This window comes from Halodurantibacterium flavum, from assembly GCF_042681825.1.
Lineage (GTDB): Bacteria > Pseudomonadota > Alphaproteobacteria > Rhodobacterales > Rhodobacteraceae > Halodurantibacterium > Halodurantibacterium flavum.
The window spans coordinates 169,970-281,689 of record NZ_JBHUGH010000001.1 but is presented as its reverse complement, the minus strand read 5'-3'; the positions used below and the strand labels follow the sequence as shown (position 1 = coordinate 281,689).

Genomic DNA, 111,720 nt, shown 5'->3' with positions numbered 1-111,720 from the left:
TCCAGCGCGGCGGGCTGCGGTGGCGGGCAGCTCATGCCCGTGACCTCGGGCGCGCTGGACCGTTATCGGCCGGGTAAGGAAAAACATCGGCCCCGAGGGACGCACGGATCGTCATTCTGCCTCCTCCGGACGCCCCGCCCGGGTCTGTTTCGCACGGGATGGCAGGTCTCCTGGCTCGCGGGTCACGGCACCTCCCTCCTTCCCGGCCGGGGCCAGTGGTTTGGGGGCACTCTCCGCTTACAGTTGCGGGGGCAGCACCGGAATTGGGCGAAAGGTCCGCACCGGTTTCCCTATTCTCCCGGCGGGGCCGGGCACCATCGCCGCCTGCCTAGCACGCGCCTGCCGCCGCCGCCAAGAAAAATCGCGGCCCCGATACCCGGGCTTGCGCGGCGATCAGCCGTTCCAGAGGACGCGCCCCAGCTCGGTGAGGTCATAGCCGCCCAGATGTTCGGCGCGGCGGGCGAAGGGGGAGGAACGGGCGAAGGCCAGCAAGGTCTGAATGGGCGGCTCGAAATACTCGCGCCGGGTCATGGCGAGGTCAAAGCTCTCGTCGGTGACGAGCGGGAGGAAACCCAGATGCCCGGCAGCCGCCTGGAGGCCGATACCGCAATCCGCCTCGCCGGTCTCGATAAGCGTGGCCAGGTCGGCATGCGTCTCGGCCGGGCGGTCCAGGGTGGTCAGATCGGCCATCGTCAACCCGTCGCGCGCCAGCAGCACCTCGAACAGCCGGGTCGAGCCCGCGCCGCCTGCGCGCGTGGCAAAGCGCAGGCCGCGCCGTGCTGCGTCCTTCAACCCCTTTATCCCCAGCGGGTTTCCTGCGGCGGTGATCAACCCCTGCGTCCGGCGCGCCCAATGGATCAGGACATGACTGGTGCCGGGCAGGTGCGACCGGGCGGCGGCGCGGTTCCATTCGCCCGTATCCGGGTCAAGCAGGTGGAGCCCGGCCAGCACCGCGCGCCCCGCCGCCAGATCCTCAAGCCCCTGGCTCGATCCCCGCGCCAGCACCGCCAGCCCGCTGCCCGACTGGCGCAGCGCCCATTCCAGAAGCGGGTCGTTCGAGCCGGCATAGATCGGCGGGGCCGAGGCGATGCCCGCAGCGGGCAGTTCGGTCTGGGCTTCCAGCCAGGCATCGACCAGCCGACGGGGAAACAACAGTTTGCCGGTGGCGCGGCTGAACGGAATCGTCTGGCGCGCAACCATCTCGTAGATCGTGCGCTCCTTCACCCGCAGATAGTCGGCAACCTCTCCGGTCGTCATCAGCGACGAGGAGGTGACCCGCACATCTGCAAGATCGGCTGCGCGCGAGGTCGCTTCGACCTGTGGATCCTGCATTTTCATGCAATCTCCTGCACTGGTTACATGTTTGCATTCTACTTTGATTTCTGATCCTTTTCTACTGCCTTAAGCAAGGATTTTCCGTGGACGGCCCGGTCGCAACCGCCTTCAGCCTGATCTCCAGCTGGGATCCCGTCCTGATGCAGATCATCGGGCTGTCCTTGCGCGTAACGCTGACCGCCGTGCTGATCGCCTGTGCGGTCGGCCTGCCCCTGGGCGCTGCGCTGGCGCTGGCGCGGTTTCCGGGGCGCGGCGCGGTGATCGTACTGTTCAACGCGCTGATGGGCCTGCCGCCGGTCGTGGCGGGGCTTGTCGTCTACCTGATGCTGTCCCGGTCGGGGCCCCTCGGGGATCTCGCACTCCTGTTCACGCCCACTGCAATGGTGATCGCCCAGACGGTGCTGATCCTGCCCATTATCATCTCGCTGACCCGCTCGGTGGTCGAGGATCTCTGGGCCGAGTATCGGGAGCAACTCCGCTCGCTCGGCGCCAGCCGGCTGCGCGCGGTTCCGACATTGCTCTGGGACGGGCGCGTCAGCCTGCTGACCGGCGTGCTGGCCGGCTTCGGGCGCGCCAGCGCCGAGGTCGGCGCGGTGCTCATCGTGGGCGGCAACATCGCGGGCCATACCCGCACCATGACCACGGCGATCACGCTGGAGACGAACCGGGGCAATCTCGGCCTCGCCGTGGCGCTGGGGATCATCCTGCTCGCGCTTACCCTGACGCTGAACGCCGCCGCCTGGGGGGCCGGGCAATGGGCACGGGGGCGGCTGGGATGAGGGCAGCGCGCGATGTTTCCACCTCGATCCTTCCGCTGGCGCTAAAGGATGTGGGCTATGCCGTGGGGGGAAAGCCGCTCCTGTCCGGCCTCACCCTGCGCATCGAGGCCGGGCGGCGGCTGATCGTGATGGGCGCGAATGGCGCGGGCAAGAGCCTGTTCCTGCGCCTCTGCCACGGTCTGATCGACCCGACCGCGGGTCGCCGCATCTGGGCCAGCGGCGAGGCGCGCGCCGAGGCGCAGGCAATGGTGTTCCAGCGCCCCGTCCTGCTACGCCGTTCGGTTGCGGCGAACCTCGACTATCCGCTGGCGCTGAAGGGCATGGCGTCCGCCGCGCGCCATGAGGCCGTCGCCCGCACGCTGGACCGTTTCGGGCTGACCCCGCTGGCAGACCGCCCTGCCCGCCTGCTGTCCGGGGGCGAGCAGCAGCGCCTTGCGCTCGCCCGCGCCTGGGCGATGCGCCCGCAGGTGCTGTTTCTGGACGAGCCCTGCTCGGCCCTCGACCCCTCGGCCACGCGGATCATCGAGGAGATGGTCGCGCAATTCTCGGAGGAAGGCATCACCATCGTGATGAGCACCCACAATCTGGGCCAGGCCCGGCGTCTGGGTCAGGACGTGGCCTTCCTCCACCGCGGCCGGCTGATCGAGCACCGATCTGCGCCTGCGTTCTTCGCGGGGCCGGAGACCCCCGAGGCCCGCGCATTCCTCGCGGGCGATCTGATCTGGTAACCACAAAAGGGAGAGAGAGATGACCCTCACCCGCCGCTTCATCCTGTCCGCTTCAGCGCTGACGATCGTCGCGGCCCTGCCCGCCGCGGCACAGGACTTCATCACCGTGGCCTCCACCACCTCGACCGAGAACTCGGGCCTCTTTGCACATATCCTGCCGATCTTTCAGGAGGAGACCGGGATCGAGGTCCGTGTCGTGGCGCAGGGCACGGGTCAGGCGCTGGAAACCGCGCGGCGCGGCGATGCCGACGTGGTCCTTGTCCATGCCCGCGCGCAGGAAGAGGCGTTCGTCGCCGAGGGCTACGGCGTGCAGCGCTTCGACGTCATGTATAACGACTTCGTCATCGTCGGCCCGGCTGAAGACCCCGCGGACCTGCGGGATGCCGCTGATGCCGCCGCCGCCATGGCTGCCATCGCGGGCGCGGGGGCGTCCTTCGCCTCGCGTGGGGATGATAGCGGGACCCATGCCGCCGAGCAAACCCTCTGGGCCGCTGCCGGGGTCGAGCCGACAGGCCGCTGGTACCTGTCCACCGGCTCGGGCATGGGCGCCACGCTCAACACCGCCGCCCAGCTACCCGCCTATGCCCTGACCGACCGCGGCACATGGCTGAGCTTCGAGAACCGCGGCGACCTGGAAATCGTGTTCGAAGGCGACCCGGTGCTGTTCAACCCCTACGGCGTCATCCTGGTGAACCCCGAACGCCACCCGCATGTGAAGGCCGACCAGGGGCAGGCCTTCATCGACTGGCTCGTGTCACCGGAAGGACAGGCCGCAATCGCAAGCTTCACCGTGGGCGGCGAACAGCTGTTCTTTCCCTCGGCCGGGTGATCGCTCAGGCCCCTTTGGCCGCGCTGTCGCGCGCCGCAGTCCGCGCAACCGAAGGTCGCGCCCCGCATCGCGCGACCCAATCCTGCAGCGCGGGGATTTGCGGCAACAGGTCTGGGAACCACAGGAACGGGCCGCTGCACAGCAGGTCGGCAGCCGAATACTCCTGCCCCAGCAGATAGGGCTGGTGCGACAGCGTCTCTTCCAGCCGTGCGATCATCGTCTGGAAATCGCGCAGGCTCGCAGTGACCGCCGGGTGCGAAAGCTGCGCCCAGTGCAGGATGATGACCGGTTCCATCACGCCCTGATAGTAAAAGAGCCAGGACAGATAGGCCCCCCGGCCAGGCTCACCGTTCAGCGGTCCCATCCGGGCCTCCGGGTAGCGGTCGGTGAGGTAGAGCATGATCGCGCCGCGCTCGCGGATCGTATCCGACCCGTCCACCAGCAGCGGTACCTTGCCCTCGGGATGCGGGTTGCGGGGGTCGGTGCCCCCGGACCCGTCCTGCCGGGGGATCGTGACCTCCTTGATTTCGATATCGTCGGCACCGAGTTCATCGATCAGCGTCACAATGACGGACGAACGGCTGATCGGGGCGTGATAGAGGGTCGGCATCGGAAACTCCTTCATTCTGACCATGCCCCGGTATAACGTCGCCATGCTGACAGAACGCGGCAGGATGTCATGGCCCGGACCGACCGGCTGATGCGGCTGATGGATGTGTTGCGGCGCCTGCCGCAACCGGTGACGGCGGCACGTCTTGCCGAGGAAACCGGCGTATCGCTGCGACAGCTTTACCGCGATATCGCGACGTTGCGGGCCGGCGGGGCGCTGATCGACGGGGCGGCGGGTGTGGGCTATGTCCTTACCGAAGACACTGCACTGCCACCGCAGAGCTTTTCCCGGCTGGAGATCGAGGCGCTGATGCTGGCGCTCAGCGGGCTCGAACATATCGGCGATGCCACGCTCAGCCGGGCGGGACAGGCGGCCATGGCGCGTATCATCGCGACGCTGCCGGACGCGCAGGCCCGCCAGGCCATGCATCGCGTGATGCGGAGCTGGCGGCGCGCAGATCAGCGGCCCGCCGTGACCATCGACATGGACCTGTTGCGCGCGGCCTGCTGGGAGGAATTCAGCCTGCGCATCCGCTATCGCGACCTTTCCGACCGCGTGACCGAGCGGGAGATCTGGCCGCTGGGCCTGTCCTATGGCAGCGATGCGCTGACGTTGCTGGCCCATTGCCGGTTGCGCGGCGACTTCCGGATTTTCCATGCGAACCGGATCGAGGCGCTTGTCCGCGGCGGAGAAAGCTTTCGCCCACGGCGTGCGGGTCTTTTGCGGGACTATATCGCGGGGCGCGCCGACACATCGGGCACGACGCGGGGCTGACCGCCATCCCCTTGGTCATCGGGCGCCCATATGGCAGTCCGAAATGCGCGATACGACTCATTTGATCCGCGCCGTCCCATGTGCGTTGTGAAAAAGATGAATCTCGGATGCAGCGTTTTCTGCCTGAGGTTGCAGTTTGTCCCTCGCGTTACACGCGTTTTGCTATTTGCGGATTTAGATTTTTCCCAGTCTTCCGGTCCAAAAGCCGAACAATAATTATGGTATCCGAAATATACCGTGCTGCGCCAGCCACGGGAAAACTCGTATCGCCCTGAATGTAAACAAATAGTGAAAAATTTTGCTTTCAATTTGATCGAATGTGATATGCAGAAAGGACGCACCCGAGGAGGGTGCGACAACCCAACAAAATTCTCCGGGAGAGAAACCCATGTCGACCAAAACCCTTCTTGCGAAGGCTCTTTTCGCTGGTCTCGTGATTGCGCCTGGCGCAGCTTTTGCGGCCCCCGATTACATGACCCCCGCCGTCGCCGTCTCGATCGGCGCAACCTTCGGCGGTGAATCCTCGGCGCTCGGCCTGGAATCGCTCGCTGTCGCGCTCGCGACCGGCAGCACGGCTGTGGCCAACTCGACCGCAGTCGCCGCCGGCGGCTATGTGAGCGGTTCGACCGCGAACTCCGGTGCGACCAGCACCTACTACGGCTCCAACGTGGACTCGTCGGTCACCCTCGGCGGCTCCGGCTTTGAATCTTCCGTGAACATCAACGGCTACGTCAACTGACGTGGAAGGCGTGAGGCGGCCCCGTGCCGCCTCGCAATTCAGGGAGGAAAGGCGCGCATTCCGACGCGCCAAAGTGAGAAGTTGAATGGCAAGGCATTATCTCCGGAAGGGGGCAGTCGGCGCTTGCGCGCTGTTTTTCATAGGTGCTTCAGGATCAGTTTCAGCGCAGGACGATTTGCCGGTGTCCGTCAGTGACGGCACCCTGACCGACAGCAGACTTGAACAACGGCGCGACCCGCAACAGGCCACGGCAGCGACGGGCGGCGTCGTTCCCCTCACCAGCCGGTTCGTGCTGAACGGGGCGGTGCTGGAATACGGCGCGCGGGGGTTTGTCGCGCTCACCAGTCTGAATGGTGACGCGCGGGACGGAACGCTTTCGTTCAGCGCGACCCAGACGCTGCAAAGCAGCCTTTCCGAAGGGGTCGAGGGCACGCTCTTCCGGCGGCGTCAGACCGGCTGGTACCTGCAATTCGACACGGTGGACCGGACCCGTACCATCACCACGACGCGCCGCGAGGCGGTGGACATCCTCGGTTCGCGCACCGTTCTGACCCTTACGGGCGGCTGCATCGCGCCGGGATCTGCGCCCGGGTCGCTTTGCACTTATACGCCGGGGGTCACGGCTGATCCTGACTCGATCGACCCCGATACACTGGTCCCCACGAGCTTTACCTTCAGCACGGCGTTTCAGCAGGAAATCGACGAGGCAACCCATCTGGCCCTGCAGGCACCCGGCTTTCAGCGCGGCGTGCCAGGTGGCGAGGAGGTGGGGATCGACCTCGACCTGCCCAACGCGGGCTTCACCTTTTCCGAGGCGCGGGCCGGCGGCAACAGCGTGACGAGACGCGAACGGGTCCAGACACGACCCATCATCACGCTGTCGCGGGTCGAGCAGAACCTCTTCAGCAACGATCAGGGCGCGGCGCTCGACCGCACCGTCCGCGGCTTTGTCCTGCTTGAGGGCAGCGAGTGGACGGATACGGCAATCGCGTTCCAGGCGCTGGCCTGGGTGCTGCCGTCCCTTGATGCGACGCTTGCCCCGGGTGAGGATGCGCCGAACCTGCGCATCAGCAACAACCTTTTCCTGGCGGCGAACAACCTGCGCCTGCCCCGGGACAGCTATACGGTCTTTTCGACCAGCCGCGCGCGCGTGGGCCATCGCGATACGCCCGCGCAGACGGCGGCGGAAACGCCGGTGGCCTGGGCCGAAGGCGTGTGGCTGGGCTTTTCGCCTGTGCGGGACGTCAGCCGCAGCAGCCGGTTGTCCTTTCTCACGACCGGGCCGCGCATCACGACCAGTTCGGAATTTGCCGAAGGCGGGTTTGACGACGCGCTCGGCGATCTGATCGACGGGACGATCACGATCATCGACCTGATCGACAACCAGATTTCCGAGATCGAGTTCTCGAATATCGGCGATCTCTATGTGCAGGTCGGCACTGATATCACGAGCCAGGAGGCGATCCGCCGGATCACCACGACCGAGACCTGGCGCTATCGCTATGTCCCCCATCTGTCGCTGACGAGCAACCGGACCAGCGGCCAGACCGTGCTGCGGTATTATACCGGGGCGCTGCTGGACGACGATGCGAATGCCTATGCCGGGTTCGACATCAGCTACCAGGGCGCGAACGGCTGGAGCTCCTACTTCCGCGCCGATGCCTACACCCGCCCCGACAGGGACTATTACAGCGCGGTCGAAGGCCGCCTGAGCCGCGCCTTCCGCATGGAAGGGGGGCAGACCCTGACCCTCGGGATGGCGGCGCTTGCCTCGATCGACCGGCCGGATGCCGAGGGTGACCTTACATCCTCGGGCAGCGGGACCAACACGCTCGACCTCGTGGCGCTGTGGCGCGATCAGGGGACCGAATATTCGGTCCGCCAGCGGTTCAGCGATATCGGCACCGATGCGGACGCGGCCAGCACGAGCTTTGGGCTGACCCACCAGATCAACCCGCGGATGTCGGTCAGCGGCCAGGTGACGCCCTTCTCGAACGAAGAGAGCTTTATCCGCGCCCAGGCCGGGTTTTCCTGGAACCTCGACGACGGGACGAGCCCGGCGACATTCCGGATGCAATGGGCACGGATCGACTATGACTATGGGCGGGACGGGACCGGGCGTGACCTGGATACGTCCGAGAACATCTTCCTCGCCTCTTTCCGGACCCCCCTGTAATCACCGCAAAGGGAGAAGCAGCATGTTGAAACCGCACCGTCGCTATCTGCCGGCCGTTCTGGCGCTGGCAGTCCTTATGCCGGTCGCGCCCGCTTTCGCCAACGGCGACGATGGCCCTGTCACCCGCGTCAGGCTCGTCGTCATACAGGAGGGCGAGGAGACGCGCGGCTTCAGCATGTCGATGGGCACCGGCACCTATGTGGAGACGGCCGCGCTTGTGACGCCCATGGGCATTGCGACGGGTGTGATCGCCTCGGACCGGCCCGTGGGTGCGCATGAATGGCCAGAGGGCTTTGACCTCTTTACCTCGCCGGTCGGCCCACCCCCGCCCTGATCGCTCAGGGTGTGGTGATGAGCACGAGCGATTCAAACGCGCCGCCGGTATAGGTGACGCGCGACAAGAGATCGGACGGCGCCGCGAGGGTGGCGCCAGCCGAGGCGGTGGCAAAGCTGCCTTCGGCAGAGGTGCCTGCGCTTGAACTGGCGACGGCGGATGTGCCGGTCGCGACCGAATTCGACATCGCCTCGATCCCGGTCAGGGTGCCGTTGGAAAAGATCGCAGCATTGGAAGAGGCCATTGCCTGAAGCTGTGCGCCCTCTTGCGCCATGCCTGCCATCGGAAGTGCGGCGGCAATCGTGAAAATAATGAACGCGGTTTTCATAATTCGACTCCTCGCTGATGAATATCAGGGTAGCTGAAACCGCCGCGCTCGCCTTTCGAATTACGCGAAGGGTTTTATATTCGCGCTTAGGTTTATATTAACCCGCCGCTGAAAACAGCCTCTTCCCCGCATCAGGAAATCGCTGCCCCCCCGGGCCGCGACAGGTCCGGCACCCTCCCGCCTGCTCCCTCTGTCTGTCGGGCATCTCCTCTTGCGCCTCACGTTATGTTATACAATAACATCACGCATTGGCAAAAGAGGAACCCAGATGCCCAGACCCATCATCATTGGCGCGCTTGCGCTCGGCTTGCCGCTTTCGGCCTTAGCCCAAGGTCACGACCATGGCGACGTCACCCTTTACCGGGTCTTCGTTGCCGACCACGCGCAGGCGCAGGTGACGGCCTTCGACCTCGATGACCCGGAACACCGCCACGACTTTGCGACCACCGGGCAGGCCAAGCTTTTCCCCGTCGCGGGCGGCGCGGTCGTGGCGGCGATCCAGTCGGATGACGATACCGTCCATTTCTTTCGCAGCGGGATCGCCTTTCACGACCACGGCGACCACAGCGACATCGAAATCTCGGACCCGTCGGCGCTCGATGTGACGCTGACCGGCCCCCGGCCCTTTCACCTGGTCAGCCATGACGGCAAGGTGGTCATCAACTACGACCTTGGCGGCTATGCCGAGATCGTCGACGAACACGCCCTGTCCCATGGCGAGGCCGAAATCGTGACCTTTCCGCAGGCGCGCGCGCATCACGGATTTGTCGCACCCCTGCGCGGCCATTGGCTGAGCACCGTCGCGTCGGACGCCCGGGTCGAAGATGGCGCCGCCCCGCCCCGTCTGGGCCTTCAGGCCTTCGACGAGGCGGGCAATCCGACCGGCGATCTGGCCACCTGCACCGCCATTCATGGTGAGGCCTTTTCCGGCGCCTATCTGGCCGCTGGTTGCCGCGAAGGCGTGCTGACCGTTACCGCAGGCGCCGAGGGGCCGGAATTTCGGATGCTCGACTATCCCGCCGACCTGCCGCAGGGGGTTACGACCGGCACGCTGCTGGGTTCGAGCGGGATGCAGGTCTTTCTGGGCAATCACGGCGCGGACGGGCTTGTCGTCGTCGATCCGGTGGATGAGCCGCATTTCCGCCGCATCGAACTGCCGTTCCGGCGTGTCGACTTCGTGCTCGACCCCGTCCGCCCGGCGAATGGCTATGTGCTGACCGAGGACGGGACGCTGCACCGGATCAATCTGCTGGACGCCGCAATCACAGCCAGCGCGCAAGTGACCGGGCTCTATTCCATGGACGGACACTGGAACGATCCGCGCCCACGTCTGGCCATGGCGGGGGACGAGATCCTGATTACCGATCCGGCTCAGGGCCTTGTGCGGCGCGTCGACGCGGGATCGCTGCAGGAATCCGGTCAGATCGAGCTGGGCGGCACGCCCTACAACGTCGCCGTGGTCGGCGGCAGCGGCATCAGCCACTGATCCCATTTGCGGGTGCCGGCGATCCGGCGCCCGCATCCGCCGGGGAACATCGGCCCGGCCGGGCTGTTTCCGACACTGTCCCAGACGTGAAGGAGCCGCCCATGACACCGCAATCCTCCCGGCACATGCCCGCCGAAATGCATGTAGAAGGGGTTCTGGCACCCGATATCCGCGACTGTGTGGCGGCCTGCCTCGACTGTTACCAGACCTGCCTGACGACGGCGATGCATCATTGCCTTGAGGCGGGCGGCGAACATACCGAGCCTACCCATTTCCGCCTGATGATGGCCTGCGCAGAGATCTGCCGCAGTGCCGCGCATTTCATGCTGCTCGGCAGTGACGATCACGCGCGGCTTTGTGCGGAATGTGCTCGGATCTGCACGGCCTGCGCCGATGATTGCGAAAGGCTCGGCGGCATGACCGCCTGTGTCGATGCCTGCCGCCGCTGCGCCGAGCACTGCCGCACGATGGCGCAGTAAGGGCGCAGTGAGGGATCAGCGCAACGGGCCGGTCTGGTAAAGCCGGATGCGCAGGGGGCCGTGCGCCACGGGCGCGCCCGGCTCGCCGAAGGGCAGGCGCGTCGCCCGCGCAAGGCCCGCATCGCTGGTGACAAGGCCCACGCGCCAGCCGCTGAACCGCCCGCGCAGAACCTCGCCCAATGTGCCGTAAAGCGCGGGCAGCAGCTTGCGCTCGCCAAGCCGGGCCCCGTAGGGCGGGTTGACCATGATCAGGCCCGGTGGACCCTCGGGGCGTTGCAGATCGGAAATCGTGTGCCGTTCAAACCGGGTCACGGCGGCGATCCCTGCCCTTTCCGCATTTGCAACGCTCATCCCGACGGCGCCACTGTCGCGGTCGCTGCCATAGAACCGCAGAGGGCTGTCCGGAACGGTAGGGGCCGCGCGCATCGCGGCCCATTCGGCGGGATCGAACGAGGCCAGATCCTCGAACGCAAAGCGCCGCGACCGCCCGGGCTGCAGCCCTGCGGCAATTTCCGCAGCCTCGATCACAAATGTGCCCGATCCGCACATCGGGTCAAGCACCGGCTCCTGCCCTGCATAGCCTGCCGCGCGCAGGAAAAGCGCGGCCAGCGTTTCCCGCATCGGCGCCTTGTTCACCGCCTGCTTGTGACCCCGCCGGTGCAGCGGTTCGCCCGAGGTATCGAGGCTGAGCGTGCAGAGATCGTCCTCGATCCGCACCATGATGCGCAGGGGCGCGTCATCGGCGACAGGCGCGCCAAGTTCTTCGCGGATGGCAGTCTCGATGCGTTGTGCGGCGGCCCCGGCGTGATAGATGCGCGAGGCGCGGCAGCTCGCCTCGACCCGGACCGGAACGTCGCGGCGCAGGATGGCCGACCAGGCCACGCGCCGCGCCCGTTTGTCGAGCTGCGCGAGATGCATGGCGCGAAAGCTCGCGAACCTTGCGAGCACACGTCCCGCCCCGCGCAGTTCAAGGTTCGCGCGCCAGACATCGCGCCAGCCGCCCCGGATCGACACGCCGCCCGGGACCGGCTGTGGCGCGTCAAAGCCCGCCTCCGCAGCCTCGGCCGCAAGCAGGGGCTCCAACCCCGGCGGGGCGGTCAGGAAAATCTCGAAGGGGTCGGTGGCTGGTTCGGGCGCGGGGTCTGTCATCCGGGCAGCACTAGCGCAGCGGCGCGGGCACGGCGACCCTTTTCTTTGCCGCTTCACGGGTTGCGCAGGCGCGGCGAGGCCGGTTTGATGGGCGGGTGGCTGCGCGGAGACGGTGATGACGACGGAACTCGGCCTCGTCTTAGGGTTGCTGGCGGCGGCAGTGGTCATGTTCGCCCTGGGCCGCCCCCGGATGGATGCGGTCGCGCTGATCATGCTCGTGGCGCTGCCCTTTACCGGCGTGGTGACGGTGCCCGAGACGCTGGCAGGGTTCGCCGACCCGAACATCATCCTGATCGCCGCGCTCTTTGTCATCGGTGAGGGGCTGGTGCGAACCGGAGTGGCGCAGGGGCTGGGCGACTGGCTGGCGCGCCGCGCGGGGACAAGCGAACCGCGGCTCATCGCCCTTCTGATGCTGGTCGCGGGCGGGATCGGCGCCTTCATGAGCTCGACCGGCGTGGTTGCTATCTTCATCCCCATCGTCCTGCGCATCGCACGCCGCGCCGCGATCCCGGCCGGACGGCTGATGATGCCTTTGTCGATGGCCGCCCTGATCAGCGGAATGCTGACGCTGGTTGCGACCGCGCCGAACCTAGTGGTCCATGCGGAACTGATGCGGCGCGGACATGAGGGTTTCGGCTTTTTCGACTTCACCCCCTTTGGCCTGCCGATCCTCGCGCTGGCGGTGATCTACATGATCCTTGCGCGCCGGTTGCTGGGGCCGGGCCAGGCGCAGGCCGACCCGCAGCGCCGCCCCCTCTCCGGCTGGGTCGAGGAATACGATCTTGCCGGGAGAGAGCGGCGCCTGCGGCTCTTGCCCGGGTCGCCCTTGGCCGGGCAGCGGCTCGACACGGCGGATCTGCGCGGCAGCGCGGGCATCAACATCATCGCTATCGAGCGTCCGGGGCGGTTTCGCCCGGCTTTGGTCCGCCCCACGGCGGCCACGGTGCTGCAGGCGGGGGACGTGCTGTTTCTCGACCTGCAATCGGGGGGCTTCGATGTCGCGGGCTTTGCCCGGTCCCACGGCCTGCAAGAGGTACCGTTGACGGGCCGTTATTTCCACGACGCCTCGCAGGAAATCGGGATGGCCGAGGTGATGATCCCCGCAACCTCTCGCATGATCGGGCAGACGGTGACGGGCCTGCGCTTTCGCAGCCGCTACGGGCTGGCGGTCATCGGCATGAAACACGGAAGCATCCCGGTCGCCGGGCCGGTGACGGGCGAACGTCTGCGGGCGGGCGATACGCTTCTGACGGTGGGACCCTGGCGGGCGATCCGCCGCCTGCAGGAGGAACGGCGCGATCTCTTGCTGCTCGACCTTCCGGCCGAATTCGACGATGCCGTCCCCGCCCGGTCCAGGGCGCCGATGGCGGTGGGGGTGCTGGTGCTGGTGATCGCGCTGATGGTCACGGGGGCGGTTCCGAATGTGCTGGCGGCACTGATCGGGTGCCTGCTGCTGGGGCTGGCCGGATGCATCGACATGACGGCCGCCTACCGCTCGATCCATTGGCAAAGCCTGATCCTGATCGTGGGGATGCTGCCCTTTTCCATCGCGCTGGACCGCACCGGCGGGATCGAGATCGCGGCGGGCGCGCTGGTCGGTCTGGCAGGCGACGCGGGGCCGCGCCTGATGCTGGCGATGATCTTCGTTGCGACGGCGGTGCTTGGGCTCTTCATCTCCAACACCGCGACAGCGGTCCTGATGGCGCCCGTCGCCCTGGCGATCGCCGAGGGGCTGGGCGCATCCCCCTATCCCTTTGCGATGACCGTGGCGCTGGCGGCCTCGGCCGCGTTCATGACGCCGGTCTCCTCGCCCGTGAACACGCTGGTGGTCGGGCCCGGGGGCTATGGCTTTGGCGATTTCCTGCGGCTGGGGGTGCCCTTTACCATCATCACGCTGGGGGTCGCGGTGCTTCTGGTGCCGGTTCTCTTGCCGTTCTGAGATCGCCGGTTTTCGGGAACACCCCCTGCGGCGGGCTGGTTGGGGTATAACGCCGGCCTGACGCCGGGCCCTGACGCGAGGACGCATGACCGATATCAGCCACCCTGCCCCCATCTCAAGCCCCGGCTACCGCGCAAGCCCCGTTCGCGGTGCCGGATCCGGCATACCGCGGGATGTTTTTGATGCCTCGATCCCCTTTTTGCGTGAAGGGTATTCGTTCATCTCGTCGCGCTGCGATCTGCATGGCACCGACGCCTTTCGCACACGCGTGATGCTGACGCCGGTGATCTGCATGCGCGGGGCCGACGCCGCGCGGATGTTCTATGGTGGCGACCGCTTTACCCGCAAGAACTCGATGCCGGCCAGTGTGCTGCATCTCTTGCAGGATCTGGGCAGCGTGCAATCGCTGGACGGCGATCCGCACCGTCTGCGCAAGGCGATGTTTCTGGCGATGATGTCGCCGGCCGGGCTGGATCAGGCCACCGCCATATTCGCCGAGGAATTCCGCGCAGCGGCGCGCCTTTGGGCCGGCGGAGACCGGATCATGCTGCACGGGGAATTCCGGCGTCTGCTGACCCGCACCGTGCTGCGATGGGCGGGCATCCCGCTCGACCGGGCCGATCCACGGACAAGGGCGCGGGAACTCGGCGCGATGGTCGATCATGCCGGCAGCCTCGGTCCAGCGAACCTTTGGGCGCAGCGGCTGCGGCGGCAGTCCGAACGCTGGGCAAAGGGCGTGGTCGCGGACTGCCGGCGGGGCCGGATCGCGCCGCCTGACGGCTCTGCTCTCGCGCTGATCGCCTCTCATCGGGACATTGACGGGCGGCTTCTTGACCTCGAAGTCGCTGCGGTAGAGCTTTTGAATGTGTTGCGGCCCACCGTGGCGGTCGACCGGTTCCTCACCTTCATCGCCTTGGCCTTGCATTGTTATCCGGGCTGGCGCGCGCGCTTTGCCGAAGGTGGGGATGGGGATGTTGCCCATTTTGTGCAAGAGGTGCGGCGCTATTACCCCTTTTTCCCCGGAATAGGCGGGCGGGTGGCGCGGCCCTTTGACTGGCATGGCCATCTGTTCAGGACCGGGCAATGGGTGTTGCTGGATCTTTACGGCACGAACCACCATCCGGACCTATGGGAAAACCCGCAGGCGTTCCGTCCGGAACGCTTTCGCGACTGGGCGGATGACGGGCACAACTTGATCCCGCAGGGGGCGGGGGATTTCCTGCGCGGGCATCGCTGCCCGGGCGAATGGCTGACCATCGCGTTGATGGAGGAAACTGTCCGGCTGCTCTCACGCGAGGTCGATTATGATGTCCCTGCCCAGAACCTGGAGGTGCGAATGACCGCGATGCCGGCCTTGCCCCAAAGCGGCTTTGTGATCTCGAACCTTTGGCTGGCCGGTTAGGAGTGGCGGGTATTTCCTGACCATCCGATCAGGAAAATGCCCGCCGTACTGCCTTTATGTGACGCATCGGTAACGGTTCGCCCCCGCAGGGGCGGCGGGTCTTCAGGGATGTCTTGCGCGGTGCCGCCGATCGCGCCTTAGTGCGCCAACCTTGATCGAAGGGACCAGGGCATGACCAGATCGACGGGAATGGCCGCAGGTCAGTCGGCACATTTGCGGGCGCGCAGGGTTGCGCTCTGGCTCATGGCAGGGGTCGTTCTGGCCTGTTATGCGGTGCCCTATCTGCTGCTGCACGAAGTTACCGCCTGGTATGGGAGTTTCCTCTTCTGGTGCCTTGCGGGACTGGTTGTCATTTTCCTTAACCTCGTCGCGATGGCACCGTTTCGGGACAATGAATCCCCGAACGAAAGGCAGGGCGAATGAACCCGGCCTATGTCATGTCCGGCATCGCGATCTATGTCGTTCTGTCGCTGATCGTCGCCTGGATCTCTCGCAGCGGCCGGGCGACCACCATGAGCGGCTATTTCCTCGGCAACCGGGCGATGGGCGGGGTGGTCTCGGCGCTCAGCTATTCGGCGACGACCTATTCGGCCTTCATGATGGTCGGGCTCGCCGGGATGACCTATGCGGGCGGGGTCGGTGCGCTGGGGTTCGAGATCGTCTATTTCGCCGGCGTCTCGCTGGTTGCGGTCTTTGGTCCGCGCTTCTGGGCAGTGGGGCGGCGTTACGGCTTCGTCACCCCGTCCGAGATGCTGGGCCATCGCTATGGCAGCCGCTGGGTGGCCGTCGCGGCGGGGGTCACCAGCCTTGTCTTCCTGATCCCCTATTCGGCGGTGCAGCTTTCGGGCGTGGGCTATCTTCTGTCGGGGATGACCGGCGGCGCGATCCCCTTTGAGGCGGGCATCGGAATCGCGACGATCCTTGCCATCGTCTTTGCCTGGGTCGCGGGCATCCGGTCGGTCATGTGGACCGACAGCCTGCAGGCGCTGGTGATGATCGTGGCCTCGGTCGCGGTGGGGCTGATCGTGGTATCGCATCTGGGCGGCTTCGCCGGGCTGTTCGGCGCCATCGCAGAACGTCGCCCCGAGATGCTGGCCGTGCCCGGCCCCGGTTTTTTCAGCTTCGCAACCTTTCTGGGGCTGACGCTGCCCTGGTTCTTCTTTTCCATCTCCAACCCGCAGGTGAGCCAGCGGCTCTTCATGCCCGCCTCGCTGGGCGCGATGCGGCGGATGCTGCTGATCTTCCTTGTCTTCGGGCTGGTCTACACGGTCGTCTCGGTGATCTGGGGGTTATCGGCCTTTGTGGCCTTTCCCGACCTTGCGCGGCCCGATCTGGCGACATCGACGCTATTGGGGTCGGACATGGTGCCGGCCGCACTGGGGGTCGTGGTGATGATCGGGATCCTGGCGGCGGCGGTCTCGACCATCGATTCAATCCTGCTGACGCTGTCCTCGGTCTTTGCGCGCGATGTCTGGGGCAATGTCACCGGCGACCGGGACGAGGCGCGGCAGCTCCGGCTTGGCAAGGTCGTGATCCCGGTCATCTCGATCCTCGCGATGGGGTTTGCCTGGCTGGAACTGGGGATGATCGCCGTCCTGTCGGTCGCAGCCTCGGCGGGGCTTGTGGTCGTGGTGCCGGCGATCATCGGCGCGTTCTTCTGGCGGCGCGGCACGGCAGCCGGGGCGATCGGCTCGATCCTCGGCGGAGTTGCCTTCGTGATCGCGATGTACCTGACGGGCGATTCACTTTGGGGGCTGAACGCGGGTGTCTTGGGCTTTCCCGTCTCGGCGCTGCTTTTCGTGGGCATCAGCCTGCTGACACGGCGCGCTGCGGGCGACGATGCCGACGGCTTTATCGCCTGCGCGAACCTTCCTCTTGCCGGGCCTCTTGCCGGGAACGGGATGGCCAAAGCGGCCTGAACTGCGTCAGCCCCGCACCGTCGCAGCCCCACCTCATCGCTGCGCGGCGCGCAGTTCCCGGTTTTCGCCGAACAGTCTCAGGATCTGCCGGTAGGGGCCGTTGAGATAGGTCTGATAGGTCGCCATCCTGGCGGGGTCCAGCCCATGCCGTTCGGCGAACCAGTCGATCAGCGCGTCCGATTCCTTCAGATACTCGCCCGGGGCAATCTGGGCCGCGGGAAAAGTTGTCTTGTCGAAATGCGGCGCAAGCTCGGCGCGGATCACATCCTCTTCGGGCGTTCCATTCTCGAACTGGCGCAGCTCCACCTGATCGATCAGTCCCCCCTCCAGAAGGAAAAGGCGCAGCTTGAAACAGTGCGGGCATGCCGCCATGAGATAGACGATGGGGCGGAAATCCTGGGTCATCTGGTCTCCTCTGATTTGGCCGAGAGGGGCAGAAAAAGCGGGGTTTTGCAACCCCGCAACCCGTCAGCGGGCGAAGCCGCGCGCCTCCAACGCCGCCACGCAGGCCGGCAGCCGTTCCAGCCGGTTGCGCACCTCGAGCAGCAGGCGCGGTGCGGGGTCTGATGCGGCCAGCGCCGCAAAGACCGGTGCCCATGGAACGTTGCCCTCACCAGGTGCCCAGTGACGGTCGGCATAGCCGTCGGCGTCCTGCACATGGACATGGGCCAGATATCCCGCGGCGGCATCAATGAAATCAACCACCGGCGGCGCGCCGTAGCGGCCATGTGCAAGCTGCGCGTGCCCGGTGTCGATAGAGACCCGGAGCGCCGGATGCCCGATCCGCGCCACCAGATCGACCCTGTCGCGCGGGTCCGTATCATCGATGTTTTCCAGCACCAGCGTGCAGCCCGTATCCGCCGCGCGTTCCAGCACCGGGGCAAGGCAATCGGCGGCGGCCTCGAACAGGGTTTCGCGCAGGGTGCTGTAATTCGCGTAGTTCAGCACATGCCAGTAGGTAAAGGGGCTGTGCACCACCATCTGGTCCGCCCCCAGCGCCTGCGCCACATCGAGCCCCTGCATCAGCCGTGTCCGGATCACTGCGCGGATGTCCCGGTCGGGGTTCGAAAGGTCGAGGCCGAAGAACGGCCCGTGCAGGCCCAAGGGACCCTGATGGCCGTCAAGCGCCGCACGGCAGGCGGCGATCAGGGGCGCGGTGTCGCCCGCGATCACCTCGGGCATCACGAAATCCTGGATCTCGATCGCGCGGCCCGCATCGAAGATCCAGTCGCGCAGCGGGGCGATATCCTTGTGCGTCAGCGCGACGCCCAGCAGGGGCAGGGTCATGTCAGGTCCTCATTTGATGCCGGCGCGCATGAAGCTCTGGACGAACTGCCGCTGGAACAGCAGGAACCCGACCAGAAGCGGCGCCGAGGTGATAAGCGTCGCGGCGTTGATGACCGACCATTCCACGCCGCTGTCGGTGGTCGCAAAGATCGAAAGGCCCACCGTCAGGGGCCGCGTCTCGACCGATGACGTGATGATCAGCGGCCAGACGAAGTTGTTCCAGTGATGCGAGACCGAAACCAGCGCAAAGGCAAGCATCGTCGGTCGCGCAAGCGGCACATAGACCCGCCATATCAGGCCGAGCGTCCCGCACCCCTCGACCCGCGCGGCATCGTCAAGCTCGCGCGGGATGGTGCGGAAGGTCTGGCGCAACAGGAATATCGCAAAGCCAGACGCGAAATAGGGCAGCCCGATCGCAAGGATCGTGTTCACCAGCCCCAGCTGTGCCATCGTCGCGTAGTTCCGCACCAGAAGGATGTCGGGCATCACCATCAGTTGCAGCAGCACCAGCGAAAACAGAACCTCCCGCCCCGGAAAGTTGAGCCGCGCAAAGGCAAAGGCCGCCATCGTCGCCAGCACGAGCTGCGCCGAAAGCACCATCGTCACCAGCAGGATCGTGTTCAGGAAGTAGCGGCCAAAAGGCGCGGCATTCCACGCCCGCTCGAAATTCGCGAGCGTAAGCGGCGCGAAAAGATCGAACCGGGTTTCATAGGCCGGCGGGTGAAACGCGGTCCAGATCGCATAGGCGAGCGGCAACAGCCACATCAGCGCCAGCATCCAGCCGCCCGTCACAAAGAGGACCCGGTCAAGCGGCACAGCCGCGGGGTGGAGCGTCACGGCTCTCATCGGTAATGCACCCGCCGGTCCAGCAGCAGGAACTGCCCGATCCCCACAAGTGCGAGGATCGCGACCATCACCACCGTCAGCGTCGCCGCATAGGACGTGTCCCAGAACCGGAAGCCCTGTTCATAGATGTAGTACAGCAGCAGGGTCGAGGCATTGTTCGGCCCTCCCTGGGTCATCACGAAGACATGGTCCACCATCCGCACGGCGTTGATCGTCGCATTGACGGAGACAAAAAGCGTCGTCGGCATGATCAGCGGCCAGGTCACCCGCCGAAAGAACGTCCAGCGCGACGCACCCTCCAGCGCGGCGGCTTCCCGCAGGCTCTCGGGGATGGTCTGCAGCGCGGCGAGGAAGAAGATCATGAAGAACCCCGCCTGGTTCCAGATGCTCACCAGCGTCAGGGAATAAAGCGCGGTCGCGGGCTGGCCGATCCAGTTCACCGGGCGCAGGCCGAAAAGGCCCCGGATCTGGTCGAAGAGGCCAAAGCCCGGAAGGTAAAAGAAGAGCCAGATATTCGCCACCGCGATCAGCGGCAGGACGGTGGGCGTGAAATAGGCCATCCGCAGGAAGGCGCGCCCGGCGATCCGGCGTTCGACGAACAAGGCCATGGCAAGCGCCAGCGCGATCGAGGCCGGAATGGTCAGCGCCGCATAGATCAGGTTATTGACCATCGCCCGCAGAAAGATCGGGTCGGCCAGCATCCGTTCGTAATTCGCACCCCCCACAAAGACCGACGGCCGCCGCCCGCGCGGGGTGGACCAGAAACTGTCGATCAGCGTCTGGACCGCCGGCAGATGGGTGAACCCGAAGAGCAGCACCAGGGCCGGCAACAGCAAAAGCCAGGCGTGAACCCACTCGCGCCTCATCGCGGCCCCCGGGCCCGGGGGGTGGGGGCCGGCTGGTGGCCCCCGGAAGTGTCAGCGATAGGCCGCAAGGATCGCATCCGCTTCACGCTGTGCATCGGCCAGGGCCTGCGCCGGGGTCTTGTCGCCCACGATGGCGGCGGCGATGTTGTCGTTCAGGATCTGCGTCACGCGCGGCCCTTCAAAGGTCGAAAGCTCGGCCACCGCATATTCCAGCTGGTCGCGGGCCACGACGGCGCCCGGCACTTCCTCGGCATAGGTGCGCATCGCCTCGGTTTCCCAGGTATCGGGACGCGGCGCGACATAGCCCGTCGCGATAGACCATTTCGCGGCCTGATCGGGTTCGGTCGCCCATTTCACGAAATCGATGGCGGCGCGGGTCTCTTCCTCGCCATGCCCCGAAAAGAGGTAGAAGTTACCGCCACCCGTGGGCGCGCCCGGCTGCGTGTTTGCCGGCAGCATCCCCACGCCGAACGGGAAGGGCGCGTTGGCACGGATGTTGCCGAGGTTGCCTGTCGTGGTCCAGACGATCGCGCTTTCACCATCCATGAAGGCGCGGGGCGTTGCGCCCCAGTCAAGGATGCCCGGCGCCATGATCTCATGCTCGGTCGAAAGCGAGACGAGGTATTCCAGCGCCTCGACCGCCTCGGGCGTGTCGAAATAGACCTCGGTCCCGGCCTCGTTCGCAAGGATGCCGCCATTCGCCGCCACAAGCCCGGTATAGAGCCACGAGGGGAAGCCCGAGGACGGGAAGCGCACGCCCCATTGCGTCACGTTGCCCGACCCGTCGCGGACAGTCAGCGCGCGGCCCATCTCGACCATCTCGTCCCAGGTGCGGGGCGGCGTTTCGGGGTCGAGGCCCGCCGCCTCGAATGCGTCCTTGTTCCAGTAGATCACCGGGGTCGAGCGCTGGAACGGGATGCCCCAGGTCTTGCCCTCGGTCTGGCTGTTCTTCATGAAGGCCGGGAAAAAGCCGCCGACCCATTCCTCCATCTCTTCGGGGGAGAGGTGGTCGTCCCAGGCCTCGATGACCTCTTCGTCGATCATGGTGAACATGTCGGTCGAGAGGAGGATCGCGAGCTGCGGCGGGTTGCCGCCCCGGGCGGCAGTGATGGCGCGGGTCGTGGTATCGGCATAGCTGCCGGTATAGATCGCGTTGATCGTCACATCCGGATGCGCGTCCATATAGGACCGGGTCATCGCCTCGATCGTGTCCGCAGCCTCGCCGCCGACGGCGACGGGAAAGTAGAATTCCAGCTCCACCGCCGCAGCGGCAGAGACCGAAAGGGCAAAAGCGGCGCCGGAAAGCAGCGCCGACCGGAGGGTGAGCGTCATCGCACAGGTTCCTTCACTGAGCTGGGGGAAAAGAGATGTTCCGGCACGGCGATGCGCCGTCCGGACGGGTCGAAAAGATGCAGCGCGCCCGGGGCCCAGCCGATGCGGATACGGGCGGGCGGCGGTCCCTGCCGGGCGGGCAGGCGCAGGATCAGGCGCGACCGGCCGATGCGGGCGGCGATCAACTGGTCCGCACCCAGATATTCGATGCCCTCGACCGCCGCCTCGGGGCCCTGGTCCGCAAGAAAGATATCCTCGGGGCGCAGGCCGGCCAGCGTCCCCGGAGGCATGATCCCGTCGGCCAGAGCCAGATCGTCCGGCGCGATCAGGTTCATGGGCGGTGTGCCGATGAAGCGGGCGCAGAATGTCGTTTCGGGTCGGGCATAAAGGCCGCGAGGGTCCGCTACCTGTTCCACCCGCCCCCCGTTCATGACGACGATCTGGTCGGCCATGGTCATCGCCTCGACCTGATCGTGGGTCACATAGACCATGGTCAGGCCCAGCCGTTGCTGAAGCGCCCGGATTTCCACCCGCATCTCGGCGCGGAGCTTCGCATCGAGGTTCGACAGCGGTTCGTCCATCAGGCAGACGGGCCGTTCCGAGATCACCGCCCGCGCCAGCGCCACCCGCTGCTGCTGCCCACCCGAAAGCTGCCCCGGCTTGCGGTCAAGGAGCGTGTCGAGCCCCATCATGCCCGCGACCCGCCCCAGCCTCTCGCGCTGCGCCGGGCGCGGGACCCGCCGCACCGACAGGCCGAACAGGATGTTTTCGGCCACCGACAGATGCGGAAAGAGCGCGTAGGACTGGAACACCATCGCGAGATCGCGCGCCGCCGGCGGAAGCGCCGTGATGTCCTGCCCGTCCAGCAGGATGCGGCCCGCATCCGGCCGGTCGAGCCCCGCGATCAGCCGCAGAAGGGTGGATTTCCCGCAGCCCGACGGACCCAGGAGCACGGTGAACCGCCCCGCCGGGATCGTGACCGACACCTCCGACAGCGCGGCCGAGGCGCCGAAATGGCGGGAAATCCCCTCAAGCCGCAATTCGGCGGCGGGTTGGGCGGTGGGCTGCGGCGTGGTCCGGTCCGATGTCATGCGGCGCGAATAGCGCCCTCTTGTGACGCGTGAATGACAATCCGGGGCGCGGCGCAAGGTTTTGCAACGCTGTGCAACGACAGATTGCGCTTGCGCCCGCAGCCCCCTCCGCGCGAGGTTCGCGACATGGCGCCCTGCCCCTTCAGCCAAGGATCGACCGATGAAGATCGTCTCGCTTGAAACCCATGTCGTCGCGGTGCCGCCGCCCCATATCGGCGGGATGTACTGGATCTTCGTGACCCTGCGCAGCGATGACGGCATCACGGGGGTGGGCGAGATCTATGCCACGGCCTTTCACCCCGCGGCGCTGGTTCCGCTGATCGAGGATGTATTCACCCGCCATCTGCTGGACCACGACCCCCATGATATCGAGCGGTTCTGGCGCGCGGCCTATTCCAGCGGCTTTACCCAGCGTCCCGACCCGACGATGATGGGCATCGTTTCCGGCCTGGAAATCGCCTGCTGGGACATCATCGGCAAGGCTGCGGGGCGGCCCGTTCACGCGCTGATGGGCGGGCGCGTGCATGACCGCCTGCGGGCCTATACCTATCTCTATCCCCGCAATGCGGCGGGCGAACTGGACTTCGACGACCCTGATCTTGCCGCCGAATGCGCGCTGGAAATGGTCGAGGCGGGGTTCACCGCGCTCAAGTTCGACCCGGCCGGCCCCTATACCAACTATTCGGGTCATCATCTCTCGCTACCGGTGATGGCGCGATGCGAAATGTTTTGCCGCCGCATCCGCGAGGCCGTGGGCGACCGCGCCGATATCCTGTTCGGGACGCATGGGCAGATGGTGCCGGCCTCGGCGATCCGGCTGGCGCGGCGGCTTGAGCCCTACGATCCGCTCTGGTTCGAGGAGCCTGTTCCCCCTGGGCAGGAAGAGGCGATGACGGAAGTGGCGCGCGCGACCTCGATCCCCGTCTCCACCGGTGAAAGGCTGACGACGAAATACGAGTTCCTGCGGGTGTTGCAGACGGGGGCGGCCTCGATCCTGCAGATGAACGTCGCCCGGGTGGGCGGACTGTCAGAGGCGAAAAAGATCGCCGCCATGGCCGAGGCCTATTACGCGCAGATCGCGCCGCATCTCTATAACGGGCCGGTGGGGGCTGCGGCCTCGATCCAGCTTTCGGCCGCCACCCCGAACTTCCTGATCCATGAGGCGATCCTCGACTTTTCCGGCTTTCACGCCGAGGTTCTGCGCCACCCCCTGCGGCTGGAGGACGGGCATATCCTGCCCTCGCGCGAACCCGGGCTGGGGGTAGAGCTGAACCTTGACGTGGTCGCCCGCCACAGCCCCTATGAGGGCCAGCGCCTGCATCTTCAGATGGATCCGCGCCCGGTGGATGTGACCTCGCTCGCCCCCGCGCGGGGCTAGCCGCCGACCTGGATGTAGCGGACGCCCGCCCCGGCGATCTGGTCGCTGATCCGGTCGGGCAGCGGGTGATCCGTCACGACGATGTCCATATCCGTAAGCGGCCCAAGGCGCACCAGCCCCCGCTGGCCGAACTTGCTGCCATCGATTGCCAGAAGCGCCGTGTGGGACTGCGCCATGGCGGCGCGGACGATCTCGACCTCGGCCGGGTCGTCGTCGGCCAGCGTGCCGGTCCAGTCCAGCCCGCTGACCGAGATGACCGCCAGATCGAACTGGAAGCTCTGCAGGAAATCGTGCGAGGTTTCGCGAAAGACGCCGCCATCGACCTGCCGGACAAAGCCGCCCGGAATGGCGATGACGAAATCGGTGGCCTCGCGCAGATAGGCCGCGATCCGCAGGCTGTAGGTCAAGAGCCGCAGCCCGCGATGGCCGACCAAGGCCCGCGCGATGGTTTCGCAGGTCGTTCCGGTGTCCAGAAACACCGCGGCGCCGTTCGGAATTTCCTGCGCCACCCGCGCGGCGATCTGTTCCTTGGGCCCGACATTATGGGTACGCCGATGGCGCAGTTCCTCGGGCGAGATCGCGTCGATGGTGATCGCCCCCCCATGCATCCGTCGCAGCCGGCCGTGGCTTTCCAGTTCCATCACATCGCGCCGTGCGGTCTGGATGGTCACGTCGAACATGCGTGCGATGGCCTCCAGCGACAGGTAGTTCCGGCGCTTGAGCTCCCCGAGCAGCCGTGCCTGCCGCTGGCCCTTCTTGTTGGTTTCGTCCATGCACCGCAATCCATCAGACTGAAATATCGCAGCAGAAATCGGTTGATCCTCACCCAATGACCGGGCCGCGGCAACAGGATTGCCGCGGCCCGGGTTCAGTGGCAGGACGTGTCAGAAGCGCAGGCCGAGGCTGACGCTGATGGCCGAGGTGGTGCTGCCCCCGCCAAAGGCACCGCCATAGCTGGCGGAAAGGACCGCCGCATCGGTCAGGTCATGGTCGATGCCAAGACCGACCGTGGCCACATCGCCCGTCATGCCCGCGGCCGAGATGTTGAACACGTCGCCCCCGGCAAAGGCCACGCCCACCGTCGCCTCATCCCCCGAGAGGACGGCGCGATAGCCAAGCTCTGCGTGCAGGCGCGTCGTTCCCGCCTGACCAAGGGCGGTTTGCAGCCGCGCCCCGAGATCGCCATAGGTGGCGTTGTAGCTGCCGTCCTCGAACCGCAGCGCGGCATCGCTGCCGGTTTCGCGCAGGCCGTCGGCCCCGACATGCACATGGCCAAGCCGGGCAAAGGGGGTCAGTTGCAGCGTGTCGAACGCCACCGAATGCTCGACCTCGGCAAAGAGGTGCGTCGTGTCCATGTTCCCGCTGATCGAGCTGCGTTCGGTCGCGGTTCCGATACGGATGTCGCGATGACCCGACAGCCGGCTGCGGCTGAAGCTCGCGCCGCCGCGCAGGCTGGTGGCGCCGATCTGCGTACCTACCGAAAGGCCGAAATGCAGGTCGTCGGTGTCGATCTTGCCGGGTGCGCCGTCCAGCGACAGCGACCCGCGGCCAAAGCCTGCCATCCCGCTCAGGGTCCAGCCACCATCGGCGGTGACGTTCATCCCCAAAAGGGTCCCGACTGCGTCGCGGTTGACGTCGAAAAGATCGCCGCTGCCGGATATGGTGCCGTCCTCGCCATAGGCGCCGATCCAGACCCTGGAGCCTTCGGCCGGGGCCTGCGCGTTCTGGCGCCAGATGTCGCCCACAAGAACGCTCTGACCGGCGAGCGCGCCAAAGGCTGCGGCGTTAAGCTCACCCGAAAGGTCGGCAAAGGCGGTCCGGGCCGTTTCGCCGCCCAGCATCACGACGCGGTCAAAGAGGCTGTTGCCCTCGCCAAGACGTTCCAGCGCATCGGCGGTGGCGCGGCTGTTGCCGCTGGTCGCGACCGAACGGAACGCCGTGTCGTTGCGTTCGAGGTTCAGCGCAAGGCTGGTCGCGCCATAGCTCAGCCGGCCGTCGAGAAACGCCAGCGAGGAACTGACGCTGTCGAAGGTGCCGGTGATGCCACCCTGCGCCGTCAGGATCTGATACTCGGTGTTCAGGGCATAGACGCCGGTTTCCGACAGGGCGAGCACGCTGCCGCCGTTGATCACCGCAGTCCCGGTCACATCGACACGGTCCGTGTTGCCGTCGGCATCGGTCTCGACCTCAAAGATCGCGCCCTGGGCAAAGGACAGGTTCCCGTCGACGGTCAGGGTGCCGATGCTGTTTCCGGCGCCCAGCGTTCCGCCGCTGGCGACCGCCACGCTCGCGGTGGTGCCGGTGCCGCCAAGCCGCGCGCCATCTGCCACGGTCATCAGGCCCGATCCGGCGATCGACCCGTTGACGATCAGCGCTCCGCGCTCGACCGTGGTGCCGCCGGTATAGGTATTGGTCGCCGAGAGCACCAGTTGCCCGTCGCCGCGCTTGATCAGATCGCCACTGCCCGAGATCACGCCCTTGGCGTCGATACGCCCGGCTTCGTCACGCACGTCCAGCCAGCCGCCCTGCCCCTCCAGGACCACCGCGCGATCAAGGGCCGTCATGCTGGTGCCCAGCATTGCCAGACCGCCGCCGTTCAGCCGCAGCTGTGCGTCCGCATTGCCCAGGGCCGCATCCTCGGTGATGAGGATCGTGCCGCCATCGGCCACCAGCGTTTCGCCGATGAAGCTGTGATCGTCGATGCAGTAGTCCAGCACCGCCTGCTGAAAGCGCGGGTCGGCGGTGGTGCAGTCCAGCAGGGTGGTCCGCTCGGCCTCGGTCAGATCGGTAAGGATAGGGTTGCCGTTCGCATCGGCGATCTGGCCCAGATAGACGTCCGTGCGCATGTTGTTGCGGCTGAGCAGGAATTCCCCTTCGCGCTCGGTCCAGGTGCTCGCCCCGGCGTCCCAGGCGAGCCGGGTCTCGTTATCGCCGAAGGTTTCGAGCCGCGGGCCGACCCAGCGGATTTCATGCGCGACCAGATCGTGATCCGACAGGGGCAGCTGCGTGCCGTCCCCCCGGTCGACGGTGATGTCGTCGATCGTGCCCAGATAGGGGTCGTTCGGGTCGCTGACGACCCGAAACCATTTGCCGTAGGGGCGCGAGGCCATGAAATGGTCGATCCGCACGCGGTCCCAGCTGTGCCAGGTGTTCTCCGCATCCTCCAGCTTCGAGGGCCAGGTGGCGCGCCCGTCCCCCAGTTCGTGCGGTGCGAACAGCTCGCGCTCGGCCTCGGTCTGCAGCAGCATGAACTGCTGTTTCAGCACGTTCATGGTGACGGGCGTATTACCCGCGATCGGATACATCTCGTCCTCGAAGGTGATCCCGTTCTGGGCCATGTCATGGGCGATGATGGTTTCCCACTGGCGCCAGCTCATGTTGTTGATGCTGGTGATGCCGGGAAATTCGTCGCGGTTCTGGTCGAAATAGGCCTGCAGCACGTTCATGTAGCGCTGCTGCCCGTTGCCCTCGACCGCCTGCATCGCGGCGGCGTAGGCGGCATATTCTTCGGCCCGGCCTTCCGGGATGTATTGCTGCGAAAGGTTCTGCCACAGCGCGTTGCTGCCCGGCCGCATGACCATCCGCGCGAAGAGATAGGATTGCTGTTCCGCCCGGTGCAGACCGCGTTCGGCCACGTCGCCGGCGTTGAAATCGCCGCCCATGATCAGCGGGCCGTTCAGGCTGCGCGCCCAGGCGTTGAGCGCCTGCGCCTCGGCAACCCGCCGCGCGGGGCCGTCGCCATAGTCGAAATGGACCGAGCCCACGGTGATGCCCGGGCGCCCGCCCGCGCCGTCGACCTGCGCCCAGGTGATGTCGCGCCCCTGGCTTGTGAGATTCGGCATCCGGTGTGCCCCGACCTCGCCCGGCAGCCGCGACAGGATGGCCGAACTGCCCCCCGTCCAGGCCTGATAGCTGCCCGTGCCTGAATTGGTCAAAAGCCCCGGCAGGTCGCTGACATAGCGTTTGTTGCTGCCTGCCTCCTGCATCAGGATGACGTCGTAATCGCCTTGGGCCAAGAACTGCGCCGGACCCGTCACATTCTGATTGAAACGTGTCCACACGTTATAGGTCAGCAGGCGCAAGGTGTCGTCGCGCGTCTGCGCCGCAACCGCGGCCGGGAGGAGCATGGCGGCAATGGCCGCACTGCAGAGAAGACGCCGGCGCGGAGGCGCGGAACGGGGGCTGCGCTGGGTTTGGTAAATCATCTGTTTTGGCTTTCCGCTTGGAGAGACAGGGAACTCATTGGCAATGCCATGCGCTGCTCATCGCGCAGATCGGTGTAACTTTAATGACATTTGTTCTAAATCATACATTTTTTCGGATCATGCGTTGTACCGGGCGCTTTTCTGCCTTGCGGCCCACGGGGATCACCCGTCGGGCCGAATGCCTAAGGGGCTGCAGGTCCAAACTTCGGGTAACCTCCGGGGTTCGAGCCCCAGCTTGCAGGCCCCGGGGGTCTCTTCCGCTCTTGTCGCCCCGGCGCTCAACTCCGGCGGATGCCTGTGCAGCACTACTGTTAACGGGCTCGTTGCGAGTTCGAATCCCGGCCGGGCCGAGAGATCGGCGACCGGCATTCCCCTGCTGATTGTTACAGCAGATCGGCTTGCCGCGCGCCCTTGGGCACAAAGGTGCAGCCGGGATAGTCCAGCATGAATGATACGATCCGGGGATTCCGCGCGATGAGTTTCGGATGGAGCAAGGCGACGACATGGGAATCGCGCGCGTCATACGGCCCGAGGTATTGGTGAATGGTGTCCGTCTTCTCGCCCTGGGCAAACATCTCGACCGTCCCCGCCACCCTTTCGCAGCCGTGAAGCGCGGCGAAGCCCCGGAGTGCATAGGCGGACGCCACCGCATCGGAACTGACCAGGTCGAGGCATCTGTCAGCAAGTGCGGCGCAGTTGGCTGAAAACCACGCTTCCAGTCCCAGAAGGACGGCGCGATCATCCTGCCTCAGCCATTCACGCGGCGGCAGCCATGAATGGTGATGGTCGGCTATCGTCGTGGACAGCCCGTGATTCCCGTCCGGCCCGTTCCCACCCGGTTTCGCCAGCGCACAATGGATCACCTGGGACAGGAACAGATATGTATCTACGAAACCCTCACCCTCGGCCGGCGCGACGTCCGAAAGCCAGGGCAAAGCCGCGAAAGTCGCCGGGTAGATCGTATCCTGATGGTGAAGTTCCTCCCAGAAAAGGTCGTTCGCAACAGCGCTGTCCCATTGCCGGTAAAGCCCCGCGATGATGCGGTTCACGCGCCGGTTCCCGTAGGGACCATAAAGGCGTTCCCAGACCTGTTCCTCCAGCGCGATCTTCATGAAACCTGTCCTCCGTTCCAGAGGCATGATCGGGCAGAACGCAACACCGTTCAACATCGACGCGCGGCAAAACCACGGATGCAGCCGCACAACAACAACCGGCCCCGGGTGCTGATTTAGGCCACGCGGCTCTAATCGCTCAACCTTCCGGCCTTGGCTGCGGAAAGGTTGCCGCCCCGGTCCGGGGCGGCAGGACCCGTCAGGCCTGCAGCGCGGCGAGCACGCGTCCGGGGCTCAGCGGCATGTGGTTCATAGCCTTGCCGGTCAGGCCGTAGACCGCATTGGCGATGGCCGGGCCGATTGCGGGCAGGCCAAGCTCGCCCACCTGGGTCGGGATTTCCTCCACATGCAGGACATCGACCTCGATGGTCGGGGTTTCGTCCATGCGGATCACCTCATAGTCGAAATAGTTCGCCTGCTGGATGATGCCGTTCTGCAGCGTCAGCTCTTCCTTCAGCGTCTCGCTGAGGCCGAAGGTCATGCCGCCTTCCATCTGCGCCTTGATCGTATCGGGCTGCAAGGGAAGGCCCACATCAGCCGCCGCCCAGAGATGGTGCACCGTGATCCGGCCCGTATCGCGGTCCAGCGAGATCTCGGCGATGACGGCGGTGATGCTCTCGCCATATTCGGTGAAGGCGAGGCCGATCCCACGGCCATCCTCACGCGCGCGCTCGTATTCCGCCATTTCCGCCACGCGGTTCAGGACGGCGCGCACCCGGTCGGACCCGGCCATGTCGAGCCGGTATTGCAGCGGGTCATGGCCGTGGTCCCGCGCGATCTGGTCCACCATGGTTTCCAGCGCGAACTTGGTATAGCCCGTGCCGATCCCGCGATAGGCCGCCACCCGCGCGCCGCGCATTTCGTGGTAATGCACCGCCTCCTGATGCTCGACCGTGTAATAGGGCAGCGAAGAGCCGCGCATGGTGATCAGGTCCTTGCCGCCATCGGCCTCCCACCGGGCGGCGCCGTACATGTAGGGGCTGACCGGCTCGCAGGCGACGGCATGGTGCAGGACGGTGATCCGCCCGTCTGCATCCAGCGCCATGGACACGCGCTGCGCCGTCAGGGGCCGCATCCGGGCCGAGGCGACATCGTCCTCGCGGCTCAGCAGCAGCTTGACCGGGCGGCCGGTCTCCATCGCGATCTGCACCACGTCATCGACATATTCCGTATGCGCCCGGCGCCCGAACCCACCGCCCATGTAAAGCTGGTGCAGCGTGACCTGCGACACATCGAGCCCCGTCAGCGCGGCGGTCCGGTTCACCGCCATGGTCTGCCATTGCGTGCCCACCCAGACATCCGCGCCATCCTCGCGCACATGGGCCACCGCGCCCATCGGCTCCATCTGCGCGTGATAGAGGTATTCGGTCACGAATTCGCGCGTCACGACCTCGGCGGCATCGGCCATCGCGGCTTCCACATCGCCCTTCGTGGCAAAGACCACATCCGGTTCTTCGTTGCGCAGGCGTTCCAGATATTCCTCCGCATCGCGCACGGAATCGATGGACAGGCCCGGGGCATCCTGGCTCCATTCGACCTCCAGCGCCTGGCGGGCGGCAAAGACCTGCGGAATGCTTTCGCCCACGATGGCGATCCCGTGGCCAAGCGAGATCACATGCGTCACCCCGTCGAGCCCCGCGACATGCTCCTCGTTGAACCCCTGCGCCACCTGCCCGCTGACCGGCGAGCGTGCGACAGTCGCATAGAGCATGTCGGGCAGGCGTATATCGGCGGCATAAAGCGCGGTGCCGGTCGATTTTTCCTGCATGTCCACCCGGATGACGTCGCGCCCCAGCAGGCGGAATTCCGACATGGGCTTCAGGTCTTCATCCGCGATCTCGGGCAGCGGACCGGCGGCGATGCCGTTCGCCACGATCTCGCCATAGGTCAGGCGCTGGCCTGCGGGCCCCGTGACCGCGCCCGGTTCCGTCGCCACCTCGGCAAGGTCCACGCCCCATTCGTCGGCGGCCGCCTGCATCAGGACGCGGCGCACCTGTGCGCCTGCCTTGCGCGCGGGAACCCAGTAGCCCCGGATGCTCATGCTGGCGACGGTGTACTGGCCGTTGAAGATCGGGTTGTTCAGTTCGGGGCGCACGGGGGCGGTGCGGACCGTCACATCCTCCCAGTCGATATCCATTTCCTCGGCCACCAGCAGCGGGATCGAGGTCTGCACCCCCTGCCCCATCTCGGCGGCGGGGGCAAAGATCGTCACCCGGCCATCCGTCGCGATCTCGACCCAGGCGTTGATCGCGCCGCCCGGTCCGATTTCCGGGCCCGCACCCTGCGCCCGCGCGCCCGGCGCCGGCAGGAAGGTCAGCGCAAAGGTGACAGCCCCCGTCCCGGCCAGAAAGCCACGGCGCGTCACGTTCAGCGGTGTTTCCACATTCATCGCTCAACCCTCCCGCGAGGCGCGTTCGATCGCGCGTTCGATGCGGGAATAGGTGCCGCAGCGGCAGATGTTGCCGGCCATGTGGCTGCGGATTTCCTCGCGCGTCGGCTGCGGGTTGATCGCCAGAAGATCCGCGGCCTGCATGATCTGCCCCGACTGGCAATAGCCGCATTGGGGCACCTGTTCCGCCACCCAGGCGCGGACCAGCGGGTGATCGCCGCCATTGGCCAGCCCCTCGATCGTCACGACCTCCGCATCCTCGGCCATGCTGACCGGGGTCACGCAACTGCGGGTCGCCACACCGTTCAGGTGGATGGTGCAGGCGCCACAGGCGGCGACCCCGCAGCCGTATTTGGTGCCCACAAGGCCCAGTTCCTCCCTCAGGACCCACAAGAGCGGTGTATCCTCAGGCGCGTCGGTCTCTGCCGCGCGGCCGTTCACTGTAAATTTCATCGCAAGGCCTCCCCTCCTTGACCGTTTCCGGTATGTCTCCCCGCCGGGATGATAGCGAAATGGAACTTGTTGCCAAGCACATCGTTCGGTTTGGGATACATTCTTGCACGCCCGCGGCGATGCACCTGCCCCAGCCGGAGGTTCCCGTGATGAAAGCCAAAGCCCTTTCCCTGCTCGCCTGCGGTGCGTTTATGGCATTGCAGGCCCATGCCCAGTCCCCCGCGCAGACAGCCGACGCGCAGGATACCCTGCCGCTTGACGGGTTCTTCACGCAATCCGGCGACGAGATCGCCCTGACGGACGATGCCTCCTTTGCATCCGCCTGGCAGGGGCTGGAGGCGCCGGAGCGCGAGATGATCGCCGCCGATTGCACCGCCACGCTGGATGTGGGCGCCGAGGTTCCGGCGGAGGCCTCTGCCACCGGCGATGTCGCCGATCTGCCCGAGGTCGAAAGCGTCGCCCCCGACATGCAGAACGAGATGGAATCGGGCGAAGCGGCCGGAGCCACTGACCCCGAGGTCGCGACGCTCGGCCCGCAGCGCCGCGCGCTCGCCGGTCAGGACATCCCGGCAGAGACCTGGGTGGAGTTCTGCGAGGCGGTTCAGCGTCAGGCGGACTGATCGTCGCGTCTGCTTGGCTGACCCCACAGTCCATGGGGCAGCACGAATGTTGCGCCCGCGGGCGGAACGGTGTTCGCCACGACCGGGCAGCCATAGGCGGTGGCGAGCGCCGGGCCGCCGATCACCCGTGCGGGCGGGCCGGCCTGCAGCAGGCGCCCTTCATGGATCAGCCAGACCTCATCGGCGATCATCGCCGCGAGGTTGAGATCATGCAGAACCAGGACCACCCCGCCCCCTGCATCGGCAAAGCGGCGCAGCACCCGCATCACACCGATCTGGTGCGCGATATCGAGGCTCGCGACCGGCTCATCCAGGAACAGCCAGCGCGGGGCGCCGTCCAGCACCGGCTCCCATACCTGGACCCGGACGCGTGCCAGTTGAACGCGCGCCTGCTGACCGCCCGAAAGCTCCTGATACAGGCGCCCCGAAAAGCCGCGCAGGTCGACCTCATCCAGCGCCCTTGCCACCAGATCGGCGCGGCGCGCATGGGGGCCGCTGGTCAGGCCCAGCCGCACCACCTCGGCCACGGTAAAGGGAAAGGCGAGCGTGCTGGCCTGCGGCAGCACCGCGCGCCGCGCCGCAAGATCCCAGGCGGGCAGCCGCGCCACATCCTGCCCGGCGATGGCGATGCGCCCGTCATAGGGCACATCGCCCGACAAGGCGCGCAGAAGCGTCGTCTTGCCCGACCCGTTCGGCCCGATCACCACCGTCACCTGCCCCGCCCGCGCGGTCGCCTCAAGCCCGTGCAGCACCGGCGCCGTGCCCAGTCGGACGCGCAGATCCCGGATCGTCAGCATCAGAGATCCACCAGCCCGCGCCGCCGCAACAGGATCCAGAGGAAGACCGGCGCGCCGATCGCCGCCGTCACGATCCCGATCGGCAGTTCGGCGGGCGCGATCACGCTGCGCGCCGCCAGATCTGCCAGAAGCAGCAGGATCGCCCCCAGAAGCCCTGCATTGACCAGAAGGTAGCGGTGATCCGGCCCCGTGCCGAGCCGCAGCAGATGCGGCACCACGATCCCGATAAAGCCGATCCCGCCCGACACGGCGACGGCCGCGCCGGTCGCTGCCGCAACGGTCAGGATCGCGACCGACTTGACCCGCTGCACCGGCAGGCCGATGTGATGGGCTGCGGCCTCCCCCAGCGCCAGACCGTTCAGCCCGCGCGCGAGAAAGGGCGCCGCCAGCAGCGCAAGCCCCATCACCGGCCCGGCCGCCGCGATCTTGGGCCAGGACGCTCCGCCCAGCGAGCCCAGACCCCAGAAGGTCAGGTCGCGCAGCTGCCGGTCGTCGGCGACATAGACCAGAACGCCCGTTACCGCCCCGGACAGCGCCCCCAGCGCGATCCCGGCCAGAAGCATCGTCGCGACCGAGGTGCGCCCCCGCCGCGTCGACACCCGGTAAAGCACCAGCGTCGAGATCCAGCCGCCCAGAAAAGCCGCGACCGGCACCATGTACCAGCCAAGTGCCGTGGCGATCCATGCGGGCGCAAGCCCGCCCAGAACGATGGCGGTCACCGCGCCGAGCCCCGCCCCCGCGCCGACGCCCACCAGCCCCGGATCGGCCAGCGGGTTGCGAAAGAGGCCCTGCATCACCGCGCCCCCCACCGCCAGCGAGGCGCCGACCAGCATGCCCGTCAGCATCCGGGGCAGGCGGATTTCCCACAGGATCAGCCGGTCATGGGCGGGCATCGCCGCCCCGCCCAGCCAGTCGGCCACCGCCGCCCCCAGCCGCACGCCGGATGCGCCGTGCGAGAGGCTCAGCACGCAGGTCACGGCCAGCGCAACCGTCAGGATCAGCGCGACCCGCCGCGCCACCGGCGCCCGGTCGCCGGGCAGCGCCTCGAATATGTGGATCGCGACCATCAGCCATCGACCCCGTGCAGATCGGTCCCTTCGGCCACCGCGCGCAGATAGCCGTTCAGTTCCAGCGCCGCATCGCCCGTGCGCGGGCCAAAGCCCAGCAGAAAGAGCCCGTCCATGAAAACCACACGACCCCCGGCCCCGGCCGGCGTCAGCGCCAGCGCCGGATGCGCGGCGATATCGGCCAGCGTGGCACCATGTTCCTGCGCGGCCTCGTCGCTGCCCCGGTTCATCATCAGGATCAGGTCCGGTGCGGCGGCCACCGCGGCCTCATCCGTCAGGGGTTTGTAGCCCTCGATGCCGGTCACGGCGTTCTGCCCGCCCGCAAGTTCGATCATCGCCTCGGCGGAACTGCCACCACCCGCGACCAAGAGCCGCCCGCCCTGCATCGAGAGGATGAACATCACCCGCGGGCTCTGCGGCAGGGCGGCGCCCGCCTCGTGCGCCTCGGCGATCCGGGCCAGAACCTGCGTGCTCAGCACCTCGCCATCGGGTTCCATTCCCAGCGCGGTGGCGACGGTGGAGATCTTGTCCGCAACCCCATCGGGGTCAAGCGCCTGCGGCAGCATCACGATGGGGATGCCGGTGCGGTGCAGGATCTCCATCGCTTCGGGCGGGCCCGCGTCATGTTCCGCAAGGATCAGGTCCGGCGCCATGGCGATCAGGTTCTCGGGCGACAGCGCCCGGATATAGCCCACATCGGGCAGGTCCAGCACCTCGGGCGGATAGCTGGAGGTCGTGTCGCGCGCGATCAGCCGGTCCCCTGCCCCCAGCGCATGGACGATCTCGGCGACCGAACCGCCGGCTGCTATGACCCGCTGCGGCCCCTCGGCCAGCGCCGCGCCCGGCCCCAGGGCTGCCAGCGCCGCCCCAAGGGCCAGCCGCCGCAGCGAAAGCGGCAGCGCGGTCATGCGACCACCTCATCGGCAAGCCCGGCCGCGATCCGGTCCCAGGCGCCGGTGTCCGTTTCCGCCTCGGCGCGCTTGCCGAAGATCTGCAGGATCAGCCGCCCCTGATCGTCGAACCCCTCGACCGAGACGGCATCGCCGCGCCGGGTCGGTTTGCGCACCAGCCAGACCTCGGCCACCTTGTCGTTGCGCAGATGCAGGTTGAAGCGCGGATCGAGCACATTGAACCACGGACCCATCGGTTCCAGCCGCGTGACCGGGCCGGAATGGATCTGGATGCAGCCGCGATTGCCCACAAAGACCATGATCGGGATACCCGCCGCACCGGACCGGCGCAGCACCTCGGCCACCGCGTCCTGCGGAAGCTGTTGCGCCCAGGGGGCGCCGATGCTGCGATAGGCGCCCAGCCGGTCGAATTTCAGCCGGCTCGTCATTGCCAGAAACTGATGCGTATCGGTCATCGCGGCCCAGCCCTCGCGCAGGGCATCGACCTTGGCCACGTTGATGCGCAGGAGTTCGGGCGCCGCCCGGGGCGTCAGGTCAAAGGGCGCACCGTCATCAAGCGCCAGATCCCGGACCACCCCGTCCCACTCGGACAGGTCCGAGTCTTCGCCCAGATGCACCTTGTGCACCGCATCGCCGGCCGCGTCGAAGACCTGAAGGCTGCGGCGCGGGCCGCCCTCGGCCGGCCGCTCGACCGCGAAGGCATGGACCCAGTGACGCGGAAAGATCCGAAGGTCGATTTCCGGGCCAAGGATCATGGCCGCGTGATCGCCCGCGTGGAAATCCAGATAGCGCCCGCGCCGTTCATGCACGCACCAGTCGTTGCGGGTCAGGGCCATCACATCGCCCAGCCGGGCGATGGCGGGCATCAGCCGCGCGGGATCGGCCGCGATCCGGCGCAGGCGGATACCGTCATCCTGCCCCAGCGAAGCGGCCAGAAGCTGCGCCTCGGAAATACCCAGCGTTTCGGCAAGGTCGCGTTCGCGCAGCCGGGGATGTTCAGCGCGGCCCGCCTGGATACGGGCAACAAGTTCGGGGGACAAAAGGGTCATGGCTCGGGCCTCCTTGGCCGCAGGATTGCGGAGTTCTGGGGAAGCGCGCGATCCGGGATCTGGCGGGGCCGCTGGTTCAAAGGGGCCGGCTGGGAATACGGGCGCGATACTTGACGGTTTCAGTCGGGCAACCTAAAAGGCTTTCGAACCGGGATCAAGTGGGATGCCGGTCTGCGCCAGCGATTCCGCCAGCCGATTGAAGTGAAAGAAAAACGGATGGGGAACGACATGATGAAACGCATGGAACCGCGCAGACCATTGCTGGCCTGCCTTGCCACCACAGTCGCGCTTGCCGCGCTGGCAGCCGTGCCTGCCACAGCCCAGAACGTGGCCCAAAACGCGGCGCAAAACGGGGCGGCGACACAGGAAATACCGCAGGGATCACCTCTTGGGACAGGCACCTTCCTGGGCCGCCTGATCTTCGGCGCCGGGCAGCAAAAGGTGGCGATCGACACGCCGCAGGCCGTGACCGTGCTCGACCAGGAGGATCTGGATCGCGAACAGGCCTCGACCATCGGGCAGACGCTGCGCAACGTGCCGGGCGTGCAGACGGCCGGGTCGGACCGCCCGCTGGGGCAGGCCTTCAACATCCGCGGCATCGGCGCGACCGAACAGACGGCAAGCGAGGCGCGCATCATCGTCAGCGTCGACGGCGTGCCGAAGTTCTTCGAGCAATACCGGCTCGGCTCGTTCTTCTCGGAGCCCGAGCTTTACCGGCGGGTCGAGGTGCTGCGCGGCCCCGGCTCGGCCACGCTCTATGGCTCGGGCGCGATCGGCGGCGCGATCAATTTCGAGACCAAGGACGCAAGCGATTTCATCCCCGAGGGCGGCACCGGCGCGCTGCGGCTCAAGTTCGGATATGAAACGAACGGCAATGGCCGCATGGGATCGGCCATCTATGCGGTGCGCCCGACCGAGGGGTCGGAATTCCTGGCATGGCTCGGCTATCGCGAGGCGGACGCCTATAGCGACGGCGCCGGCAACCGCATCACGGGGACCGAGTTCTCGGCCCCCTCGGCGCTGCTCAAGGGCACGTTCGGGCTGCCGGGCGAACAGACGCTGCGCCTGTCCTGGCAGCGGTTCTACAGCGATGAAAACGGCGCGTCGCTGTCACAGACAGGCGGCGGCAACGCCATCAACAACGTCTTCGGCATCGTCGACCGAGAGGTCCGCGACGACACGTTCAACATCGAATGGCAGGCCGGGGGCGACACGCTCTTCAACCCGCGCGTCCAGTTCGCCTATTCCGACACGACGGTCAATCAGGAGAATGCGCGCAGTTCGATCACCGGCCTGCCGCAGCCCTGTTTTTCGACGCCGTCGAACAACAACGTCTTCTGCGACGTGACCTATGCCTATCGCACCGCGATGCTGAAGGTCGAGAATACGTCGGAATTCTCGGGCGCGGGCTGGGACAACTTCCTCACCTTCGGGATGCAGGCGACCCGGCAGGAACGCATCGCCGACAGCGCCGGGCCGCTCGGCTTTCATCCGGAAGGGACGGATACCAAGTTCGGGCTTTACGCGCAGTCCGAATTCGTGCTCGGCGACCGCCTGACCCTGATCCCCGGCGCGCGGATCGACTTTGCCCGGCGCAGCGCGGGTGACGACATCCCCGGGGGCCAAAGCGTCAATGACCGGGCGACGGCGATCACGCTCGCCGCGCTTTACCGCGTGACGGACGATCTTTCGGTCTTCGGCTCGATCGCGCGGACCGAACGGCTGCCGACCCTGGACGAGCTTTATTCCTGGTCCGGGACCAAGGCCGCCGCCCTCGATCTCGAAAACGAAGAGGCCACGAACTATGAGGCCGGGATCGCCTGGTCGCGCGACGGGCTTCTGACCGTCAATGACAGCCTGCAACTCAAGGCGACGCTCTTCCGCAACCGGATCGACAACCTGATCACCACCACCCCGACCGCCGACACCGTGTACTACCGCAACATCGCGCGGGCCGAGTTCGAGGGCGCCGAGCTTGAGGCGGGCTATGACGCCGAGAGCTTCTTTGGCCGCCTCGCCTGGTCGCGGGTGCGTGGCACGGACCGCGATTACGACTACACGCTCTCGACCACGCCCGCCGATACGCTGGCGCTGACGCTCGGCGCCCGCCTGCCCGACCAGGGGCTGGAGGCCGGCTGGCGCGGCACCTTCGTCGACGGGATCACAACGGCCAGCCGCAGCACCGCGACCGGCGCGATCACCGAAACCGACTGGTCGGCCTACACGCTCCACGATCTCTACGTGACCTGGCGTCCGCAGGACGGGGCGCTGCGCGGGTTCGAGGTGCAGCTCGCCGCCGAGAACATCACCGACGAAGACTACCAGAACAACCTCTCGCTCGATCGCGGGCGGGGGCGGACCTACAAACTCAGTCTTGCAAGGGCAATCACATGGTAAGAGCCGCGCTCATCGCCACCATTCTCACCGTGGCGGGGCTTCCCGCCGCAGCACAGGAGGCCGCCCCGGCAGGGCGGCTCTCGCTCGATCTCAATCGCGCGGATCAGGAAGGGACGGCCTGCCGGCTGACCTTCGTGGCGGCGAACGACTACACATCGCTTTCCTCGCTCGTGCTGGAAACGGTGCTGTTCGATCAGGCGGGACGGGTGGCGGCGCTGAGCTTGTTCGACTTCGGCGATCTGCCGCAGGGCCATCGCCGGGTGCGCCAGTTCGACGTGGCGGGCGCGGACTGCGCGGCGCTCGACCAGCTTCTGGTGAATGGCGTCGCAAGCTGCTCGGCGGCGGATGAACCCGCCGACGCCCGGGCCTGTGCCGCAGCGCTCGACCTGACGGGCAGCGCAGAGGGACTGGAGGTCGCACAATGATTCATCTGCAACAGGCGCAGGACGCGCTTCTGGGGTTTCTCGATCTCGGCGGCTGGGTGGTCGGCGTCATCCTCGCGCTGTCGGTCCTGTCGGGGGCGGTGGTGATCGCCAAACTCGTGCAGTTCCGCGCCGCCGGTGTCGGCCGCCACGGCGCGCTGATTGCCGCGCTGGACGCATCCGACCGGGGCGCCCGGTCCCGGGCCATCGCGCTGGCCGACTCCGCGCCCTCGCATCTCGGCCCTGTTCTGGCGCGGGCGCTGCAGACCGGCGCCGGGCGCGACCGGCTTTACACGCTGGCCGAGGGGCGGCTCGCGCGGCTCGACTTCGGGTTCCGTCTGCTTGATACGGTCGCGCAGATCGCCCCGCTTCTGGGCCTTTTCGGCACGGTTCTGGGCATGATCGACGCCTTTCGCGCGATGCAGGAGGCCGGGCAGGACGTCGACCCCTCGGTTCTGGCGGGGGGCATCTGGGTCGCGCTGATGACGACGGCGGCGGGGCTCGCGGTGGCGATGCCGGTCACGGCGATCCTGGCCTGGTTCGAGGGCCGGATGACCGGCGAGCGCCGCATGGCCGAGATGGTGATCGAGGGCGCGCTGTCCCCGGACGCCGACGCCACGCTGCCCGATGACCGCCCGGTCGCCGGACGCGCGCGCGGGGCCGCCCATGCCTAGGCTTGCGGCGCCCCTGCGGCGGCGGCGGCTTGCGCTCACCTCGCTCATCGACGTGATCTTTCTGCTGCTTCTGTTCTTCATGCTGTCCTCGACCTTCACCCGCTATGGCGACATGCCCTTCATGGCCGCAGCCTCGGGCGTCATGGCCGAGCCGGCCGAGCCGCCCGCCTTTTTGCGGGTGATGCCCGACCGGATCGTGCTGAACGTGACGGACCTGGCGCTGCCGGACTTGGCCGCAGCACTGGGGGCGCTTGATACGCCGCTCGTCCTCGTGGCGCCGTCGGACGATGTGACCGCGCAGCGGCTGGTCGATGTTCTGGCGGCGGCGCAGGGCGTGCCGGGCGTCCGGCTGCGCGTTATCGGAGGATAATTCGATGGCCGGACGTCTTGCCCCCGCCACCCCGCGAAACCGGGCCGAACCGACGATCGCACTGATCAACGTCGTGTTCCTGATGCTCGTGTTCTTTCTGGTCGCCGGCCAGATCGCGCGCCCGACCGACCGGGACATGCGTCTGGTCGAGGCCGATCTCGCCTCGGCCCGCGTGCCCGACGATGCGCTGCTGATCCGCGCCGATGGCACCACGCTCTGGCGCGGCGAGGAAACCGCGCCCGAGGATTTCGCCGCCGCCCAGCCGCCCGGGACCGGCGACGACCGCGTTATGCGGCTTTTGCCCGACCGCGACCTGCCCGCGCGGGACCTGATCGCCATCGCGGGGGCCCTGCGTGCGGCGGGCGCGACCGAGGTGCGGCTGATTACCGAACGGGGGCTATCCGAATGACACGTCGCCTGATCCTCGGGGCCACCGCCCTTGCCGTTTCCGGCGCCCTGCACGGGGTCGGGCTTGCCATATCGGTGCCCCCGCCGGCGACGGTCCAGATCGACGGCGGCGCGCAGGGTGTCGAGGCCGCCCTTGGCGATGCGTTCGAGGATTTCGCCCAGGGCACCCTGCCGCAGGAACAGCCCGCCGAACCGGCCGTAACCGCGCCCCTGACCGCGCCTGTGACCCCCCCGGTCACGCCCGCGCCGATGCCCGATGTCACCGCCGTGCAGCCGCAGACACTGACGCAGACACAGCCGCAGGCCCCGGTTCAGCCCGTCGCGCCGGCCGAGACCTCCCGACAGGCGGCCGACCCGGCACCCGCGCCCGAGATGCTTGCAGCCCTCAGCCCCGAATTGCAGTCCCGCCCCGTCACCCCCGTGACCCCCGTGGCCCCCGCGGCGCAAGCACCGCTGCTCACGCCCGTCGCACCGGCTGACCCCCTCCAAGCCGAAGCCCCGGACCCCGAACCACAGGTGCCGGTCGAACCGGAACCGCAGCTTGCCGAAGAGCCGCCGGAACCCCCTGAACCGGCGCCGGAAGAGGCCCCCGAAGAGGTCGAGATCGCGGAAGAGCCGCCCGAACCGACAGCCGCGCCCGAAACCTCGGCCCGGCCCGAGGCCCGCCCGGAAACGCGGCCCGAGCCGCAACGCCAGCCCGAACCCACCCGCACCGCCCAACCTCAACCCGCCCAACCGGTCGGCAATGCGACGGTCGATGCAAGGCGCGGCAGCAGCGCGGGGCAGGAAGGTGCACCCGATGCCGCCCAGGGCCAGGTCGCCGGCCAGGCGAGCGAGGCGGGCAATGCCGCCGCCTCGAACTATCCCGGCGAGGTTCTGCGCAAGATCACGCGCCTGCGCCGGCCCTCGACATCGGGGCGGGGCACCGTTCTGGTGGCGTTCAGCGTGTCCGGCTCGGGGGCGCTGGCGCAACTCTCGGTGGTTCAGTCCTCGGGCTCCGACGCACTCGACCGGGCCGCACTCGACCATATCCAGCGGGCCGCGCCCTTCCCGCCACCACCGCCGGGGGCGCAGACCTCGTTCAGCTTTGAATTCGTCGGGCGGTCGTGACCGTCACCTCGGCATCATTACGGACAGGCTGAACCAGCGCCCGGCCACGAGGGCAACGAATTCTTGCGGTTTTCTGACAGGACGGCCGGACCGACACCGCGTCAGATCCGCGTGAACCGGTCAAGCGAGCGTTGCAGATCGCCCGCCACACAGCCTCGACCCAGCACGACGATCTGGCCTTCGTACCTGTCCGAGGCAATCGCCTCCCCCGGCTGGTCTGGCGGCAGGACCTCGGGCGGCTGCACCTCGCGCCGGACGGTCTGGATCAGCAGGCGCCCCGCCGGCGTGGGCACCACACCCTTGATCCGCACGAGGTCATCGCCCCACGCATGAAGCAGCGCCGATAACCACAGGCTGAACGCCGCCCAATCCGCACCATCGACCGTGACTTGCATCGCCGAAACCGGCCCGGCCTCGTCCGCAAGGGGGGGCAGCGGCGCAACCGCGACACCCGCCGCAGGCTCGGGCAGCGGCAATGGCACACCATGTTCCGCCGCCTCGGGCGTCACGGCGGGGTTGAGGCTGCGCAGATCCGCCAGCACCTGCGCCAGCGCCAAGGGGTCCAGCCCCGCGACGCGCGACAGGATCAGCCGGTCTGCCGCCGCCACCTGCGCCCGGCCCAACGGCTCTGCCCGCAGCTGCGCGGGGGCATGGCGCGCATCGACCATCACCACGATTTCATGCAGCAGCAGATGATGCGCCAGAACCGGATCGGCCCGGATCGCCGCCACGATCGCCCCTGGATCGGCAAGGCCGCTCGTCTCCAGGATCAGCGCATCGGGGCGGGCGGCGTCCGGCGCCACCCAGGCGTCGCAGAGCCCGCGCAGTGCCGCGATCAGCGCGGCGCGCCCTTCGCAGCAGGCACAACCGCCGGCCAGCACCGTCACGCCCGCCGCGCGCCCCAGAAGCCCGTCATCGACCGGAAGGCCCGCAGCCTCGTTCACGATCACATGCAGGCGGGCGCCCGAGTGATGAAGCAGATGGCGCAGCCAGGTCGTCTTGCCCGCGCCGAGATAGCCCCCCAGAACCGTCAGCCGCAGCCGCCGTCCGGCCCGGTCAGCCACCCTCTGTCCCCGCAAGGTCGAGCGGGTCGAACGGGCGGCCCAGCATCGCCTCGACCGCCGGCCATATCTCGGGCACGGCACCCACGATCTGCGCGCCCCCCGAGAGGCGCGCGATCTGCACGCCCGCGGTCTGGCCGTCGTCATGGGCGGTCAGCCCCTGCCCCCGCAGCACCTCGCGCAGGATCTGCGCCCGGCGGAACCGCGCCCGCATCCGGTCACCCGGCCCTTCCAGGCCCGCCTCGGTCCAGATCCCGGGCCGCGCCGGAAATCCGCAGGCCGTGCACATTCAGATCACCTCGGGCCGGGTTTTGGCCTCAAAGGGATAGCGGGCGCGGAAATCCTCGGCCATCTCCTCGAACGGCATCCAGACGACGCCCTCATGGCCGTTGATGTAGTCGATCAGCCGTTCGAGCATCAAAAGCACCTGCGGGCGGCCCGACACATCGGGGTGGATGGTGATCGGAAAGACGCCGTACTCCATCTCGCGGTAGACCCAGTCGAACTGGTCGCGCCACATCTGCTCGATATCGCGGGGGTTCACGAAGCCGTGGCTGTTGGGCGATTTCTTGATGAACATCATCGGCGGCAGGTCATCCACATACCAGTTCGCCGCGATCTCCACGAGGTCGATCTCATGCCCGTGCTTCAGGGGCTTCATCCAGCTTTCGGCCGGGCCGGAATAATCGATGGTCGTCCATTCATCGCCCACCCGCGCGTAATGGGGCTGGAAATCCCGGTAGCCTTGGCTGTGATCGTATCGGAACCCGTATTTCTGCAAAAGCGAGGCGGTGACATTCGACATTTCCCACCAGGGCGCGACATAGCCCCGGGGCGCCTTGCCGGTCAGCCCCTCGATCAGCTCGATCGACTTCACCAGCACCGCCTCTTCCTGCGAAGGGGTCATCGCCACGGGGTTTTCGTGCAGATAGCCATGGGCGCCGACCTCATGCCCTGCATCGACGATCATCCGCATCTGGTCGGGAAAGGTTTCCAGCGAATGGCCGGGGATGAAAAAGCTGGTGCGCAGGTCGTATTTCCGGAACAGCCGCAGCAGGCGCGGAATGCCCACCTCGGAGGCGAAAATCCCGCGCTGGATGTCCGAGGGGCTGTCGCCCCCTCCATAGGATCCGATCCAGCCGGCGACGGAGTCGATGTCGGTCCCGAAGGCGCAGATGATCTTTTTCGTCATGGCGTTTCCTCTCACACTCCGATCGGCATGTGCTCCTGCGCGCGGTTGACGGGGCGCGGCGCGACAAGCTCTTTCCAGGTGGCATAGGCGCGGGATACCGCCGGAAAGGCCGGGCGCGCCACATGCTGCCCACGGCCGGGCTGCGGGCTGCTGCCCCGGCCTGCGTCCCAGACCACCGCCCCGCGCGACAGGGTGTAACGCGGCAGGCCCGTCACCTTGTGCCCCTCGAAGACGTTGTAGTCGATGACCGACTTCTGGCCAGCCGCCGTGATGGTTTTCGAGGCTTTCGGATCCCACACCACCAGATCAGCGTCCGAGCCGGGCAGGATCGCCCCCTTGCGCGGATAGATGTTCAGGATCTGCGCGATGTTGGTCGAGGTGACGGCGACGAACTCGTTCATCGTGATCCGACCTGTGCCCACCCCGTTATGCCACAAAAGGGACATGCGGTCCTCCAGCCCGCCGGTGCCATTGGGGATGCGGGTGAAATCCCCCCGGCCAAGCTGTTTCTGCGCGAGCGTGAAGGCGCAGTGATCGGTCGCCACCACCTGCAGCGATCCCGCGACCAGCCCGGCCCAGAGGCTTTCCTGATGGCGCTTGTCGCGAAAGGGCGGCGACATGACACGTTGGGCAGCGAAATCCCAGTCGGGGCTGGCATAGACGCTGTCATCCAGCAGCAGGTGCTGGATCAACGGCTCGCCATAGACCCGCTGGCCGACCTGACGCGCGCGGCGGATCGCCTCATGCGCCTCTTCGCTGGAGGTGTGGACGATATAGACCGGTACCCCCGCCGCATCGGCTATCATGATCGCGCGGTTCGTCGCCTCGCCCTCGACCGCGGGCGGGCGGGAATAGCTGTGTCCCTCGGGCCCCGTCACGCCATCGGTCAGGTATTTCTGCTGCAACGCCGCCACAAGGTCGCCGTTTTCCGCATGGACCAGCGGCAGCGCCCCAAGCTGGGCACAGCGGGTGAAGGAGGCGAACATCTCGTCATCATTCACCATCAGCGCGCCTTTATAGGCCATGAAGTGCTTGAAGCTGTTCACCCCGCGCGCGACGACCTGTTCCATGTCGCCGAAGATCTGCTCCGACCAGCCGGTAACGGACATGTGGAAGCCATAGTCGCAGCTTGCCTGCCGCGCCGCGCGTTCGGCCCAAAGGTCCAGCGCCGGCAACATGCCGTCCGGGCCGGGGATCACGAAATCGACCACCATCGTCGTACCACCCGAGACGGCGGCAAAGGTGCCGCTTTCCCAGGTCTCGGCGGTGGTGGTGCCCATGAAGGGCATCTCCAGATGGGTGTGGGGGTCGATGCCGCCGGGCAGGACATAGGCGCCTTCGGCGTCGATCACCCGGTCGCCCGACAGGCCGGGGCCGATGGCGGCGATGGTGTCGCCCTCGATCAGGATGTCGGCGGCATAGCTGCGGTCGGCGGCGACGATGGTGCCGCCCTTGATGACGGTGCTCATGGAAACCTCACTCGGATGGGGGGATGGCGCCGGTGCGCTCGACGATCAGCCGGTAGTGTTCGGGGCGGCGGTGGCGGGCGAAATCGAAGATCGTGGTCTTGTAGGTATTGCCCATGTCGAGGTCGCAGCGCGCGGTGATCACCTCATCCTCGACCGTGCAGGCCATCGCGACGATCTCGCCCGAGGGGGCGACGATCACGCTCTGGCCGCCCATGCGCGACCCTTCCTCGTTGCCGCATTTGGCGGTGCCCACGACCCATGTCGCGTTCTGATAGGCGCCCGCCTGCATCGACAGGTGGTTGTGGAACAGGGTCAGGCTGTCCATGCACTGGTTGTTGCCGTGGTCAAAGGGCGTGTTGTAGCCCAGCATCACCATCTCGACCCCCTGCAGACCCATGACGCGATAGGTTTCGGGCCAGCGGCGGTCGTTGCAGATCGCCATGCCCATCACCCCGCCAAAGCCGCGAAAGACCGGAAAGCCCAGGTCGCCCGGTTCGAAATAGCGCTTCTCCAGATGCTCGAACTGCCGCCCGCCCAGGGGTTCGGCGGTGCCTGGCAGATGGACCTTGCGGTATTTGCCGACGATCCGCCCCGTCGCATCGACGATGATCGAGGTGTTGAACCGCCGCTTGACGCCCCCCTCCACCACCAGTTCCGCATAGCCAAGGTAGAAGCCGATCCCGAGCCTTGCCGCCTCATCGAACAGGGGCTGCGTCGCCGCCGAGGGCATCTCGGTCTCGTAAAAGCTGTCCAGCTCGGCCTCATCCTCGATCAGCCAGCGCGGGAAAAAGGTGGTGAGCGCGAGTTCGGGGAAAACGACAAGTTCGCAGCCCCGGCCCTTGGCCTCCTGCATCATGGCGATCAGGCGGCGCACCGTATCGGTGCGGGTCTCACTGCGCGCGATGGGGCCCATCTGCGCGCTTGCCGTCAAAAGGTAACGTGTCATGCTGTTCCTGTCTGCCTCAGTTGCACAAGTGCCGCGGCAAGCCCCGTTGCCGCCGCCACCCCGTCGATCACCGGAACGCCGTGTTCCGCCGTCAGCCCGGGGGCCAGATCGGCCATGCCCGCGCAGCCCAGAACGATGGCGCCCGGCGCATCCTCGGCCAGCGCGCGGGCCAGTTCCGCCGAGACCCGCGCCCGCGCGCCCGATCCCGGGTCCTCCAGTTCCAGCACCGCCACCCCGCTTGCCCGGACCCCGGAACAGCGGTCGGCCAGCCCGTAGCGCCGGATGTTCCCCGCCACCCCGGGCACGGACCCGGCCAGCGTCGTCACCACGCCGAACCGATGCCCCATAAGGGCCGCCGCGTGAAACCCCGCCTGCCCGATGCCCAGCACCGGGATGCGTAGCGCCGCGCGCAGATCGGTAAGCCCGGGATCGTCAAAGCAGCCGATCACAACCGCATCCGCCCCGCTTGCCTCGGCCGCCAGCGCCTCGGCCAGCAGATGCGGCACCGCTGCCTCGGCATCCTCCGGTCCCTGAATGGCGGGCGGGCTGCCGGCGCAGGTGCGGGCCTCGATCTCGACGCCCGGACCGGCGGCGGCGCGCGCGGCGGCGGCCATCTTGGCCGTCATCGAAACGGTCGAATTCGGGTTGATCAGGGCGATCCGCATCACGCGACACCCTTGCCCGCATCCGAGGCCCTGCGCGCCCGCCGCCGCTGCACCGTCAGCGCGACGATCAGGAACACCGCGATGATCCCGAAGGAAAACAGCGTCGTCAGCGTTCCCAGCGCGTAAAGCACCGGCGACGTTACGTTGGTCGTCATCCCGAAGATCTCCAGCGGCAGGGTATTGCGGCTGCCCGCCGTCAGCAGGGTGCGCGCGAATTCGTCATAGCTCAGCGTGAAACCGAACAGCGCCACCCCTATCAGCGACGGCGCGATCAGCGGCAGCACCACATGGCGGAACACCTGCCAGGTATTCGCGCCCTGGTCCCGCGCGGCCTCTTCATAGGCGCCGTTGAAGCGGTTGAAGACGGCGAGCATGATCAGGAACCCGAAGGGCAGCGTCCATGTCAGCTGCGCGCCAAAGCCGGAACTTGCCCAGTGGATCCGCCATCCCGCCTGGCTGAAGATCAGCCCGACCCCCAGCGACACGAGGATCGACGGGATCACGAGGCTGGCAAGGATCAGGTAAAAGAGCACCGTCGCCCCCGGAAACCGCCGCCGGAACGCCATGCCCGCCATCACCGAAAAGACCACCGTGACGGCCATCACCATCAGCCCCAGCAGCAGGCTGCGGCGGAACGCGCCCCAGATGTCGCCCACCGCCTGCTGCCGGAAAAGCTGGTCGAACCAATGGAGCGACACGCCCCGCATCGGAAAGGTCAGCCCGCCCTGCGGCCCCTGAAAGCTCAGGATGCCGATGGTGAAGGTGGGGCCATAAAGGAAGATCAGAAAGAGGACGAAGAAGGCCCCGAGGATATAGAACGAAAGCGGTCGTTTCTCGTCCATCTCAAAGCTCCTTCCGGATATCGACGAAGCGCAGCATGATCGCGATGGTGATCAGCACGGTGGCCAGCAGCACCACCGCCGTCGCCGCGGCCGAGGGGTATTGCAAAAGCCCGATGTCGTTGGAAATCAGCCGCCCCACATTCGCGGTCTGCGACCCGGACATGAAGCGCACCGTGATGAAATCGCCCATCACCAGCGCCACGACAAAGATCGACCCGATCATGATCCCCGGCTTGGTCAGCGGGATGACGATATTGGTCAGGATCTGGAACCCGGAGGCGCCCCCGTCCCGCGCCGCCTCGATAAGCGACTTGTCGATGCGCATCATCGTGTTGAAGATCGGCACCACCATGAACAGCGTGTAAAGGTGGACGAAGGCCAGCGTGACGGCAAAGTTGGAAAAGAGCAGCCATTCGAGCGGCTGATCCACGATTCCCATCGAGATCAGCGCCTGATTGGCCAGCCCGTTGCGCCCCAGGAACGGCACCCAGGAAATCATGCGGATGATGTTCGAGGTCCAGAACGGGATCGTGCAGAGCAGGAACAGCGCGATCTGCCAGGTCTGGCTGCGGATGTGAAAGGCGAGGAAATAGGCCACCGTGAACCCGATCACCAGCGTCAGCGCCCATGTGGTTCCGGCAAAGATGAAGGTCTGCAGGAACACGCGCCAGGTGACGGCGGAGCCAAACAGGTAGCGGTAATTCTCGAACTCGAAGGCCGGGTAGATCGAATATTCGGTCGCGCCCCAGAAACTGACGATCACGATCATCACGATCGGCAGCAGCAGAAAGAAGGCAAGCACCGCCGTCACCGGCAGCGCCAGAAGCCAGCTGCGCAGCGCAGGCAGGGCCATCAGACGCGCCAGCGCCGCCCGCCGGTCATCATGGGTCCTGTCATGGGTGGCGCCCGCATGGGGCGGGGCGCCGGCCGCGGTTGTCGGGGGGCTGGTATGGGGGGACATCGCGCATCCTTGTCCGCGGGGCGGTCTGCTGATGGCTGGCGGCGCGGATACGGCCCCGCGCCGCCGGTCGTTATATCTTCCGCTCAGGCGGCGATGAACTCATTCCACTTGCGGACCATGTACTGGTTTTCGTCCATCACGGCGTTCCAGCAGGCGACATGGCCCATCCGGTCATAGAAGGACCCGCCGTCGCGCACCGCGCCCGCCTGTTCCAGCACCTGGCCTTGCGGGCTGACGATCTCTTCGGTGGCGGGCTTGCCCTCGAACCAATAACCCCACTCGTTCTCGCTCATGAACTCGCGCGAGGTTTCGGGCACGGCGGAGTAATAGCCCTGCCGCATCAGGAAGGCACCCGTCCAGCCCGACAGATACCAGTTGATGTAGTCATAGGCCGCATCGAGCTCCATTCCCGACAGGCCGGCCGAAAGACCGATGCCGCCGCCCCAGCTGCGATACCCCTCGCGCAGCGGCTGATAGACACATTCCACCCCGCGCGACCGGACGGCGGTGATGGCCGGCGACCACATCGACTGGATCACCACCTCGCCCGAGGCCATGAGGTTCACGCTCTCGTCGAAGGTTTTCCAGAAGCTGCGGAACTGGCCCGCCCGCTTGGCCTCGGTAAAGATCGCGATGGTCCGGTCGATCTCTTCGCGGGTCATGTTGCCCTTGTCGGCATATTGCACCTCGCCCATCGCCTCGCAGACCATGGCCATGTCCATGATCCCGATGGAGGAAATGTCGAGGATCGACGCCTTGCCGCGGAATTCGGGGTTTAGAAGCTCGGCCCAGCTCTCGATCGGGCGGCCGATCAGGTCGGGGCGGATGCCCAGCGTGTCGGCGTTGTAGATCGTGGGGATCAGCGTCATCCACCCCGATTGTTCGTCTACGAAGGTGGTCGAGCCCGGCCCGTCCACAAAGCCCACGGTATGCGGCGCGGTGCCCTGGGCGATGGTGCTTTCGGGCGTCAAGCGGCCGTCCTTGAAGATGCCGACGATCTGGTCGTAGCGCTCGATCCGCGACACGTCCATCGCCTGAAGGTTGCCGGTGGGCCAGACCTTCTTGCAGATCCAGTATTCGATATCGGCGATGTCATAGCTGCCGGGCTGGGTCGCGGCCCGCTGGGTCGCCGCGTCGCTGTCGAGCGCGGTCATTTCCAGCGTGAAGCCCAGGTCTTCCTTCACCTTCTGGGCGATCTCGTTCAGGTTCGACACGCCCGTGCCCACCTGCCGCAGGGTGATGTTCTGGATGTTCTGCGCCCAGATCATCGGCGCGCCCAAGGTCGAGGCAGCGCTTGCCGCACCCACCGCGGCGGCGCCCTTGAGCATGGCGCGGCGGCTCAGTCCCTTTCCCTTCGTCTCGGTCATTTTCTCTCTCCTGTTGGCGGGGCGTTGGCCCTCATGTTCAGGGCGCCGTTCAGGCGTCCAGCTGATGCAGATCGGCGTCATGCCAGCCCACGCGCACGGCATGGCCGGGCTCCACCGGGGCTGCGAAAAAGCTCTCTTCGGGCAGCATGGCGGTCAGTTCCGCATCGCCCGGCCCGATCAGGCCCACCGCGACATGCGTGCCGAGGAATTCATAGGATGTGACGGTCGCGTCGATCCCGTCGGATATCCCCGGCAGCGCGCCTGCCCCGGGCACGACCAGCCGCGTGCGGTCGGCGCGCAGGGCATGGCGTCGCCCGCCGAGCGCGATCACGTTATGCCCCCCCATGAACCGCGCGACGAACTCGCTTTTCGGGGCGTTGAACACCTCGCGCGCGGTTCCGGCCTGTTCGATCACCGCGTTGTTCATGATGACGATCTGGTCGGCCAGCGCCAGCGCCTCGTCCTGGCCATGGGTGACATGGATGAAGGTGATCCCCAGTTCACGCTGCAACCGCTTGAGTTCGGTCCGCATCCGCGTCCGCAGGAACGGGTCGAGCGCCGAAAGCGGTTCATCGAGGAGCAGCACCTGCGGGTCGGTGATCAGCGCCCGTGCCAGCGCCGCGCGCTGTTGCTGGCCGCCCGAAAGCTGGGCCGGCAGGCGTTGTGCCAGATGCGACATGCCCACCAGTTCCAGCAACTCGCCCGCGCGCCGGTGGCGGGTCGCCCGGTCCGTCCCCTTCATCTTGAGGCTGAAGGCCACGTTGTCGAGCACCGTCATATGCGGGAAGAGCGCGTAGCTCTGAAACATCATCGCCGTGCCGCGCCGGGCGGGCGGCAGGTGCGAGATGTCGCGCCCGTCAAGCAGGATCGCGCCGTCGCTGACCCCTTCATGCCCCGCGATCATCCGCAGGGTCGAGGATTTGCCGCAGCCCGATGGCCCCAGAAGGCAGACGTATTTCCCCGCGGGGAAAAGGTGGCTGACCGCGTTGACGGCCACGGCGTCCCCATAGCGCTTGGTCACGGATACGAGTTCGAGGTCGAGCAGAGAGCGCACCGCCGGTCTCCTCTGGGCTGCGGTCAGGTCGCCCCAGTTGCACCCGCCCCGCCCGCGATCCAAAGCGGGGATGGCGCGGCGGGCACAATCATTCCGCCATCTTTCCCCGGTGTGGCGAATTTTGACCGTCCTGCGGGACATATGCGTGTTTTTTGGACGCATAATTCATAACGGTCGCTTGAGCTGGCCAATCGTTGATTCGAACGCCGACGCAAAAGCAGGAGCCGTGCAGGGCATGAACCTTCTTCTGCTCAAAATAGCCGCGCGAAAGGCGGGCCGGCAGGCACCAGAGGCCTGTGCACCGTAAATCCTAGTGGATTCTGGATACGGCTGTACAGTTATCTACCCGATGAACGCGCGCCAGCGCCGTGCCACATGGGCGTGTTCGTCCATGAAGCTGTTCCAGACCCGGGCGCTCGACATCCGTTCGCGGTGGGAACCACCCTCGCGCCGGTGGCCTTCGGGGATCGAGATCACGCCATGGGGGTCCGTCAGAGGGCGCGCCGCCGGCTGCCCGTCATACCAGTAGTCCCATTCCTCGGGCGCCAGATGGTCGCGGATGGCGCCCGGAAAGGTCGCGTAATAGCCCTGCCGCGCGACACAGGCCGCCGCCCAGCCGCCCTGCCACCAGTTCAGATAGGCATAGGCCGCGTCCAGCATCTCTCCGCTCGCGGCGGCCGAGATGCAGAGATCCGCATGCCAGCCCCGGCACCCTTCCTGCGGGGTCGAGACGATGGCCGGCACGCCAAGCGCACGCAGCCGTGCGGCGCCGGGGGAAAACATGCTCTGCGCGATCACGTCGCCGCGCTGCATCACGCGAACGGCGTCGTCGAACTGCGACCAGGGCGGGCGGAAATGGCCGGTCTTCTTCTTGTGGACCAGCAGGTCGATGATCGCATCGACCTCTTCGATGCTCAGGTTGCCGATATCGTCGAACGAGGTGCCAAGGGTGGCCTCGGCCGCCAGCGCCGCCTCGATCATGCCCAGAACCGGGTCGGCGATCAGCGCCACCTGCCCCGCCCAGCGACTGTCGAGCAGAAAGCCCCAGCTGTCGGCCTCGCCGGGGCGCAGCCTGTCCTGCAGCGCGGGCAGATAGACGAAACTGTCCACCCCGTGCATCACCGGCAGCATGGTCAGCCGGTCGCCGGGCGCGCGCCCCGGGCTGCCATCGGGCTGCACGAAAAGCTTGTCGAAGACCGTGCCGATCACCTGCGCGCTGCCCGTCCGGGACAGGGCCGCCGCCCGGATATCGGCGGCGATGGCGATCCGGTCCAGTTCGATCGGCTGCACGCAGCGGGCGGTCCAGATCAGGTCGATCGTGTGCCACTGGTGATAGACGTCAAAGCTTTCGGGCCGGGTGACGACGCGCTGCAGGACCTCGCTGTCGTCGATCACCTCGAATTCGATCGGCAGGCCCAGGTCCTTCTGCACCCGCTCGCGGATCGGGGCGATGACCAGTTCGCTCCGGCCGATGACACGCAGGGGGCGCGGAATGGAGCGGGACATGTTGCGCATCAGAGGCTCCGGCTCAGGTAGGGGGCGGGGGGCGGCGGCGCAAAGACCGACAGCACCTTGAGCCGGGCGCGCGTGCGCTGGTGATCGGCCTCCAGATGGTGCGCCAGCGCCCCCGCCGCCCCGGCCGCATCGCCGGCGATCAGGTGGTCGAGCACCAGCCGGTGTTCCAGCAGCATCGGCTGTTCCCGGTGTCGCGCCACATGGGTCGCAAAGAGATGGTTGACGATCTGCGACACCTGCAACCCCCGCAGCGCCAGCGCAAGACGCTGGTTCGGCTGGCGCATCAGGCAGGTCTCGTGCAGGTCGGCCTCATGCCGGGCGATGGCCGCGGGGCGCAGCGGATCTTCGCGATCGAGGTCCCCCTCGATCCGCGCGCGCATCGCCGCCAGTTCCGCCGGCGCCAGCCGTGCCGCCGACCGTCGCAGCGCCGCCGGTTCCAGCAGCACCCGGATTTCGTGCAGGTCGTCCAGCATCCGCGCGCTCAGCGGCCCCGCCATCCAGTGCGAGGCGCGATCCTTGACGATCAGCCCCCGTTCATGCAGCCGCGCCAGAACCTCACGCGTCACGGTCCGGCTGACGGAAAAATGCGCCCCCATCGCCGCCTCGGAGATCTGGCAGACGCCGAAGGGAATCGCCTCCAGCACATCGGCCTCGACCCGCTCCAGTATCCGTTCCCAGCCCGCGCGGACCAGCGGCGCGGGGCCGGTCTGCGGCAGGTCGAGGTCCAGAAGGTGAAGGTTCGTCCGGACCTCCTGCGGCGGGGCGTCGCCCACCAGATAGCCGCGCCCTTGGTCGCGGCGGATTACGCCCTCGGCCGCGAGCATTTCGAGCGCGCGCCGGGCGGGCGAGCGGCTTACCCCCAGCCGGTCGGCCACCGCCGCCGCGAAAAGCCGCGTGCCGGGCGGCAGCACCCCGTCGTCGATATTGCGCTTGAGGGCTTGCCTTACGACCTCGTAATAGGCTGATTGCGTCGTCACCCTGCCCCCGGTCCAAGCCTGCCGGGGCAGTCTAGCGCGCAGGACGCGCCTTCGGCAATCGGCAAGACATACGGCGCGGCGGGCTTCCGCAAGGGCGGAGCACCAAGGCCAGGGCGTCAGAGATCCGCGCGCCAGAAGCGATAGCGCCCCTGCCCCGTCACCTCGCGCACAAGACCGCGCGCCTCGAACCATGTGATGTTGCGCTGGACCGCCGCGCGGCTCGCGCCGGTCAGATGCTCGGCCATCGGTGCGGAAAGATGCGGCCAGCTGGCAAAGGCATCGAGCAGGCGGCGCGGCGTCCGCCCCGAGAGGGTCGCCGTCACCTCCTCGGCGCGGCGGCGCCAGACCTCCAGCCGGTCGAGTTCCCGCATGGCGGCAAGGGTCGCGGTGACATGGCCGTCATACCAGCGCGCCAGCCGGTCGGTGATCCCACCACTCCCTGCCCCAGCGCCCATCCCTGCCCCGCGCAATCCCGCCGCCCCGCCAAGCGCAAGCGGTGCAAAGACCGCCCCGCCCGTGCATTCGGCGGTGGCGAGCCGGGCGGCGGTCACGGCGGGCTCCAGCGCGCCCTCGCCGGGCAGGCCCGCCACCGGCCAGAGGTGAAACCCCATCGCCGCCCGCGTGATCGGGTGCAGGTCCGCGCCCAGGTCCATCGAGGCTGCCCATGCGGCCACCCGGTCGGCCAGCGGTTCCGGCACCCCCTGTCCGGGGTCGACGTGGTCGGGGGGCTGGGCGGGGTCGTGGCGGCCCAGAAACTCGGCCAGCCCGGCCTCGGGCCCCGGGCCGCCGGTCAGCCGCCGCACCGCCCAGCCCAGCCGCGACAGCGCCAGCGCATCGTCCTGCACGCCCGAAAGCCGCAGCGCGAGCCAGAGCGCCATCCGGTCCGGTCCCACCCGGTCGCCGGACAACCAGCTGAGTTCCGCCGCCTCGCGCAGGGCCAGACGATGCCGCCAGCCCGACGGCCCCCGCATCAGCCGGTCGTCGAGCGCACCGAGCCGCGCGGCCGCACGGGCAAGTGCGGGCGCCAGCGCCGCCTCGGCCCGGCCCCATTCCGCGACCAGCGCCCCCTCGGCAGGTCCCGCGCGCGGCAGGGGCGGCAGCAGCGGGCCGCCGGGTGGTTCATCCTCGGGCGGGCCGGGCAGGAACCAGAGATCGGCCTCGCCGGTCTCTTCCTCGTCCTCGTCCATGCTGCCGTCCGGATGCTGCATCGTTCCCGCCTGACCTGACCCCGTGGCCAGTATGGCCCGTCGCGCGCGGGGGCGCCAGCCTGCCTGCACGGGTCGAAAAAAGTCAGGCCCGAAGGTCGCGGGTGGGGAAGTCGTGGAAATGCACCGCAGCCCCTTCGTCGCCGATCACAAAGACCGCATAGGCCGGGGGTTCGGGGACGCTCGCGAACCGGTCCTCGAACTGAAAGGCGGTCTGGTGGCAGGTGCTGCGCAGGGTCGTGACCGGTATCCCGTACCACTGCCCGGCCGAGGGGCGGTGCACATGCCCCGCCGCAATATGGGCGATTCTGCCGTGCCGCTGCGCCAGCGAGAGCAGCGCCGCGCGCGACGGCGCATCGAGCCGCACCCGGTCCAGCGCGGGCATCCCCAGCGCCATCGGCGGGTGATGCAGGAAGAGCCATACCGGCCCCGGCGCCGAGGCCATCCAGCCGTCCAGCACCGACAGGCGCGCAGCGCAAAGATGCCCCTCGACAGCGCCCGTCTGCAGCGTATCCGCAAGGATCACCCGGCCGCCCGGCCCGTCCCAGACCGATTGCGCAAAGCCCGCCCCGTCGGCCGCCCCGGGGTGACGCGCCAGAACCTCGGCCCGGTCGTCATGGTTGCCCAGCGTCAGGCGGAACGGCACGCGCAGCCGCGCCAGTTCGGCATCCAGAATGTCATAGGCGCCCGGCTCGCCGTTATTGGCCAGATCGCCGGTCAGCACCACAAGATCGGCATCCGCGTGATGGGCGTTGATATCGTCGATACAGTCCCGCAGCCGCGCCGCCGGGTCGATGCCCAGGATGCGCCCGCCCGCGGGCACCAGATGGAGATCGGTGATCTGGATCAGCTTCATGGCGTTCCTTTCAGCAGGGTGGTCGCGCGAGCGACAAAGGGCGCGGGCAGCGTGAGGGCAAGCGGGGGTGCCGCGGGCTCGGCCTGCCGCCGGTCCAGCAGCCGGATCGCCGCCGCCGCCATGGCCGCCGGGTCCTGCCGGAAGCTCGACAGGTCATAGGCGCCCCAGCGGGATTCCGGCAGATCGTCGAACCCGATCACCGACAGATCGCGGGGAATGGTGCGCCCCGCGCGGCGCAGCCGGTCGATCAGGCCAAAGGCCATCAGGTCGTTCACGCAAAAGACCGCATCCGTGTCGCGCGGAAGGTCCACCGCCGCCGCATGGCCCCCCGCATGATCGCTGTCCGGCCCCCGCAGATGCGTCACCCCGAGCCCCAGATCGCGGGCGGCTGCAAGGAAGGCGGTCTCTCTTTCCCGCAGCGTCGGCGTGTCCGAGGCCGAGCCGATCAGCGCCAGATGCCGGCGCCCTTCCTGCGCAAAGAGCGCGGCAGCCCGGGCCGCAGCCCCCGCCCCGTCGATGCGCAGCGTGTCGCAGCCGGGCTCATCCCGGCCGATCACCACCAGCGCCTGCCCGTTCTGGCGCGCGGCCTCGACGAAATCGGCGGGGGGCGATCCGGAAAGCACGATCGTCGCCTCGGCCCGGTGACCAAAGAGGATCGCGCGGGCGGCCTCCATCTCGGCGGGGCTGCGGCCGGTGTTCACCAGGACCGGCACCGATCCGCGCCGGATCAGCGCCTGCGACAGCGCCGCCACCAGATAGGCGCGAAAGCCAAGTTCCGGGTTCGTGACCACAAGGCCCACCAGCCGGCTGCGGCTGGCCAGAAGACCGCGCGCCAGATCGTTGACCTGATAGCCGAGTGCGGCCGCAGCCTCGAGCACGCGCCGGCGGGTTTCGGGCGCGATGCTGGCCCCCGGCGTGAAACAGCGCGATACGGCCGAGCGTGACACCCCCGCCCGCCGCGCCACGTCCTGCGCGCTGACAAAGCGGGGGCCCGACCCTTGGGCCGTCAGCGTCGCGGCGGCGGGATCATCGCGGATGTCGTCCCGGGGATCGTCGGTCATTTGCCGATCCGCGCCAGAACATCCGCCCGCAGGAACCGTTCGACCACCAGCATGAAGAGGATCGAGGGCACCAGCAGAACCACCGCCGCGATCGAGGCGATCTGATAGTTCCCGCCCGCCCCCGCGGTATAAAGCATCAGGGGCAGCATCGCGACATCGGGCGCGCCGACGAAATAGCTCCCCGTGAATTCATCGAGCGATTCCAGAAAGACGAAGATCGCCGAGGCCATCAGCCCCGGCAGCGCCAGCGGCAGCGTCACGTCACGGAAGGCGCGGAACGGGCCCGCGCCCACCGATCGCGCGGCCTCTTCCAGATCGCGGCCCACGGCGGCAAAGGCGGCGGTCGCGATCCAGACCGCAAAGACCAGCCCATGTGTCGTATGCACCAGCACCACGCCCGCAATCGTTCCGTTCAGCCCGACCTGATAGAAGAGCCGCGCAATGTTCACATAGACCGGCAGGTTCGGGAAGGCCTGCGGCAGAAGGAACGCGATCAGGATCAGCGCGCGTGCGGGCAAAGGCAGCCGCGCCAACGCGTAACCCGCTGGAATGGCAAGTGAAAGTGACAGGGTGACGGTCAGGCACGCGACCAGAACGCTGTTTCTCAGCGCCTCCCAGGTATTTCCCCGCGGGGAAAAGACCCGCTCCCAGTAGCTGAAGCCCCATTGCGTCGGCAGGGCATTGGGCCAGAACCAGCGCTCGGCCACCGTCCAGAGCAAAAGGTTCAGAAGCGGGCCGAAGATCACGAAGGCGAGCCCGCCCAGGATCAGCGCGCGCGGCAGCCACCAGAGCGCCCTCATGACCGGTCCCTCAGGCTGAGGCGCAGGTAGATCGCGGCAAAGGCGGCCGTCATCAGCAGCGACACGACCCCAAGCGCATTCGCCACGCCGTAATCGCCATAGGCGTTCAGCCGGAATGCGATGTTCGCGGTCAACATGGTCGGCGACTGCGCGTTGATCATCAGCGGCACCGACAGGACGGACATCATCGTGACGAAGGACAGGATCAGCCCGGTCAGCAGCGCGCGCCCGACCTGCGGCACCACGATCTGCCACAGGATGCGCAGCCGCCCCGCACCAAGGTTGCGCGCGGCCTCGATCGTGCCCCGGTCCAGCGAGGCCATCGCCCCCGACAAGAGCAGCGCCACGAAGGGCGTCTGTTTCCAGACGAAGGCAAAGACGATCCCGCGCCAGTCGAGCCAGCTTGACGCCGTGACCGGATCGACCGCGCCGATCCAGCCGAGCGCGCCGTTCATCATCCCGTTCTTGGCAAGGAAAGTGCGCAGCACCTGGCCCGTCACGATGAACGGAATGAAGAGCGGCCAGCGGTAAAGCCAGCGCAGGATCGCGACCGCGCGCGGGTTTTCCCCCAGCGTCAGGTATCCGCCGATGGCGATGGCCAGCACGCCGATCAGCACGGTCGAAAGCCCGGTGATGAGCAGCGTGAGGAGGATGTCGCGACGGTAGAGCGTCCAGGCCTTGGCGAAATTCTCGAGCCCCCGCCCCTCGGCCGTGGCAAAGGCCCCGGTCACCGAAAAGGCAAGCGGCAGCGCAAAGAACAGAAGGATCGTCGCCAGCGCCGGCAGCACCAGAAGAAGGCCGGGCAGATGGCGGGGAATACGGAACGGGGTCATTGGTTGATCCGGAAGGGGGCGCCGCCGGGTCGCGGCGCCCCTGCCCGCCTCAGTTGGCGAGATAGGTCTCATAGGCTTCGAGGATCGCGGTGTTGTAGGGCGCGATGGGGAAGGGCTTGCCGCGCGCGGCCAGTTGCTCCGGCGTCACATCGGTAAAGAGCTTGTTCCAGACCTCGGCCGGCAGTTCGGCCTGAACATGCTGCGCGTCGATGCCGGGATACCAGTTGAACCGTTCGACGATGCCATGGGCCTGCACCTCGGGGCTGGTGGCAAGCTCGACAAAGGCCAGGGCCAGATCGCGGTTCGGGGTGTTTTCCGGGATCACGTAATGCATCGGCTGGCCCGGCATCCCCGGTTCCGGCAGCACGAGGCGAAATTCGGGCGGCAGTTGCCCGTTCGCCTGCCAGCTGTAGAACATGTCGACCCAGACCGGGCCCATCGCGATCTCGCCCCGCGCCAGCATGTCGAGCGTTCCGGCATTGCCCGGCGTCAGGGTCGCGTTGTTGGTGAACTCGCGCAGGGTTTCAAAGGCGGTGGTCCAGTTCTGCGTCTCGGCCTCGTCAAAGGGGCCCTGCATGAGGCGCGCAGCATCGCCCTCGCCATAGGCATAGACCCAGCCCATCACGAAGCTCACGCCCGAGGCGCCGCCCTTGATGCCGTTATAGCCGAACATGCCGGGGTTCTCGGCCGCCCAGGCACGGATCTCGTCATAGCTTTGCGGCGGGTTCGGAACCATGGCCGGGTTGTAGGCGATGGCCGTCTGGCTGTTGAACATCGGCATGACATAGCCGCGCACATCCGATCCCAGCGCCATGTCCGCATTGGCCCGCGTCACAAGGCTGCCGGTCCCGATATCGTCGCGGTAGCTGGCCAGCCAGCCGGCCTCAACCATCGGGCCCACGAATTTCTCGTGCACCACAGCCACGTCAGTGTCCCACTGGCCCGCGCCGGCACCGGCCTGCGCCTCGAACCGTTCGTGGATCTTCTGCGACCCGGCATCGCCCGGCCCGGTGCCCACGGCGCGGACGGTGTGGCCGGGGTTGCGTTCCTCGAACAGGGGGCCGAGATATTCGTTGATGTAGTCGACCATGTTCTGGTCGCCTGCGGTGACGACGGTCAGTTCGTCGGCGAACGCAGGGCTGAGCGTCGCGCCAAGCGCGATCGCGGCGGCAAGGGTGCGGTTCATGAACGGTATCTCCGTCTTGGGCAGGACGTCTCAGGCGGAAAGAAGGTCGGGTTGCCGGCCGTCCTGATTGCCGGTCCCGAAGGGGGACGGCCCGGGCGCATCGTCCCCGGCCGGAAAGAGGAAAAGCGCATCGGGCGGCACCTGCAGCACCGCCGGCCCCACGGGCAGCGGATGGGGCGCGGTCGCCTGCAGGATCGCGCCGTCATGGCGCAGGCGGTGCAGCCAGACCCCGCCGGGATAGGACACGGCCTCGACCGTCACCGGGAGCGACAGGGTTCCGGGCCCGGGCGCGGGCGCCGCGTCGGGGGCGTGAAGCCGCGCGGCCTCGGCGCGAAAGCGCGCCTCGTAGAGCCCGGGGCGGCGGGGAGTGTGGGGGATAAACCCGCCCGATCCAAATTCCGGCCCCGCTTTCGGCCCCGCTTTCGGTCCCAGTTCCAGCGGCAGGCTGTTTTCCGCCCCCATGAAGGCCGCGACAAAGGCCGAGGCCGGATGGTTATAAAGCGTCTCGGGCGTGCCGACCTGCTGGATGCGGCCCCGGTCCATGATGACGATGCGGTCGGCCATCACCATCGCCTCTTCCCGGTCATGGGTCACATGCACGGCCGTGATCCCCAGCTGTTTCTGAAGCGCGCGGATTTCGTCGCGCAACTGCAACCGGATGCGCGCATCGAGGTTCGAGAGCGGTTCGTCCAGCAACAGGATGTCCGGCCGCACCGCAAGCGCCCGCCCCAGCGCAACCCGCTGCCGCTGCCCGCCCGAAAGCTGCGCGGGCTTGCGGTCCGAGAGGCCCTGCAGGCCGAGCATGGTTTCCAGCTCGGCCACGCGGGCGGAGATTTCGGCCCGCGCGACCCGACGCAGGCGCAGCCCATAGGCGATATGCTGCCCGACCGTCATATGCGGCCAGAGCGCGTAGGTCTGAAACATCAGCGCCATTCCACGGCGGTCGGGCGGCAGACGGGTGATGTCGCGCCCGTCGACGCTGATCCGCCCCGCATCGGGTGTCACGAACCCGGCAAGGCTGCGCAACAGAGTGGTCTTGCCGCATCCCGAGGCACCCAGCAGGGCCACGAACTCGCCCCGCGCGATGGAGAGGTCGATCCCCGACAGCACAGGCGTGCTGCCGTAACCCACCTTCAGCCCCGCGATATCGAGATAGTCCGCCGTTTCCGCCACGCCTTCGCCCCTTGGTCCGGATAGCCCTGCACAGGTGTGCAAGGCCTTGCGCGCAGAGCTAGCTGATTCCGGTGACGGGGATGTGACGGTCGGGGAAAGGGGGCGTTCCTGGCTCCGCCCCTGTCAGGCCGACCCGTGATAGGGCCACGCCTCGTGGAACGTCAGGCCCGAAAGGCTCAGGTCCCTGTAAAAGCGGTAGAACGTATTGCTGACGACGCTCAGATGCAGTTTGCGGCCATCAAGCTCCAGTCCCAATATGCCCGTCCCTCTCGGCGGTGGAAGCGACAGGACAACGCGGGAAAAGCCATAGGCGGTTCCCGTCGAAAGGACGCGGTATACTGAACTCGACATATCCAGATTTTCGCTGAACAGCGCAGGCCGGAACGCAGCGTATTCCTCGCCGGAAACGAACACCGGGATGGCAACCGTCTCATCCGCCCCAAGCGGGAGGCTGTGAAAGAGTTGCTTCGAGCAGCAAAAAACGCCGAAACCCAGGTAGAGAAAGTCGGCGCGGTAAACGCTTTCGTCCTCGCTCCATGCGTCCTCATCCGCCCACACATAATCTATGCGCGTGGCCCTCAGCCTTTCGACGTAGGCCGGATCGTCATAGTATTCTTTTCGGATCATCCAGCTTGGCGTATTGTCCGTTACGTGGAGCCCGGTCTGAGCGTCGTCTAATTCAGGCCTTACCCAGAAATATTTCTCAAGGGCCATCTTCCACTCCATGCCCGAATTCGCGGGTCGCGCGCCGGATGTCAGACCAGAAGAACCGGCCCGCCATAGTCGGCGACGCGCCGGTCGGCGGTGACAAGGGCCATGCCCTCGGCCATGGCCTGCGCGATCAGGATGCGGTCGAACGGGTCGCCATGCAAGGGCGGCAGGGTCGTCAGCGACAGGATATGCCGTCCCTCGACCGGCAGTTCCCGATAGCCGTTGGCGATCAGCCCGGCGCGCAACACGCCGGCATCGGTGCGAAAATCGGGCCGGTCGAGCCCGCGCTTGATCGCGACCTCCCAAAGGCTCGCCACGCTGAACCAGAGCGTGTTGGCCGGGTCCTTGACCAGCGCATCGGCGCGCGGCGACATCAGGTCATCGCGCGCCGCCGACCAGAGCAGGATATGCGTGTCGAGAAGCAGGTTCACGCCTGCCCGCGCCCCTCGAACATCGCGCGGATCTCGTCAGTGGCCATCGTGTCGAAATCGGCCGGAACATCCACCGCGCCCTTGAGGAAGCCGGTGCGGCGCGGCGCCTCCTGCTCGATCATCACGACCTTGACGAGCGGTTTTCCCGCCCGTGCGATGAGAAAGGGCTCACCGTTGGCGGCGCCCTCGACAAGGCGCGACAGATGGGTCTTGGCCTCGTGCATGTTGACGGTCTTCATGGCGGTTGCCCCCTCGGGTTAGTCCACCATAGTTAGTCCGCCGGCGCCCGTCCGTCAAGAATTCGAAAAACGCCAGTCGCCGGCGCCGAGGGCCGGGGCGGCGCGGTCCGTGGCAAGGTCGCTGCGCGAAAAGCGCAGGGGCGCGCGCAGGCCGGCGATCCCCTCCGGCGCGATGCAGAGGCCGCGCGCGGTGATCTGCGGCTCGGCCAGCGCCTCGGCCACGCTGTTGATCGGGCCGCCGGGCACGCCCGCCCCTTCCAGCGCGGCGATCAGGTCCGCCCGGGGCCGCGCCGCCGTCGCCGCGGCGATCAACGGGCACAGCCGGTCGCGGTTCGCCACCCGCACCCCGTTCGTCGCGAAATCCGGATCGGCGGCCAGATCACCCAGCCCGAGTACCCGGCAAAGCGCCGCGAATTGCCGGTCGTTGCCGCAAGCGATGATCAGATGCCCGTCAGAGGCCGGAAAGACCTGATAGGGCACGATGTTCGGATGCGCATTGCCCAGGCGGCGCGGCACCATGCCGCCCAGCAGGAAGTTCGTCGCCTGATTGGCGAGCACCGCGACGCCCGTATCAAGGAGCGACAGGTCCAGATGCTGCCCGAGGCCCGAGCGTTCGCGTTCCGCCAGTGCCGCCTGAATGCCGATCACGCCATAAAGCCCGGTAAAGATGTCGATCCAGGCGACCCCGACCTTCTGCGGCTCAGCCCCCGGATCACCGGTCAGGTCCATGATGCCGCACATGCCCTGGATCAGGAAGTCATAGCCCGGCTGCGTGGCGCGCGGGCCGTCCTGCCCGAAGCCCGTCACCGAGGCATAGACAAGGCGCGGATTGTCGACGGCGAGCGTCTCGTAATCCAGCCCGAAGCGCCGCAGCCCGCCCACCTTGAAATTCTCGACCACCACATCCGCATCGGCGATCAGCCGCCGCAGCCGGGCCAGATCCGCCGGATCGCTGAAATCGCAGGTGACCGAGGTCTTGCCCCGGTTGGCCGCGTGGAAATAGGCAGCGACGGTTTCCGTGGTGCCATCGGGGCGCGCGCGTTCGATGAAGGGCGGGCCCCAGCGGCGGGTGTCGTCGCCCTCGGGCGCCTCGACCTTGATGACCTCGGCGCCCAGATCGGCCAGCGTCTGCCCGATCCATGGCCCGGCGAGTATCCGCGCCAGTTCGACGACGCGCAGCCCCTTGAGCGGTGCGGACATTGGTCAGCCGAAGGCCTGAAGACCGGTCTGCGCGCGGCCGAGGATCAGCGCGTGCACGTCATGGGTGCCCTCATAGGTGTTCACCGTCTCTAGGTTCTGGGCGTGGCGCATCACGTGATACTCGATCTGGATGCCGTTGCCGCCATGCATGTCGCGCGCCATCCGGGCGATATCCAGCGCCTTGCCGCAGTTGTTGCGCTTGACGATCGAGATCATCTCGGGGGCAAAGCGACCCTCATCCATCAGGCGGCCCACCCGCAGGCTGGCCTGAAGCCCCAGCGCGATCTCGGTCTGCATGTCGGCCAGTTTCTTCTGGTAAAGCTGCGTCGCGGCCAGCGGGCGGTTGAACTGCTTGCGGTCCATGCCGTAGCTGTGCGCGCGGAACCAGCAATCCTCGGCCGCGCCCATCACGCCCCAGGAAATGCCGTAGCGCGCGCGGTTGAGGCAGCCGAACGGCCCGCCCATCCCCTCGACCCCGGGCAGGAGCGCGTCTTCGCCCACCTCGACGTTGTCCATCACGATCTCGCCGGTGATCGAGGCCCGGAGCGAAAGCTTGCCACCGATCTTGGGCGCCGAAAGCCCCTTCATCCCCTTTTCAAGGACAAAGCCGCGCACCTTGCCGCCATGCGCCTCGGACTTGGCCCACACGACAAAGACATCGGCGATGGGGCTGTTCGAGATCCACATCTTGGACCCCACCAGCCGATAGCCGCCCTCGGTCGGGATGGCGCGGGTCTTCATGCCGCCGGGGTCGGAACCGGCATCGGGTTCGGTCAGCCCGAAACAGCCGATCCACTCGCCGCTGATGAGTTTCGGCAGGTATTTGCGCCGCTGCGCGTCCGAGCCATAGGCCTGGATCGGATAGATCACGAGCGAGCTCTGGACCGACATCATCGAGCGATAGCCGCTGTCGATCCGCTCCACCTCGCGCGCAACAAGGCCGTAGGACACGTAGGATGCGCCGGGGCCGCCCCATTCCTCGGGCACCGTGATGCCCAGAAGGCCCGCCTGCCCCATCTCGGCAAAGATCGCGGGGTCGGTCTGTTCGTCCAGATAGGCGTCGTTCACCCGCGGCAGCAGCCGGTCCGAGGCGAAGGCCGCGGCGGCCTCCGAGATCATCCGCTCCTCCTCGCTCAGCTGGTCGCGCAGCAGAAAGGGGTCTTCCCAGACAAAGGCCTGACCCTTGTGCGATGCGGGCGATTGCGATGCGGGTGCGTGCGACGACATATGATCCTCCTGTGGCGGCCCCAGGGGGCGGCGGCTCGCCGATCCATAGCCGAGCGGACGCCCGAGGGAAAGCCGCGCTTGTCCATGGGATGATGCATTGCATGCATATCCTGCGCGGCTGGCCGTGATCTGCCGGGGTCTGTGCATATGGGCCGGCGCAGGCCGCGGCACCCTCACGATGGCAGGGGCGCGGGCCGCGGGTATCTGCTCAATCCATGGGCATCCGGCGTGCGCCCGCGTCTCGCCCAACGGTTGCACATCACAGGATGCCCCTTGCGCTATGGCTATTTTCCGCCCACAGAAGAGGCAGCGTTCCGACGCCACAAACAGCATACCAAGGGAGTTTCTCATGGCCGTTCTCACCCGCCTCATCAAGGGCGCGGCTCTTGGCGCCGCGATGGTCGCCGGTTTCGCCACCGCCGGCACCGCACAAGAGATGAGCTTTTTCCGCATCGGCACCGGCGGCACCGCCGGCACCTATTACCCGGTGGGCGGGCTGATCGCCAACGCCATCTCGAACCCGCCCGGCTCGCGCGCCTGCGAGGATGGCGGTTCCTGCGGCGCCCCGGGCGTCGTCGCGACGGCCATCGCCTCCAACGGATCGGTCGCCAACGTGAACGCCATCGCGGGCGGCACGCTGGAATCCGGCTTTGTACAATCTGACGTCGCCACCTGGGCACAGACCGGCACCGGCATCTGGGAAGGCCGCGACGCGGTTGCGGACCTGCGCGCCATCGCGAACCTCTATCCGGAATCGATCCATCTGGTGGCCTCGGCCGCCTCGGGCATCACCTCGGTCGAGGATCTGCGCGGCAAGCGGGTCTCGCTCGATGAGCCGGGTTCGGGCACGCTGGTCGATGCGCGCATCATCCTTGAGGCCTACGGCATCAGCGAGAGCGACATTCAGGCCGAGTTCCTGAAGCCCAACCAGGCCGCCGACCGGATGCGTGACGGCGCGATGGACGCGTTCTTCTTCGTGGGCGGCTTCCCCGCCGGCGCGATTGCGGAACTGTCCAGCCAGCACGCGATCACGCTGGTTCCGATCACCGGCGAGGCGGCAGACCAGATCGTCGCCGACTATCCGTTCTTTGCCGAGGACACCGTTCCGGCCGGCACCTATGACGGCGTCGATGCCGACGTGACGACGCTCTCGGTCGGGGCGCAATGGGTGACGAACGCGAACCTGCCCGAGGAACAGATCTACGAGATCACCAAGGCGCTGTGGAACGACAACACCCGCGCGCTGCTCGACAGCGGCCATGCCAAGGGCCGGATGATCACCGCGGAAACCGCGCTCGACGGCGTCGGCATCCCGCTGCATCCGGGCGCCGAGCGCTTCTATCGCGAAGCGGGCTTGCTCGCGGACTGATCGCGCTGTATCGCGCCACGCATAGGGGGGTCGGGCAACCGGCCCCCGTTTGCTTTCGATCCCGCCCTTATCACCTGCCAGTGACGGAGCCCCTATGGACCCTCGCCCCCATCCCGCCACACCGGACGCCGCCGATCCCAATGCCCCCCGCCAGATGAGCAAGGCCGAGCTGAAGCGGATCGAGGAAGAATTCGACCCCGAGGCACGGTTCCGTCCGCTGCCGCCGGTCCTGTCCTGGCTTGCGGGCGGGCTGCTGTTCGCGCTGGCCTGTTATCACTACTACACTTCGGGCTTCGGGATTCCGCGGGCGACGAACCATATGGGGGTGCATCTGGCCTTCACGCTCGCGCTGATCTTTCTGTCCTTCGGGGCGTTTTCCCGGCCCTCGCCGCTGCCGGTACCGCGCCTTCTGGGCCTGCCGCTGACCGACTGGGCGCTGGGGATCGCGGGTGCCGCGGCCGCGCTTTACGTGCCGATGGTCTTCAACGATCTCGCCTTCAGGGTCGGCAACCCGCTGCCCATCGACGTCATCATGGGCACGATCCTGATCGTGGTATTGCTGGAGGCCACGCGCCGCGCGATGGGCTGGCCGCTGCCGGTCATCGCGATGCTTTTCATGGCCTATGCCTATTTCGGGCAGAGCATGCCGGGCATCCTGGTCCATCCGGGCACCGACTGGCGCGGGATCGTCAACCACCTCTACCTCACCAGCCAGGGGATCTATGGCACCGCGCTGATGGTCATCTCGACCTATGTGTTCCATTTCGTCCTCTTTGGCGTGCTGGCGACGCGGATCGGGCTGGGGCAGCTTTTCATCGACCTCGCCTCGGCGCTGGCGGGGCGGTTCGCGGGCGGGCCGGCCAAGGTGTCGGTGCTGTCCTCGGCGATGCTCGGCTCGATCTCGGGCTCGTCCATCGCGAACACGGTCACGACCGGGGCGATGACCATTCCGGCGATGATCCGCATCGGCTATCCGCGCCATTTCGCGGCGGCGGTCGAGGCCGCGGCGTCGACCGGAGGACAGATCACGCCGCCGGTGATGGGCGCGGTCGCCTTCCTGATGATCGAATATCTGGGCGTGCCGCTGACCACGATCCTGACGGCAGCGCTGGTCCCGGCCTTCATGCATTTCTTCGGCGTCCTGCTGCAGGTCCATCTGGAGGCCCGCCGCCGTGGCCTGCGCGGCCTGACCAAGGCCGAACTGCCCGATGCCTGGCGCGTCTTCCGCGAAGGATGGATGACGACGCTGCCGCTCGTGCTGCTGGTCATCATCCTTCTGTCGGGGCGCACCCCCTATGCGGCGGCCTTCTGGGGGATTTCCGCCTGTCTGCTGGTGCTGATCGTGCAGAACGGCTGGCGCCACGGCCCGGCGCAGGCGATCCCCAAAAGCGCGCGCGACATCTGGGACGGGTTCGTGATCGGCGCACGCTATTCGCTGGCCGTAACGGCGGCAGCGGCGCTGGTGGGCGTCATCATCGGGGTCGTCACGCTGACCGGCGTGGGCTTCAAGATCGCCTTCATGGTCACCTCGGTCGCCTCGGGCTGGGCCCAGAGCGTGCATGCCGCGCTGACCTTCCTGCCGTTCGAGCTCTTCAGCCTGCCGACGCTGACGCTGCTCTTCACACTGGTGATGACGGCGGTGGTCTGCATCCTGATGGGCTGCGGCATTCCCACCACGGCGAATTACCTCATCATGGTGGCGGTCGCTGCGCCGATCCTCGGGATGCTGGGGGTCGAGCCGCTGGTCGCGCATTTCTTCGTCTTTTACTACGGGGTTCTGGCGGATGTGACGCCGCCGGTCGCGCTTGCGGCCTATGCCGCGGCAGGGATCGCGAACGGCAATGCGTTCAAGGCGGGGAACACCGCGTTCCGGCTGTCGATGGGCAAGGTGCTGGTGCCCTTCGTCTTCGTCTTCTCGCCCTCGCTCCTGCTGGTGGTGGACGGGTTCACCTGGACCAGCTTTGCCCTTGCGACGGGCGGGGCGATGCTGGGCATCTGGGCCTTGTCGGCGGCCTTTGCGGACTGGCTCTTCGGGCCGCTTTACGCGCTGGAACGGGCGGTGCTGGCGCTGGCGGCGATGCTGCTGGTGGCGCCCGATCTTTACGCCACGGCTGCCGGTCTGGTGCTGATCGCGCCGATCGTGTTGCGGCAGGTGCTTGCGCCAAAGGCGCATGTGATCGACACAAGGCATTGAGCTGCGGGGGGCCAGACGGCCCCCCCTTTCAATTCACCGGTCCATTTCGACCGCCCCCCGGCAGGAGGCCCGCGATGATCCAGCACATCCCCGCCCGTATCGCCCCCCTGCGCGGCGGCGTGATCGTCGCCCTGACCATCGCCCTTGCCGCCAGCTTTCTGGCCGAGCATTACGGCGCGCCCGCGATGCTTTATGCGCTGCTGATCGGGATGGCCTTCAACTTTCTCGCCGCGCAACCCGCCATGGCGCCGGGCATCGCCTTCAGTTCCGGCACGCTGCTGCGGGTCGGGGTCGCCCTGCTGGGGCTGCGCCTGACCTTCGAGGATGTCTCGACCCTGGGGGCGCTGCCGGTCCTGGGGGTGGTGGCGCTGCTGGTCACGACGATCCTTGGCGGCGCGGCGCTGGCGCGCGCCATGGGATATCCCACGGCCTTCGGACTGCTGAGCGCGGGCGCCGTCGCGATCTGCGGCGCCTCGGCCGCGCTGGCCATCGCCGCCGTCCTCGCCCGCCGCGTCCGGGAAGAGGATGTGCTGCTGACCGTGGTCGCCGTCACGAGTTTTTCGACCGTCGCGATGGTCGCCTATCCCGTGATCTTCAGCACGCTGGGACTGAGCGAGGTCCAGAGCGGCTATCTGATCGGCGCGACCATCCATGACGTCGCGCAGGTGGTCGGCGCCGGCTATTCGCTGGGCGAGAGCGCGGGCGACATCGCGACCTTCACCAAGCTTTTGCGCGTCGCCATGCTGCCGCTGGTGCTGGTCGCCATCGCGCTCTGGCAGCGCGGATCGCCGGGCGAAGAAGGGGGCCAGCGGGCGGGGTTGCCGTGGTTCGTCGGCGCGTTCCTTGTGCTGATGATCCTGCGCAACCTGCTGCCGATCCCCGAACCCGTCCTGACGGCGGCAAGCGACGGGGCGCGGTTCCTTCTGTTGGTGGCGATCGCGGCCCTTGGCACCAGGACGTCGCTGGGCGGGATGCTGTCCGCCGGATCGCGCCGCTTTGCCGTGATCGCCGCCCAGAGCGGCGCGCTTCTCTTCATGGCGCTGGGGCTGGTGGCGCTCGGCATCGTCTGAGTTTTTCCGGAATTTCGCGGATCAGCGCCTTTCGGCGGACGGATATGCATGACCACACATGACGACTTCCGATCAAAATTCAGGGCCAGCGCGCGATTTTCCTTGCAAACATGATCGAATCCAATCACCTTCGTCAGTGGAGGAGATTTTCGATGAGCGACCGTCAGCGCCATCAGGCGATTCTGCGGATACTGGAGGAGAAGCCCTTCGCCTCGGTCCATGACCTGACGGCGGCGGTGGGGGTTTCGGCAGCCACGGTCCGGCGCGATATCGAAAAGCTCGACGGGGCGGGCCTTGCACAAAAGGTCCATGGGGGGATCGCGGCGCTGGAGGGCGCGGCCCGCCGCCCGGTCGCCCTGCCTTTCATCGTCAACCGCGACATCGCGGTCGAGGCCAAGCGCGCCATCGCCCGCACTGCAGGGCGGATCGTGCGCGACGGCAGCCTGATCATCATCCATGCGGGGTCGACCTGCTTTCATTTCGGCGCGCATATCGCGAACCGGAACCTGCGGGTCTTTACCAATTCGATGCCGCTTGCCGCCTATCTTTCGGAACATGGCACCTGCCAGCTGACCGTCGGCGGGGGCGACCTGCACCGCGAACCCGGCGTGCTTTATGATCCGCAGCGCGCCCCCGACAGCTTTTACGGGTCGCAGTTCTTTGTCGGCGCGCTGGGGGTCAGTTCGCGGGGCTTGCTGGAATCCCATCCGCTGCTGGTGCGCTTCATCAACGACATGGTCGGCCTCGCGAATGAGGTGGTCGTGCTGGTGGACAGCCGCAAATTCGCCGAACGCCCGCCCACGGTCGCATTGCCGCTGGGCCGGGTCAGCCGGCTTATCACCGATGACGGGCTCACGGATACCGATGCCCGGATGCTGGAGGATCAGGGCGTGGACTATATCATCGCCGACCGGGCAGAGGCCGCCGCATGACAGCACCAGCGCCCCATCCCGCCCCCACCGCCGCCGACGACGACGCGCCCATGATGCTGGAGATGCGCGGCATCTCCAAAACTTTCGGCCCGATCCGCGCGCTGCGCGACGTGTCGCTCACGCTCCGGGCCGGAGAGGTCCATGCGCTGATGGGCGAGAACGGCGCGGGCAAATCGACGCTGATGAAGATCCTGTCGGGCGCCTATACCCCCGATCCGGGGGGCGAGGTTCTGGTGGCGGGCGCGCCCCTTGCCACGGGCGACCCCAAGGCCGCCAAGGCGGCGGGCATCGCGGTGATCTATCAGGAACTGTCGCTGGCCCCGAACCTGACGGTGGCGGAAAACCTCTTTCTTGGCGCGGAAAAGTCCCGCGCGGGCATCGTCAGCCGCCGTCGCATGGCCGCCGAGACGCGCCCCATCCTCGACCGGCTGGGCGTCAATTTCGGCCCCGGCACCCCCGTCGCGTCGCTGTCGATGGGCGAACGGCAACTGGTGGAAATCGCCCGCGCGCTGGGGGCCGAGGCGCGTATCATCGTGATGGACGAACCCACCACCTCGCTTTCCAGCCGAGAGACGGAAAAACTGTTCGGGGTGATCGCCGATCTCAAGGCGCAGGGCATCGCCATCGTCTATATCAGCCACCGGATGGAGGAAATCTATCGCCTGTCGGACCGCTGTTCCGTGCTGCGTGACGGGTCCTATGTCGGCACGCTGGACCGGGACGAGCTTTCCGCCTCGCGCCTCGTGTCGATGATGGTGGGCCGCGATCTGAGCACCTTCTACAAGAAGGACCACAAGCCCGCCGGTGCCGGCGAGGTCGTGCTGCGGGTCGAGGGGATGGGCGATGGTCGCCTCGTGCGCGACTGTTCGTTCGAGCTGCGCGCGGGCGAGGTTCTGGGGATCGCGGGGCTTGTGGGCTCGGGCCGCACCGAACTCGCCCGGCTGATCTATGGCGCCGATCCGGCGGCGACGGGCCGCGTGATCCTGATGGGGCAGGACGTGACGCCCCGCACCCCGCGCGAGGCGCTGGCGGCAGGGATCGTCTACCTGACCGAGGACCGCAAGGGGCTGGGCCTTTTCCTCGACATGACCATCTCGGAAAACGTGAACCTCTGCGTGATGGAACGCGACGCCCTGCCCGGGCGGCTGATCAACTTTCGCAAGGCCGCGCAGCGGGCGAAAGAGGCCATGAAGGCGCTGGCCGTCAAGGCGCCGTCGCCCCGGCTGACGGTCGGGGCGTTGTCGGGCGGCAACCAGCAAAAGGTTCTGCTGGCGCGGCTTCTGGAACTCGACCCGAAGGTGATCCTGCTCGATGAGCCGACGCGCGGGGTCGATGTGGGCGCCAAGTCCGAGATCTATCGCCTGATCGACGGGCTCGCGCAGCGCGGCATGGCGGTCGTGATGATATCGAGCGAACTGCCCGAGATCATCGGCGTCGCCGACCGGGTGCTGGTGATGCGCGACGGCATGATCGCGGGCGAGGTCTCCCCGGCCCCCGGCCAGCCCGTCACCCAGGAGGCGATCATGACCCTTTCGACCGGCGCCGCCCCGGAGGCGCCGCAAATGACCCCCGCCGAGGAGGAGCCGAGATGACCGACCAACCCCCCCAGACGCCCCCGGCGAGCAATCCCGCGCTGCAACCCGAACCGGGGCAGCGGGCAAGAATGCGGACACTGATCCGCGCGCTTGGCATGTTGCCGGTGCTGATCCTGCTTGCCATCGCCTTCGAGATGATCAGCGGCCGGTTCCTGTCGGCGAACAACCTGTCGATCGTGATGCAGCAGGCCTCGATCAACATCGTGCTGGCGGCGGGGATGACCTATGTGATCCTGACCGGGGGCATCGACCTTTCGGTCGGCTCGATCCTGGCGGCCTCGGCAATGGCGGCGCTGATCGTGTCGCTCTCGCCCGAATGGGGGGTGATGGCGATCCCGGCGGGGCTGGCGATGGGGCTCCTGTTCGGGGTCGTGAACGGCTGCCTGATCGCCTTTGTGCGATTGCCGCCCTTCATCGTCACGCTCGGCTCGCTGACCGCGGTGCGGGGGATCGCGCGGCTGATGGGCAATGACACGACCGTCTTCAACGCCAGCCTGCCTTTTGCGGCGATGGGCAATGCGACGCTCTTTGGGGTGCCATGGCTTGCGATCATTGCGCTCGCGGTGATCGTCGCTTCCTGGTTCGTGCTGCGCCGCACCGTCCTTGGTACCTGGATCTACGCTGTCGGCGGCAATCAGGAGGCCGCGCGCCTGACCGGCATCAAGGTCTGGCTGGTGCTGCTGTTCGTCTATGGCGTCTCGGGGCTTCTGGCCGGGCTGGGGGGCGTCATGTCGGCCTCGCGGCTTTATGCGGCGAACGGGCTGCAGCTGGGCCAGGCCTATGAGCTTGACGCGATCGCCGCCGTGATCCTTGGCGGCACCAGCTTTGTCGGCGGTGTCGGCTCGATCTGGGGCACGCTGATCGGTGCGCTGATCATCGCGGTCCTGTCGAACGGGCTGATCCTCAGCGGGGTGTCCGACATCTGGCAATTCATCATCAAGGGGCTGGTGATCATCGTCGCCGTCTCGCTTGACCGGCTGCGCCTTCAGGGGGGCGCCCGGACCTGAACCGACCCTTTCCACCATCGCATCATCGGGAGGATACCATGCGATCGACTTCAAGACTTATGACGACAGCCGCCGCCGTGATGGTTCTGGCGGGCAGCGCCAGCGCCCAGGAACTGCAACGGATCGGCATCTCGGTCGGCCTTCTGGGCAACCCGTTCTTCGTCGCGACCATCGCGGGGATCGAGGACCGCGCCCGCGAGATCAACCCGAACGTGGAGGTCACTTCGGTCTCTGCCGATTATGACCTGAACCGCCAGTCGTCGCAGATCGACAGCTTCATCGCGGCCGGCATGGACATCATCATGCTGAACGCCGTCGATGCCGAGGCAATCGCCCCCGCCGTGGCCCGTGCCAAGGCAGCGGGCGTCGTCGTCGCAGCCTTTGACGTGTCGGCCCCCGGCGCCGATGTCACCGTGATGACCGACAACGTCGATGCCGGCCGCAAGGCCTGCCAGTACATCGTCGATCATCTGGGCGGCACGGGCGATGTGGTCATCATCAACGGCCCGCAATCCTCGTCGATCCGCGACCGCGTGAACGGCTGCCAGGAGGTGTTTTCCGCGAACGAGGGCATCAATGTCCTCTCGGCCGACCAGAACGGCCAGGGGTCGCGCGATGGCGGGCTGAACGTGATGCAGGGCCTTCTGACCCGTTACGACAACATCGACGCGGTGTTTGCGATCAACGACCCGACCGCGATCGGCGCGCAGCTTGCGGCGCGTCAGCTCGGCCGGTCGGAATTCATCATCACCGGCGTCGACGGCGCCCCGGATATCGAAGAGGCGCTGCGCGATCCGAACGCGCTCATCAAGGCGTCGGCCTCGCAGGACCCCTATGTGATGGCGGGTCAGGCGCTGGAAATGGCCTATGAGTTCTTCCAGGGCAACACCCCCGAGGAAGACACCGTGCTGCTGGAACCGCAGCTGATCACGGCCGAGAACCTCGATACCTATCAGGGCTGGACGGCCGTGCGCTGATCCCCCGGCCCGGCCCCCACATCGGGGGGCCGGGCGCAACCCGTTTGACCGCAACCCTGCAAAGCCGAGACGCGCCGCATGTCCGCCCCATCGCTCAGCCACCTGAAAGAGGCCGTGCTGCAGGCCAATCTCGCCACCGTTCAGCACGGGCTGGTGATCGCCACCTTCGGCAATGCAAGCGGCATCGACCGCGATCAGGGCCGCGTCGTGATCAAACCGAGCGGCGTGCCCTATGACGGCATGACGGCCGATGCGATGGTGGTGACGGATCTTGAGGGTCAGGTCCTCGACAACCGGCTGCGGCCCTCGTCCGACCTTGGCACGCATCTGGCGCTTTACCGCGCCTTTCCGGGCATCGGCGCGGTGATCCACACCCATTCCACCTTTGCCACGATCATGGCGCAGGCGATGGCGCCGATCCCCTGCCTCGGCACGACCCATGCCGATTATTTCCGCGGCGAGATCCCCGTGACCCGCCCCCTGACGCCCGAAGAGATCGCGGGCGATTATGTCGCGGCCACCGGTGCGGTGATTATCGAGACCTTTGCCGATCGTGACCCGCTCGAGGTGCCGGCCGTTCTGGTCGCGGGCCACGGACCCTTTGTCTGGGGCCGCACCCCCGATCAGGCGGCGCTGAACGCGCTGATCCTCGAAGAGGTCGCGCGGATGGCCTGGCACGCGCTGATGCTGCGCCCCGATCTGCCGCCGATCCCCGCGCCGCTTCTTGACCGGCATTTCCTGCGCAAGCACGGCGCCGACGCGACCTATGGGCAGCCGGCATGACCGGGACGGCACCACAACTGGTCGCGGGGGCGGATTTCGGCACGCTCAGCGTGCGGGTGACGATCATGGACAGCGCGACAGGCGAGGTTCTGGCGACCGCCACCGCGCCCTATCCGCTCAAACGCAGCGCGGCGGACCCGTTGCTGGGCCAGCAGGCCCATGCGGACCATATGGAGGCCCTCACTCTTGCCATGCAAGAGGCGATCGCCACCGCCGGGATCGACGGGCAGGCCATCGCGGCCTTTGCCGCCGACACGACCGGGTCGAGCGTGGTGATGCTCGATGCCGGGATGCAGCCGCTCGACGACTATTACCTCTGGTGCGATCACCGCGCCCATGCCGAGGCCGCCGAGATCACTGCCGCCGCCCGCGACCGGGGGCTGGAGGCGCTGGACTGGTGCGGCGGCACCTATAGCCATGAATGGGGCTATGCAAAGCTGCTGCATTTCCTGCGTCACAACCCGGGCGCCCGCGACCGGCTCGGCACGGCGATGGAACATTGCGACATGGTGGTCGCGACGCTCTGCGGGATCACCGATCCGGGCGACCTGCCCCGCAGCATCTGCGCCATGGGCCACAAATGGATGTGGTCGCCCCGCTGGGGCGGGCTGCCGCCGCAGGATTTCCTGAGCTCGGTCGACCCGCTGCTGGGCGGCATCAATGCGCGGCTCGGCGGGCGCTTCGGCACCTCGGATCAGGTGGCGGGGCGGATCTCTCCGGAATGGGCGGCGCGGCTGGGGCTGCGGGCGGGCATCCCGATGCCCTTTGGCGGGTTCGACGCGCATTGGGACGCCGTGGGCGCCGGCATCCGCCCCGGCGAGGTCGTTAACGTCGTCGGCACGTCGACCTGCATCATCGCGGCGGCGGCCCCCGACACGGCCCCGGTTGCGGGCATCTGCGGCGCGGTCCCCGGCAGCGTCCTGCCCGGCGCGATGGGCGTCGAGGCAGGCCAGTCCGCGACCGGCGACATATTCGAGGCCATCGCCCGCCGCGCCGGCAGCGATGTCGCCATGCTTGCCGCACAGATCGGCGATATAGGGCCGGGGGGCACCGGGCTTTTGCGGCTGGTCTGGGACAATGGCGATCGGACCGTCCTTGTGCGGCCCGATCTGGGCGGGGTGACGCTCGGCTGGGACCTCGCGCATACGGCCGCCGACGAACTGCATGCCGCGATCGAGGGCATGGCGATGCATGTGCGCCTGATCCTGGGCCGGATGGGCGGCGGCGCGCCCTTTGCCCGCATCATAAACGCCGGCGGCATCCCGCAGAAGAACCCCGTGCTGAACCGGGTCTATGCCGATGTGCTGGGCGTGCCGGTGCACGTCCCCGACCGTTCGCCCGTGGGCGTGGGGGCCTGCATCTTTGCTGCCGTCGCCGCAGGGCATTTTGCCGATGTCGCCGCCGCGCAGGCCCGCCTTTGCCCGCCGACCCGCGTCTATAATCCCGACCCCGCCGCGCGCCCCGCCTATGACGACCTTTTCGCCCTGTTCGAGGGCCTCTATCACGGCTTCGGCTCAGGTCGCTCGCTTGATCTTGGCGCGGTTCTGCCCCGGTTGCGGCAGTTCCGGCTAGGCCACTGAAACCGCAAAGGAACCCCGATGAAACGATCCGAGATCAACGCCGCCATCCGCCGGGCCGAGGCGATGCTGGACCAACATCACTGGCGCCTGCCCGATTGGGCCGCCTGGGCGCCCGAGGATCACAAGGCCGAGCCAGAGCTTGCGGCCTGGCTGCGCGACCGGCAACTGGGCTGGGATGTCACCGATTTCGGGCTGGGGAACTTCGGGGAAAAGGGCCTTGTTCTGTTCTGCGTGCGGAACGGGCGTCAGGGCGATCCGGCCACCCTGCCCTATGCCGAAAAGCTTTTGTTCGTGGCCGAGGGGCAGGTCACGCCCTTCCACGCCCACAAGGTCAAGGTCGAGGACATCATCGTCCGGGGCGGCGGCAACCTGATGGTTTCCTTCACGCCGCAGGGCAGTTTCGACACCGGACCTGTGCTGGTCGACGGGCGCCCGGTCGCCGACCCGTTCGGCCTGCCCGTCCGCCTGACGCCGGGGCAAAGCATCACCATCCCCCGCGGGATGCAGCACAGTTTCTGGGGCGAGCCGGGCGCGGGCGATGTCTTTGTCGCCGAGGTCAGCCAGTGCAACGACGACCTGACCGACAACTATTTCCTCGACCAGATCGGCCGCTTTGCCGCGATCGAGGAAGACGAGCCGCCACACCGCCTGCTCTGGAACGAGGGTTGAAGGCAACCCGCCGCGCCCCTAGGCTCGGTCCGTGACCGGGTGCCGGGGGATGGTCGGGGGTGCAGGATGAGCGGCGATGTGACGGGCTTCCCAAGGGCGCTTTTGCGGGCCGAAGGGGCCATCACCCTTGCGGTGGCGACGGCCCTCTATGCGGTGCTTGAAACCGGCGCCGTCTCTGGCTGGTGGGTCTTTGCCGTGCTGATCCTCGCGCCGGATCTCTCGATGCTTGGCTATCTGGGCGGGCCGCGGACCGGTGCGGTTGTCTACAACCTGGCGCATTCGCACGCATTGCCACTGGCATTGATCGGGCTTGGGGTGATCGGCCCGGTCCCGGCGGCGCTTGGCCTCGGCCTGATCTGGGCGGCGCATATCGGGATTGACCGGGCGCTCGGCTATGGCCTGAAATACCCTGACGGCTTTGGACATACGCATCTGGGCCGCATCGGGAAGGATGCGCGGGACTAAGGCGGCGCGCCCGACGCACGGCCTTCGCAGGGAACCGCCGCCCCGGTCGCCGGGTTCTGATCGGGCAAACATCCCGCGACGAAAGCTGCCCATGGCCCCCCGCGCGAACTGGAAAGGTACATTGAGGATCGGAGAGGTCGCCTGTTCGGTCGGGCTTTATACCGCCGTCTCGACCTCGGACCGGATCGCCTTTCACACCGTCAACCGCGCCACCGGCCACAGGGTCCGGCGCGAATTCGTCGATGCCGATACCGGCAAGCCCGTGCCGCGCGACGACCAGGTCAAGGGCTATGAGACCGATGGCGACTGCATCCTGCTTGACCCCGAAGAGATCGCGGCCGCCGTTCCGGACAGTGACAAGATGCTCTCGGTCGAGGCGTTTCTTCCCTGCGGGGAAATCGACAGCGTCTATTTCGACAAGCCCTATTACCTTGCACCAGTGGGCAAATCCGACCACAAAGCCTTTGCCCTGATCCGCGAGGGAATGCGCGCCACTAATGTCGCCGCCATCGCGCGCACGGTGCTTTTCCGGCGGATGCGGACCGTGCTGATCCGGGCGCATGAAACCGGGTTGATCGCGACGCTGCTGAACTTCGACTATGAGGTCCGGTCGGCCGATGCCGCCTTCCGCGATATTCCCGAGACGAAGATCAAGGGGGAAATGCTGGACCTCGCGCGCCACATCATCGAAACCAAGACCGGCAGCTTTGAGCCGGAATCGTTCGAGGACCGGTATGAGGCCGCGCTGGCCGAACTGGTCCGCGCCAAGGCCGAAGGGCGCAAGCCCGCCCGCCGCCCCGCCGCCCCGCGCGAAAAGGTGGTGGACCTGATGGAGGCGCTGCGCGCAAGCGCGGGGGCCGCCGAAAAGAAGCCGCCCGCAAAGAAGTCTGCAAAGTCGGGCGGCAAGACCGCGCCGAAGGGCAAGACGGCTGGGTCCGGCACCCGGCGCAAGGCGGGCTAGGCGATGGCGCTGGACAGCTATCGCGCCAAACGGAACTTCAAGGCGACCCCGGAACCCAAGGGCCGCAAGTCCCGCAAGCGCGGGGACCGTTTCGTCATCCAGAAACACGCCGCGCGGCGGCTGCATTACGACCTGCGGCTGGAACTGGACGGCGTCTTCAAAAGCTGGGCCGTGACGCGGGGCCCGAGCCTTGTCGCGGGTGAAAAGCGTCTCGCCGTGCATGTAGAGGATCACCCGCTCGACTATGGCGACTTCGAGGGCGAAATCCCCAAGGGCGAATATGGCGCGGGCAAGGTGATCGTCTGGGATCGGGGCAGTTGGTCACCCCTGGGCGATGCTGCCCGGGGCTACGCCAAGGGGCATCTGGAATTCGAGCTTGCGGGCGAAAAGCTTTCGGGGCGCTGGCATCTCGTGCGGATGCAGGGCAAGACGGGCGAGACGCGGGAAAACTGGCTGCTGATCAAGGCCGAGGATGAGGCCGCGCGGCCCGCAGACGCGCCCGACATCCTGACCGAGGCGCCACAATCGGTTCTGTCGGGGCGCGGGATCGACGACCCGCCGGGCGCGACGACCAGGGCCGAACCTGAAGCGGAGGCCGAAACGTCAGCCGGTGACGAAAGCGCCGCCGCACCCGCCCCGCCCAAGGGCAGTCGCAAGGAGCGGATGCCCGATTTCGTCGCCCCCATGCTCGCGACGCTTGTGCCCTCGGCGCCCAAGGGGGACCGCTGGCTGCATGAGATCAAGTTCGACGGCTATCGCCTTCAGGCGCGGGTGACGGACGGGCGCGCGACGCTTCTGACCCGCAGCGGGCTTGACTGGACGGACCGTTTCGGCCCGGCGCTGATCGCCGATCTTGCGGCCCTGCCTGCCGGCGCGGCGATCCTTGATGGCGAAGTGGTGGTGGAAACCGGCGCGGGGGCGTCGGACTTTTCCGCATTGCAGGCGGATCTGAGCGAGGGGCGCCACGACCGTTTCGTGTTCTATGCCTTCGACATCCTGCATCTGGACGGAAAAAGCCTGCGCGCCGTCCCGCTGGAGGACCGGAAGGCGGTCCTGGAATCCCTGCTGGCCGAGACGGGGAAAACCCTGCGCTACAGCAGCCATTTCGAGGAAAGCGGGGCGATGGTTCTGCGCCATGCCTGTCGGCTGAGCCTTGAGGGGATCGTGTCCAAGCTGCGCGACAGCCCCTATCGCAGCGGGCGCGGCAAGGCCTGGGTCAAGTCGAAATGCTCGGCCCGGCAGGAATTCGTGATCGGGGGCTATGTGCCCTCGACCACGTCCGACCAGGCGATTGGCTCGCTTGTGCTTGGCCTGAACGAAAAGGCCGGCTTGCACCCGGTGGGCCGCGTCGGCACCGGCTTCAGCGCCAGCGTCGCGACGGACCTCTATCGCCGGCTGGAAGATATCCGGACCGACGAAAGCCCCTTTTCGCCCGCCCTGACCACGGCGCAGGCGCGGCAGGTCCGCTATGTCCGCCCCGATCTGGTGGCCGAGGTCGAGTTTCGCGCCTGGACCGCCGATGGCCACCTGCGCCACGCCGCGTTCCGTGGACTGCGAGAGGACAAGCCCGCTGCCGAGGTGGTCCGCGAAAGCACACCCGCCACGAAACGCGGCACGCCCCGCCCCCCTTCCGCGAAAGGCGGCATATCCCGGCCCCCCGCCGCGGGACGCGGCATACCCCGGCCCAATGTCACGCTGACCCATCCCGACCGGGTCTACTGGCCGGACGCCGGCGTGACCAAAGAGGGGCTGGCCGACTACTATGCGCAGGTCTGGCGGCGGATGGGACCGCTGGTCGTGAACCGTCCGCTCGCGCTTCTGCGCTGCCCATCGGGGATCACGGGGCAGCGGTTCTTTCAGAAACACGCCTGGAAGGGGATGAACCGGAACATCGCCACGCTCAGCGACCCCAAAAGCCCGGGCGACAGCCTGATCAGCATCAGCGACCTGGACGGGCTCATCGGGCTGGTTCAGGCGGCGGCGCTGGAAATCCACCCCTGGGGGTCGAGCGCCGAGGACTGGGAGCGCCCGGACATGATCGTCATGGATCTCGACCCCGGCGACGGCGTGGGCTGGGGCGCGGTCGTCGAGGGCGCGGCAGAGGTGCGTCAGCGGCTGGCCGATGCGGGGCTGGAAAGCTTCGTCAAGATTTCGGGTGGCAAGGGGGTGCATGTGACGGCCCCTCTCAAACCCCATGCCACATGGCCGGAGGTCAAGGCCTTCTGCAAGGGGATCGCGGATGCGATGGCGCGCGACACGCCCGACCGCTATGTCTCGACCATCGCCAAGGCCCGGCGCAAGGGCAAGATCCTGATCGATTATCTGCGCAACCAGCGCGGTGCCACCGCGGTCGCCGCCTATTCGTCGCGCGCGCGGCCCGGTGCGCCGGTCTCTGTCCCCGTGGGCTGGGACGAACTGCCGGAACTGACGCCCGATCATTTTTCCGTCGCGACCCTGCCCGCGCGTCTTGACGCCCTGAGCCACGACCCGTGGGAGGGGTTCTTCAAATCCGCAAAGCCCCTTCGCAGCCAGAAAAAGGGGCGCAAGGGCTAGCGTCAGGCCGTGGCTCAGCCTGCCGTTGGAACGCCACGGCGCGCCTTGTTCATCCAGCGGGCCAAGCGCAGCTTCCGACACCGCAAGCGGCAGACGCGGGATGAACGACCGCTGGCGGCCGAACATCCCGCCGACACAGGCAGATCGGGTTCACTTGCCCTTCTTTTCCGCCTGAAGGCTGCGTTTCAGCGCATCCATGATGTTGACGACATTGTCCGGCTGTTCCGCCGGTTTCGCCTTGGACCGGGCAGGCCGCTTGCGACCCTTCTTCTTGGCGGCGATGATCTCCAGCAGACGTTCCTGCACCGGATCGCTTGCCATTTCGGGCGCCCATGGCGTCTTGCGTTCCTCGATCAGCCGCTTGACGAGCTTCATCAACGCGGGCTGCGGCTTGTCGGGGGCAAGGTCGCCGAAATAATCGTCCTTGTCCCGCACCTCATCGCCGTAATGGAGGGTCCAGACAACGATGCCATTTCCACGCGGCTTGAGCATCACGGCCCGTTCCCGACGATAGAGCACAAGCCGCGCGATCCCCACCGTGCCGGTCGCGGCCATCGCCTCCCGGATGACCGAGAACGCCTCCTGCCCAACCTTGTCGGCGGGGGCGAGGTAATGGGGCTTGTCATACCAGATCCAGCCGATGCTGTCGGCGGGCACGAACATGTCGATGTCGATGGTGCGCGTGCTCTCCAGCGCGACGTCGTCCAGGTCGTCATCCTCCAGCAGGACGAAATCGTCCTCGCCACGAGGATACCCCTTGACCTGATCGTCATCCTTGACCGGCTTGCCGCTGACGCTGTCCACATAGCGGCTGACGACGCGGTTGCCGGTCTTTGCGTTAAGCGTGCGGAACCGGACCTTTTCGGCCTCGCTGGTCGCGGGCGACATCGTCACCGCGCAGGTCACGAGCGAGAGCTTGAGATAACCTTTCCAGAAGCTGCGCGGCGCCATGGGATCACCCCCTCCGAATAGCCGAAGGGCCGTTCATCCGGGGCCCCTCATCCTGCGGGACAAGCCCTCGCCGGTGGCGCCGGTTCCATGCAGGCGCGCCGAAAAGGAACCGGCGCTCAGGCGGCCACGCCGAGATGGCCGGTGTCTTCGTCACATGCGGCAATCGAGCACGTCGTCAGCGCCCCACCGCATAAGCCTGCATCAGGCGCGGCCTCGATCTGCGCCTCGGCCTAGGTTCGTGCGCAGCGAAATGCCCAGATCGCCCCGCAGCGCATGCCCGAGCCGCGGCGCCGGACTTGGCGATTCCGCTATGGTGACGGCCCGACTTCCGGCGCAGCCGCCGTCGGATTACCAGCGCTTGCGCGGTCGGCGCGGACGCTTCGGGCCGGCCTTGTCGGTTGCGGCGATCCAGCGATGGCGAACGGCGCCCGACCTGTTTACAAGGGCGAAGGTCCCAGCGTCGCCCGGGTCGCTCCGGGTGGTGTGACGCTGGCCGACGACACTGTCCCCGCGCGGTCCAGCCGCTGGACCTGCCGATACCTGCCGGAGATGCGATGACCTGCCGATGCCCCGATCTTGACGCCTTGCCCGAAAGCCCGAACCGTGACTGGGCGCGACGCGCGATCGCGCTTTTGCAAGGGGATGGCCGCCGGTCTGCGGACACGCATCTGGTCAATCCCGTGTTCCGCGGGCTGCGTGAGATCAAGGTCTACCTCAAGGACGAAAGCACACATCCGACGGCGAGTCTCAAGCACCGGCTGGCGCGGTCCCTGTTTCTCTATGGCATCTGTAACGGGCGGATCCGTCAGGGCACGACGTTGGTTGAGGCTTCTTCAGGCTCGACCGCAGTATCCGAGGCCTATTTCGCCAACCTCCTGGACCTTCCTTTCATCGCGGTGATGCCCCGGTCGACAAGCCCCGCAAAGATCGCGGCGATCGAAAGGTTCGGAGGCCGGTGCCATTTCGTCGACCGGGCGGACGAAGTCTATGCAACGGCTGAGCGGATCGCGCGCGATGCGGATGGATGCTATCTGGATCAGTTCACCAATGCCGAACGTGCAACCGACTGGCGCGGCAACAACAATATCGCCGAGAGCATCTTTGGCCAGATGGAGGGAGAGCCTGCGCCCGTCCCCGAATGGGTGGTCATGAGCGCGGGAACCGGCGGCACAAGCGCCACGATCGGCCGCTATATCCGTTATCGCAACCTTGCCACCCGGCTTTGCGTCGTCGACGTGGAAAATTCGGCCTTCTACGATGCCTGGCACCGGAACGACCCCGGCGTCACCGCCTCGGGCAGCCGCATAGAGGGCATTGGCCGGCCGCGGGTGGAACCCTCTTTCATTCCGGGGGTCATCGATCACATGATCCGCGTTCCCGATGCGGCCTCGATTGCAGCGGCGCATGTGCTCTCTGAAAGGCTGTTTCGGCGGGTCGGCGGGTCGACAGGCACGAATTTCTTTGGGCTTCTCTGGATCGCGGCCTCGATGCTCCGAGAGGGGCGTGGCGGTTCCCTTGTCACGCTGATCTGCGATTCCGGCGATCGCTACGCCCATACGTATTACGATACAGGCTGGCTGCGCGCGAACGGGCTGGACATTGACCCGTGGCGCGACATGATCGAGACCTTTCTCGATACGGGGCACTGGGCCGGCGCGCCTTTGTGATCGGCGCATCTGACGCCCGGCGGATATCGGCTTGCGAAAGCCCCCTCCGCCGGCGTCTTGCGGAGGGGGTGACACATTCGGGCTCATGGGGCCGGGACAGGCGTGTCTTTGCCGGGATCTCCGGTTTGACCTAGCCCCGGATCACCGCGATGACGGCGGCGCTGAGTTCCTGCAGGGCCGCATTGCGGGTGGCAAAGTCCACGTCTGCATCCGAAAGGAAGATTGTCGCGACCCAGGGAGCGCCGTCGGCCGGTGTGATGAGCGCCACAATGCTCCGAGTCTGGTCGCCGCCGCCGGACTTGTCGTGAATGATCCAGTCCCCCGGCGCATCCCGGCGCAAGAATGCGCCCGTCACGCCGCCCCGGGCCATCCAGTCCGCCAGCTGCTCGCGGGACGCCGGGGTCAGCACATCGCCCAGCAGCAGGTTGCGCAGCGTGTCCGCCATGGCGGCAGGGGTCGAGGTATCGCGTTCATCGCCGGGCGCAAAGGTATTCAGCTCCGGCTCGCGCCGGTCCAGACGGCTGACCGGATCGCCGCTGTCGCGCAGGAACTGCGTAACGGCTTGCGGTCCTCCCAGACGGTCGATCAGCAGATTAGCGGCGGTGTTGTCGCTCATGTCGATGGCGGCAAGGCACAGATCGGCGATGGTCATGCTGTCACCGACGCGTGTTTCCGTCACCGGCGCATAGGACAGGATGTCTGCATCCGTGACGGGCAACGCTTCGCTCAGGGAAAGCGCGCCTTCGTCGACCCGCGCGAGCACAGCCCCACAGAGCGGGACCTTTGCGGTGCTGGTCATCAGAAAGCGTTCATCGGCGCGATGGGCCCATGACTCTCCCGTTCCGCTATTCGTCAGGACAAGGCCGACGCGCGCGTCGAACCGGTCCTCGATTTCCGCGACCGTGGCCGCCAGATGTTGCAAGGGCGTCTCGGCCAGGGCGTGGCTGGCCAGCGACAAGCCAAGGGCGAGCCCTGCCGCAGCGCGCGACAGGGCGGAGGTGGTGAATGGCATGGGATCTTCCTTGTTCTGGGGGCGCCGCGTCGGCTTCGGTTGAGGGCAGGACATCCGGCGATGTCATGGCGATGGTGTATTCCGCCTTGCTGTGCTGCCTCAAACGATAAATCTTATGGGCTGCCAATAGCTGAGGTAATACCGTGGATCGCCCCGACCTTCCCCTGAACGCCCTGCGGGTTTTTGAAGTCGCCATGCGGCAGGGTAGCTTTACCAAGGCCGCGACCGAACTGCGCGTCACCCAGGCGGCCGTCAGCCATCAGATCGCGCGCTTGGAGGACCTGCTGGGCACCGCGCTTTTCCTGCGCACCTCCCAAGGGCTTGTCCCGACGGATGAAGGCCGCCTGCTGTTCCCGGTTCTTGAACATGGCTTCGACGCGATGGCACACGTGCTTGACAGGCTGGGTGGGCGCCGCGACGTGGAGGTGCTCAAGGTGGGGGTCAACACGACCTTTGCCCTTGGCTGGCTGGTCCCCCGACTGGCTTCCTTTCGCGCGGCCCATCCGGAGATCGACCTGAGGATATCCAGCAACAACAACCGGGTGGAAATACTGCGAGAGGGGCTCGACATGGCCATCCGTTTCGGAACCGGCGGCTGGACCGGTCATGACACGATCCCCTTGATGGAGGCCCCCCTGTCTCCGCTCTGCGCACCTGAAATGGCATCTCGGCTGGAAAGCCCCGCCGATCTTGGACGGACGGTCCTTCTGCGCAGCTATCGCAGTGCCGAATGGCCCGGCTGGTTTGCCGTGACGGGTACGCCCTGTCCGCCCGTCGCGGGGCCGGTGTTCGACAGCTCGGTCGCCCTTGCGGAACTGGCCGCATCCGGTGCTGGCGCAGCCCTGTTGCCGGTCGCCATGTTCGAGGGCCACATCAGGCAGGGGCGCCTGACACAGCCGTTCGATGCCACAGTATCGGCCGGAAAATACTATCTCGGATGGCCGTCCGACCGTCCGGCCAAGGGTGCCATGACCACCTTTGCACAGTGGCTTTCGGAGCAACTGCCCGATTTGGCCTGAAGGACAGTTGATTGACCAGTCCGGGATCGCAGGGCGTCAATCCTGCTGTTCCTGACCCTTCCAGTTCACGCCCGGAGTTTCGCGCAAGCGCTCGGTCAGGAAATCCACCAAGGCGCGGACCTTGGGCGCGGCGCGACGTCCCTCGATATGGACGAGATGGACCGGAAGGGGTTCAGGCTCGTAGTCTTCAAGCACAAGCTGCAACCTGCCGGCCTCCAGATCGGGGCCGATCTGGTAGGACAGTGCCTGACAGATGCCCCAGCCGCGCCGCGCGACCTCAATTCCTGCGGCCACGCTGCTGACGCTGAGCCGCGGGCTGACCCTGACCGCATGCTCGCCACCCGACCCAAAGCGCCAGTGCTGGCCGGCCGTGCGGGGGCCGACCGAGACGACCGTGTGAGAGGCCAGTTCAGCCGGCACCTGCGGGCGCCCCCGGACGGCGAAATAACCCGGGGCGCCACAGAGAACACGGCGGACCTGCCCGACCCGGATGGCGGCAAGTCCCGATGACGGCAGCCGCCCGATGCGCAAGGCGAGATCGTAACCTTCCTCGACAATGTTCACGATCCGGTCGATCATCAGGACATCCGCGCTCACACCCGGAAAGCGATCAAGGAACTCCGTCAGAAGTGGAGCGACATAGATCCGCCCGAATTCCTGCGGACAGGTGATGCGAAGCTGCCCGACGGGGATCTGCGCCGCGCCGGAGGCTGCGGCGTCAGCCGCCGCAAGGCCGGCCAGAACCTCGCGGACATCCTGAAGATAGGACCACCCCACATCCGTCAGCCTTACCTGCCGCGTGGTGCGCGTGAACAACCGGGCGCCAAGCTCGGCTTCAAGTGCGAGAACGCCACGCGTGGCGGATGGTGTGCTCAGTCCCAAAGCGCGCGCACCCGCCGTGAAGCTCTCGGTCTCGGCGACGGCGACGAACACTCTCAGGCTTTGCAGACGATCCATGGACTGCCGATTGTTTTGGAAAATGCAACACTGCCTTTCAAAGGCAGCTTATTATTTCGAGCCTAGCACGTGACTATCATCGAGGTCCATGAATATCCCGCTGCCACAGCGGTCCACCCGAACCTGAAAGGAACCTCGTCATGGCCAATGCGAATGCCCGCAACGGGATGCCCGTAAAGCTGTACCGCCACCCCAAATCCGGTCATTGCCACCGGGTCGAATTGATGCTCGCGCTGCTGGATATCCCCTATGAGACCGTTGATCTGGATATGGAAAACGGCGCGCACAAGGCGCCCGACTACCTCCGTATCAGCCCCCTTGGGCAGGTTCCGGCCATCGAGGATAACGGCGTGGCCCTGTCGGATTCAAACGCCATCCTCATCTATCTGGTCGAACGCTATGGCGATGCTGCGACCTGGTGGGGCGCCGACCCGGTGGAAAAGGCGCAGGTCCAGCGCTGGCTTTCCATCGCTGCCGGAGAGATCGCTTACGGCCCCTGCGCCGCAAGGTTGGTCACGCTGTTTGGCGCGGATCTGGACCATGCGAGGGCAATAGCCAAGGCACATAGCCTTCTGGCCGTAATGGAGACACATCTGGCCAAGCATGACTGGCTTGCGCTGGCGCGACCGACGCTCGCCGATATTGCGGGCTACAGCTATATCGCCCATGCGCCCGAAGGCGGCGTCAGCCTGTCACCCTATCCCGCGGTTCAAGGCTGGCTTGGCCGTATCGAGGCGCTGCCGCGTTTCGTGGGAATGGCGCGTTCGCCGGCACTGGCCTGAGAACAAGCCCGCAGAGCAAAGGTTACCCGATGACATCCGAACATTCCCCCTTCCATCCCGGGGAACTCGAGGCACAGCGCCGGGCCGGTGCGGGCGACGTCGCCTCCTGGGCCGGAGGCTTTATCCGCGATCATATGCCGGATCAGCACCGCGCCTTCTTTGCGTCGCTGCCGTTTCTGGTGATCGCGGGTGGCGACGGTGACGGGTGGCCATGGGTGACGATCGTCGAGGGCCCCGCGGGATTTGTCAGCACGCCGGACAAGCGCAGGCTTTCGGTCGCGGCGCGCCTGCCCCCGCAGGACCCGCTGTCCGCAACCCTTGTCCCCGGCGCAAAAATCGGGGCGCTGGGGATCGAGCTCGCGACCAGGCGGCGCAACCGGCTGAATGGCCTGATCCGCGCGGATGATGCGGGCTTTGCGATCGAGGTGCGGCAAAGCTTTGGGAACTGCCCGCAATACATACATGAACGCGTCTGGCACCGGGCCGAGCCCGCCACCGAGGCCAGTGCGCGCCTTTCACGCCGGCTCGACCCGGGCCAGCAAGCGCGCATCACGGCGGCCGATACCTTCTTCATCGGCTCGGGCTACAGCGCGGGCGGGGACCGGCCCTCAGACGGTTATGATGCCTCGCATCGGGGGGGCGCGCCCGGGTTCGTCCGCGTCATGGGCGGGGGGACGGTGCTCCGCATTCCCGACTACGCGGGCAACAACTATTTCAACACGATCGGCAACCTTGTCAGTGACCCCCGTGTCGGCCTGCTTTTCGTCGATTTTGCGACTGGCGGTCTTTTGCATGTCGCGGGGCGCGCCAGGATCGACTGGGCCCCGCGCGACAGTCATGATCCGAATGCGCGGCGGATGATCGAGGTGGCGGTGGAAAAGGTGATTGACCGTCCCGGCGCACTGACGCTCCGCTGGCGTGATGAGGGCGATATGCTTCAGCAATTGCGCGTCATCGGAAAGGAGACCGAGAGCGATCGGATCACGTCTTTTCACCTGGCCGCGGCGGATGGCACAGCGCTGCCGCCTTTCGCGGCGGGCCAGCATCTGCCCGTCGAACTGGACGTGCCGGGCCAGCCCCAACGCGTCGGGCGGAGCTATTCGTTGTCAGGTTCGCCGCTGGGCGGGACGTACCGGATCAGCGTCAAGCGCGAAGATCACGGCATCGCCTCGACCTTTCTTCATTCCGCGACCGGGATCGGGGATACGATTACCGCGCGCCAGCCCGCAGGCGACTTCACCCTTCCCGGTGGCGATGGCGCGCTGGTCCTTGTCAGCGCGGGCGTCGGGGTAACCCCGATGCTCTCGATGCTGCAGGCCGTCGTGGCCAGCCCGTCAAGCCGGCCGGTCTGGTTCGTTCATGGCGCGCGCGACAGGCAGAGCCACGCCTTCCGCGCCGAGGTCGATGCGCTCATCCGGCAGCGGGCAAACATTACGCGCAAGGTCTTTTACAGTGCACCGCGCGAGTCAGATAGGAAGGGTGCGGATTTCGATGTTGCGGGACGCGTAAGCGAACAGCATCTGCTGGCGCTCGGGGCGGGGACGCAGGCCCATTACATGCTCTGCGGCCCGGCACGTTTTCTTGCCGATCTTCGCGCCGGGCTTGAAGCCGGGAATGTGCCGCCTGATCATATTCATTTCGAGACCTTCGGGCCATCCGGGTGACGCCGGCCTTTCACACGGCCCCGTGATGCGAGGAGAAAGCCCGATCCCTCCCGATTGGCGGATCCCCCCCTCGCGGGGGACAGGATGATCCGGCACCTCCGTGCCGGTGACAGCTTTCCCCCTCGCGCAATGGCCGACGGTGCGACGGGAAGAGCGCGATCCGGACAGAGACAGGACTGGTCGGTCAGACCGTGGCCATCGGAGCAGAGGCTGGCGGAGCGAGCCCCGCCAGCCGTCAACCGCATCCGAGAGAGCTGTGCCCTTTGCAGCGTCTTGACGTCAGACCGGTGCGGGTGCCGTCCGCGAGGCGCCCACGCCCGTCGCGACCACGATCGCCGCAAGCACCAGAACAATGCCGTTGACGATAAAGACGCTTTGAATGCCGACCAGATCGAGGATGACACCGCCGATCGCAGCACCCGCGGCGATGGCAAAGCTGATTGACGCCACGAGCAGTCCACCGCCACTCTCAGCCTCATCGGCAATAGCGCGCGATATCCAGGTCGACCATGCCACCGGAATTGCCCCGAAGGCCATGCCCCAGATCACGATCAGCACCACCGTGGCGACATAGCTCTGCCCGATGCTGACGAGCAGGAAGGCCATTGCCGCGATCAGTAGGGGCATCATTGCCAGAGTTGCCCGCAAGGAACGCGCAACAAGAACACCGCCCAGATAGTTGCCGGCAAAATTGGCGAGGCCGAACGCCAGCAGCGCAAAGGTGATGCCCGTCACACCGACGCTCGTCACGTTTTCAAGATAGGGCCGGACATAGATGAACATTGACATATGGCCGCCGAAGGCAAGCAGAACCGCGATCATCCCAAGGGCGACGTGCGGGCGCGCGACGACCCGGAAAATCGTGCCCATATTGGCATGACCCAGGGACGGCAGGGAGGGCAGGGCAAGGAACTGAACGACAAAGGTGATGATCCCAAGGGCGCCCGCGCCAAAGAACACCGCGCGCCAGCCCAGAACATCGCCCACGTAGCTGCCGAGCGGAGCGGCAAAGACGGTGGCTGCGGAAACGCCGGCAATCACGATGGACAGCGCTTTCGGGACATCTGCTTCCAGGACCAGCCGCATGACCAGCGCGGTGGAAAGCGCCCAGAATCCACCCAGCGCAATGCCGAGCAGCACGCGACCAAGCAGTATGACCGGAAAAGACTGAGCAGCGGCAACCACGAAGTTGGAGAGGATAAGCAGCAAGGTAAAGGCCAGCAGGACCACCCTGCGATCAATCGACCGGGTGAATGACGCAACGGTAAGGCTGGCAAAGACGCCCATGACTGCGGTTGCGGTGACGGCTTGTCCCGCCATCCCTTCAGAAATGCCGAGATCGGCGGCGATGGGTGTCAGCAGGCTGGCGGGAAGAAACTCGGCGCCGACGAGGCCAAAGACCCCCAGGCTCATGGAAAAGACGGCCGCCCAGGCGGACGCCGTCGGCGCCCCCGGATTGGCGGCTTGGGCATCAATATTCATTGGGTGTGATCCTCATGTTGAAGCGACAACTGTTGTCAAATGGCGAAAAGTGTCGGATGATCAATCACAGGAATACCTAAATTCTTGATCGAAAGTCCGAACCTGTGACCGCTAACATGTCCGATCCAGTCAGCGAGCTATTGATGGGCATGCGCCTGCGGGGCGCCAGTTATTCCAGGCTCCTGTTCTCCCCACCTTTCGGTGTGAGCTTCCCCAACTCTGATGATGCCCGGTTTCATTTTGTTGCAAGGGGCGAGGCGCTCCTCCAAGTGGGCGACAGATCCCCGATCCCCATGACCAGCGGAGCCGCAGTGCTGCTGCCGCGCGGTCAGGAGCATGCGATCATCTCGGGCCCCCGGGTCAAGGCGCGCCCGATGGAGAGTTTTCCGACCGTTCCGCTGTGTGATGGACTTTGCGCGCTCGATGCGCATCAGGAGGATGTCTGCCGATCCAGGGACGTGCTGATCTTTTCGGCGCGCCTGCAGTTCGAGATGGCGACCCTGCATCCCCTGATCGATCTCATGCCGGACGTCCTGTGCGTAAGTTCGTTGCTTGAACGTCAGCCTGAAATTCGACCGCTGCTGGACGCGATGGAGCGTGAAATGGCCGCCGACAGGGCCGGAACGGCAAGTATCCTGACCCGTCTGGCCGATGTGCTTGCCGCCTCGATCGTTCGGGGATGGATCGAGTGCGACTGCAATGACTCGAGCGGCTGGATCGGTGCGATACGCGATGGGCGGCTTGGCCGGGTGCTCTCGGCGCTGCATCGCGATCCGGGGCACGACTGGACATTGGAGAAGATGGCCGCTCTCATGGGAAGCTCGCGCTCGGTCGTCGCTGAACGGTTCGTTGCCGCAACCGGCCACACACCCCTGCGATATGTGTCTGCGTTGCGGATGCGTCTTGCCACGCAGTGGATCGTGAATGATCATCTTCCGATCGATCAGGTCGCCAGACGGCTTGGCTATCAGTCTCATGCGGCCTTCAGCCGCGCCTACAAGCGCGTCGTGGGTCAAGCCCCCGGCCATGCCAGACACGCCATGAAAGGCAAGAGCGGCATGACCGGCCAGGCAGCGGCAGAGGATTCCGGCCCTTGATCGCGCCGCCATGTCCGAAACACGCAGCATTCGCAAGAACGCCCGCCTGGGGGGATTAAGGCGCTTCATGCTCTTGCATCGGGCGCTTCTTCCGGAAGTGCTTCGGCCAATGCAAGGCTGGCAAGATCGACCGTCGCCAGCAGGCGATCAAGCGCGTGGCCTCGGCGCGCCTTGGCGGAAAGCCCCACCATGACGGTGCTGACGAAGTCCGTCACACGCTCCGACTTCTCCGGATATTGCTCTGCAATATATTCGCGGATCATTTCCTCCGCGGCAGCCTGAAAGCCGCGGGCGGTCTCGCGTGCATCGGGGTCGTTGCTCCGGGTACCTTCCAGCACAAGGCAGCCGGTGGTGTCGGGGTCGGCGGCGTAGATACGCGCGGCTTCCTTCAGAATCGTCGCAAGGCTTTCGGCGACCGGACGGTCGGGTCGCAACAGATCGGAGAACGGTATCGCACTGCCGGCGTTGTACCGGCTGATAGCGCGAGCGAAGAGCCCGGCCTTGCTTCCAAAGGCTGCATAGAAGCTGGGAGGATTGATGCCGAGCGCTTCCGTGATGTCGGCGACAGTAACTGCATCGTAGCCATGAGCGTGGAACAGACGCTGGGCGGTCTCCACCGCCTGATCCGGATCAAACCGGCGCGGTCGTCCACGAGTTTTTTTTGTATTCATAATTACAAAAATCCTTGACGCGATTTTCCTGCGTTATTATGTACTGCATACTACAATAAATATCAAGGAGGGCATTGTGGCCACTTTCGAAGGAAAATCGGTCCTGGTACTCGGTGGTAGCCGGGGCATCGGGGCTGCAATCGTGAAGCGTTTCGTTGCGGACGGCGCGAATGTGACGTTCACCTATTCCGGATCCCGCGCGGCTGCAGAGCAGCTTGCAAGCGAAACGGGCAGCATCGCAGTGGCGACCGACAGCTCGAACCGTGACGCCGTGATTGCACGGGTGCGCGAGAGTGGGCCGCTCGACGTGCTGGTCGTCAATGCAGGCGTCGCCGTCTTCGGTGACCCACTTGAACAGGATCCGGACGCGATCGACCGGCTGTTCGCAATCAATATTCATGCGCCCTATCATGCTTCGGTCGAGGCTGCCCGCAGCATGCCGGAAGGCGGTCGGATCATCATTATCGGTTCCGTGAACGGAGACCGGATGCCAGTTCCGGGCATGGCATCCTACGCGCTCAGCAAATCCGCATTGCAAGGTCTGGCCCGCGGGCTGGCGCGTGATTTCGGACCGCGCGGGATCACCATCAATATCGTCCAACCCGGGCCGATCGACACTGACGCGAACCCGGCGGACGGACCCATGAAAGACGTGCTGCACAGCTTCATGGCAATCAAGCGACACGGCCGGCCCGACGAAGTCGCCGCGATGACTGCTTGGCTCGCCGGGCCGGAGGCAAGCTTCGTGACGGGGGCGATGCACACGATCGACGGCGCGTTCGGCGCATGATCTGAAGCGGTGCAGGGCCGGGCCCAGCAAAGCCGCCCTGCACCCGTCATTGAGGAAAGAGTCCATGGAAACTGTTGGGATCATTGGTGCCGGCGAGGTCGGCAGTCAGTTGGCTCGTGCCGCGATCGCTGCCGGCTACCGCGTCGTCATCGCCAACTCGCGCGGACCCGAAACCCTGAGCGATCTGATTGCCGAACTTGGGCCGAATGCCCGTGCCGCGACCGCGGCGGAGGCGGCCCTGAGCGGAGATTTCGTCATCATCGCCGTTCCGCTCAAGCTTGCCAACGACATGCCGGTGGCGGAACTGGCGGGAAAGATCGTGCTCGATACGAACAACTACATGGCCTGGCGCGACGGCAATTTCGCCGTCATCGACTCGGGCGAAAAGACGGTTCACGAGCTCCGCCAGGAACAGTTGCCGACATCCAAGGTGGCCAAGGCTTTCTCCCTTATCCAGGCCCCCAACCTCTTCGTTCTGGGCAACCCGGCGGATCCGCACGCCCGCCATGCGCTGCCCGTCTCAAGCAACTATCCGGAGGCCGTTGAACTCGTGACGCGGCTTCACGATCAGTTCGGTTTCGACACGGTTGACAACAGCCCGCTCAGTGAATCCTGGCGTAGCGGCCCGGGTCAACCTTCGTGGAAAGCAGCATTCGCGCATCAGACGAAATCCGAACTGGAGGCCAATCTGGCAAAGGCGGTCAAGCTGTCCGTTCAGGCAGGGGATGCCAGATAGCCTTTCGCTGAATGCGCCACCGCAGCCCCCCGCCCGCGGCTTTCCCGGCCGCAATGCGGAGCCGCCGGAGTCGCAAAGATTGCACGATCCTCCAGATGTCCGGCGAGATCAGCTTGCACCTGTGTTCGGGAAATGAGAATATTCAGCATGCGAAATACCAGGCACCTCAGCGATCTGATCGCACGTCACGCCCCTGGCGATGGGACGCATTGCACTGCACTGCCCCGGCTTCGGTTTATCCGGTCCGGCAAACCGACCCTGCCAATGCCCGCAATCTATACGCCTTCGCTCTGCCTTGTCGCGCAGGGGGAAAAGGAGGCGCAGCTTGCAACGCGCCGGTTCCGCTATGATCCGGCCAACTTTCTCGTCGCGGCGGTGGACCTTCCGGTGATCGGCGCGGTGACGCGGGCGAGCGCGGAGGAACCCTATCTGTGCCTTGTCCTCGACCTTGACCGGACCGCCCTGGCGGAATTGATCACAGCCCATGCGGATGCGGTACGGGACAGCGCGCCACTGGACCTGGGTCTGATGCTCGGGCAGAGCACGCAAGACATGCTGGACGCGGCCTGCCGGCTGGTCACCCTTCTTGATAACGAGGCCGACGTCGCGGCGCTCGCCCCCCTCATCGAGCGTGAGCTGATGTGGCGACTGCTGCGCGGCCCGGCCGGACCGATGTTGCGGCGTATGGCCGCCGCAGACACACGCCTGGGACGGATCGACCAGGCCATCGCCTGGCTGCGCGATCATTTCGCCGAGCCCGTCTCGGTCGAACAGCTCGCGGAAAGGGCGGGGATGAGCGCATCAGCGTTTCATGAGCATTTCAGGGCTGTGACCGGTCTGAGCCCACTGCGTTACCGCGCCCAGATCCGCCTGCAGGAAGCGCGCCGGCTGATGCTGACGGAAGGGCTGGAGGCGGCGAATGCCGGCTTTGAAGTCGGCTATAACAGCCCCTCACAGTTCAGCCGCGAATACGGGCAAGTCTTCGGGCTGCCGCCGGCGCGCGATGTCACGCGTCTTCGCGAAGCTGGGACCCCGGCAGCCGCCTGAGTCAACGCCATCCGCAAGCCTCCTGCAGCCTGCGGCCGGGTCAGTGTCTTCCGGGCTACACTCGTGTTCTCCTTGCGCGAGGCGTTGAAACGAAACGGTCACTTGCCCAAGGCCGCCAGCAGGAGCAACGTCTATTTGCTGCTGACTTCTTCGGGCACGATCCGGTTGATCTCGTCCGATGGCGATGGCACCACGGCATCCTTCCGACGACAGGTGCGGACGCGCCCGTCGACAACGCGACACTTCTGCGTCGTCCACCCGTCCGGCCGGGCGAAGGAGCCTGCGCGGCCGGATCGATCTCAGCACGAGAGGATGATCGCGTCCTGTGCCGGAACGGTGCCGCTCGATATGTCACCCCACAGGCACGATGTTGCAACGACAGTCTGGCCGCCGACCTTTACCGACACAGGCTGCGGGGCATCAGTCGGATTGACGAGCCAGATGAATTTCCGTGTTCCGTCAACGTGCAGCCGGCCTATCACATGGCTGTTCCCGGTTTCCACCAAGGGGGTGAGGGACGCCCAGTCCAGGCATGTTCTGAACCACGGCGCCGCGTCATCCTGCCCGGCCTCGAGCGCGCGGAAATGTGCCGCCGAGACATGCGTGCCGATCAGCAGCGTCGCACCGCTGCCGTGGACCGCGCGCGTCACGGCCACCCGCCCATCGTCGAACCGTCCCATGACCTCGGCCCCCAGCGCGCGGTACGACTGGAGAAAGCCGCCGCAGGTCAGGCGTCCGTTGTCCAGAACCACCTTGGTGCGGTGCGCGATGTCGGGCATGAACTCGACTTCATCCTCGACGACGCCGAAAAGCTGGTCCAACCCGTTGTGCGGCTGCCGGCCCCCCGCGCGCCCCATATCGCCAAAATACCCGGGACATGCTTCCGAGATCAGCTTGCCGCCACGCCTGACCCATACCGCAAGCCGGGCGGCCAGAGCGGCGGGGATCAGGATGGGGTACGGTGCATAGATCACATCATGGCTGTCGATGTCCTCGTGATGGACCCAATCCGGCTGCAGGCCCAGGTCGAGAAATCCGCGGTAGGCGCCCCACATCGCGTCCTGGTATGTGGTGAAGCCCCCTTCGCTCGAGAGAAGACGGTCGAACCGCTGTGCCTCCGGGATCATCAGTATGCCAATCTCGCCCCGCACCGGTCTGGCCGCCATCAGCGCTGCCTGCGCGGGTGCATTGGCCCATCGCCCGATGGCGGCCTGCATGTCGGACCGGGGGGTGCGGCTCCCGTCCATGCCATAGGCGCCGAACGCGCCGAACAACGGGCCGTCCAGCAACGGCCGGTAACGCAGGTTCATCATTCCACGTGCGCCGGCCGCGAACGAGGCCATCGACCAAAGCCGTATGTCCTCGGGTGTGGCGACGCGGGCATCCTCCTTGGCGCGGCCAAGGACCTGCGGCTGCATCCACAGGGGGCCACCTTGCCGCTCCGCATGCCAGAAGGGCTTGCCGCGGGCCGCGCCGCGGATCAGATCCCCCGCATAGAAGTTGCGCCAGGGCTGGTTGCCCTTGCGTGCGGCGATCCATGTATAGCCATAAATGTCGACTTGGCTGGCCGCGCGCCAGTCGTTGCAACCGTGGCCGGCCAAGGCGGTGACGGCGCCAGCAATCCCGTGCGAGATGATCGCCGCATCCGGGTCGGCGGCGCGGATGGTGCGGATCTTCTCCTCGACATGGCGGTAGAAATTGTCCTCACGGAAGGTCATCCAGTCCAGGCATTCGGCATAGGGCTGGACCTGACGAGGCGGCATGATGTCATCCCAGTCGGCGTAGGAATAACGATGCCAGACTTCGGCCAGGGCATCCAGGCTGCCGTACTTTTCCCGGAGCCAGCGCCGGAACGCCGCCGCCGTCGGATCGGAAAAGTCGAACTGAGGCTGATAATTGACCTCATTGTTGATGTCGTAGCCCATGAGGCCGGGATGGCCCCGGTAACGTTCGGCCAGGCGCGTCAGGAAGCCCATGACGGCCTCGTGCACCTGGGGATCATTGAGCGTCAGTGGCCCTGCCCCGCCCAGCCCTTCGCCGAATCCGCCGACCGCGCAAGAGGGACTGAGCTGCGAGGCCATGGGGCGGCCGTCGGCCGTCCGCATGCGGGCGTGGTCGAGCTTGCGAACCAGCCAGTCGGGTGCGGCCATCGTGAACTCGGCGATGACCGTCGACAGGCCATGCGCCGCGGCCAGGTCCAGCTGACGGTCGCAATCATCCCAGTCAAAGCGCCCCGGGGCGCGCTCGATCGCGGACCACATGAACCAGTGGCGGAAGGTGTTCAGCCCGTCTTCGGCGGCGGTGGCATAGTCCCGGTTCCAGTCCTCGCGCGGGGGGTTCGACTTGCGGAAATAGACGGCGCCATAGGGGATGCGGGGGTATTCACTGGCCATGACGGCTCCTTTCCGGTCCGCAAGCGGCGGGTTCTGCACTGGTTCTCACTGCGGCTCCGAGATCGCGCGCAACGTGCGGACCAGGGCCGAGTGGTCAAGATCGCCGTCGCCGCGCCCGATCGCTGCCGACATCATCTGATGGGCGAGCGCCGTGCCGGGCAGCGCCTTGTTCAGGCTGCGCGCCGCATCGACAGCAAGGCCAAGGTCCTTCCGGTGAAGGGCGATCCGGAAGCCGGGTTCAAAGGTCCGGTTGATTATCCGCTCGCCGTGCACCTTCAGGATCGTGCTGTCGGCAAAGCCGCCCAGAAGCGCCTCCCGGACCTTGGCAGGGTCTGCACCGGCCCATTCCGCAAGTGACAGCGCCTCGGCCACGGCAGAGATGGTCAGGCCGACTATGACCTGATTGCAGACCTTGGCCGTCTGCCCATCCCCTGCCCCGCCGATATGCGTGATCCGTTTGCCCAGCAGTTGCAGGATCGGCAGCGCCCGTTGAAAGGCGGCCTCGCTTCCGCCCGCCATGATCGTCAGCGCGGCGTTCACTGCGCCGGCCTCTCCGCCGGAAACCGGGGCATCCAGCCATTCCCCGCCAGCCCCCACGATGCGCGCCGCATAGTCCTGCGTCGCCACCGGCGAGATCGAGCTCATGTCGATAACCAGTGTCCCCGGCTTCAATACGGCCGCGATGCCGGTTTCGCCAAAAAGCACATCTTCCACATCGGGCGTGTCCGGCAGCATCAGGATCACGACCTCGGCGCCGGCGGCAACCTCGGCTGCGCTGTCCATCGCGCTGCCGCCGGCATCGACCAGGTGCTGCGAGACCGGCTTGACCCGGTGCAGCAGAACGTCGTGGCCCGCCGCGATCAGATGCCCTGCCATCGGGCGGCCCATGACGCCCAGTCCGATGAAGCCGATTTTCATGGCGCAACTCCGTGCTGTTTCATCCAGTCAAGGCCCTCGGACGTTCCGCCCAAGGGCTTGTATTCGCATCCGACCCATCCCTGATAGCCGAGCCGGTCCAGCTCTCCGAAGATGAAGCGGTGATTGATCTCGCCCGTGCCAGGCTCGTGCCGGCCTGGATGGTCGGCGATCTGGACATGCGCGATCCGCGCCTGATGCCGTTCAAAGGTCGCAACAAGATCGCCCTGCATGATCTGCGCGTGGTAAAAGTCGTATTGCAGCCACAGGTTCGCGTGGCCGGCCATGTCCATGACCCGCAGCGCATGCTCGACCCGCGCGCAGTGAAAACCCGGAATGTCGCGGGTGTTGATCGGCTCGACCAGCAGCCTGATGCCGGCGTCGGCCAGCCGGGGCGCGGCATGGGCGAGATTCTCGGCCATCACTTCGTCCAGCGCATCGGTCGCCACCCCCGCCGGCGCGATACCTGCAAGGGCGTTCACCTGGTGGCACTGAAGCGCCTCGGCGTAGCGCAGTGCGGTCTCTACCCCCTCGCGGAATTCGGCGCGCCGGTCCGGCAGGCACAGCAGCCCGCGCTCGCCCCCCTGCCAGTCGCCCGACGGCAGGTTGAAAAGGATCTGCTGCAATCCTGACTGCTGCAGGATCGCCGCGATCTCTTTCGGCGGATGATCGTAGGGATCGAGATATTCGACAGCCCGGAACCCATCCGAGGCAGCGGCTGCGAAACGGTCGGTGAATTCAAGCTCTGGATAGAGCATCGACAGGTTGGCACTGAATTTGGGCATGGGGTCCTTTGACGTCAGGCGCGAAAGCGGGTGCGGTGCAGCATCCGGCGGTTGCGTGGGTCGGGGTTCGGTACGGCAGAGATCAGGCTCTGGGTGTACGGCTCGCGCGGGCGGGTGCAGATTTCCTCCGCTGTGCCGGTTTCGACGACGCGACCGCGATGCATTACTGCGACGCGGTCGCAAAAGTATCGCACGACCGAAATATCGTGGGCGATGAAGATGAAGCTGAGGTCCAGCCGCTGCTGCAATTCAAGCAGCAGGTCCAGCACCTGTGCCCGGATCGAAACGTCCAGCGCGGACGTCGCCTCATCCGCGATGATGACGCGCGGGTTCAGGGCAAGGGCCCGGGCGATGCCGATGCGTTGTCGCTGGCCGCCCGAGAAGGCGTGCGGATACCGCTCCATCGCGGAGCGATCGAGGCCCACAAGCTCCAGAAGCTCCGCGACTCGTTCGTCAAGCGCGGCGCCCTTCAGCCCGCTGGCCACCACCAGCGGATCGGCAATGACCTGCTTTACGGTCATGCGCGGGTTCAGCGATGCATAGGGATCCTGGAACACCAGGCGAACAGCCGACCGATAACGCGAAAGGTCCGGGCGGCTCATCGTCGTAACCTCGACGGGCGATCCATCGCCATGCCACAGAATGCTGCCGCTGGATGGCTCGATGATACGCAGCAACATGCGCCCGAGGGTCGTCTTGCCCGACCCACTTTCACCGACTATTCCCAGATTTTCTCCCGGCCAGAGGTCGAGGTTCACTTCATCCACCGCCTTGATCGCGTAAGTCTGCTGGCCACGCCAGTTCGTCGCGCCGAACCCCTTGCAGAGGCCGCGGATGGAAAGCAGCGGGCTGCCCTCGGTCCTGGGCGCCGGGCGCTTGGCGGCGCTGTCCAGCTTCAGCGTCGCGTCCAGCAGCCGCTGCGTATAGGGATGGCGTGGTGCGTGAAAGATCTGCTCCACCGGCCCCTGTTCGACGATGCGGCCCCACCGCATGACGGCCACCGCATCGGCGACTTCGGCCACAAGGCCCAGATCGTGCGTGATCATCAGCATGGCCATGCCGCGCTCGCGCTGAAGACGCGCGATGAGGTCCATGATCTCGGCCTGCGTCGTCACGTCAAGCGCCGTCGTCGGCTCGTCTGCGATCAGGATGTCGGGGTCGCAGGCCAGGGCCATCGCGATCATCGCGCGCTGACGCATCCCGCCCGAGAACTCGAAGGTGTAGCGGTCGGCCATCTGGGCGGGGTTGGCGATCTCGACCTGGCGCAGCAGATTGACCGTCTCGGCCTTTGCCTCGGCCTTCGTCATCGTGCGGTGCAGCAGCAGCGCCTCTGCAATCTGGGTGCCGATGGTACGCACGGGCGACAGCGACGACATCGGTTCCTGAAAGATCAGGCCGATGCGCCGGCCGCGGATCGCGCGGATGTCGCGGCTGTTCGGCGGCATTCGGTCGAGCCGCAGTTCTTCTCCGTCTGCGCCGCGCAGGGTGATCATGCCGCCCGACACCCGCGCCTGGGGATCGATCAGTCGCAGCAGCGCGCGGGCGGTGACCGACTTGCCCGAACCGCTCTCACCGACCAGGCACAGTGTCCGGCCGCGACGCAGATCGAAGCTGACGTCACGAACCGCATGCAGGATATGGCTGCGCAGGTGGAAATCGACGCTGAGGCCCTCGACCGACAGGACAGGCGCAAGGTCCACGCCCGGAACTGGCTGGGCGACCGGAGAGAGAGGGTTCGGGTGCTGGGTCATCGCATCATGTCTCATAGGGGTCTGCCGCATCACGCATTCCGTCGCCCAGGAAGTTGAAGGCGAGAACGGCGAGAACCACCGCCCCCGAGGGCCAGATGAGAAGCCACGGCGCCGTCGACACCGTCCGGATGTTCTGGGCGTCCTGCAGCAGGACCCCCCAGGACACGACCGGTGCCTTCAGCCCGATTCCGAGGAAGGAAAGCGCGGTTTCCGCGACGATCATCGTCGGGATCGCAAGCGTCACCACGGCAAGGATGTGCGACGTCAGAGAGGGCAGGATGTGGCGGAAGATCACGCGGCTACGGCCCGAGCCGTCGAGGATCGCGGCTGTGACGAAATCTTCGTGGCGCAGGGCGAGAAAGCGTCCGCGCACCTCGCGCGCAAGTCCGGTCCAGGCCAGCAGCGACACGATCAGCGTCACCATGAAATACACGGTCACCGGAGACCACGCCACGGGAACGGCTGCGGCCAGCCCCAGCCAGAGGGGGATCGTCGGCATGGCGCTGATGACCTCGATGATGCGCTGGATGACAAGGTCGGTCCAGCCACCGAAATAGCCCGACAGCGCCCCCAGCACGACGCCAATGATCAGACTGGAGAACACCCCGATGAGGCCGATCGACATCGAGATGCGGGTGCCATGGATCAGGCGGCTGAGAAGGTCGCGTCCGAGGGCGTCGGTGCCAAGAAGGTTCATCGGCTGCGACGGATCCAGCGGGCCGAAAAGCCGGATATTGGCGTCAAAAAGACCCCACATGCGATAGGCCGGTCCCTCGACGAAAAAGCCGATAGGGATGATCGCCGTCTCATCAATCGCGAAAGAGCGGCGCAGAGAGGCCGGATCGACCGTCATCGTGTATCCCTTGACATGGGGCTGCCAGCGGCGGCTTCCGTCCGGCTCGGCCACGAAGAAGCCGATGCTCTGGGGCGGGGCATATGTGAATTGCGGCCGGGCAAGCGACGGCGACGTCGGCGCCAGGAACTCGGCGAACAGGGCGACCAGGTAGAAGAACAGCACCACGATGCCCGCAAATACAGCAACCCGGTTTGAGAGGAACTTCCGCCAGATCAACGCCCATTGCGAGGCGACGGCGATCTTGCCCGGATCGTCGCCCGGGCGCAGGGGGCTGATGGCGGGCCCCAGCTCTTCGGTCGCGTGGGGGCCATCGGGCGGCAGCTCGGTCGGGGGGTAATGCAGATGGGTCATGTGAAGCGTATCCGGGGGTCAAGCGCGGCCAGCAGCAGGTCCGAGATCAGCATGCCGATCAGGGTCAGCACACCCATCAGCAGGATGAAGCTTCCGGCAAGATACATGTCCTGGCTGACCAGCGCCCTCAGAAGCAGGGGCCCGGCCGTCGGCAGGTTCAGAACGATGGCCGTGATCGTTACGCCCGAGATGAGGTTCGGCAGCACCCAGCCGATGGCCGACACAAAGGGGTTCAGCGCGATGCGCACGGGATAGCGCATGATGACGTTGAATTCGGACAGGCCCTTGGCGCGGGCGGTGGTGACATAAGGCTTGGACAGTTCGTCCGTGAGGTTCGCACGCAAGATGCGGATCAGTGCCGCCGTGCCGGAGGTGCCGATGACGATGATCGGGATCCAGAGATGCTTGATCAGATCCCAAACGCGGCCCCAACTCCAGTCTGCGCCGATATATTCCGGCGAAAAGAGGCCGCCGACACTTTGTCCGAAGTAGCGATAGCTGACATACATCAGCGTCAGCGCCAGAATGAAGTTCGGGATCGCAAGCCCCAGAAAGCCGAAGAAAGTCGCGACGTGATCGCCGATCGAATGGCGGTGGACGGCCGAGTAGATCCCGATGGGCAGCGATACCGCCCAGACAAAGATCAGAGAGGCGACCGAGATCGCGAGTGTCGAGCCCATCCGCTCCCAGATCAGATCGCTGACCGGGCGGCCCCATTCAAAGGAATATCCGAAATCGCCGCGGAGCACGATGCCCGAGATCCACTTGAAATACTGCACGATCATCGGATCATCGAGCCCGTAGGTCGCCCGCAAACGCGCCATCTCGACCGGATCCAGTGTCTGACCGCTGTCGGCCATCGATGCCAGCAGCGACGTGAGGTAGTCGCCCGGCGGCAACTGGATGATGAAGAACGAAATCAGCGAGATGCCGAACAGCGTCGGGATCATCAGCAGGAGCCGCTTGAGTGCATAGAGCCACATCAGCCCTGCTCCTGCCAGGTCAGGTGGACGGCCTCCAGGATGTCGACCTGCGGCACGGTAACCATGGCCCGGCCACCCTGCACCGTGACCGGGACATCCTGGCCCGAAACAAGGAGTCGCGCTGTCGGGTTCCGCGCGCCCGGATCGAGGGCGATAGATACCTCTTGCGGGCCCGACGGAAAGATCTCGCGGATGGGTGGCTTCCAGGCCATCGGGTTTGTCAGGTTCATCAGCGTCACCAGCCGTTCGCCGGGCGCTTCCCGAACACCGATATCGAAAAGGCCGCGACCTTCGATTTCGACCATCGAGGGGCCGCCAAGGACCCACCGCACGGCATTCTCGATCAGGCGCTGGTGATCCTGCGCGAGAACCTCCCAGAAGGTCGCGCCGATGTTCCAGGGAATGTGGACACTGCGTCCCGCAGCGGTTTCGCGTGTGACGACAGCGGGTGCGGTTGCCTCTTCCCGGGGATAAACCTCCTCCATCGGCAGGTCGGGAAAGTCAGGGACGGCCAGGAACGGCGCTTGCGTATCGGGCTCGGCTGCGACGGCCGTCAGACGCAACCCGCCGATGATGCGCCTGGCACCTTGATAGCCTTCGTTTACCGGATGTTCGCCCGCCAGTTGCACATAGGTGTTCTTTAACGGACCCCGGGTCGGCCCGGCCACCCGCGTTCCCAGTACCGTTGCCAGACCGCACTCATCCCGCGGCGTGCCGTCCTCATACGCCAGGGCGCTTTCGCCGGCGACGACAAGATTGCCGCCGCGGCGCGCCCAGTCTTCGATCATCCTGCATTGGTCGTCTGACAGACAGCGCGCGTTCGGCAGGATCAGAACCTTGAACCGATCGAGCATGTCCGGCGTCATTGCATGGTCAGAAACGAATTCAAAGGCCAGTCCGGCTTCGACCAGCGCATGGCAGAAGCCCTTTTCATCGGCCTCGGCTGCATCGCGCTGACGCAGGTCGTGCAGACGCAGCGTGGTTGTGGCATCAAGAATGGCGATCTCGCAGGCGGGCTGGGTCGCGGCGAGCGCGGGTTCGATCCGGGCATGAAGGTCGAAACCCTGCGCAATCGGCTCAATCCACCGGCGATCGGGAATCACGCCATTGAACTTGGTGAACCAGGGCAACATCCCGTGCCCGGCGCCATCCGCGATCCATGCGGTCATTTCCGGGCCTGTGGTGACCGAGTCCTTCCAGCGATGCACCGGTTCTTCCGGACCGACCGAGGTGATCAGAACCACAGGGCGGTCGCGGAAGGTTGCACGGATACGCTTGGCGTTGCGCCCGGCCATCCAGAGCGGTTCGAGCCCATGGCGTCCCTGGTGATCCACCACAAGGAACGGGCAATGCGCCTCGATCGTCGCGAGGTCGAATTCCATCAGGGACGCGCCACCCATGTTCGGGATGAAGCTGGCGTTGGGTCGGATTGCCTGAACCTCCCGGTCCCACCGGACCACCATCTGCGTCAGTCGTTCGCGCCGCCAGGCGACCCATGCCCGCCACGACGCATCGGCCGGGTCAGTTACCCGCGGCAGATCAAAACCGGACGCCGCCTTGAACCGGGTTTTGCAAGCATCGCAATAGCAGATGCCGTGGCCCTGCCAGCGATTGGCAAAAACGGCGTCGATATCGTAGTTGCGCACGATTTCCCGCACGATCTGCGGCATGTATTCGGTGTTGTAGTCACCATAGGCGCAGGTAACCCAGATATCGGGATAAGCCCAATGCCGCCGCGGCTGCCCTTCGGCATCGACGGCCACCCATTCGGGATGTGCCGCCGCAGCGTCGTCATGGATGGCGTGGGGGTCGACCCGGGCCATCACATGCATGTCCAGGCTGCGGGCGCCCTCTACCAATGCGCCGAACGGGTCGGTGTCTCCCAGCCACTTGCTGCGATAATGGAATGGCACCTCGGTCGGGTAATAGGCGACATACCCCCCCGCGCTGAGGCAGGTCGCATTCGATCCGGTGCGCCGAAAGACGTCGATCCATTCCTCGACGCTGAACTTGACGGGATCATCCTCGGCCAAAGTCAGCTGTGTCCACCGCGTCGCACCGCGATACCAGTCGGGGGTGCGCAGCAGCCGTGCCGGGTCAAGAGAGGTGTCGGGCATGTCGTCGCTTTCCTCATGCAGGGGTCGTTCGGGGCCGACGGGCCGGCCCCGGTTCGAGCAGGTTGCTGCCGGCGCAGTCCCGTCAGGTCTTGAAGAACTGTTCGGGCCGCGAGGGGCCAGGCGTCGGCCAGCCAAAGCTGTTCGGCATGACGTCCATCGTGTTGACCATGTTGTTCTTCACGATGCCGTAGCCGTCGGCAGGCAGCGAGATCCCGAAGACGAGGAACTGGTCCGCGGCCGCCTCGAGGATCTCGGCCATCTTTGCATGCTGCTGTTCGGGATCGCCCGTCGCAAGCAGATCGCGGTACCGCTCTTGCTGTTGCTTGATCTCTTCGGGCGGCTCGATTGCGTTGGGGTTTTCGGGCGACGTGAAGTACAGCGACCACCCCGGCGCATAGACCGAGTTGCTGCTGAACGGCACGAAGTAGCGAGGATCCAGCATGGCGGCGATGCCGGAGTTGGCGCCGAACTGATGCGCGGTCGCATCGAATTCCCGACCGTTGCGGACGCGGGTTTCCCAGAGAGAACGGTCCATCGTCCGCATCTGCACATCGACTCCGACCGCCTGGAACATCGGCGGCAGCAGCTGAAACATGTCGACGAAAGTCGTGCGGGTCTGGTCGATCTCGAAGATGATCGACAGGCGCCGTCCCGCCGGATCCAGACGGTAGCCGGCGCTGTCCCGGTCGGGCACAATCTCATCCAGCATCTGGTTCGCGCGATCCGGATCGTATTCGGTGAACTGCGTGGCCAGCCGCTCATTGTAGAGCGGATCGCCTTCGATGATCGAGGGTTGTGCCGGGGCGCCCTGGCCGACGAAGACCGCGTCGATGAGATCCTGACGATTGATCGCCAGCGACAGGGCCTGCCTGAACTCACGCGTGTTGTAGAGCGCGTTCTTCACCTCGTCCGTGTGGTTGAGGTTCAGGTTGAAGACCATGACATTCGCCGCCGTCTCGCGGAGCGTATAGAAGCGGTAGTCGCCGCTTTGCTGCCCGTCATAGAGCACGGGCCGGTTGGTCGGCGTCGCAATATACTGGTCCATCATGTCGATCTCGCCCTGAAGCGTCTTCAACAGCAGGACCTGCGGATCGCCGACCATCTGGTAGACGATACGGTCGAAGTAGGGCAATTGCGTGCCTTCGGTGTCGATCTTGAAGTAATACGGATTGCGCACGGCAATCGCACGTTCCGTGTTCTCGCCCGGGGCGCTCGTGAACATCCACGCGTTCAGCGTTGGCCGGGCCGAGTTCTGAAAATGAATGTTGTCTTCCGCCAGGCCGTGTTCGCGCGCGAAAAGGGCGGTCCAGCTCTGGTACCCGCGCGACTGCGCCAGCTGGTTCGCATCCGGGTTGTACCGGATATGAAACTGCTTGAGGTAATGCGCGGGTGCACGCGTCAGTTGATCCTGATTGGCCCAGGCGAGCCCATGCGCAAAAAAGCCGTTCGGTGAGGGGAAGACCACCCGGAAGGTCGTCTCGTCCACGATATCCAACTGGCCCCATGCGCCATCTACCTGCCAGAAACTCTGCCCGCTGGTCGTGCCGACCTCCGGGTCGGTCAGGATGTGTTCATACCAGAAGCGGATATCTTCGGTGGTGTAGGGCGCGCCGTCCGACCATTTATGGCCTTCCCGCAGCGTGAAGGTGTAGACGGTCGAGTCCTCATTCACCTCATAACTTTCGGCAACGTTAGGTTCGATGCCAGACCAGTCCGGGGTAAAGCGGACAAGGGGTTCATAGGATTGGTAGCGGATCAGCATCGAGAGGGATCCGCCGCCGACCAGGGCGTGGTTCCAGGTGCCGCCCTGGACACCCGGACGATCAGTCGGGACGATGACCAAAGGGTTTCGCGGCAGCCGCTCCTCCAGCGGTGGCAGGCCGGCCGATTGAGCCATCAACGGCAATCCGAGCATCCCGGCGCCCGCAGCCATGGTGGTCGTGAAAAGAAAACTCCGTCTGTTAATCCGTACCATCTTGCCCCTCCCAGAACAGATTTCGGTTCTACTTTAGGTTCTCTCAAGGCATGTTGTTAGGTAAAGCGTTATGACGAAGTTTTTCTTCTGCAGGCGCAAATGGACTAAGGCATTAAAAACACCCCAAGCTTTGTCGGGATGCGGCAGTGCAGCAGGAATGGAGCAGGAACATGTCGAAGATCACACTGCGAATCATTGCCGAGGAAACCGGCCTCTCCAAATACGCGGTTTCGAGAGCGCTTTCGGGAAAATCCGGGGTCAGCGCCTCGACCAGGGCGCAGGTTCTGGCCGTCGCTGAGCGGCTCGGCTATGTTCGCCCCGAGCGCAGCGCCCCCCCTGCCAGCCCGGTTATCGGCGCCATCTTTGACGAAAGCGACACGATCAACAGCGAGATGAACATCCAGATCCAGAGCGGCCTGCAAAGCGAGGCGAGCCATCTCGGATGCACCGTCATCGCCCAGTGGCACCTGTCGGAACTGGACCTGCCAAAGTTCCTCGACCGCTGCTCCGGCTTCTTCGCGGTCAACGTCCGGGACAAGGCGACCATCGCAAAGATCGTCGCCACCGGAAAGCCGCTGGTCCGTGCCGGATGGCTTGAGCCGCTTGAGCAGGTCGACCATGTCGGGGGGACCGACCGCGAAGCCGGTATTGCGGTCGGTCGCTACCTCTACGATCTCGGCCATCGCGAGATTGTTTTCGTGAATGGCGATGTTGACCTGCGTGGGCGACGAGAGCGCTGGAACGGTGTCCTTGAGGTCGCATCTGCCGGAACCGGTATGCGGTGCCACTATGTGTCGTGGGAACAGGGCGGATCCTTCAGCGAGTCGCTCGACAAGATCCTTGCGCAGGGCGGAAGGCCGACTGGCTTCTTTTGCGCACATGACGCGTTGGCGATCACCGCCTATACGGATCTCCTGGCAAGGGGCTGGCGGATTCCACGCGACGTATCCGTCGTCGGCTTTGGCGACTACAGCGCCGCCGTTCAGGTAAGCCCGCAACTGACAACCGTTCGGGTCCGCGCGGCAGAGTTTGGCAGAAATGCCGTCAGACGGCTGGATGCCCGACTTCGCAATCCGCTGATCGACTATGCGCCACTGCGCATGATGGTGCCGAACATACTTGTTCAGCGCGAATCTTCGGGTCCGGCATCGCCCGCCGCGTGATCCGCCGCAGAGTTCGCTCGGCACACCGCCCCTAAGGCCGCCTGACAATATGCGCTGGACATCCGGAGGTTTGCTTTTCCCCCTGCACCGGCGCCCCCTGCCCCTTTCGGAACCGCGCGCGTAACGGGTTTTCGCCCGGCCTTGGAGGATCGTGCAATCATCGCGGAGTTTCCGTCTATCACCCCGACAGCCCCACGGCCACATGATGGTTCCTGACTATCAATTCGTGGGAGCGACGAACATGCGTGAGCATAATCAACTTTACATCGACGGTGCATGGCGTGACCCGCTCCAGCCGTCGGTCCTGGAAAGGACGGACCCGGCAACCGGGAAAGTCACTGGCCGGGTGGCGCTTGGTGGCGAGGCAGACGTCGATGCGGCCGTCGCCGCGGCGGATCGTGCCTTTGCCTCTTATTCGCAGACGACCCCGCAAGAGCGTATTGAACTGCTCGAGCGGATCCTCGTCGAGTTCGATGCACGGACCGAAGACCTGGTGCAAGCCGTTACCGAGGAACTGGGTGCGCCGGTGGCGCTGGCGCGCGGCGCGCACCTGCCAAGCGGTCGGGTGCAGATCGCCACGGCGATCGAGACCCTGAAGACCTACCCGTTCACCGAAATGCGGGGCACGACCGAGATCCGGAAAGAGGCGCTCGGGGTAGCGGCGCTCATCACGCCGTGGAACTTCCCCGTTCTGCAGCCGGTGGGCAAGACCGTGTCTGCCCTGGCCGCCGGATGTACGGTGGTCTTCAAGCCCGCCCAGTTGACGCCGTATTCGGCCCTTATCCTGGCCGAGATCATGCATGCGGCAGGCGTTCCGGCAGGGGTGTTCAATCTCGTCAATGGCCGCGGCTCTGTCATTGGCAAGAAATTGAGTTCGCATCCGGATGTCGGGATGGTCTCTTTCACCGGCTCGCTTCCGGCAGCCACCGAAATCTCCATCGCTGCGGCGCCGACAGCAAAGCGCGTCACCTCTGAACTGGGCGGAAAGTCACCGCACATCCTGTTGCCGGACGCCGATCTGAACGTGGCGGTGAACACCGCCATGAACTGGCTGATGGCGATGACCGGCCAGCTCTGCAGTGCGCCGAGCCGGACCATCGTGCCTCGGTCGCGACTTGAGGAATTCCTCAACGTCCTGGTTCCTGCGGTCGAAGCGATCCGCGTGGGTGACCCGCGCGCTGAGACGACCGCCATGGGTCCGCTGGTTTCGGCCGAACAGTGGGATATCGTCCAAGGCTATATCCGCAAGGGTATCGACGAGGGCGCCCGTCTGGTGGCCGGCGGATTGGGCAAGCCGGAAGGGCTGGAGGCCGGCCATTTCGCCAAGCCGACCGTGTTCGCGGATGTCACGAATTCCATGACGATCGCGCGAGAGGAAATCTTTGGCCCGGTGATGTCGGTAATTGCCTATGATACCGTCGAAGAGGCGATCCAGATCGCCAACGACAGCCCCTTCGGGCTCGCGGGATATGTTACCGGTTCCGATCCTGCTGCGGCCCACGCCGTCGCAGAAAAGATCAGAGCTGGCTACATCATCATCAACGACACCGACTTCGACTGGAGTGCGCCTTGGGGCGGATACAAACAGTCGGGCAACGGGCGCGAGTTCGGGCCGGATGGCATGGAAGAGTACTTGGAAACCAAGGTCGTCCGCGCCTAGCAGCGATCCCTTCCCTTTCTCCGGGCGATGGCCCGGAGAAAGCGGCCCGGAGAGCCGAGCGGGATGAAATTCTCCAACCATTCAACACACGAGGGGGAAGAGTTCCCCCATAAGGAGCACATCATGACAACGTGGTTCATTACCGGCGCCTCACGCGGCTTCGGACTGGAAATTGCCCGCCAGGCACTTGAGCGTGGCGATAACGTGGTGGCCACCGCCCGTAATCCTGACGCCGTCAAGAAGGCACTGCCGGGGCATGGTGAGCGGTTGCTCGCGCAGGCACTTGACGTAACGGATGAAGCCCAGGCCCGGACGGCCGTCTCTGCCGCGGTAGAGGTTTCTGGCACGATCGACGTTCTGGTCAACAACGCTGGACGTGGTCTGCTGGCTGCTGTGGAAGAGTCCTCGGACGCAGCGGTTCGCTCGCTCTACGACATCAACGTGTTCGGCTTGCTCAACGTCACCCGTGCGGTGCTTCCGGTCATGCGCGCGCAACGCTCGGGCCGGATCCTCAACATCAGCTCGCTCGGTGGCTTCAGCAGCTCTGCCGGCTTCGGGATCTATTGCTCCACCAAGTTCGCAGTAGAAGGCATCTCGGAGGCGATGCACGCAGAGCTTGCCGGCCTTGGCATTCAGGTCACGGTGGTCGAACCGGGCTACTTCCGCACAGATTTTCTTGACGCGCAAAGCCTGGATACGGAAGACGATATCATCGCGGACTATCATTCCAGCGCCGGTGCCATCCGGGATGTGGTTCCAAGCCTCAACCACAATCAGCCCGGCGACCCGGTCAGGGCGGCGACTGCCATTCTCACGCTTGCCACGACCGAAGCACCACCGCTGCGGGCGCAGTTGGGCAGCGATTGCCTGGCAGAGTTGGATCGCAAGATCACGCAACTGCGGACCGAGTCCGAGGCCTGGCGTCACCTCGCGATGTCAACCGACCACGACGACGTGCTCCAGCGCGCCTGACGGCGGATGAGCTGATGCAGCCACCGTCAGGTTCTCGGATGCCATAAGGCATCCTGGCGATGACCTCGGCAAGCCGAGGTCGAGGCCCGGACGTCGCACCTGCCTGTGCGGTGCTGCGTCCGGGCTGTCTGGTCGCTGTCCGTGACCGACCTGCCGGCGCTCTGCCGTCGTGTCGTCACGTTTTCAGCCTTTACTGCGGGGCGTGCCCGTCACGCTCATGCCTTGCCACCCATACGTTCCAGGATCGAGACATAGCTTGCCACGGCAGATCCGCCCATGTTGAACACGCAGCCCAGTCGGGCATCGGGCACCTGCATGGCACCGGCGACACCCGCGAGCTGGCGCGCGGCCAACACATGCATTGATACACCTGTTGCCCCGACCGGATGCCCCTTGGCCTTCAACCCGCCCGAGAGGTTCACCGGCAGCCGGCCGCCCCTGAACACCGCACCGGACTCGATGGCCACCGCGCCCTGCCCGCGCGCTGCAATGCCCATTGCCTCGTAGATCAGCAGTTCGGCGATTGTGAAACAATCGTGCACTTCGGCGAAATCCAGATCGTCAACAGTGAGCCCGGCGCGTTCATAGGCCAGTGCAAACGCCCGCGCCGGGCCCTCAAAGGCCAAGAGTTCGCGACGGGACATAGGCAGATAGTCATTGAGTTGCACCGCAGCGCGAAAGCCGATGGCATGGTCGAACTCTGCCGCCATATCCTCCGCCACCAGGATCAGAGCCGCCGCACCGTCAGAAATGAGAGAGCAATCGCTCAACCGCAGTGGCGGGGCGATCATCGGGTTCCTCTCTGAGACGGTCGCGCAGAACTCCTCGCCCAGATCCTTGCGCATATGCGCCAGCGGGTTATCGAGCGCGTTGCGATGGTTCTTCGCGGCGATGCTGGCCAAAATCCGGCTCTGGTCGCCATTTTCCTGAAAGTACGCATCGGCGAAACGGGCGAAGATGCGGGGAAAACTCTGCCCGTCCTCCTCGGCAGCATATCCCGCCTGCATC

At 66.3% G+C, this 111,720-nt stretch carries 103 protein-coding genes and 1 riboswitch (2 of these 104 only partly in view); of the genes, 45 read left to right on the top strand and 58 right to left on the bottom strand.

The genetic code is table 11. From position 1 onward, the window contains the following. Positions 1-35 carry the 5' portion of an ABC transporter ATP-binding protein gene (locus ACFSGJ_RS01270; protein ID WP_390258813.1) on the bottom strand. Its footprint begins 736 nt before the window's first position, so only the first 35 of its 771 coding nucleotides appear in the window; its start codon is at positions 33-35; its stop codon lies off the left edge, out of view. 108 nt (positions 36-143) lie between these two features. Beyond that, a riboswitch (cobalamin riboswitch) is annotated at positions 144-334 on the bottom strand. A gap of 59 nt (positions 335-393) precedes the next feature. Beyond that, entirely contained in the window at positions 394-1,338 is a 945-nt protein-coding gene (locus ACFSGJ_RS01265; protein WP_390258811.1) for a substrate-binding domain-containing protein, read from the bottom strand. 137 nt (positions 1,339-1,475) lie between these two features. Between ACFSGJ_RS01265 and ACFSGJ_RS01260 the strand changes: the two genes are divergently transcribed. The 3 genes from ACFSGJ_RS01260 to ACFSGJ_RS01250 are packed head-to-tail and all read left to right on the top strand — an operon-like array spanning position 1,476 to position 3,671. Continuing rightward, positions 1,476-2,114, top strand: coding sequence for an ABC transporter permease (locus tag ACFSGJ_RS01260; protein ID WP_390258951.1), 639 nt, complete (start codon positions 1,476-1,478; stop codon positions 2,112-2,114). Beyond that, entirely contained in the window at positions 2,111-2,842 is a 732-nt protein-coding gene (locus ACFSGJ_RS01255; RefSeq protein ID WP_390258809.1) for an ATP-binding cassette domain-containing protein, read from the top strand. The genes ACFSGJ_RS01260 and ACFSGJ_RS01255 overlap by 4 nt, the downstream gene beginning before the upstream one ends. Positions 2,843-2,861: 19 nt before the next feature. Further along, the gene (locus tag ACFSGJ_RS01250) at positions 2,862-3,671 is read left to right on the top strand and encodes an ABC transporter substrate-binding protein (RefSeq protein ID WP_390258807.1); all 810 of its coding nucleotides are present in this window, start codon (positions 2,862-2,864) and stop codon (positions 3,669-3,671) included. A gap of 4 nt (positions 3,672-3,675) precedes the next feature. Here ACFSGJ_RS01250 and ACFSGJ_RS01245 read toward each other — a convergent pair whose 3' ends face one another. Beyond that, positions 3,676-4,281 carry a glutathione S-transferase family protein gene (locus ACFSGJ_RS01245; RefSeq protein ID WP_390258805.1) on the bottom strand — a complete coding sequence of 202 codons (606 nt, stop codon included), beginning with the start codon at positions 4,279-4,281 and terminating at the stop codon, positions 3,676-3,678. A gap of 69 nt (positions 4,282-4,350) precedes the next feature. Here ACFSGJ_RS01245 and ACFSGJ_RS01240 point away from each other — a divergent pair, with 69 nt between their 5' ends. The 4 genes from ACFSGJ_RS01240 to ACFSGJ_RS01225 all read left to right on the top strand — a co-directional run bounded on the left by ACFSGJ_RS01240 (position 4,351) and on the right by ACFSGJ_RS01225 (position 8,304). Then, entirely contained in the window at positions 4,351-5,055 is a 705-nt protein-coding gene (locus tag ACFSGJ_RS01240; protein WP_390258803.1) for a helix-turn-helix transcriptional regulator, read from the top strand. Positions 5,056-5,443: 388 nt separating this feature from the next. Continuing rightward, positions 5,444-5,794 carry a hypothetical protein gene (locus ACFSGJ_RS01235; protein ID WP_390258802.1) on the top strand — a complete coding sequence of 117 codons (351 nt, stop codon included), beginning with the start codon at positions 5,444-5,446 and terminating at the stop codon, positions 5,792-5,794. Positions 5,795-5,975: 181 nt separating this feature from the next. Then, on the top strand, positions 5,976-7,970 hold the full coding sequence (locus ACFSGJ_RS01230; RefSeq protein ID WP_390258801.1) for a hypothetical protein: 1,995 nt from the start codon (positions 5,976-5,978) through the stop codon (positions 7,968-7,970). A gap of 22 nt (positions 7,971-7,992) precedes the next feature. Beyond that, entirely contained in the window at positions 7,993-8,304 is a 312-nt protein-coding gene (locus ACFSGJ_RS01225; RefSeq protein WP_390258799.1) for a hypothetical protein, read from the top strand. Between the two features lie 4 nt (positions 8,305-8,308). Here the strand turns inward: ACFSGJ_RS01225 and ACFSGJ_RS01220 are convergent, their stop codons facing one another. Next, the gene (locus ACFSGJ_RS01220; RefSeq protein WP_390258798.1) at positions 8,309-8,632 is read right to left on the bottom strand and encodes a hypothetical protein; all 324 of its coding nucleotides are present in this window, start codon (positions 8,630-8,632) and stop codon (positions 8,309-8,311) included. A gap of 268 nt (positions 8,633-8,900) precedes the next feature. Between ACFSGJ_RS01220 and ACFSGJ_RS01215 the strand changes: the two genes are divergently transcribed. After that, positions 8,901-10,118 (top strand): hypothetical protein, encoded by a 1,218-nt coding sequence (locus ACFSGJ_RS01215; protein WP_390258796.1) that lies wholly within the window; start codon positions 8,901-8,903, stop codon positions 10,116-10,118. 101 nt (positions 10,119-10,219) lie between these two features. Continuing rightward, positions 10,220-10,597 carry a four-helix bundle copper-binding protein gene (locus tag ACFSGJ_RS01210; protein WP_390258793.1) on the top strand — a complete coding sequence of 126 codons (378 nt, stop codon included), beginning with the start codon at positions 10,220-10,222 and terminating at the stop codon, positions 10,595-10,597. A gap of 15 nt (positions 10,598-10,612) precedes the next feature. Here the strand turns inward: ACFSGJ_RS01210 and ACFSGJ_RS01205 are convergent, their stop codons facing one another. Continuing rightward, on the bottom strand, positions 10,613-11,746 hold the full coding sequence (locus ACFSGJ_RS01205; protein WP_390258790.1) for a THUMP domain-containing class I SAM-dependent RNA methyltransferase: 1,134 nt from the start codon (positions 11,744-11,746) through the stop codon (positions 10,613-10,615). A gap of 115 nt (positions 11,747-11,861) precedes the next feature. Between ACFSGJ_RS01205 and ACFSGJ_RS01200 the strand changes: the two genes are divergently transcribed. The 4 genes from ACFSGJ_RS01200 (at position 11,862) to ACFSGJ_RS01185 (ending at position 17,006) form a co-directional block, all read left to right on the top strand. Then, a complete protein-coding gene (locus ACFSGJ_RS01200; protein ID WP_390258789.1) occupies positions 11,862-13,685 on the top strand; it encodes an SLC13 family permease in 1,824 nt (607 codons plus the stop codon). A gap of 85 nt (positions 13,686-13,770) precedes the next feature. Continuing rightward, positions 13,771-15,087: a cytochrome P450 gene (locus tag ACFSGJ_RS01195; protein ID WP_390258787.1), complete on the top strand. Its 1,317-nt coding sequence runs from the start codon at positions 13,771-13,773 to the stop codon at positions 15,085-15,087. A 171-nt stretch (positions 15,088-15,258) separates the two neighbouring features. Next, positions 15,259-15,510, top strand: a complete 252-nt coding sequence (locus tag ACFSGJ_RS01190; protein WP_390258785.1) for a hypothetical protein — start codon at positions 15,259-15,261, stop codon at positions 15,508-15,510. Beyond that, positions 15,507-17,006, top strand: coding sequence for a sodium:solute symporter family protein (locus ACFSGJ_RS01185; protein WP_390258783.1), 1,500 nt, complete (start codon positions 15,507-15,509; stop codon positions 17,004-17,006). The genes ACFSGJ_RS01190 and ACFSGJ_RS01185 overlap by 4 nt, the downstream gene beginning before the upstream one ends. A 33-nt stretch (positions 17,007-17,039) precedes the next feature. On the opposite strand, the gene ACFSGJ_RS01180 is transcribed toward ACFSGJ_RS01185, so the two are convergent. From ACFSGJ_RS01180 to ACFSGJ_RS01155, 6 genes are all read right to left on the bottom strand, one after another. Further along, complete coding sequence (locus tag ACFSGJ_RS01180; RefSeq protein WP_390258781.1) at positions 17,040-17,411, bottom strand: glutathione S-transferase N-terminal domain-containing protein; 372 nt, start codon at positions 17,409-17,411, stop codon at positions 17,040-17,042. A 63-nt stretch (positions 17,412-17,474) separates the two neighbouring features. Then, positions 17,475-18,293, bottom strand: a complete 819-nt coding sequence (locus ACFSGJ_RS01175; protein WP_390258779.1) for a sugar phosphate isomerase/epimerase family protein — start codon at positions 18,291-18,293, stop codon at positions 17,475-17,477. Between the two features lie 9 nt (positions 18,294-18,302). Continuing rightward, entirely contained in the window at positions 18,303-19,139 is an 837-nt protein-coding gene (locus ACFSGJ_RS01170; protein WP_390258776.1) for a carbohydrate ABC transporter permease, read from the bottom strand. Further along, the gene (locus ACFSGJ_RS01165; protein WP_390258773.1) at positions 19,136-20,005 is read right to left on the bottom strand and encodes a carbohydrate ABC transporter permease; all 870 of its coding nucleotides are present in this window, start codon (positions 20,003-20,005) and stop codon (positions 19,136-19,138) included. The genes ACFSGJ_RS01170 and ACFSGJ_RS01165 overlap by 4 nt, the downstream gene beginning before the upstream one ends. Positions 20,006-20,056: 51 nt before the next feature. Further along, positions 20,057-21,337, bottom strand: a complete 1,281-nt coding sequence (locus tag ACFSGJ_RS01160) for an ABC transporter substrate-binding protein (RefSeq protein WP_390258771.1) — start codon at positions 21,335-21,337, stop codon at positions 20,057-20,059. Further along, positions 21,334-22,428, bottom strand: coding sequence for an ABC transporter ATP-binding protein (locus tag ACFSGJ_RS01155; RefSeq protein ID WP_390258769.1), 1,095 nt, complete (start codon positions 22,426-22,428; stop codon positions 21,334-21,336). The genes ACFSGJ_RS01160 and ACFSGJ_RS01155 overlap by 4 nt, the downstream gene beginning before the upstream one ends. Positions 22,429-22,588: 160 nt before the next feature. Between ACFSGJ_RS01155 and ACFSGJ_RS01150 the strand changes: the two genes are divergently transcribed. After that, positions 22,589-23,806, top strand: coding sequence for a mandelate racemase/muconate lactonizing enzyme family protein (locus tag ACFSGJ_RS01150; protein WP_390258767.1), 1,218 nt, complete (start codon positions 22,589-22,591; stop codon positions 23,804-23,806). Here the strand turns inward: ACFSGJ_RS01150 and ACFSGJ_RS01145 are convergent. The 5 genes from ACFSGJ_RS01145 to ACFSGJ_RS01125 all read right to left on the bottom strand — a co-directional run bounded on the left by ACFSGJ_RS01145 (position 23,803) and on the right by ACFSGJ_RS01125 (position 31,965). Continuing rightward, on the bottom strand, positions 23,803-24,579 hold the full coding sequence (locus ACFSGJ_RS01145; protein WP_390258765.1) for a DeoR/GlpR family DNA-binding transcription regulator: 777 nt from the start codon (positions 24,577-24,579) through the stop codon (positions 23,803-23,805). The genes ACFSGJ_RS01150 and ACFSGJ_RS01145 overlap by 4 nt on opposite strands. Positions 24,580-24,690: 111 nt before the next feature. After that, entirely contained in the window at positions 24,691-27,933 is a 3,243-nt protein-coding gene (locus tag ACFSGJ_RS01140) for an autotransporter domain-containing protein (protein ID WP_390258763.1), read from the bottom strand. A gap of 461 nt (positions 27,934-28,394) precedes the next feature. Continuing rightward, complete coding sequence (locus tag ACFSGJ_RS01135) at positions 28,395-29,123, bottom strand: hypothetical protein (RefSeq protein ID WP_390258761.1); 729 nt, start codon at positions 29,121-29,123, stop codon at positions 28,395-28,397. Positions 29,124-29,322: 199 nt separating this feature from the next. Next, a complete protein-coding gene (locus tag ACFSGJ_RS01130) occupies positions 29,323-31,512 on the bottom strand; it encodes a xanthine dehydrogenase family protein molybdopterin-binding subunit (RefSeq protein WP_390258760.1) in 2,190 nt (729 codons plus the stop codon). Between the two features lie 3 nt (positions 31,513-31,515). Then, positions 31,516-31,965 carry a (2Fe-2S)-binding protein gene (locus ACFSGJ_RS01125; RefSeq protein WP_390258758.1) on the bottom strand — a complete coding sequence of 150 codons (450 nt, stop codon included), beginning with the start codon at positions 31,963-31,965 and terminating at the stop codon, positions 31,516-31,518. A 149-nt stretch (positions 31,966-32,114) separates the two neighbouring features. Here ACFSGJ_RS01125 and ACFSGJ_RS01120 point away from each other — a divergent pair, with 149 nt between their 5' ends. Beyond that, positions 32,115-32,585 carry a hypothetical protein gene (locus ACFSGJ_RS01120; protein WP_390258756.1) on the top strand — a complete coding sequence of 157 codons (471 nt, stop codon included), beginning with the start codon at positions 32,115-32,117 and terminating at the stop codon, positions 32,583-32,585. On the opposite strand, the gene ACFSGJ_RS01115 is transcribed toward ACFSGJ_RS01120, so the two are convergent. Genes ACFSGJ_RS01115 through ACFSGJ_RS01100 form a run of 4 tightly spaced genes read right to left on the bottom strand, consistent with a single transcriptional unit; the run spans position 32,573 to position 36,409 of the window. Continuing rightward, positions 32,573-33,382, bottom strand: a complete 810-nt coding sequence (locus tag ACFSGJ_RS01115) for a heme ABC transporter ATP-binding protein (RefSeq protein ID WP_390258754.1) — start codon at positions 33,380-33,382, stop codon at positions 32,573-32,575. The genes ACFSGJ_RS01120 and ACFSGJ_RS01115 overlap by 13 nt on opposite strands. Continuing rightward, positions 33,382-34,449, bottom strand: coding sequence for a FecCD family ABC transporter permease (locus tag ACFSGJ_RS01110; protein WP_390258752.1), 1,068 nt, complete (start codon positions 34,447-34,449; stop codon positions 33,382-33,384). The genes ACFSGJ_RS01115 and ACFSGJ_RS01110 overlap by 1 nt, the downstream gene beginning before the upstream one ends. Further along, positions 34,449-35,357: a heme/hemin ABC transporter substrate-binding protein gene (locus ACFSGJ_RS01105; RefSeq protein ID WP_390258750.1), complete on the bottom strand. Its 909-nt coding sequence runs from the start codon at positions 35,355-35,357 to the stop codon at positions 34,449-34,451. Before ACFSGJ_RS01105 ends, ACFSGJ_RS01110 begins: the two co-directional genes overlap by 1 nt. After that, positions 35,354-36,409, bottom strand: coding sequence for a hemin-degrading factor (locus ACFSGJ_RS01100; protein WP_390258748.1), 1,056 nt, complete (start codon positions 36,407-36,409; stop codon positions 35,354-35,356). Before ACFSGJ_RS01100 ends, ACFSGJ_RS01105 begins: the two co-directional genes overlap by 4 nt. A 228-nt stretch (positions 36,410-36,637) precedes the next feature. Here ACFSGJ_RS01100 and ACFSGJ_RS01095 point away from each other — a divergent pair, with 228 nt between their 5' ends. From ACFSGJ_RS01095 to ACFSGJ_RS01070, 6 genes are read left to right on the top strand one after another with little or no spacing between them, the layout of a single operon-like run. Beyond that, positions 36,638-38,806 carry a TonB-dependent receptor domain-containing protein gene (locus ACFSGJ_RS01095; protein ID WP_390258746.1) on the top strand — a complete coding sequence of 723 codons (2,169 nt, stop codon included), beginning with the start codon at positions 36,638-36,640 and terminating at the stop codon, positions 38,804-38,806. Beyond that, on the top strand, positions 38,800-39,231 hold the full coding sequence (locus ACFSGJ_RS01090; RefSeq protein WP_390258744.1) for a hypothetical protein: 432 nt from the start codon (positions 38,800-38,802) through the stop codon (positions 39,229-39,231). The genes ACFSGJ_RS01095 and ACFSGJ_RS01090 overlap by 7 nt, the downstream gene beginning before the upstream one ends. Further along, positions 39,228-39,902, top strand: a complete 675-nt coding sequence (locus ACFSGJ_RS01085; protein WP_390258742.1) for a MotA/TolQ/ExbB proton channel family protein — start codon at positions 39,228-39,230, stop codon at positions 39,900-39,902. The genes ACFSGJ_RS01090 and ACFSGJ_RS01085 overlap by 4 nt, the downstream gene beginning before the upstream one ends. Continuing rightward, positions 39,895-40,272, top strand: coding sequence for a biopolymer transporter ExbD (locus ACFSGJ_RS01080; RefSeq protein WP_390258740.1), 378 nt, complete (start codon positions 39,895-39,897; stop codon positions 40,270-40,272). Before ACFSGJ_RS01085 ends, ACFSGJ_RS01080 begins: the two co-directional genes overlap by 8 nt. A 4-nt stretch (positions 40,273-40,276) precedes the next feature. Then, complete coding sequence (locus ACFSGJ_RS01075) at positions 40,277-40,681, top strand: ExbD/TolR family protein (RefSeq protein WP_390258737.1); 405 nt, start codon at positions 40,277-40,279, stop codon at positions 40,679-40,681. After that, complete coding sequence (locus ACFSGJ_RS01070) at positions 40,678-41,790, top strand: TonB family protein (protein ID WP_390258735.1); 1,113 nt, start codon at positions 40,678-40,680, stop codon at positions 41,788-41,790. The genes ACFSGJ_RS01075 and ACFSGJ_RS01070 overlap by 4 nt, the downstream gene beginning before the upstream one ends. 101 nt (positions 41,791-41,891) lie before the next feature. Here ACFSGJ_RS01070 and ACFSGJ_RS01065 read toward each other — a convergent pair whose 3' ends face one another. From ACFSGJ_RS01065 to ACFSGJ_RS00950, 24 genes are all read right to left on the bottom strand, one after another. Next, positions 41,892-42,854: a CobW family GTP-binding protein gene (locus ACFSGJ_RS01065; protein ID WP_390258733.1), complete on the bottom strand. Its 963-nt coding sequence runs from the start codon at positions 42,852-42,854 to the stop codon at positions 41,892-41,894. After that, on the bottom strand, positions 42,847-43,140 hold the full coding sequence (locus tag ACFSGJ_RS01060) for a hypothetical protein (RefSeq protein WP_390258731.1): 294 nt from the start codon (positions 43,138-43,140) through the stop codon (positions 42,847-42,849). The genes ACFSGJ_RS01065 and ACFSGJ_RS01060 overlap by 8 nt, the downstream gene beginning before the upstream one ends. After that, complete coding sequence (locus ACFSGJ_RS01055; RefSeq protein ID WP_390258730.1) at positions 43,141-44,043, bottom strand: polysaccharide deacetylase family protein; 903 nt, start codon at positions 44,041-44,043, stop codon at positions 43,141-43,143. Positions 44,044-44,054: 11 nt separating this feature from the next. Next, complete coding sequence (gene hydA / locus ACFSGJ_RS01050; RefSeq protein WP_390258728.1) at positions 44,055-45,512, bottom strand: dihydropyrimidinase; 1,458 nt, start codon at positions 45,510-45,512, stop codon at positions 44,055-44,057. Positions 45,513-45,519: 7 nt separating this feature from the next. Then, positions 45,520-46,458, bottom strand: a complete 939-nt coding sequence (locus ACFSGJ_RS01045) for an N-carbamoyl-D-amino-acid hydrolase (RefSeq protein WP_390258726.1) — start codon at positions 46,456-46,458, stop codon at positions 45,520-45,522. Further along, complete coding sequence (locus tag ACFSGJ_RS01040) at positions 46,455-47,123, bottom strand: aspartate/glutamate racemase family protein (RefSeq protein ID WP_390258724.1); 669 nt, start codon at positions 47,121-47,123, stop codon at positions 46,455-46,457. Before ACFSGJ_RS01040 ends, ACFSGJ_RS01045 begins: the two co-directional genes overlap by 4 nt. After that, a complete protein-coding gene (locus ACFSGJ_RS01035; RefSeq protein WP_390258723.1) occupies positions 47,123-47,965 on the bottom strand; it encodes an ABC transporter permease in 843 nt (280 codons plus the stop codon). Before ACFSGJ_RS01035 ends, ACFSGJ_RS01040 begins: the two co-directional genes overlap by 1 nt. 1 nt (position 47,966) lies before the next feature. After that, a complete protein-coding gene (locus ACFSGJ_RS01030) occupies positions 47,967-48,818 on the bottom strand; it encodes an ABC transporter permease (protein ID WP_390258949.1) in 852 nt (283 codons plus the stop codon). A 191-nt stretch (positions 48,819-49,009) separates the two neighbouring features. Further along, positions 49,010-50,293, bottom strand: a complete 1,284-nt coding sequence (locus ACFSGJ_RS01025; protein ID WP_390258721.1) for an ABC transporter substrate-binding protein — start codon at positions 50,291-50,293, stop codon at positions 49,010-49,012. Positions 50,294-50,342: 49 nt separating this feature from the next. Continuing rightward, positions 50,343-51,347, bottom strand: coding sequence for an ABC transporter ATP-binding protein (locus ACFSGJ_RS01020; protein WP_390258719.1), 1,005 nt, complete (start codon positions 51,345-51,347; stop codon positions 50,343-50,345). A 342-nt stretch (positions 51,348-51,689) separates the two neighbouring features. Further along, complete coding sequence (locus ACFSGJ_RS01015; RefSeq protein ID WP_390258717.1) at positions 51,690-52,862, bottom strand: ABC transporter substrate-binding protein; 1,173 nt, start codon at positions 52,860-52,862, stop codon at positions 51,690-51,692. Beyond that, entirely contained in the window at positions 52,862-53,839 is a 978-nt protein-coding gene (locus ACFSGJ_RS01010; protein ID WP_390258716.1) for a GntR family transcriptional regulator, read from the bottom strand. Before ACFSGJ_RS01010 ends, ACFSGJ_RS01015 begins: the two co-directional genes overlap by 1 nt. 116 nt (positions 53,840-53,955) lie before the next feature. Beyond that, on the bottom strand, positions 53,956-55,047 hold the full coding sequence (locus ACFSGJ_RS01005; protein WP_390258713.1) for a hypothetical protein: 1,092 nt from the start codon (positions 55,045-55,047) through the stop codon (positions 53,956-53,958). Positions 55,048-55,129: 82 nt separating this feature from the next. Beyond that, positions 55,130-55,900 carry a phosphodiesterase gene (locus tag ACFSGJ_RS01000; protein ID WP_390258711.1) on the bottom strand — a complete coding sequence of 257 codons (771 nt, stop codon included), beginning with the start codon at positions 55,898-55,900 and terminating at the stop codon, positions 55,130-55,132. Further along, positions 55,897-56,961, bottom strand: a complete 1,065-nt coding sequence (locus ACFSGJ_RS00995) for a LacI family DNA-binding transcriptional regulator (RefSeq protein WP_390258709.1) — start codon at positions 56,959-56,961, stop codon at positions 55,897-55,899. Before ACFSGJ_RS00995 ends, ACFSGJ_RS01000 begins: the two co-directional genes overlap by 4 nt. Next, complete coding sequence (locus ACFSGJ_RS00990; protein WP_390258707.1) at positions 56,958-57,761, bottom strand: ABC transporter permease; 804 nt, start codon at positions 57,759-57,761, stop codon at positions 56,958-56,960. The genes ACFSGJ_RS00995 and ACFSGJ_RS00990 overlap by 4 nt, the downstream gene beginning before the upstream one ends. Beyond that, entirely contained in the window at positions 57,758-58,594 is an 837-nt protein-coding gene (locus ACFSGJ_RS00985) for an ABC transporter permease (RefSeq protein WP_390258705.1), read from the bottom strand. The genes ACFSGJ_RS00990 and ACFSGJ_RS00985 overlap by 4 nt, the downstream gene beginning before the upstream one ends. A gap of 49 nt (positions 58,595-58,643) precedes the next feature. Continuing rightward, entirely contained in the window at positions 58,644-59,780 is a 1,137-nt protein-coding gene (locus ACFSGJ_RS00980; protein WP_390258703.1) for an ABC transporter substrate-binding protein, read from the bottom strand. Positions 59,781-59,810: 30 nt separating this feature from the next. Beyond that, a complete protein-coding gene (locus ACFSGJ_RS00975) occupies positions 59,811-60,953 on the bottom strand; it encodes an ABC transporter ATP-binding protein (protein WP_390258701.1) in 1,143 nt (380 codons plus the stop codon). A 123-nt stretch (positions 60,954-61,076) separates the two neighbouring features. Then, positions 61,077-61,667, bottom strand: coding sequence for a hypothetical protein (locus ACFSGJ_RS00970; protein WP_390258699.1), 591 nt, complete (start codon positions 61,665-61,667; stop codon positions 61,077-61,079). A gap of 41 nt (positions 61,668-61,708) precedes the next feature. Then, complete coding sequence (locus tag ACFSGJ_RS00965; protein WP_390258697.1) at positions 61,709-62,095, bottom strand: type II toxin-antitoxin system VapC family toxin; 387 nt, start codon at positions 62,093-62,095, stop codon at positions 61,709-61,711. Next, entirely contained in the window at positions 62,092-62,334 is a 243-nt protein-coding gene (locus tag ACFSGJ_RS00960) for a type II toxin-antitoxin system Phd/YefM family antitoxin (RefSeq protein WP_390258696.1), read from the bottom strand. Before ACFSGJ_RS00960 ends, ACFSGJ_RS00965 begins: the two co-directional genes overlap by 4 nt. Positions 62,335-62,388: 54 nt before the next feature. After that, entirely contained in the window at positions 62,389-63,534 is a 1,146-nt protein-coding gene (locus tag ACFSGJ_RS00955) for a CaiB/BaiF CoA transferase family protein (RefSeq protein WP_390258694.1), read from the bottom strand. Between the two features lie 3 nt (positions 63,535-63,537). Then, positions 63,538-64,761 (bottom strand): acyl-CoA dehydrogenase, encoded by a 1,224-nt coding sequence (locus ACFSGJ_RS00950; protein ID WP_390258692.1) that lies wholly within the window; start codon positions 64,759-64,761, stop codon positions 63,538-63,540. 349 nt (positions 64,762-65,110) lie between these two features. Here ACFSGJ_RS00950 and ACFSGJ_RS00945 point away from each other — a divergent pair, with 349 nt between their 5' ends. From ACFSGJ_RS00945 to ligD, 13 genes are all read left to right on the top strand, one after another. Further along, on the top strand, positions 65,111-66,130 hold the full coding sequence (locus ACFSGJ_RS00945; protein WP_390258691.1) for a TAXI family TRAP transporter solute-binding subunit: 1,020 nt from the start codon (positions 65,111-65,113) through the stop codon (positions 66,128-66,130). A 154-nt stretch (positions 66,131-66,284) separates the two neighbouring features. Further along, a complete protein-coding gene (locus tag ACFSGJ_RS00940; RefSeq protein ID WP_390258947.1) occupies positions 66,285-68,324 on the top strand; it encodes a TRAP transporter permease in 2,040 nt (679 codons plus the stop codon). Positions 68,325-68,398: 74 nt separating this feature from the next. Further along, positions 68,399-69,394 carry a YeiH family protein gene (locus ACFSGJ_RS00935; RefSeq protein ID WP_390258689.1) on the top strand — a complete coding sequence of 332 codons (996 nt, stop codon included), beginning with the start codon at positions 68,399-68,401 and terminating at the stop codon, positions 69,392-69,394. 152 nt (positions 69,395-69,546) lie between these two features. Next, positions 69,547-70,326 carry a DeoR/GlpR family DNA-binding transcription regulator gene (locus tag ACFSGJ_RS00930; RefSeq protein ID WP_390258687.1) on the top strand — a complete coding sequence of 260 codons (780 nt, stop codon included), beginning with the start codon at positions 69,547-69,549 and terminating at the stop codon, positions 70,324-70,326. Then, positions 70,323-71,918 carry a sugar ABC transporter ATP-binding protein gene (locus tag ACFSGJ_RS00925; protein WP_390258685.1) on the top strand — a complete coding sequence of 532 codons (1,596 nt, stop codon included), beginning with the start codon at positions 70,323-70,325 and terminating at the stop codon, positions 71,916-71,918. The genes ACFSGJ_RS00930 and ACFSGJ_RS00925 overlap by 4 nt, the downstream gene beginning before the upstream one ends. Further along, the gene (locus ACFSGJ_RS00920; RefSeq protein ID WP_390258683.1) at positions 71,915-72,928 is read left to right on the top strand and encodes an ABC transporter permease subunit; all 1,014 of its coding nucleotides are present in this window, start codon (positions 71,915-71,917) and stop codon (positions 72,926-72,928) included. Before ACFSGJ_RS00925 ends, ACFSGJ_RS00920 begins: the two co-directional genes overlap by 4 nt. A 38-nt stretch (positions 72,929-72,966) precedes the next feature. Next, entirely contained in the window at positions 72,967-73,905 is a 939-nt protein-coding gene (locus ACFSGJ_RS00915; protein ID WP_390258681.1) for an ABC transporter substrate-binding protein, read from the top strand. Positions 73,906-73,983: 78 nt separating this feature from the next. Further along, the gene (gene araD / locus ACFSGJ_RS00910) at positions 73,984-74,688 is read left to right on the top strand and encodes an L-ribulose-5-phosphate 4-epimerase AraD (RefSeq protein WP_390258679.1); all 705 of its coding nucleotides are present in this window, start codon (positions 73,984-73,986) and stop codon (positions 74,686-74,688) included. Then, entirely contained in the window at positions 74,685-76,268 is a 1,584-nt protein-coding gene (locus ACFSGJ_RS00905) for a ribulokinase (protein ID WP_390258677.1), read from the top strand. The genes araD and ACFSGJ_RS00905 overlap by 4 nt, the downstream gene beginning before the upstream one ends. 18 nt (positions 76,269-76,286) lie before the next feature. Beyond that, a complete protein-coding gene (locus tag ACFSGJ_RS00900) occupies positions 76,287-76,937 on the top strand; it encodes a D-lyxose/D-mannose family sugar isomerase (protein ID WP_390258675.1) in 651 nt (216 codons plus the stop codon). Between the two features lie 66 nt (positions 76,938-77,003). Beyond that, entirely contained in the window at positions 77,004-77,402 is a 399-nt protein-coding gene (locus ACFSGJ_RS00895) for a DUF4260 domain-containing protein (protein ID WP_390258672.1), read from the top strand. Positions 77,403-77,493: 91 nt separating this feature from the next. Further along, entirely contained in the window at positions 77,494-78,363 is an 870-nt protein-coding gene (gene ku, locus ACFSGJ_RS00890) for a non-homologous end joining protein Ku (protein ID WP_390258670.1), read from the top strand. Positions 78,364-78,366: 3 nt separating this feature from the next. Further along, positions 78,367-80,916 (top strand): DNA ligase D, encoded by a 2,550-nt coding sequence (ligD, locus tag ACFSGJ_RS00885; RefSeq protein WP_390258668.1) that lies wholly within the window; start codon positions 78,367-78,369, stop codon positions 80,914-80,916. A gap of 150 nt (positions 80,917-81,066) precedes the next feature. Here ligD and ku (ACFSGJ_RS00880) read toward each other — a convergent pair whose 3' ends face one another. Next, positions 81,067-81,867, bottom strand: a complete 801-nt coding sequence (gene ku / locus ACFSGJ_RS00880; protein WP_390258666.1) for a non-homologous end joining protein Ku — start codon at positions 81,865-81,867, stop codon at positions 81,067-81,069. A 554-nt stretch (positions 81,868-82,421) separates the two neighbouring features. Here ku (ACFSGJ_RS00880) and ACFSGJ_RS00875 point away from each other — a divergent pair. Then, positions 82,422-83,534, top strand: coding sequence for a PLP-dependent cysteine synthase family protein (locus ACFSGJ_RS00875; RefSeq protein ID WP_390258664.1), 1,113 nt, complete (start codon positions 82,422-82,424; stop codon positions 83,532-83,534). A 130-nt stretch (positions 83,535-83,664) separates the two neighbouring features. Here the strand turns inward: ACFSGJ_RS00875 and bla are convergent, their stop codons facing one another. Continuing rightward, positions 83,665-84,546, bottom strand: coding sequence for a class A beta-lactamase (bla, locus tag ACFSGJ_RS00870; protein ID WP_390258663.1), 882 nt, complete (start codon positions 84,544-84,546; stop codon positions 83,665-83,667). A 143-nt stretch (positions 84,547-84,689) separates the two neighbouring features. Between bla and ACFSGJ_RS00865 the strand changes: the two genes are divergently transcribed. Continuing rightward, on the top strand, positions 84,690-85,565 hold the full coding sequence (locus tag ACFSGJ_RS00865; protein ID WP_390258662.1) for a LysR family transcriptional regulator: 876 nt from the start codon (positions 84,690-84,692) through the stop codon (positions 85,563-85,565). Between the two features lie 36 nt (positions 85,566-85,601). Here the strand turns inward: ACFSGJ_RS00865 and ACFSGJ_RS00860 are convergent, their stop codons facing one another. Continuing rightward, on the bottom strand, positions 85,602-86,522 hold the full coding sequence (locus tag ACFSGJ_RS00860) for a LysR family transcriptional regulator (RefSeq protein WP_390258661.1): 921 nt from the start codon (positions 86,520-86,522) through the stop codon (positions 85,602-85,604). Positions 86,523-86,662: 140 nt separating this feature from the next. Here ACFSGJ_RS00860 and ACFSGJ_RS00855 point away from each other — a divergent pair, with 140 nt between their 5' ends. Beyond that, positions 86,663-87,304 carry a glutathione S-transferase family protein gene (locus ACFSGJ_RS00855; RefSeq protein WP_390258659.1) on the top strand — a complete coding sequence of 214 codons (642 nt, stop codon included), beginning with the start codon at positions 86,663-86,665 and terminating at the stop codon, positions 87,302-87,304. A gap of 29 nt (positions 87,305-87,333) precedes the next feature. Then, complete coding sequence (locus ACFSGJ_RS00850; protein ID WP_390258658.1) at positions 87,334-88,968, top strand: FAD-binding oxidoreductase; 1,635 nt, start codon at positions 87,334-87,336, stop codon at positions 88,966-88,968. A gap of 279 nt (positions 88,969-89,247) precedes the next feature. Here ACFSGJ_RS00850 and ACFSGJ_RS00845 read toward each other — a convergent pair whose 3' ends face one another. Next, entirely contained in the window at positions 89,248-90,450 is a 1,203-nt protein-coding gene (locus ACFSGJ_RS00845) for an MFS transporter (RefSeq protein ID WP_390258656.1), read from the bottom strand. Positions 90,451-90,566: 116 nt separating this feature from the next. Between ACFSGJ_RS00845 and ACFSGJ_RS00840 the strand changes: the two genes are divergently transcribed. Continuing rightward, entirely contained in the window at positions 90,567-91,547 is a 981-nt protein-coding gene (locus ACFSGJ_RS00840) for an AraC family transcriptional regulator (RefSeq protein ID WP_390258654.1), read from the top strand. Positions 91,548-91,612: 65 nt separating this feature from the next. Here ACFSGJ_RS00840 and ACFSGJ_RS00835 read toward each other — a convergent pair whose 3' ends face one another. Continuing rightward, entirely contained in the window at positions 91,613-92,218 is a 606-nt protein-coding gene (locus ACFSGJ_RS00835; RefSeq protein WP_390258652.1) for a TetR/AcrR family transcriptional regulator, read from the bottom strand. Positions 92,219-92,294: 76 nt separating this feature from the next. On the opposite strand from ACFSGJ_RS00835, the gene bdcA reads away from it, so the two are divergent. The 3 genes from bdcA to ACFSGJ_RS00820 all read left to right on the top strand — a co-directional run bounded on the left by bdcA (position 92,295) and on the right by ACFSGJ_RS00820 (position 94,791). Beyond that, positions 92,295-93,008, top strand: coding sequence for an SDR family oxidoreductase (bdcA, locus tag ACFSGJ_RS00830; protein WP_390258651.1), 714 nt, complete (start codon positions 92,295-92,297; stop codon positions 93,006-93,008). A gap of 1 nt (position 93,009) precedes the next feature. Further along, the gene (locus ACFSGJ_RS00825; RefSeq protein WP_390258945.1) at positions 93,010-93,744 is read left to right on the top strand and encodes an NADPH-dependent F420 reductase; all 735 of its coding nucleotides are present in this window, start codon (positions 93,010-93,012) and stop codon (positions 93,742-93,744) included. A gap of 132 nt (positions 93,745-93,876) precedes the next feature. After that, complete coding sequence (locus tag ACFSGJ_RS00820; protein WP_390258649.1) at positions 93,877-94,791, top strand: AraC family transcriptional regulator; 915 nt, start codon at positions 93,877-93,879, stop codon at positions 94,789-94,791. Positions 94,792-95,090: 299 nt separating this feature from the next. Here ACFSGJ_RS00820 and ACFSGJ_RS00815 read toward each other — a convergent pair whose 3' ends face one another. From ACFSGJ_RS00815 to ACFSGJ_RS00780, 8 genes are all read right to left on the bottom strand, one after another. Beyond that, the gene (locus ACFSGJ_RS00815) at positions 95,091-97,184 is read right to left on the bottom strand and encodes a beta-galactosidase (RefSeq protein ID WP_390258647.1); all 2,094 of its coding nucleotides are present in this window, start codon (positions 97,182-97,184) and stop codon (positions 95,091-95,093) included. A gap of 45 nt (positions 97,185-97,229) precedes the next feature. Then, positions 97,230-98,102: a 2-hydroxy-3-oxopropionate reductase gene (locus ACFSGJ_RS00810; RefSeq protein ID WP_390258645.1), complete on the bottom strand. Its 873-nt coding sequence runs from the start codon at positions 98,100-98,102 to the stop codon at positions 97,230-97,232. Then, positions 98,099-98,884 (bottom strand): 2-oxo-tetronate isomerase, encoded by a 786-nt coding sequence (otnI, locus tag ACFSGJ_RS00805; RefSeq protein WP_390258643.1) that lies wholly within the window; start codon positions 98,882-98,884, stop codon positions 98,099-98,101. The genes ACFSGJ_RS00810 and otnI overlap by 4 nt, the downstream gene beginning before the upstream one ends. A 14-nt stretch (positions 98,885-98,898) precedes the next feature. Next, positions 98,899-100,665 (bottom strand): ABC transporter ATP-binding protein, encoded by a 1,767-nt coding sequence (locus ACFSGJ_RS00800; RefSeq protein WP_390258642.1) that lies wholly within the window; start codon positions 100,663-100,665, stop codon positions 98,899-98,901. Next, on the bottom strand, positions 100,640-101,842 hold the full coding sequence (locus tag ACFSGJ_RS00795) for an ABC transporter permease (RefSeq protein WP_390258640.1): 1,203 nt from the start codon (positions 101,840-101,842) through the stop codon (positions 100,640-100,642). Before ACFSGJ_RS00795 ends, ACFSGJ_RS00800 begins: the two co-directional genes overlap by 26 nt. After that, positions 101,839-102,825 carry an ABC transporter permease gene (locus ACFSGJ_RS00790; protein WP_390258638.1) on the bottom strand — a complete coding sequence of 329 codons (987 nt, stop codon included), beginning with the start codon at positions 102,823-102,825 and terminating at the stop codon, positions 101,839-101,841. Before ACFSGJ_RS00790 ends, ACFSGJ_RS00795 begins: the two co-directional genes overlap by 4 nt. Next, positions 102,825-104,942: a family 10 glycosylhydrolase gene (locus ACFSGJ_RS00785; RefSeq protein WP_390258637.1), complete on the bottom strand. Its 2,118-nt coding sequence runs from the start codon at positions 104,940-104,942 to the stop codon at positions 102,825-102,827. The genes ACFSGJ_RS00790 and ACFSGJ_RS00785 overlap by 1 nt, the downstream gene beginning before the upstream one ends. Before the next feature lie 82 nt (positions 104,943-105,024). Further along, the gene (locus tag ACFSGJ_RS00780; RefSeq protein WP_390258635.1) at positions 105,025-106,917 is read right to left on the bottom strand and encodes an ABC transporter substrate-binding protein; all 1,893 of its coding nucleotides are present in this window, start codon (positions 106,915-106,917) and stop codon (positions 105,025-105,027) included. A gap of 170 nt (positions 106,918-107,087) precedes the next feature. Between ACFSGJ_RS00780 and ACFSGJ_RS00775 the strand changes: the two genes are divergently transcribed. The 3 genes from ACFSGJ_RS00775 (at position 107,088) to ACFSGJ_RS00765 (ending at position 110,712) form a co-directional block, all read left to right on the top strand. Beyond that, entirely contained in the window at positions 107,088-108,080 is a 993-nt protein-coding gene (locus ACFSGJ_RS00775; RefSeq protein ID WP_390258633.1) for a LacI family DNA-binding transcriptional regulator, read from the top strand. A gap of 205 nt (positions 108,081-108,285) precedes the next feature. Further along, positions 108,286-109,740 carry an aldehyde dehydrogenase family protein gene (locus ACFSGJ_RS00770; RefSeq protein WP_390258631.1) on the top strand — a complete coding sequence of 485 codons (1,455 nt, stop codon included), beginning with the start codon at positions 108,286-108,288 and terminating at the stop codon, positions 109,738-109,740. Positions 109,741-109,863: 123 nt separating this feature from the next. Then, entirely contained in the window at positions 109,864-110,712 is an 849-nt protein-coding gene (locus ACFSGJ_RS00765; RefSeq protein WP_390258629.1) for an oxidoreductase, read from the top strand. A gap of 215 nt (positions 110,713-110,927) precedes the next feature. Here ACFSGJ_RS00765 and ACFSGJ_RS00760 read toward each other — a convergent pair whose 3' ends face one another. Further along, positions 110,928-111,720: the 3' portion of an acetyl-CoA acetyltransferase gene (locus ACFSGJ_RS00760; protein ID WP_390258626.1), read on the bottom strand. 374 nt of this gene lie beyond the right edge of the window; the window shows 793 of its 1,167 coding nt (coding positions 375-1,167); its start codon lies beyond the right edge, outside the window; it ends in the stop codon at positions 110,928-110,930.

Excerpts from the sequence above, each read along its gene's own strand:
- ACFSGJ_RS00790 (WP_390258638.1), bottom strand. The coding sequence starts at position 102,825 with ATGTGGCTCTATGCACTCAAGCGGCTCCTGCTGATGATCCCGACGCTG.
- ACFSGJ_RS00915 (WP_390258681.1), top strand. The coding sequence starts at position 72,967 with ATGCGATCGACTTCAAGACTTATGACGACAGCCGCCGCCGTGATGGTT.
- ACFSGJ_RS00920 (WP_390258683.1), top strand. The coding sequence starts at position 71,915 with ATGACCGACCAACCCCCCCAGACGCCCCCGGCGAGCAATCCCGCGCTG.
- ACFSGJ_RS00970 (WP_390258699.1), bottom strand. The coding sequence starts at position 61,667 with ATGGCCCTTGAGAAATATTTCTGGGTAAGGCCTGAATTAGACGACGCT.
- ACFSGJ_RS01225 (WP_390258799.1), top strand. The coding sequence starts at position 7,993 with ATGTTGAAACCGCACCGTCGCTATCTGCCGGCCGTTCTGGCGCTGGCA.
- ACFSGJ_RS00960 (WP_390258696.1), bottom strand. The coding sequence starts at position 62,334 with ATGAAGACCGTCAACATGCACGAGGCCAAGACCCATCTGTCGCGCCTT.
- ACFSGJ_RS00785 (WP_390258637.1), bottom strand. The coding sequence starts at position 104,942 with ATGCCCGACACCTCTCTTGACCCGGCACGGCTGCTGCGCACCCCCGAC.
- ACFSGJ_RS01115 (WP_390258754.1), bottom strand. The coding sequence starts at position 33,382 with ATGCTGACGATCCGGGATCTGCGCGTCCGACTGGGCACGGCGCCGGTG.
- ACFSGJ_RS01005 (WP_390258713.1), bottom strand. The coding sequence starts at position 55,047 with ATGCAGCATCCGGACGGCAGCATGGACGAGGACGAGGAAGAGACCGGC.
- ACFSGJ_RS01030 (WP_390258949.1), bottom strand. The coding sequence starts at position 48,818 with ATGGCCCTGCCTGCGCTGCGCAGCTGGCTTCTGGCGCTGCCGGTGACG.
- ACFSGJ_RS01155 (WP_390258769.1), bottom strand. The coding sequence starts at position 22,428 with ATGACATCGGACCGGACCACGCCGCAGCCCACCGCCCAACCCGCCGCC.
- ACFSGJ_RS00930 (WP_390258687.1), top strand. The coding sequence starts at position 69,547 with ATGAGCGACCGTCAGCGCCATCAGGCGATTCTGCGGATACTGGAGGAG.
- ku (WP_390258666.1), bottom strand. The coding sequence starts at position 81,867 with ATGGCGCCGCGCAGCTTCTGGAAAGGTTATCTCAAGCTCTCGCTCGTG.
- ACFSGJ_RS01220 (WP_390258798.1), bottom strand. The coding sequence starts at position 8,632 with ATGAAAACCGCGTTCATTATTTTCACGATTGCCGCCGCACTTCCGATG.
- ACFSGJ_RS01145 (WP_390258765.1), bottom strand. The coding sequence starts at position 24,579 with ATGGACGAAACCAACAAGAAGGGCCAGCGGCAGGCACGGCTGCTCGGG.
- ACFSGJ_RS00770 (WP_390258631.1), top strand. The coding sequence starts at position 108,286 with ATGGTTCCTGACTATCAATTCGTGGGAGCGACGAACATGCGTGAGCAT.
- ACFSGJ_RS00950 (WP_390258692.1), bottom strand. The coding sequence starts at position 64,761 with ATGTCGTCGCACGCACCCGCATCGCAATCGCCCGCATCGCACAAGGGT.
- ACFSGJ_RS01055 (WP_390258730.1), bottom strand. The coding sequence starts at position 44,043 with ATGACGAAAAAGATCATCTGCGCCTTCGGGACCGACATCGACTCCGTC.
- ACFSGJ_RS00765 (WP_390258629.1), top strand. The coding sequence starts at position 109,864 with ATGACAACGTGGTTCATTACCGGCGCCTCACGCGGCTTCGGACTGGAA.
- ACFSGJ_RS01100 (WP_390258748.1), bottom strand. The coding sequence starts at position 36,409 with ATGACCCTTTTGTCCCCCGAACTTGTTGCCCGTATCCAGGCGGGCCGC.
- ACFSGJ_RS01130 (WP_390258760.1), bottom strand. The coding sequence starts at position 31,512 with ATGAATGTGGAAACACCGCTGAACGTGACGCGCCGTGGCTTTCTGGCC.
- ACFSGJ_RS01235 (WP_390258802.1), top strand. The coding sequence starts at position 5,444 with ATGTCGACCAAAACCCTTCTTGCGAAGGCTCTTTTCGCTGGTCTCGTG.
- ACFSGJ_RS01265 (WP_390258811.1), bottom strand. The coding sequence starts at position 1,338 with ATGAAAATGCAGGATCCACAGGTCGAAGCGACCTCGCGCGCAGCCGAT.
- ACFSGJ_RS01255 (WP_390258809.1), top strand. The coding sequence starts at position 2,111 with ATGAGGGCAGCGCGCGATGTTTCCACCTCGATCCTTCCGCTGGCGCTA.
- ACFSGJ_RS01120 (WP_390258756.1), top strand. The coding sequence starts at position 32,115 with ATGAAAGCCAAAGCCCTTTCCCTGCTCGCCTGCGGTGCGTTTATGGCA.
- araD (WP_390258679.1), top strand. The coding sequence starts at position 73,984 with ATGTCCGCCCCATCGCTCAGCCACCTGAAAGAGGCCGTGCTGCAGGCC.
- ACFSGJ_RS00840 (WP_390258654.1), top strand. The coding sequence starts at position 90,567 with ATGTCCGATCCAGTCAGCGAGCTATTGATGGGCATGCGCCTGCGGGGC.
- ACFSGJ_RS00835 (WP_390258652.1), bottom strand. The coding sequence starts at position 92,218 with ATGAATACAAAAAAAACTCGTGGACGACCGCGCCGGTTTGATCCGGAT.
- ACFSGJ_RS01180 (WP_390258781.1), bottom strand. The coding sequence starts at position 17,411 with ATGACCCAGGATTTCCGCCCCATCGTCTATCTCATGGCGGCATGCCCG.
- ACFSGJ_RS01240 (WP_390258803.1), top strand. The coding sequence starts at position 4,351 with ATGGCCCGGACCGACCGGCTGATGCGGCTGATGGATGTGTTGCGGCGC.
- ACFSGJ_RS01135 (WP_390258761.1), bottom strand. The coding sequence starts at position 29,123 with ATGAAGATCGCGCTGGAGGAACAGGTCTGGGAACGCCTTTATGGTCCC.
- ACFSGJ_RS00780 (WP_390258635.1), bottom strand. The coding sequence starts at position 106,917 with ATGGTACGGATTAACAGACGGAGTTTTCTTTTCACGACCACCATGGCT.
- ligD (WP_390258668.1), top strand. The coding sequence starts at position 78,367 with ATGGCGCTGGACAGCTATCGCGCCAAACGGAACTTCAAGGCGACCCCG.
- ACFSGJ_RS00925 (WP_390258685.1), top strand. The coding sequence starts at position 70,323 with ATGACAGCACCAGCGCCCCATCCCGCCCCCACCGCCGCCGACGACGAC.
- ACFSGJ_RS01080 (WP_390258740.1), top strand. The coding sequence starts at position 39,895 with ATGCCTAGGCTTGCGGCGCCCCTGCGGCGGCGGCGGCTTGCGCTCACC.
- otnI (WP_390258643.1), bottom strand. The coding sequence starts at position 98,884 with ATGCCCAAATTCAGTGCCAACCTGTCGATGCTCTATCCAGAGCTTGAA.
- bla (WP_390258663.1), bottom strand. The coding sequence starts at position 84,546 with ATGCCATTCACCACCTCCGCCCTGTCGCGCGCTGCGGCAGGGCTCGCC.
- ACFSGJ_RS01125 (WP_390258758.1), bottom strand. The coding sequence starts at position 31,965 with ATGAAATTTACAGTGAACGGCCGCGCGGCAGAGACCGACGCGCCTGAG.
- ACFSGJ_RS01195 (WP_390258787.1), top strand. The coding sequence starts at position 13,771 with ATGACCGATATCAGCCACCCTGCCCCCATCTCAAGCCCCGGCTACCGC.
- ACFSGJ_RS01035 (WP_390258723.1), bottom strand. The coding sequence starts at position 47,965 with ATGGACGAGAAACGACCGCTTTCGTTCTATATCCTCGGGGCCTTCTTC.
- ACFSGJ_RS01090 (WP_390258744.1), top strand. The coding sequence starts at position 38,800 with ATGGTAAGAGCCGCGCTCATCGCCACCATTCTCACCGTGGCGGGGCTT.
- hydA (WP_390258728.1), bottom strand. The coding sequence starts at position 45,512 with ATGAGCACCGTCATCAAGGGCGGCACCATCGTCGCCGCCGACCGCAGC.
- ACFSGJ_RS01045 (WP_390258726.1), bottom strand. The coding sequence starts at position 46,458 with ATGACACGTTACCTTTTGACGGCAAGCGCGCAGATGGGCCCCATCGCG.
- ACFSGJ_RS01070 (WP_390258735.1), top strand. The coding sequence starts at position 40,678 with ATGACACGTCGCCTGATCCTCGGGGCCACCGCCCTTGCCGTTTCCGGC.
- ACFSGJ_RS01245 (WP_390258805.1), bottom strand. The coding sequence starts at position 4,281 with ATGCCGACCCTCTATCACGCCCCGATCAGCCGTTCGTCCGTCATTGTG.
- ACFSGJ_RS00990 (WP_390258707.1), bottom strand. The coding sequence starts at position 57,761 with ATGAGGGCGCTCTGGTGGCTGCCGCGCGCGCTGATCCTGGGCGGGCTC.
- ACFSGJ_RS01160 (WP_390258771.1), bottom strand. The coding sequence starts at position 21,337 with ATGACGCTCACCCTCCGGTCGGCGCTGCTTTCCGGCGCCGCTTTTGCC.
- ACFSGJ_RS01165 (WP_390258773.1), bottom strand. The coding sequence starts at position 20,005 with ATGAGGCGCGAGTGGGTTCACGCCTGGCTTTTGCTGTTGCCGGCCCTG.
- ACFSGJ_RS00800 (WP_390258642.1), bottom strand. The coding sequence starts at position 100,665 with ATGCGGCAGACCCCTATGAGACATGATGCGATGACCCAGCACCCGAAC.
- ACFSGJ_RS00855 (WP_390258659.1), top strand. The coding sequence starts at position 86,663 with ATGGCCAATGCGAATGCCCGCAACGGGATGCCCGTAAAGCTGTACCGC.
- ACFSGJ_RS01210 (WP_390258793.1), top strand. The coding sequence starts at position 10,220 with ATGACACCGCAATCCTCCCGGCACATGCCCGCCGAAATGCATGTAGAA.
- ACFSGJ_RS00845 (WP_390258656.1), bottom strand. The coding sequence starts at position 90,450 with ATGAATATTGATGCCCAAGCCGCCAATCCGGGGGCGCCGACGGCGTCC.
- ACFSGJ_RS01170 (WP_390258776.1), bottom strand. The coding sequence starts at position 19,139 with ATGAGAGCCGTGACGCTCCACCCCGCGGCTGTGCCGCTTGACCGGGTC.
- ACFSGJ_RS00850 (WP_390258658.1), top strand. The coding sequence starts at position 87,334 with ATGACATCCGAACATTCCCCCTTCCATCCCGGGGAACTCGAGGCACAG.
- ACFSGJ_RS01015 (WP_390258717.1), bottom strand. The coding sequence starts at position 52,862 with ATGCGCAACATGTCCCGCTCCATTCCGCGCCCCCTGCGTGTCATCGGC.
- ACFSGJ_RS01110 (WP_390258752.1), bottom strand. The coding sequence starts at position 34,449 with ATGGTCGCGATCCACATATTCGAGGCGCTGCCCGGCGACCGGGCGCCG.
- ACFSGJ_RS01085 (WP_390258742.1), top strand. The coding sequence starts at position 39,228 with ATGATTCATCTGCAACAGGCGCAGGACGCGCTTCTGGGGTTTCTCGAT.
- ACFSGJ_RS01215 (WP_390258796.1), top strand. The coding sequence starts at position 8,901 with ATGCCCAGACCCATCATCATTGGCGCGCTTGCGCTCGGCTTGCCGCTT.
- ACFSGJ_RS00875 (WP_390258664.1), top strand. The coding sequence starts at position 82,422 with ATGACCTGCCGATGCCCCGATCTTGACGCCTTGCCCGAAAGCCCGAAC.
- ACFSGJ_RS01060 (WP_390258731.1), bottom strand. The coding sequence starts at position 43,140 with ATGTGCACGGCCTGCGGATTTCCGGCGCGGCCCGGGATCTGGACCGAG.
- ACFSGJ_RS00775 (WP_390258633.1), top strand. The coding sequence starts at position 107,088 with ATGTCGAAGATCACACTGCGAATCATTGCCGAGGAAACCGGCCTCTCC.
- ACFSGJ_RS00900 (WP_390258675.1), top strand. The coding sequence starts at position 76,287 with ATGAAACGATCCGAGATCAACGCCGCCATCCGCCGGGCCGAGGCGATG.
- ACFSGJ_RS01205 (WP_390258790.1), bottom strand. The coding sequence starts at position 11,746 with ATGACAGACCCCGCGCCCGAACCAGCCACCGACCCCTTCGAGATTTTC.
- ACFSGJ_RS01250 (WP_390258807.1), top strand. The coding sequence starts at position 2,862 with ATGACCCTCACCCGCCGCTTCATCCTGTCCGCTTCAGCGCTGACGATC.
- ACFSGJ_RS01140 (WP_390258763.1), bottom strand. The coding sequence starts at position 27,933 with ATGCTCCTCCCGGCCGCGGTTGCGGCGCAGACGCGCGACGACACCTTG.
- ACFSGJ_RS00860 (WP_390258661.1), bottom strand. The coding sequence starts at position 86,522 with ATGGATCGTCTGCAAAGCCTGAGAGTGTTCGTCGCCGTCGCCGAGACC.
- ACFSGJ_RS01075 (WP_390258737.1), top strand. The coding sequence starts at position 40,277 with ATGGCCGGACGTCTTGCCCCCGCCACCCCGCGAAACCGGGCCGAACCG.
- ACFSGJ_RS00940 (WP_390258947.1), top strand. The coding sequence starts at position 66,285 with ATGAGCAAGGCCGAGCTGAAGCGGATCGAGGAAGAATTCGACCCCGAG.
- ACFSGJ_RS00955 (WP_390258694.1), bottom strand. The coding sequence starts at position 63,534 with ATGTCCGCACCGCTCAAGGGGCTGCGCGTCGTCGAACTGGCGCGGATA.
- ACFSGJ_RS01000 (WP_390258711.1), bottom strand. The coding sequence starts at position 55,900 with ATGAAGCTGATCCAGATCACCGATCTCCATCTGGTGCCCGCGGGCGGG.
- ACFSGJ_RS01150 (WP_390258767.1), top strand. The coding sequence starts at position 22,589 with ATGAAGATCGTCTCGCTTGAAACCCATGTCGTCGCGGTGCCGCCGCCC.
- ACFSGJ_RS01105 (WP_390258750.1), bottom strand. The coding sequence starts at position 35,357 with ATGACCGCGCTGCCGCTTTCGCTGCGGCGGCTGGCCCTTGGGGCGGCG.
- ACFSGJ_RS00815 (WP_390258647.1), bottom strand. The coding sequence starts at position 97,184 with ATGGCCAGTGAATACCCCCGCATCCCCTATGGCGCCGTCTATTTCCGC.
- ACFSGJ_RS01025 (WP_390258721.1), bottom strand. The coding sequence starts at position 50,293 with ATGACCGAGACGAAGGGAAAGGGACTGAGCCGCCGCGCCATGCTCAAG.
- ACFSGJ_RS01095 (WP_390258746.1), top strand. The coding sequence starts at position 36,638 with ATGATGAAACGCATGGAACCGCGCAGACCATTGCTGGCCTGCCTTGCC.
- ACFSGJ_RS00935 (WP_390258689.1), top strand. The coding sequence starts at position 68,399 with ATGATCCAGCACATCCCCGCCCGTATCGCCCCCCTGCGCGGCGGCGTG.
- ACFSGJ_RS00980 (WP_390258703.1), bottom strand. The coding sequence starts at position 59,780 with ATGAACCGCACCCTTGCCGCCGCGATCGCGCTTGGCGCGACGCTCAGC.
- ACFSGJ_RS00945 (WP_390258691.1), top strand. The coding sequence starts at position 65,111 with ATGGCCGTTCTCACCCGCCTCATCAAGGGCGCGGCTCTTGGCGCCGCG.
- ACFSGJ_RS01200 (WP_390258789.1), top strand. The coding sequence starts at position 11,862 with ATGACGACGGAACTCGGCCTCGTCTTAGGGTTGCTGGCGGCGGCAGTG.
- ACFSGJ_RS01190 (WP_390258785.1), top strand. The coding sequence starts at position 15,259 with ATGACCAGATCGACGGGAATGGCCGCAGGTCAGTCGGCACATTTGCGG.
- ACFSGJ_RS01185 (WP_390258783.1), top strand. The coding sequence starts at position 15,507 with ATGAACCCGGCCTATGTCATGTCCGGCATCGCGATCTATGTCGTTCTG.
- ACFSGJ_RS00995 (WP_390258709.1), bottom strand. The coding sequence starts at position 56,961 with ATGACCGACGATCCCCGGGACGACATCCGCGATGATCCCGCCGCCGCG.
- ACFSGJ_RS01260 (WP_390258951.1), top strand. The coding sequence starts at position 1,476 with ATGCAGATCATCGGGCTGTCCTTGCGCGTAACGCTGACCGCCGTGCTG.
- ku (WP_390258670.1), top strand. The coding sequence starts at position 77,494 with ATGGCCCCCCGCGCGAACTGGAAAGGTACATTGAGGATCGGAGAGGTC.
- ACFSGJ_RS00795 (WP_390258640.1), bottom strand. The coding sequence starts at position 101,842 with ATGACCCATCTGCATTACCCCCCGACCGAGCTGCCGCCCGATGGCCCC.
- ACFSGJ_RS00895 (WP_390258672.1), top strand. The coding sequence starts at position 77,004 with ATGAGCGGCGATGTGACGGGCTTCCCAAGGGCGCTTTTGCGGGCCGAA.
- ACFSGJ_RS00810 (WP_390258645.1), bottom strand. The coding sequence starts at position 98,102 with ATGAAAATCGGCTTCATCGGACTGGGCGTCATGGGCCGCCCGATGGCA.
- ACFSGJ_RS01040 (WP_390258724.1), bottom strand. The coding sequence starts at position 47,123 with ATGCGGATCGCCCTGATCAACCCGAATTCGACCGTTTCGATGACGGCC.
- ACFSGJ_RS00820 (WP_390258649.1), top strand. The coding sequence starts at position 93,877 with ATGAGAATATTCAGCATGCGAAATACCAGGCACCTCAGCGATCTGATC.
- ACFSGJ_RS00985 (WP_390258705.1), bottom strand. The coding sequence starts at position 58,594 with ATGACCCCGTTCCGTATTCCCCGCCATCTGCCCGGCCTTCTTCTGGTG.
- ACFSGJ_RS00905 (WP_390258677.1), top strand. The coding sequence starts at position 74,685 with ATGACCGGGACGGCACCACAACTGGTCGCGGGGGCGGATTTCGGCACG.
- ACFSGJ_RS01175 (WP_390258779.1), bottom strand. The coding sequence starts at position 18,293 with ATGACCCTGCCCCTGCTGGGCGTCGCGCTGACGCACAAGGATATCGCC.